This is a genomic window from Bacillus sp. F9_6S_D1_P_5 (assembly GCF_054823925.1).
In genome coordinates this window covers 1-97,038 of sequence record NZ_JBTREW010000021.1, presented here as the reverse complement: position 1 = coordinate 97,038, position 97,038 = coordinate 1, and the positions used below count along the sequence as shown (strand labels likewise).

Here is a 97,038-nt window from a genome sequence, read left to right as displayed (position 1 = left end):
AAATCTCTCCTTTTCCTCTTTTTATCAGTGTTGACACATAAAAAGAGGCTCAGACACAAAAACAGGCTGTGGAGAAGACTTTCTCCACAGCCTGAGAAAGCCCATATGTTACATATGGGCTTTTCCTTATTATGGTAAATATTGATTTTGTATTTATTTAAGTGTAATACTCTATCTATTACCTTAGTTTTTTACATCATCATATAATTCCAGCGCCTCTTTCACATTCAATCCATTCTTCACAATACCATGAATCGCTTGAATCATCGCAGCAGGATGTTCAGATTGCCATATGTTTCGGCCCATGTCTACGCCGATTGCGCCTTCTTGCAGTGCATTGTACGTAATGTTTAATGCGTCTTCAATTGAATCTAGTTTTGGACCACCAGCGATTACAACTGGGGCAGGGCAAGTACTCGTTATTTTTTCGAATCCTTCGCAGTAATACGTTTTAATAATGTCAGCACCCATTTCAACGCATACACGGGAAGCGAGTGCTAGAAAGCGTGCTTCACGTTTTTGTAATTCTTTCGCAACTGCGGTAATGCCGAGTACTGGCAGACCATAATCGTGAGCTTCTGAAACTACATTTGCGAGATTTGATACGGTTTGTGTTTCATAGTCTGATCCGACGAAAACAGAAACACCGACGCCAATTGCGTTTTGTTTTACTGCTTCTTTTACAGGTGTAACAATTGTTTCATTCGCTAAGTCTTTACCGACGACAGTAGCTCCGCCTGATACACGCATAACCATTGGTGTGCTGCAGTTTTCAGGAATACAGGAACTAAGTACACCGCGCGTTAAAAAGAGGGAATCCGTATAAGGAAGTAAGTTTTTAACTGTTTCAAGTGGTTGTTCTAGCCCATGAATTGGTCCTAAAAAGTAGCCGTGATCTATCGCTAACATAACCGCTCTGCCATCAGGTAAAATTGTATTTAATCTATTTTTAAATCCCCAAGTCATTTCAAATCACTCCTTCGTTAATGTTGGATTTTCCGTTTGTACCGTATCTTTATTTGGTAAATGTGGTGACTTAATAAAAACTGCTTTAAAAGGTTTGTCAGAATGGTTAATAAGATAGTGAGATTCATGAGGACGAACTTGCAGGACATCACCTTGTTTCATTGGAACTCTTTCGTTATTTACATAGAAATCTATTTCACCTTCTAATGCATAAAAGACCTCTTCGCACGTCGTATGATAATGGTTTTGAAACTCTTGCCCAGGCTGAATGACAACAAGGCCAAGATCAATATTCGGACCTTGTATTAAATATTTTGGTCCGTTATCACCGAAGCGATAGGAGAAGTCATTTTCATTCGCTTTTAACATACAGTTCACTCCTTTATGTAATATGTTACAGTGCACCAGGCGCAATCCACATATGTGAGGTGAGCCCGTTATCAGCTAAAGCGAGCTGACTGTCATACACAGTTTTCCAAGTTTCATAGAACTCTTTATATAGTTCGTGATTTTCAGTAACTGGTTCAAATGTTTGCTCCCACTGTACAAACTGTTCGGCAGTCTCTTCCATAGATGAATATATGCCAGCACCAACTCCAGCAGCAATCGCAGTTCCTAAAGCAGCTGCTTCTTTCACAACTGGTACTTTTACAGGGATACCGAGTACGTCTGATAAAATTTGTGGCCATAGTTTTCCTTTAGCAGCACCGCCAGCAAAAATGACTTCAGAAGGGAATGTCCCTGTGAGATTTTCTATTAATTGTAAGTTGCCAAGTGTAACGAAGGCAGCATTTTCTTCAATAGCACGGAACAGTTCTTTTTTTCCGCATTTGTCAGCATCTAAACTTAAATTTAAAAAAGAAGGTGCGGCATGACGCCAAGAAATGTAGTTCATTACGTTTGAAAAGGTAGGGATAATGCCATGTGAGCCGACAGGTACGTCTTTTGCTTGTTCTTCTAGTAATTCATAAGCATCTACACCGAGTTTGTCAGCAAGTTTCTTTTCCTCTTGGCAAAAAGCGTCTCGAAACCAGCGCATAACGAGTCCTGGGAAAAAGGCAATCGTTTCATATTGCCATAGGTTAGGTACGACGTGACAATTTATACGAATTGCAGCACATGGATCCGTTATTGGCTCAGTAACATTCACTTCTTGTTGCCAAAAACTACCTCCGCATATTAACGTTTGATGCGGTTTCACGACTCCAGTTCCGAGCGATGCCATTTGAGCATCTCCGCCCCCGGCTACGACAGGAATTCCTTCACGTAATCCAGTTAATGCTGCACACTCTTTTGTGACGTTACCAATTACTGTACCAGCTTCATTTACTATTGGTGAAAATGGCAATGTTAAACCGCACTTGATAGCGACATCGTTATCCCATACTCTATTTTGTAGGTCAAAAATACCGGATGTACATCCGTTTGAAGGATCGATTTGCAGTACGCCGCTTAATTTATATAAAATCCAATCGTTTAACATCGTAAAAGAATGAATATTGCTATAGACGTCTGGTTCATGTTTTTTAATCCAAAGTAGGCGGGGTAAAGCACCTAATGAAAAAGTTTGCCCAGATCTTGTATATAAATCTTCTTCAAGATGTGACCGAATTTCTTTTAGTTCACTAACTTCAGCGGATGCGCGCCCATCAACATTTGCGCAAGCCCATATTTCTTGCCCACCTTTATCATATAAAACAAAACCTTCTCGCATACTAGTAGCGCTAATAGCTTGAATAGAAGAGGGTGAGACATTACTTCTTTGTAAAACTTCTTTCGTGCATTGTTGTACTAGCTTCCAGTTTTCTATTACATCAAAATTCATAGAACCTGGGTAAAGAGGATCTGTGTTATGAACCCATTCTTTTTGGCTGACTGCAATTTGATTACCTAGTAAATCAAAAAGAACAGCTCGAATGCTTCCTGTACCAGCATCAAAAGCTAATAAATGAGACATTAACAATCACCATCCTTTCGTAATAAGGAGAGGGCCGTTTCCTCATCGGTAATTAATGTGTGAATGAACTTTCCTTTTAAGGCACCATAAATTGCATCTATCTTTTCTGTACCTCCAGCAACACCAACGACATGTTTCATTTTGCGCAGAATCGAGAGCGGCGTACCAATTAGTCGATTATGGTGTGGGAGCTTTAATAAATCACCATTCGTATTATAAAACTGCCCTAAAATATCACCAGCTCCGTTTTGACTACGAATATATGTCATCTCACGTAGCGTTAACTTTTCTTCCTTTACAATCGTAGCGTCTTGAGATAATCCTCCAATACCGACAACTGCTGTATGGGCAAGTGAGGCGACATGAAGCATATCTTTTACACTCGGTTCTGATAGAATACTTTGTGCCATTTCGGTTGTAGATGCTAGAAACGGCGTAGGGATAATGTGAAGATCGCCTTGCAGGTAGTGTAAATAGTTTTGTTTTCTTGGAAGATAGTGATTTACTCCGCCAGTTAGCGTTACGATTGAAAGATTAATAGAGCTTTCAAAATGAATGTTTTCTAGCATTTTGCTAATCGTTTCGCCCCAGCCAATGCCGAGTAAATCACCTTGCTGGAGCTGAGTTTCTAAATATTGTGCAGCAGCTTTTCCGAGAGAAGCGTGATAATTGTTTATTGGAGTAGGGATAATAAAAGCATCTTTTAAGTGGAATTTTTTCATTAGGTCACGCTCAATACTTAAACAGTGTAAACCAGTTCCTTTTACGTGAAATGTAACGATACCTTCACTGCGTGCCTTATCTAATAATCGGACGACTTTATTTCTTGAAATGTGAAGAAGCGAAGCAATTTCCTGTTGTGTTAATTGGTCTTTATAATAGTACCAAGCTACTTTCGTTAATAAATTCTCTTCAAAGTTCAGCTGTGTCATACTCTTCATCCCTTTCAACAATTGACCACTGCTTAAACATATGTGCCATATATTTTGTTTATTCCAGTTGAAACGATTAATTGTCTGGTGAAAAAAGTGTTCTAGATATGAAAAAAGGAATATACAATGCTACAAAACAAGTAGAACAAATAATCATTTTCTCAAAAAATGTTCTGAATAGAGGTAGGTGACATCATGTGGAGAGCGTACCCTTATTACAAGTAAAGAAAATGAGTAAGGCGTTTTCAAATCAACTTGTGCTAAAAGAAGTGAACTTACAAGTAGAGCGTGGCGATATATACGCTTTAGTTGGAGGAAATGGTGCTGGAAAATCAACATTAATGAAAATATTAACGGGGTTATATTCGTATGATAGTGGAGAAATGTATGTAAAAGGAATGAGGAAACAGTTTGTAAATCCGAAAGAAGCACACCGAGACGGGATTTACTTAGTACCACAAGAACCACTCATTTTTCCGCATATGACCATTGAAGAAAATATATGTATCGGACTAAAAGGGAAGGAAAAGGAATTAAAAGTAAAGATTCAGCAATTGATGGACAGTTTAGGGTGGGATATTGATCTTAAAGAACTAGGAGAATCACTATCCATTGCGCAGCAACAGTTAGTAGAAATCGTTAGAGGATTAATACGGGAAGCCGAGATTCTTATTTTAGATGAGCCAACATCGACATTAACAACTCACGAAATAAAGAGTCTTTTTGTGCTGATGAAAAGTTTACAAGAAAAAGGAATTGGAATGATATATATTACGCATCGCTTTCCAGAAATCTTTGAAATTGCCAACAAAGTAGCGATATTACGTGATGGAATGATTGTAAGCCAAGGTGATGTATGTGACTATACATATGACATGTTGATGGAGGGGTTATTGCCAAAAGGATATAAACAAGAAGAGAAAAGAGAAATAGTGCGAGATTCAAAAGAAACGAAAAAAATATTAGAAGTAACTAATGTAACGAGTCACGCATTCGAAAATATATCATTTACTGTACATGCTGGAGAGATTGTAGGTATTGCTGGCATTGTTGGATCAGGCAGAACGGAATTAGCAGAAACCATATTTGGATTGAAGTCTATAAAATCAGGTTCTATTTTATTAGAAGGAAAATCAATTGATTCATGCTCTTTGCATAAAAGACTAAGCGAAGGACTAGTTTATGTGCCAGAGGATAGAGCAAGAAATGGGATTTTCTCAATTGCATCAGTTAAAGAAAATATGACTGCAGCAAGTTTACATCAGAATAGTCGCTTTTTCATTAATCAAGAAAAAGAAAGCGCTTTATTGAAGTCGTATATAGAACAGTTTCGAATTGTTGTACGAAGCATGGATGAAGTTCTAGCATCTTTATCGGGAGGTAATCAGCAAAAAGTCGTGCTGGCAAAATATCTTGCGTGTAATCCGAAAATTATTATTCTTGATGAACCGACACGCGGAATTGATGCGAAAGCAAGGATTGAAGTATATGAGACGATAGAAAAAATGAAAAGGGAAGGACTCGCAATTTTATTAATCTCTTCAGATGTTGAAGAAATTGTTCAATTAGTAAACCGTGTATATGTAATGCGAAATAGACAATTTGTTTCTCATCTGGAGAAAGAACAAATAAATGTAGAAGCAGTTACACGTCTAGCATACGGAGGTGTAACGGAATGAAACGTGTGTATAAAATGCACGAAACATCTATCATACTGTTATTACTCATTTACATTGCCATTGTCGGAATGATAAATCCAAGTTTCGTTCAGCTTAACTCGTTATCTTTAATGATGAAATCAAGCGTTATTTTAGTCGTGATAGCAATTGGCCAATCGTTCGTCTTATTTACGAAAAATATAGACGTATCAGTTGGCTCGATTATGGGATTAAGTGCAGCGGTTTGCGGGATGTTGTTAACGGATGGATATCATGCATTCTTGTCTATTACGGCTGCTATTTTACTTGGTGCTATTATAGGATTCGCAAATGGGATTGGCGTTGCGAGGTTTCGGGTACCAGCTATTATTATGACATTAGGTATGTTAGGGGTCATTAGAGGTGCGATGTTAATTTTCACAGGCGGAAAGTGGATTGAAGATATTCCAAACGATTTTAAGCAACTGTCATCTATCGTCATACTTGGTTTGCCCATAATTGTATGGGTTGTTCTTATTATTTTACTACTACTATACTTTTTTTTAAGTAAACTGCCATTGGGAAGATACTTTTATGCGGTAGGTGATAATGAAGATGGCGCGAGACTCATTGGTATACCTGTTAATACAGTGAAGATATATGCGTTTATGATTTCAGGCATAAGCGCTGCGCTTGCTGGTTGTATATTTGTTATGAATATCGGATTCGTTCCAAATCAAACAGGAACGGGTATAGAACTACAGGTTATCGCAGCTGCGGTACTAGGGGGAGTTCATTTAAAAGGAGGAACGGGTTCTATAGTTGGAGCTGTATTAGGAGCGATATTTTTAGAGGCGATAAGCAGTTCACTCGTCTTTTTAAAAATACCAGCATTTTGGAATAATGCTATTTCAGGTTTCTTATTATTACTAATCGTCATATTAGATAGTGTTATGAAAAAGTGGAAGGCAGAAAGGAGGATGAATCTATGAAGTATTTATACAGATGGGAAGGTGTTCTAATCGTATTACTTCTTTTAGAATTCATTCTCTTTAGTTTTATAAATAGTGATTTCTTAAATATTAGTAATCTCCTTTTTAGTACAAATGATTTTCTTTTTATCGCAATCGCGGCGATACCAATGACTTTCGTTATTGTAACAGGAGGAATTGATGTATCGGTCGGCTCAATAATGGGGCTCACTTCGATCTTGATCGGTGTACTTTGGATGAATGGAATACCTATTTTGCTAGCGGTCATAATAGCTCTTATAATCAGTTGTTTAGCAGGAGCTTTAAACGGAATCATTATAAAAATGACAGATGTAGAGCCACTTGTCGTTACACTTGGAACGATGTTTTTATACGGCGGAATTGCACTCGTCATTTCAGGAGGGGCAGGTGCTTCTGGATATGAAGGGATAAGTGGTTTACCTGAAGAATTTGTACAACTGGCAAATGGTAGTTTTATAGGGATACCGAATTTATTATGGATACTGATCGTATTAACAGTTTTATGTACTTTATTATTTCACCGAACTGTATATGGGCGCCACGTAAAATTAACAGGAGCGAACGAAAACGCAGCAAAATACACTGGGATCAAAACGAAAAAAGTAGTCATCATTGCTTACATACTCTCCGGGTTAGGAGGTGGATTAGGAGGCGCTTTCTTAACTGCATATTTCGGTTCCGCACGTGCTGATATGGGAAGTGAAACGATTTTACCAATCATTACAGCAGTCGTATTAGGCGGGACACTTATTACAGGGGGAAAAGGAAGCATTATCGGTACAGTACTGGCGAGTATTTTTATAGGGCTAATGCAGTATGGCTTGCAAATGACGGGTTTAACAAATGAACAATCTAACGTAGTTATTGGTATTATTCTTATTCTTTCAGTTATTATGAGACATTTCAAATTACATTAATTCACACCGTGGAAAAGAAAGAACTTGCATAAGGGGGAAATGTCATGAAGAGAAAACTGGGGATTCTATTAATAGTGTGCATTTGTTTAATTGGTTTAATAGCTTGCTCTAGTCAAACGGCAGATAAGAAGAACGCAGATGATGTGAAATTTGCATTTATCCCGAAACTAACTGGAGTTGGCTTCTTTACATCGGGCGGTGAAGGAGCAAAAGAGATGGGAGATAAACTAGGCGTACAAGTGAAATATGATGGACCCTCTGAAGCAAGCGTATCAGGGCAAGTGAAATATATAAACAATTTTATTAATCAAAACTATGATGCACTTATGGTCTCATCTACATCGGTAGATGGTCTATCACAATCATTACAACGAGCTAAGAAAAAAGGGATGACGGTGTTAACATGGGACTCTGATGTGAATCCGAAAGACCGTTCATTTTATATAAGCCAAGGAACACCAGACCAACTTGCTAATTTATTAATTGAAATGACTTCAAAGCAAATTGGAGATAAAGGAAAAGTAGCCTTCTTTTATTCTAGTCCAACAGTAACGGATCAAAACCAATGGGTAACGAAAGCGAAAGAAATTATTAAAAAGAAATATCCGAACTGGGAAATTGTAACGACGCAATACGGTGAAAATAATGCGCAAAAGTCTTTATCAGTAGGGGAGAACATATTAAAAACGTACCCAGATATTAATGCAGTCATTTGCCCGGATGCAACGGCACTACCAGCGATGGCACAAGCGGCTGAGAATTTGAAAATGGATAGAAAAGTAGCCGTAACTGGCTTCTCTACACCAAACGTTATGCGTGATTACGTAAAACGAGGAACAGTGCAACAATTTGGATTATGGGATGTAAAACAGCAAGGCGCACTTGCAACGTATGTAGCAAATGAAATAGTAGTAAAAGGGAAGAAGTTAAAAGTAGGGGATAGCTTCGAAGTAAAAGGAATCGGAAAAGTGAAAGTAGAACCAAACTCTATCCAAGGTTACGATTATGAGGCAGAAGGAAACGGAATTATCGTATTGCCAGAGCGAGTTGTATTTACGAAAGAGAATATTGATAAATATAATTTCTAGTAACGAAAAAACGTCCGAATATATCGGACGTTTTTTTATTTCTTCATTAGTTATGAACTGTTTCTTTTTCATTTAATCCAAGTGTACGACCAGTCGAAGTGTGTAGGTCTTGGAACAATCTTGGATTTTCTGTCAGTGAAATGCCGTAAGAAGGGATCATTTCTTTTATTTTCCCTTCCCATTCTACCATACGGCTTGGGAAACATTTTTCTAATACTTCAAGCATGACGTGAACAGCAGTAGAAGCACCTGGTGATGCACCTAGTAACGCTGCGATTGATCCATCAGCCGCACTAACAACTTCTGTACCGAATTGAAGTGTTCCTTTACCGCCAGCATCAGTATCTTTAATTACTTGTACACGCTGACCAGCAACTACAATATCCCAATCTTCACTTTTCGCGTTCGGAATGAATTCGCGTAATTCTTCCATACGTTTTTCATGTGATAACATAACTTGCTGAATTAAGTATTTTGTTAATCCCATTTCTTTTACACCGGCAGCTAACATCGTTAAGACGTTATTTGGTTTTACAGAACCAATTAAGTCAAGGTTTGAGCCAGTTTTTAAGAACTTAGGAGAGAACCCTGCGAACGGTCCAAATAGTAAAGCTTTTTTATTGTCTATATATCTCGTATCAAGGTGAGGAACAGACATTGGCGGAGCGCCAACCTTAGCTTTACCGTATACTTTTGCATGATGTTGCTCGACAACTTTTTGGTTTTTACATACCATAAATAGTCCGCTTACTGGGAATCCACCGATATGTTTTGATTCAGGAATGCCAGTCTTTTGTAGTAGAGGTAGACTACCGCCACCGCCGCCGATAAAGACGAATTTTGCAGTATGATGCTCAATTTTACCACTATTCATATCGTGTACTTTCACTTCCCACAAACCATTCTTCGTGCGTTTAATATTTTCGACACTATGTTTGTAGTTTAGCTCGACATTTTTCGTTTGTAAGTAATCAAACAACATACGAGTTAATGCACCGAAGTTAACGTCTGTTCCAGAGTCAATCTTCGTTGCAGCCATCGGTTCGTTAGGTGTACGTCCTTCCATAATGAGTGGAAGCCATTTTTTTAATGTTTCAGGAGCATCGGAAAATTCCATTCCTTGAAACAGTGGATTTTTTGAAAGCGCTTCAAAACGGTTTTTTAGAAACTCAACATTTTTTTCGCCTTGTACTAAACTCATATGAGGTAGAGGCATAATAAAATCTTGTGGATTGCGAATTAATTTGCTTTTTACAAGATATGCCCAAAATTGTCTTGAAAGCTGGAATTGCTCATTCACTTTTACAGCCTTACTAATATCTATAGATCCGTCAGATTTTTCGGAAGTATAGTTCAGTTCGCATAGCGCAGAATGCCCTGTACCTGCATTATTCCATTCGTTAGAGCTTTCTTCCCCGGCACTTGCGAGTTTTTCAAAAACTTTAATTTCCCATTCAGGTGCTAATTCTTTTAGTAATGAGCCTAACGTTGCACTCATAATTCCTGCACCAATTAAGATAACGTCTGTTTTTTGCTGCATGTTGCTCATGATAATCTCTCCATCCCCTATATTGGCAAAAAAGAATAGGTGTTCACTATATCTAAGCCGTAAAAAGAAAACACCGCCTAGGCCCCACCTAGGTATTTACCTTTTTTGTCTCAATTATATAACCATCTCATACTCTATTATAATAATTAATAGACTAAAATATCTAGTGTTATCTGATAATTTTAAACTATTTAACGTTTTATTCGCCAAAAATCTTATTTAACAAGCTCTTTTAAGGTGGTAAATAGAAAAAAATTACAGTTTGAAATTATCCCGAAAAAGCTTACGTATACGAAAGTGGGGAGATTTGATACCTTTTTATGGAATTTCTGCGCTTTAAATAGTAAGATTATTCTGTGATATTAAAAAGGAGGGATACCAATGCGTACACAAGAACAAATCGCAAACTTATTTCGAAATTTTTCAATAAAGGAATGTAAAGGGTCAAGTGACTTATATGAATACTTATCAATACAAATTGCTGAAGATGAGGAAGTACTTACACTATCTTCCTACGCTCAAGCAGGCCAACCAGTCCCAAACTTACTATTAGGAGCCGTACATTATTTATTACTAACAGGGAAAGAACATCATGTAAAAACGTATTATAGTAGCTTAGTTGAAAATACGAATACAAATTTAGATCAAGCTTTTGATCATTTTAAAAATTTCTGTAAAGAGTACCGAGAAGAAATCATTACTTTATTACAAACGAAACTCGTTCAAACGAATGAAGTAAGGCGATGTGCATACTTATACCCAAGTTTCTGTTACATATTTAATAAAGTGAAAAAGCCGTTAGCGTTAATCGAAATTGGCACAAGTTCTGGATTACAACTGTTCTGGGACCAATATAGCTATTCGTACGGGACAGATGAAACATACGGAAATATAAATTCGAATGTACATTTAACTTCTGAAATAAGAGGGGCGAATGTGCCTTATTTTCTAAAAGAAAGTCCATCTGTCATAGAAAGAATTGGACTAGACTTGCATGTAAATGATTTACATAGTGATGAAGATTATTTATGGCTACGTGCACTCATTTGGCCAGAACATAAAGAAAGACTTGAAATGTTTGATCAAGCCGCATCTTTAGTGAAAAATGAATCTGTCCAATTAATAGAAGGAGACGGTGTGGAGCTATTACCATCTATTATTGAACGAATAAGTGAAGATGCTGTAATCTGTATTTTCCATACACACGTCGCAAATCAAATACCTGAACAAGTAAAACGTAAGTTAGAGAAACAAGTGCAAGAAATCGGTGCAAAACGTGATGTATTCCACCTGTATAACAACATGTGGGACCGGGACCTTCATATTGATTATTATATTAATGGAAACGAATATCGTGAAACGGTTGGAGAAACAGAAGGGCATGGGAGATGGTTTAGCTGGAATCTTGAAAATCGAACTTTATGCTAAAGAAAATCTATCAATTATGGGTTTCGTCACCAATATTCGTAATAAAAACAGTTGACAGAAGGTAATCCGTCAACTGTTTTTTCTTTTTATTAAATTTGTTTTATGTATCCAATGTAAGTGTTAAACATGTCCCTGCTGCATGTTGCAAATAGCCGATGAGATAATTAGAAGCCACTGGTTAATGAGCTATATTACTAGTTTAAGAATTTATAACTTCAAACGGAAAAACCAAGGGAAAGTAAATATTTAAAATGAATATATAATACATGCGAGAACGAGCACAATTGGATAGGGGGCTTTCAAATGCATATGAACGAACGAATGAATTTGCAGGTAACTAGTCAGGCTCTTCAGGTAATGAATAACGGAATTGCTGTTATAAGTCATGGTGGAATCATCACATATAGCAACAAACTATTCTGTAGTATGTTACATAAAAAAGAAAATGAAATAATAGGTGAGCATATATCAGCGATTATTCCTGATCGTAAAAAGTTAGTAGTGAATCAAAATGATAGTTTGTACAGGTATGAATGTAGGAGTGGCAACCAAGTTTTAATTGTGAATGAATCACGTGTATATCAGAATGAGACAGAATACGGATCAATTGTCATTCTGGAAAGCAAAGGGAAGAGTATACAGTCTTTGGAAAGCATAATAAGTCGATATGAAAGTGCCCTAAATTTACTGTCTGAGTGCATTCTAGGGGTAAATGAACAAGGAATTGTCAATTTTTTAAGTGGTTCTTATGCACAATTTTTAGGGATTGATGATCCGAAAGAAGCAATTGGAAAGCATTGTACGGAGGTTGTTGAGAATACGAGGATGCATATTATCGTAAAGACGGGACAGATGGAAATTGGACATATCCAGCGTATAAGTAATCGGAATATAATTGCAACGCGCATACCTATCATAAAGGAAGGCAAGATTATTGGAGCAATTGGTAAAATTATGTTTCATGATATACAGCAGTTTAAAGCTTTGGGAGATCAAATTAGCGAAATGGAATCAAAGTTATCTTACTATCAAACTGAATTACAGCGGCTCCAAGAAGGGCGACTTTCCTTTCAAAGCATTATAGGAGAGAGTGCAAAAATGAAAGAAGTTAAAATGATGGCTTTAAAGGTTTCTAAAAGCCGGTCTACCGTTTTGATAAGAGGAGAAAGTGGTACAGGAAAAGAGCTCTTTGCACATGCGGTACATCGTGCAAGTCCACGTGCTAGTGGCACATTTATTCGTTTGAATTGTGCTGCGATTCCAAGGGAGCTTTTGGAGGCTGAATTGTTTGGATACGAAGAAGGGGCTTTTACAGGAGCGAAAAAAGGCGGTAAGCCTGGAAAGATTGAATTAGCCGATAAGGGAACATTGTTTTTAGACGAAATTGGTGATATGTCTTTGGATATGCAGGTGAAGTTGCTTCGTGTATTGCAAGAGAAAGAGATTGAAAGAATTGGAGGTACGAAAATTCAAAAGGTTGATGTCCGTTTCATTGCGGCGACACATCGAAATCTCCGTGAAATGGTACAAAGAGGGGAGTTTAGGGAGGATTTATATTATAGGTTGAATGTGTTTGAAATTGATATTCCTCCGTTGCGAGAGAGAAAAGAAGATATGATACATATAACGGAATTTTTAATTAAGAAATTGAATGGTGAGCTGGGTAGTAACGTTCTTTCATTGGATAAGAGAGTAAGAGATATATTCATGGAGCATGATTGGCCAGGGAATATTAGAGAGCTAGAGAATGTGTTAGAACGAGCGATGAATGTTATAGAAGAAATGATTATTCAAGTGCATCATCTTCCTGCCTATTTACGGAAAAAAGATTTGGAAGAAGAGTTGTATCGCGAAATAATTACGATGGATCAAGAGCAGGATGAGGGGAGTTATTCACTTCAGGTGGAAGTGGAATCCGCTGAAAAACGTGCGATTACGAGAGCTTTGGAAAAAACAGCTGGAAATATAAAAGAGGCAGCCGATCTTTTAGGAATTCATCGGGCCAGCTTATATCGAAAAATAGAAAAATATGAAATGTCATGAAGGAAAGTAAAGGGCAAATAGGCCCTTTTTTTGTTTGTAGTAATAAACATTGTCTCTTTTTTGCGACATTTTCTTATAGTTGCGACATGGTTGCTAATATTTGTAGCGCAAATGCGACGTGTGAAATTAGACATGTAAGGGGGAGTACGAAGGAATAAGGGAATAGGGAATGAGTCGATTTTTGGCATGTTTCTTGCTATATAAATAAAAAGGATTTTAGCAGGAAGGGGATGGAATTCAATGCTGGAAAATCAAAGTTTACCGCATTTTATTATGCAAAGTATCGAAAAAACACCAAGTAAAGTGTATTTACAATTTGAAGAACAAAGGATTACATATGAAGAGCTTTATAATCGAATTGCAAGAGCCATAGCGGGATTTTGTGAGCTTGGTATTCAAAAAGGAGACAAGGTTTGTATTATGCTTCATAACACTCCTGAATATTTGGATGTATGGTTTGCTTTATCTTTTATGGGAGCAATTGCGGTGCCTCTGAATGTGCATTTAAAAGGAGAAGGTTTACAGTATATTGTATCTCACTCTGATTGTAAGTTAATTATCGTTGATAAGGAATTTGTTCTTCAAATTGCCTCTTGTTTGTCATGTATACATAGGGACATTCAAATTGTTTCTTACGGAAAAAATGAAAGCGTGGTCATTGCAGGTGATGGTAAAGATAAATCAGTAATTGAATTGAAAGATGTACTAAATACAAATAATCATCACTTTCCAACTACATTTGTTTCCTCCACTTCTATTAACAGTATCCTTTATACCTCAGGAACAACTGGCTTACCTAAAGGGGTCATGTTAAGTCATTCTGCATATGTAAATTCTGCGCAGTCATTTGCCAATTATATGGTTGGTGCAAGTTTAACAGATGTCTTATTTACAGCGCTTCCGTTATTTCATATAAACGCTCAGGCCCATACAGTACTTGGATCTATTTCTTCCAATGCGACGATTGCTCTTGGTAAGCGTTTTAGTGCTTCTAGATTTTGGGATGAAATTCGAAGTCATGGCGCAACCATTTTTAATTCTTTAGGATCTATGATTCCTATTCTCTGCAAGCAGCCAGTAAAGGAAGACGATAATGACAATTTAGTAAGGGTGACGGCTTGCGCCGCTACGCCTAAGGAGTTTTGGAAGCCATTTGAGGAACGGTTTGGCGTCCGGATTGTGGAAGGTTACGGATTAACTGAAACGACGGGTTTTTGTGTAACGAATCCATTGCATGCCAATAAGCCACCTTCTATAGGAAAACCATATTCTTACGTAGAGACGAAAATTGTCAATGAAGATGGAAATGAAGCACGGACTGGTGAAATTGGAGAGATTTTTATTCGTTCCTTACAGGGGCAAGCGTTCATGGAAGGCTATTTTAAAATGCTTGATAAAACAGAAGAGGCGATGATGGAGGGATGGTTCCATACAGGAGATCGTGGTTATCTAGATGAAGAAGGTTACTTATATTTTTGCGATCGAATCAAACAATGTATCAGGAGGCGTGGTGAAAATATCTCCTCTTGGGAAATCGAAAAAGTTGTAAATAATCATCCAAAAGTAATGGAATCGGCGGCCATCGGTGTCCCATCAGAAGTGGGAGAAGAGGATGTTAAATTATATGTGATTATAAAGAAAGGAGAGACGATGTCCCATGAAGAGATTATAGATTGGTGTCAAGAACGCATGGCTTACTTCATGGTACCTCGTTATGTTCAGTTCAGTGAAACTTTTCCAAAAACCGCAACGGAACGGATTCAAAAGTTCAAGCTGAAGGAGGAAGGAATCAGTGGCGCTTGGGATCGCGAACAGGTCGGTTATGTAATTAAAAGAACAATTTAATGTGCTAATTTTACCTTATTACATATTGGAAAGAAGGGATTAGATTGGAAAATAAGCGGGTTGTTTCATGGTCCAAAGAAGATGGGATCGCAACGATTATCATTGATAATCCTCCTGTGAATGTACTGAGCGTTGCTGTGATAGAGCAACTGACGGTAGTGGTCGGTGAAATAGAACAGGATGATGAAGTAATTGCTGTACTTCTAACTGGAGCTGGAGAAAAGGCCTTCGTTGCAGGAGGAGACATTAAGTCGTTTCCGGAATGGATTGGGAAAGGGAGTGGATATGCAGAGGAAAAATCATTGTGGCTTCAGAATCCGTTAAATAAAATAGAAAGATTGCCGAAGCCTGTAATTGCTACTATTAACGGATTAGCGCTTGGGGGCGGGTGTGAATTAGCTTTATCATGTGATTTACGGATTATAGAAGAACACGCCCAAATCGGGCTTCCAGAAGTGAAGTTAGGTTTGTTTCCAGGTGCAGGAGGAACGCAACGTTTACCACGGTTAATTGGAACTGCAAGTGCGAAAGAAATGATGTTTACTGGTGAACCACTCACTGCCGAAGTAGCTTGGCGAGTTGGGTTGGTGAATCATGTTGTTCCGCGTGGCGAATCGCTGAATAAGGCGAAGGAACTAGCTGTGAAAATGGCTCGGTTTTCTCTTCCTGCTTTATCCTTGATGAAGCAATCTATCAATAAGGGATTATCTGCTTCTCTTGAGGAGGGATTAAAAATAGAAGCTGAGAATTTCGGACATGTGTTTCAAACAAGTGATGTAAGAGAGGGAGTGGAGGCCTTTATAGAAAAGAGGGCACCAATTTTTCATCATAAATAAAAAGCTATAACTATAATATGCAAAAAAGTAATTCCTGCCTTTGGCAGGAATTACTAAAATATATACAAACAGAAAAGGATACAAAGTTAAAAAATCCATATAATTGAGGGGGATTGGGGTTATGGATTTATTGATTGTATTGTTATCGCTTGGCTTACTTATTTTTGTGGCTTACCGAGGATTTTCAGTCATTTTATTCGCTCCGTTATGTGCGTTGCTCGCTGTATTTTTAACAGAACCGGCGAATGTTTTACCATTCTTTTCTAATGTTTTTATGGCGAAGATGGTCGGATTTATAAAATTATATTTCCCTGTATTTTTGCTTGGAGCGATATTCGGTAAAGTGGTAGAAATCACTGGAATAGCAGAAAAAATCGCGAAAATTATTATCCGTTTTATAGGCGTGAAAAGAGCAATTCTTTCCATCGTATTAATGGGAGCCATTCTTACATATAGTGGTGTCAGTTTATTTGTCGCAGTATTTGCGATTTATCCATTTGCGGCGCAATTATTTCGTGAGGCGGATATTCCGAAACGTCTCATTCCTGCAACAATTGCATTCAGTGCATTTACGTTTTCGATGGATTCACTTCCTGGATCGCCTCAAATCCAAAATGTTATTCCAACTACGTTCTTTAAAACAGATATTTATGCCGCTCCTACATTAGGGATTATAGGAGCACTGTTTATTTTTATATGTGGTATGTTATATTTGGAAAGATGCAGTAAGAAGGCTGCTGCTAAGGGAGAAGGGTATTTCGGAAAAGGCGGTGCTACTTCTGAGATGGCTGCTACAACTAGCGCGCAATTGGTACAAAACCCGATTGCTTCCAGCGATGTAATTCCAGTTAGTTACTGGATAGCATTTCTTCCGCTTGTACTGGTTGGAGTGATGAATAAAGTCTTTACAGAATTCATTCCTGTTTGGTATACAAAGGGATTTGATTTTGCATCCATAGGTTTGAAGGAGTACGGAACAATAGATATGGGACAAGTCGTGGGGATTTGGTCAGTGGAAATGGCACTTCTTATTGGAATATTGTCAGCTATATTATTAAACTTCCAAGCGGTAAAAGAGCATTTTCAATCTATTACAAGTGTGGGTGTAAGTGGTTCAATCTTAGCATCTATGAACACTGCAGCTGAATATGGATTTGGTGCCGTAATAGCAGCTTTACCTGGATTTGTCATGATTCAAAACTATTTAACGGGGACTTTCTCAAATCCTTTAATTAGTGGAGCGGTCATGACAAATATATTATGCGGACTGACAGGATCAGGATCAGGTGGAATGAGTATTACACTAGGTTTAATGGCAGAAAAATATATTGAAGCGGCAGCGAACTTTGATATTCCGTTAGATGTGCTACATCGTGTAATTGCAATGGCGGCAGGAGGTATGGATACTTTACCTCATAACGGAGCGGTTATAACTTTACTTGCAGTTACCGGATTAACGCACCGGGAAGCTTATAAAGAGATTTTTGGTATTACGATAATTAAGACATTAGCTGTATTCTTCGTAGTTGGAGTGTATATGATGTTTTCTATTGTATAGTAGGAAGATTGATTGTCTGCTATAAATAACGTAGACTTCAATTTGAAATTATGAATAATGGTAAATAGAAAAAGCCACCATTTCATGAGATGATGGCTAAGAGGAAGAGGAGATACTACTAGTAGTATCTCCTCTTATTTAGTTAAATATATGTACATAATATCTCCCCAGGCAACCCATCAATCTCACAAACTTTCTCGCATGTAAAACCTATATGTATTAAAATTTTGCGAGAGAGGATATTACTTGGATTGATAATTGCTTTTAGTACGTTTATATCGGTCTACTTCTCTATATTGATGAGTTCCTTTGCAATACTGCTACCATATCTTCTTCCCCAGTGCTCTGGCAAAATCATATAACCAATTTCAGCTTCTTTTACATTATCCTCGTTTACCGTAACATGTCCAAGAGCAATATACTCATTTGTAATAGAATCATATACTTTATAAGAACCGAATAGTTGATGGTTTTCATTGCGCTTTAACAGCCTTGTAAAGTCATTTTTCGCTTCATCTAATGGAATAGCATGTTCGGTAATTTGCGCCGTTACTTCTTTATTTGATACGAGTTGGAAATATAAATTAAAATCTATTTCTTTAAATTTAGTAAAATATAGCTTTTACATAATATTCTTCCAAACTAATTTTTATTGTTCTTCAGAAAAGATAAATGATAAGTAAATCATAATTTCAATTATAAAATGATTGATAAAGTGAATTGATAATTTTTGATTGATGCGGTACATACAATAAGTAATTAAGTACGTGTACTATGGAGCGAATACAGAAAAGGGTGAATGGTGCTTATGAGTTCATTTGAGCAAATGATGTACGTTGGTGTCATTATGTCTATTGTATTATCCGTAATGATTTTAGGATCTTTATATTATAATCCTCGTCTTTCGTTAACTGAGTATCCGAAAGATATTCAAAAGGTAGTTTTTCCAAAATCGATTCATGAAAAAAAGCAAACGATTTATTTTAACATTGCATATAATGCTATTCTTTTCGGTACTCCTTTCGTTTCTACATATATATTACATAAACATGAAAAATTATTATATATTGATGCCTATTTACATACTTTTGGTATTTTAATGATTTTTAATGTAGTAGATTTATTTATACTGGATTGGCTCATCTGTTGCTGGATTACCCCAAGATTTGTTGTTATTCCTAGTACAGAAGGCATGAAAGGATACAAAGACTATAAGTTTCATTTAAGAGGGGCTATAGTCGGCACAAAATTTTTAGCGATCGTAAGTTTGTTTTTGGCAGGAATCGCGATAACTATGTAGTATAAAACTATTGTTTAATTTTGTTTTAATAGAAGAATTCTAAGTGACTTTTAGCATATTTTTAGTTTTTATAATACAGACTCATAAATATTAATATATGTTATATAGAGTGAAAATTCATTTTATAAAAAGGGGTGTGTCATGAAAGGAATGACTGAATCTTCAGGAAACGATTTAAGGAAAGATATAAAGTTTTCTATTATAATCCCTGCGCATAATGAAGAAAAGTACATTGGAAAATGTTTAGATTCAATTTCAAAGGCAGCGGAAGTATATAAAGATCAAACTGAAGTGATAGTGGTTTTAAATCGTTGTACAGATAAAACAGAAGAAATAGCAAAGGGGTATAACTGTATTACATTAAAAAATGACGATAAAAATTTATCAAAAATCCGAAATGCAGGAGCCGCGATAGCTACTGGAGAAATAATCATTACTATAGATGCTGATACGCAAATGACAGAGTCTTTTTTGTCTAACGTAGACAAATATTTAGTTTCAGGTAAATATATTGGCGGCGGGGTAACTGGTAAGTTTGAAAGAATATCTTTAGGAATATTTGTTTCCGCATTGTTAATAATAATCCCATTATTTTTTAAGTACGGCGCTATATCTGTCGGGATTTTTTGGTGCTATAGAAAAGACTTTATGGCGATTAATGGATTTAATGAAAATATGCTTATGGCAGAAGATGCAGATTTTGCAAAACGGTTAAAAGAATGGGGAAAACAACAAAATAAGAAGTTCGGTACAATAAAAAATGGAATGATAACTTCGTGCAGAAGATTTGATACATATGGAGATTGGACTTTAGTTAAAAATCCAAAAATAATCTTAGCGTATTTAAAAGGAAATGATAAAAAATATGCAGATAAAACATATTATGATAATCAAGAAAGATAACTGTAGAAATTCTTAAACAAATAGCCTTTCGCTCACCTCATTTTATATATGATGAGGTGATTTTTTATGTATAGAACGCAAATCTATAAATTTGATATTCTTGAAGAAAAAGGATGTTTTGAACAACAATATATTAAGTAGTATTAATATATTGTTACAAAAGTTTTGATATTCTGTGAAAATACCTGATTTTATGGAAGCATTTGATATAATAGAAGTCAAAAAAACGTAATGGAGGCTACTATGAAAAAAATAATTGGCGCAGCTACAGCAACAGTTTTTGGGATGGGGACATTTACCACAGTTGCTACTGCAGAAACAATCGTAACAGCAGATGTACTCAACGTACGTGAAAAACCGACTACGGAATCAAAAGTTGTCAAAAAAGTAAAAGAAGGAGAAAAGTTAAAGGTTATACATACGGAAGAAGGATGGTCCAAAATTGATTTAAATGGTAAAGAAGTCTTTGTAAGTGCGGAGTTTACAAAAGATGTGTATTATGTAACAGCGAATTTGTTAAATGTCCGTTCTGATGCAAGTACAGAATCAGAAATACTTGGCAGACTAAAAACAGATGATGTAATTGAATCAACGCATCAAGTAAAAGATGGTTGGTTACAATTTGAGTATAAAGGAAAAACAGCTTATGTAAATGTTTCTTTCCTATCAAGTACAGCACCAGTTGAAAAAAAAGCGAAAGAGAAAACGAAGCAAGAAGCGAAAGTACAAAAAACGGTTAAAGCTAAGGATGAAGTTAAAGCACAAAAGATAGCAAAGCATAAGGAAGAAGCGAAAGTACAAGAAGTAACAAAGCCTAAGGAAGAAACGAAAGTACAAGAAGTAGTTAAACCTAAGGAAGAAACGAAAGTACAAGAAGTAGTTAAACCTAAGGAAGAAACGAAAGTACAAGAAGTAACAAAGCCTAAGGAAGAAGCGAAAGTACAAGAAGTAGTTAAACCTAAGGAAGAAACGAAAGTACAAGAAGTAGTTAAGCCTAAGGAAGAAGTGAAAGTACAAGAAGTAGTTAAGCCAAAAGAAGAAGTGAAAGTACAAGAAGTAGTTAAGCCTAAGGAAGAAGTGAAAGTACAAGAAGTAGTTAAGCCAAAAGAAGAAGTGAAAGCCCAAGAAGAAGCAAAAGCTAAAGAAGAAGAGAAAGCAAGAGAAATAGCAAAAGCTAAAGAAGAAGAGAAAGCAAGAGAAGTAGCAAAGGCTAAAGAAGAAGAGAAAGCAAGAGAAATAGCAAAAGCTAAGGAAGAGGCCAAAGCAAGAGAAATAGCAAAGGCTAAAGAAGAAGAGAAAGCAAGAGAAATAGCAAAAGCTAAGGAAGAGGCCAAAGCAAGAGAAATAGCAAAGGCTAAAGAAGAAGAGAAAGCAAGAGAAATAGCAAAGGCTAAGGAAGAAGAGAAAGCAAGAGAAATAGCGAAGGCTAAGGAAGAAGCAAAAGTAAAAGAAGAGTCTAAAAATAACATACAGTCTGCTAAACGTGAATTAACGGTAATAGCGACAGCATATACAGCGGATCCAAGTGAGAATGGTACTTATGGTGGACGCGTTTTAACTGCGATGGGGCATGATTTAACGGCTAATCCGAATATGAGGATTATCGCAGTTGATCCGAAAGTAATCCCATTAGGATCTAAAGTCTGGGTAGAAGGTTATGGAGAAGCTATCGCTGGTGATACGGGAAGTGCTATTAAAGGAAATCGTATTGATGTTTTAATGGGTTCAAAAAGTAAAGCTATGAATTGGGGAAGACAAACTGTTAAAGTTAAAATTCTTTAATAAATATAGTTATCTAGATGGAAGTCAGTTCTCTTTATTGAGGCTGACTTTTATTTTTGAGTAAATATAATTGATACTAGGAAAGAAAAAGTAAATATATTATATATCAAATCATTTACTATGTACTTTCACTCGTAATAGTGTAATTAAGTTTAAAGTATAGGTGTATTCTAGTGTTAGTTTTATTTATAATGAATTGGATTAGATCTATTTAAAGCGAGGATAGAATATGACAACAGAATTATATGGCGCACATTGCAATGGGTTGAAAGGGTATAGAGTAATTGAGGGGAAAGATTCCTATAATCATTATTTTGGTGGTGAAGATTGCAATTTGCCAGTATGTAAGTTATGTAGTGAGAAGATGCATCAAATTCTCTGTTTTGATTTAAAAGATGATAGACTTACTGAACTTAAAAGTAATGAACTAAATATTTTACCATTCGTTTCATGTTTGAACTGCGCGATGGTGTGGGAACCGCAATATTTTCAGTTAAGTGATGGAGTGGAGGTAAAACAATTCAAATCATACAGCAGCAAAATACAGAAGAATGGATAATGGAAGAGGAATATAAGTTACCAGTTTCATTACCAAAAACAACGGTAAAGCTTATAAATATGAAAAATGATGACATACCTATAGATGAAGGTAGTTACTGGGAAGCTTTTGATTTGTTCGGTTCTGAATATGTATGTAGATTATTAGGGGCACCATTATATGATGATCTTCCAGAGAATTTGGCGTGTCCAACTTGTTCTAAAGAGATGAAGTATGTTGCTACAATTACACAAGATGTCGAGGAACGCGGACTGATTTCAGTAGTTGATTTCCAGTTTGGGGAAATGAATATATACTATTATTTATGTAAAGATTGTTCAATTATAAAAACTGAAATACAAAGTACATAACAAGACTAACATATTATGTTAGTCTTGTTTTTTGATTGCAACATCATTAAGAATTGCATCAAATATATCTTTTTGCGTAAAGTTATCTGTAAAAATAGTTTCTCTGGCAACCTTAATGGTATCGTGCGGATTATACCATTTTTTTAGGGAATCTTCACCAAATTCATGCCTTTTTTCCCTTGTATTATGTCGTCGAATCGTTTCGTTTAACGATAAATCAAAGTAATATGTATAGGCGTTTCCTTCAAAAAAATGTATTAATTCTTTCAACATTTTACCGTATCTTCGACTGTTTAAAATACCTTCTAAAATAACAAACTCACATTTTCCTTTTCCATACTTTGTAATTTCACATAGTAAATCATGTGATAAATTACCCATCATATCGTGTACTCTAAGCATATCTCTACGTACAACATCCTGTGATACTAAAAGTGTACCATGTCCGAAATGTTCTTGTAGTTGCTTTGCGATTGTTGTTTTACCACTTGCAGAGTTTCCTCTAAGAATGATTAATGTTGATTTATGTATAGGATTAGACATAATGAATTCTCCCCATTACGAATGATTATATAGAAAATTTTAACAAATAAACTGTGAAAAGTGTATAATTAATAGGATGGAAATAAAAAGGTGGGAGCTAGATGGAACATGAATTAAATAAAGCGCAGCCGATTTGGAAACGGACATGGTTTCGCTATCTAGGGGCATTTATAATTGTTCAATTACTATTTATTACTTGTGAGATTACAGGATGGGCACCAAATTTTAAGCCAAGTGGAGAGTTTTTAAATAGAATTTTACAGTCTGAATTTTTCACGGAATGGTTCACTCCATATGAAATTCCTCATTTTAATTTGTTTACTGCATTTTTTGCGATTACATTGTTACCATACGCATTAATAGGTGCAATGAAAGATTTCACAACAAGGAAAAATATAAATAATTAAAAAGAGGTATTCTATGTTATTTCAAAAAGATAATGTATCGGTACGGTACGGAAAAGAAGAGGATGCACAGATCATTTCAAAATGGTTAACAGACCAAGAAGTCTTGCAGTATTACGAAGGGCGAGATAATCCGCAGTCTGTAGAAATGGTACTGGATCATTTTATACATAATCCAAATAGTCATGAAAAAAGATGTGTAATAGAGTTTGATAATATGCCGATTGGTTACATTCAAATGTATCCAGTTGATTCTGAGTGGAAAGCATTATATGGCTATAAAGAATCTCAAAATGTATGGGGAATGGATCAATTTATCGGTGAGCCGACATATTGGGAAAAAGGAATTGGAACGAAACTCGTTCAGGCAGCAATTACATATATTATGGAGAACACGGGAGCAGAAGCAATCGCAATGGACCCGAAAGTAAATAATGAACGCGCGTTAAAATGTTATGAAAAATGCGGATTTAAAAAGGTGAAGATTTTAAAAGAACATGAGCTACATGAGGGGAAATTAGAGGATTGTTGGATGATGGAGTACAAACAAAGGGGGCTGCGCGAAATGAAAAAAGCTTTAATAGTAATTGATGTGCAAGCAGGTATGTATACAGCAGGAATGCCAGTACATAACGGGGAAAAGTTTTTAGAAATATTGCAAGAACTAATTAGGGAATGTCGTTCAAATGATATTCCAGTTATTTATGTACAACATAACGGGCCGAAAGATCATCCGTTAGAAAAAGGTACCGAGGGATGGAAAGTACATGAGGCGATTGCTCCGCAAGAAGGGGACACCATCGTTGAAAAAACGACGCCAGATTCATTCCATAAGACTAACTTAAACGAAGTATTACAAGAAAAAGGAATTGAACACGTTATTATTTCAGGAATGCAAACAGAGTACTGTGTGGATACGACAACGCGAAGAGCGTTTAGTGAAGGGTATAAAGTAACGTTAGTAAGTGATGCACATAGTACGTTTGACACAGAAGTGTTACGTGCTGAAGACATTGTGAAGCATCATAATGTAGTGTTTGGAGCGTTTGCTCATGTTGTTATGTTAAAAAATTTGAAAGTGGCTGCCTCTAAATAAGAGGCAGTTTTTTAGTATAAGAAATAGTGTCGGTAGATCAATATTTTGAAATAATCGTTCATATAATTTCACGTATCATAATGAAAGGATAAAAAGGAGCCCCGTATAATTAAAAAAGGGCTCCAGCATCAAAATGTTACTTCTTCTTATCTTTATCTAATATATTCTGTTCTTCAGCAAATTCCGTACCATATGCAAAGCGGCGATTAATATGAATGTTATCATTGTTGTGCCTTGTGTGTGAGTGAGAGAAGCGATGAACGATTACTTCAGATAATGTAAAGACAATGGCAGAAAGGATGCTACCCCATGCAATTTGCATGTAATTGTCTAATAAAATATTACCGAAAATCCATACGCTTAAATACGTTAGTAAGAAATCCGACATAATGGCACCAGTATTGCCTATTCGGTTTAATATGATTTTATCAACGAACATATAGGATACGATTGTAACAAAAAGACTGAATGAAATAATTTGGACGAACGTTGCAGGGAAAAATAAAGCGAGTCCAATACTAAATGCGATAACGCACGATATAAACTTGATAAGTACTACAGTAAAACCATTCAATATTTACACCTCCGATTTATACATAGTTTTACAATAAACTCAGGAGTTCATACATTATTACAGATTTATTTACATAAAACTTTTTCATGTTTGAATTGTAGTCTAAATATTATAAAAATAACGAAAAAATGTTATAGTAAAATGAGAGTATATGATATTTTTAGGTAAGGGGGAATCCTAGGTGTGGATTACTTCAGAAGTAGAAATTCCAGATGAGTTAATCGATCATCTTGAACAAGGAAAGTTAGTACTATTTGTTGGAGCGGGAGTTTCTATGAAAGGGAAATCAAACTTACCGAATTTTGATGATCTAGTTGACGAAATTGCGAAAACCTTATATGTAGAAACACGTGAAATAACTGAACCTCATGATTATTATCTTGGTAAAATTGCGAAAACAAAAGATGTGCATCAAGTTGCGAGAGATTTAGTCCATACTGAAAAGTCAAAGCCGAATCCGCTTCATTATGCGATTCCGAGGTTGTTTCCTTTAGATACAGAAGTCCGCATTGTAACGACAAATTTTGATCGACATTTTACAACTGCGATGAAAGAAATGAATAGAGAATTAAACGTATATTATGCACCTGCATTACCTACAGGTAGAGCGTTTAAAGGACTTGCTTACATACATGGAAATATAGAACAAGAGAAAGAAGCGTTAATTTTAACAGATGGTGATTTTGGAAGGGCTTACTTGACGGAAGGGTGGGCAAGAAGATTTTTAGTTGATTTATTCTCGAATTACACCGTTTTATTCGTTGGATATAGCCATAATGACCCAGTAATGAAATATTTAGCGACTGGTTTACCACCAAGTACAAGGCGTTATGCTTTTGTTGCGCAAGGGGAAAATACGTACCACTGGGAGCATTTAGGAATACGGCCGATTGTATATCCGAATAAAGGTAATAATCATCAATCTCTCGTTAAAGCAGTGAAGCGATGGGCAGAATTAATGGGGGATAATTATATTACAAAACGAATGCGCATTCGTGACATAGTAACAGTTCCACCTTCAGTAGAGCAGGAACAATTATCATACATAAAACAATCAATAAAAAAAATTGAAACAGTTCGCTACTTTGTTGAATTTGCTCATGATTATGAATGGGTGGAATGGCTTGAAGCAGAAGGAAAATTACAAAACTTGTTTTTAGTTACATCAATCTATAATGAGGTAGATGAACTACTTGCAGAATGGTTAGTGGAACAATTTCTTTTTAGTCATCAAAAAGAATTATTTCAATTAATTTTTAAAAATCATTCTAAACTATCTCCGTTATTATGGAGAACAATTTGTAGTTACTTAAACGAGACGAAAATTGAGATGGACCCATTGTTGTTTGCGAGATGGACACTTCTTTTACTAGAAACAGCTGAAAAAGATAGTAAATCAATTGAAACAATTTCTTATTTACTGCAAAAATGTTCTTTTCCTGAGCATAAAGAGATTGCTTTATTGTTACTAACGTTTATTTTGGACGGAAAACTTAAATTGAAGCGGGAGAGGAAATGGGGAAATGATACGCAAGAATCAATAGAGCTTGAGGAATCAAGTCGCTTACCAGTATCGACATTTTCGTATGTGGAGCAAATTTGGAATGAGAAGATGAAACCGCATATTGCCTATTACGCCGTACCAATTATGATGATGGGTATAGAAAAGATGCGAATGTTATCACTAAGGCAAACGGCATTGAAAAAAAGAGATAAGGAAAATGTAGAAAAAGAGTTTCAGCAAAATGATCTTGCGTTTTTAATTCAAATTGTAAAAGAGTGTTTAGCTTATTTATGTGAAAACAATGAGAAAAAAGCAAATTATTATATTACAGAAATGATAGAAGCAAACAGCATACTTCAAAACCGAATTGCAATTGATGCGATGAATAAAAATATATTCGTTAGCGCCGATGACAAAATGAAATGGTTGTTACAAGAAGGACTTCTTTTAGATGTCACGTATAAACAGGAAGTTTTTCAGCTTATAAAAAATCATTTTGCACTCTCTTTAGAAAAAACAAAGGAAGAAGTCATTCAAATAGTACTTAAGGATCTTGCAGAGGAGAGGGCATTTGATGTTTGTTTCGTGTTAGATTTATTATTCACTTGTGATTCGAATAGTCCCTCTACAGCAAAAGGTTATGAGGTAATGAAGCAAAAGCATCCTCACTTTCATTCTGATCGATACAGTGTACAAAAGAAAGAAACCACAGAACAAAGTATTACTTGTAATGTAACTGCTGATGGATTATTACAGCTGGAAGACGATGAAATTATGAAGCAAGTTCGTCAATTTTCTCAAGACGGTGTTTTTGAACAACGTCATTTTTTAGAGATGTTATCGAAAGCATGTAAATTGAATACAGAATGGAGTATTTCATTTGCTTATCAATTAGTGAGCATGCACGAAATAAGTAATGAAGTGTGGTTTGTTTGTATTAGAGAGTGGCGAAATAACCGAGGACTGACAAATGAACAAATCCAAAAAGTTATTCCGCTATTGCAGAAATTTGTTAGAAATACTGCTTTTCATTGGTTAATTAGCAGCTTTCTATATGAAATTAGTAACCGATTAGAAGAATTAGACGAAAATAGCATACGCAACGTGAAACGGTTTGCTTTTTCGGTATTCCCTCAAGTAATGAAAAGTGATACAGATTTTAAACTTGGAAAACAAGATTTTTACAATGAATCCATCCAGCACCCTGTTGGAAAAATGACAGCAGTGTTATTAAAACTGTTATCATATGATCATTTATACGATCGAAATGTATATGAATATTTATTTTTATTTGAAGAACAAGTAAGAGTTAGTTCAGAGCGGACAAATTACATGTTAGCTCGTTTAGTAGCAGATATAACATTTCTTTATCATATTGAGAAACAATGGTGCCGAAAATATTTGTTACCGTACTTAGATTTAAAGAAGGAAAATGAGATTACGAAATATGCATGGGCAGGTTTATGTTACACGCAAATCAATTTACCTTTATTTACAGAGATGAAGCGATTTATTAAGTATGCGGTAGAACATTTGGAAGTATTACATCCGCATACGAGGGAAGCTTTTTTGAAATGGCTCAGTTTTGTATTTATTAAATGTGTACTGTATTGGGAGCAAAAAACAGAGTGGTTATACCCGTTGCTTATACAAGAAAACGAAGAAAATAAAATTAAATTTATGCAGTTTTTATGCTATTACGTCAAAACGTTAAGTGTAAAAGAACAACAAAAATTTTGGGCAGCTTGGTTTAGTATATTTTTGCGAGAGCGACCGAAAATGGGTGAAATCACAGCTAGAGAATATGTAATGCTTTTACGTATTATTTTATTTATGGATGAAATAGTAGAAAGAGGTTTATCGATAATATGTAAAACATTTTCGGGCGTGGGTGGCAAAGGGAATCAAACGGAGTTAAAACAGTTATTTAATGAAATGCTTGAAAAGACAGAAAGTATAAAAATGTATAAAGAATTGTATGCAAATGTATTTTTCACTTTACTACAAACGCTTCAGGAAGCCGATTTACTTGAAACGGAAATCATTCAAATAAAAGAAGTATTATCTCGGTATGGAGTAGAAAAAAATGTACTAAATACAATAGATAATGAGATAATTCGCATCGGAATTGTTATGGAGAATTTACAAGAAGAAATGTAGGGCGGAAGTGGAATTTTAAAAAATATATAAAAAGTTGTTGACAGTGTTTTGAAAAGCGTTCTATAATACGAATCATACTTATTCAATTTCAAAAACATTTGAATAAACAAAGTGCAATGAAGAGATCACAGTAGTGGTTAGTCTTACTGTAACAGAGAGCTGGTGGTTGGTGTGAACCAGTACAGGGATAATCATGAATTACAGTCTTGGAGCATCTTTTTCGTAGTAAAGATAATTTCGTCTTTATGAAGAAAAAGCGGTCAATTGATCGTTAACAGTGAAGAGAGGTAGACGGAAAGTTAGTCTACAACTAGGGTGGTACCGCGATAAATATCGTCCCTACTGATTTATTCAGTAGGGACTTTTTGTATTTTAGTGGTCCAACTTGAAAATTTAATATTCATGCGTTGAAAGGAAAAGCAGTAGTTGTTGTTTCCCTGTAACAGAGAGCTGGTGGTTGGTGCGAACCAGTACAAAAACAAGAGCGAATTACAGTCCTAGAGCATCTTTTTCGTAGTGAAGATAGTATTGTCTTTATGAAGGGAAAGACGGTCAGATGATCGTTAACAATGAAGAGAGGTAGACGAAAGAAGTCTACAACTAGGGTGGTACCGCGATAAATATCGTCCCTACTGATTGGATCAGTAGGGATTTTTTGTACAAAAAAGTGGGTTTTTATCTAGTAGATAGTGTCCTTATCATAAGTATTCGTTTAAAATAAGAAGAGGTATCGATTCCACTTAAAATTTGTATAATTTATCAGTTCAGAAAATAGAGAATCTTTCATTCTCTTACTATACTTTTAAAACATTAGAGGAGGATTTCCAAATGGCAAATCATGAATTAGATCAATTACGTAAACAGGTAGATGAAATTAACTTACAACTATTACACTTATTAAATAAACGCGGTGAAATCGTTCAAAAAATTGGGGAGCAAAAGCAAGTACAAGGTACGAAACGTTTTGATCCAGTACGTGAGCGTGAAGTACTTGATATGATCGCAGAGCATAACGAAGGACCATTCGAAACGTCAACAGTTCAACATATTTTCAAAACAATCTTCAAAGCTAGCTTAGAGTTGCAAGAAGATGATAACCGTAAAGCGTTATTAGTATCACGTAAAAAGAAACAAGAAAACACAATCGTTGATGTAAAAGGTGAATTGATTGGTAACGGAACACAAACATTCATCATGGGACCTTGTGCGGTAGAAAGCTTAGAACAAGTTCGCCAAGTAGGGCAAGCGATGAAAGACCAAGGCTTAAAATTAATGCGCGGTGGTGCTTTCAAACCGAGAACATCTCCATACGATTTCCAAGGTTTAGGAGTAGAAGGATTACAAATTTTACGCCAAGTAGCAGATGAGTTCGACTTAGCGATTATTAGTGAAATTTTAAATCCGAATGATGTTGAAATGGCGCTAGACTACGTTGATGTCATTCAAGTTGGTGCACGTAACATGCAAAACTTTGATTTATTACGAGCTGTAGGTAAAGTTAACAAGCCAGTATTATTAAAACGTGGATTGGCAGCAACGATTGATGAGTTCATTAACGCAGCTGAATACATCATTGCACAAGGTAACGACCAAATTATTCTATGTGAGCGCGGTATCCGCACATACGAAAGAGCAACACGTAACACATTAGATATTTCAGCAGTACCGATTTTAAAGAAAGAAACACATTTACCAGTTATCGTTGACGTAACGCATTCAACTGGACGTAGAGATTTATTATTACCAACAGCGAAAGCAGCACTTGCAATTGGCGCAGATGCAGTAATGGCTGAAGTACATCCAGATCCAGCAGTTGCATTATCAGATTCTGCACAACAAATGGATATTCCAGAATTCCATAGATTCATGGAAGAGTTAAAAGGATTCAAAAATAAATTATCTTAATTCCATATCATATATGCGCTGAAGAGGAAACAGTAGTGCTTACCTCACTGTTAAAGAGAGCTGATGGTCGGTGTGAATCAGTACAAAGGTAAGCATGAATTACAGCCTTGGAGCATCTTTTCCGCCAAATATTGTAGGGAAAGACGGTCAATTGATCGTTAAAGAAGAAGAGAGGTAGACGAAAGAAGTCTACAACTAGGGTGGTACCGCGATAAACATCGTCCCTACTGAGCGCTCAGTAGGGACTTTTTTGTACAAAAAAATAGTAAAGGGGTAAGAGAAATGAGATACATTACAGCTGGAGAATCACATGGACCGCAGTTAACAGTTATTTTAGAAGGTGTACCAGCAGGTTTAACATTAACAGCGGAACATATTAATAAAGAATTATTAAGAAGACAAAAAGGGCACGGACGCGGAAGACGTATGCAAATTGAAACTGATACAGTTGAAATTGTAAGTGGTGTTCGTCATGGGATGACACTTGGCTCACCGATAACATTAATCGTAAAAAATGATGATTTCAAACATTGGACGAAAGTAATGGGTGCAGAGCCAATTTCAGAAAAAGAAAGTAAAGAAATGAAGCGTACAATTACAAAACCACGTCCAGGACATGCGGATTTAAACGGAGCAATTAAATACGGACATCGTGATATAAGAAACGTACTAGAGCGCTCATCTGCAAGAGAAACGACAGTTCGTGTAGCTGCTGGTGCAGTAGCGAAGCAAATCTTAAAAGAATTAGGCGTAGAAATTGCAGGACATGTACTTGAAATTGGTGGAGTTAAAGCAACACATATTTCAAACTTATCAATGGAAGAAATTCAAACAATTACTGAAAACTCACCAGTTCGATGTTTAGATAAAGAAGTAGAACAAGAAATGATGGATGCGATAGATAACGCTAAAAGTAGCGGAGATTCAATCGGCGGTATTGTTGAAGTCATTGCAGAAGGTATGCCAATTGGCGTTGGTAGTTACGTTCATTACGATCGTAAATTAGATGCAAAACTTGCTGGTGCAATTATGAGCATTAATGCATTTAAAGGTGCTGAAATTGGCGTTGGTTTTGATGCAGCAAGACAGCCGGGAAGTAAAGTGCACGATGAAATTTTATGGGATGAAGAACAAGGATACACGAGAAAAACGAATAATGCCGGTGGTTTAGAAGGCGGTATGACAACAGGCATGCCAATTGTCGTAAGAGGTGTTATGAAACCAATACCTACATTATACAAACCGTTAGCGAGTGTTGATATTGATACGAAAGAAGCATTCCAAGCAAGTATTGAAAGATCTGATAGCTGTGCAGTACCAGCAGCAGGAGTAGTAGCTGAGTCTGTCGTAGCATGGGAACTTGCACATGCACTAGTCGAACAATTCGGAAAAGATCGTATGGAGTTAATTCAGCAAAACATTACGCAACATAATAAATACGCAAAAGAATTTTAATAAAAAGGTGGTTTTAACATGCAAGTAAAAGATCAACTCTCATCATTACAACCATATACACCAGGTAAATCACCTGATCAAATGAAAGAAGTATACGGAGATCATTCATTTGTGAAATTAGCATCGAATGAAAATCCATTCGGTTGTTCCACACGTGTTTTAGATGAGTTGCAAACATCGTGGTTGGAACATGCTTTATATCCTGACGGAGGTGCTACAACGCTCCGTCAAACAATTGCAAATAAGTTACATGTACAAATGGAACAAGTACTTTGCGGTAGTGGATTAGATGAAGTTATTCAAATGATAAGCCGTGCAGTACTAAAGGCAGGAGATAACATCGTGACGGCTGGTGCAACATTCCCGCAGTACCGTCATCATGCAATTATTGAAGGTTGTGAAGTGAAAGAAATACCCTTAAATAACGGTGTATACGATTTAGACGAAATTTCATTAGCGGTAAATAATAATACGAAAATCGTATGGATTTGTAATCCAAACAACCCGACAGGCGCATATGTGAATGAGCAGAAATTGACTCAATTTATTGAAGGTATTAGTGAAAATACGTTAATTGTCATTGATGAAGCGTACTATGAATACGTAACAGCAAAAGATTTCCCAGAGACATTACCGCTTTTAGAAAAACATAAAAACATTCTTGTACTTAGAACGTTTTCTAAAGCGTACGGATTAGCTTCTTTCCGCGTTGGATATGCGATTGGACAGGAAGAGCTAATTGAGAAATTAAATGTCGTACGTTTGCCATTTAACGTATCTTCATTAGCGCAAAAAGCAGCGACGATTGCTTTTGGTGACGATGAGTTTATTGAGGAAATAGTTCGTGTAAATACAGAGGGATTACAACAATATGAAAGCTTTTGTAAGGAAAATGAAATTCCATTTTATCCATCACAAACAAATTTCATCTTCTTGCCAGTTGAGAATGCAGGAGAGATTTATGAAGCTTGTGCACATGCAGGATTTATTATTCGTCCGTTCCCGAATGGTGTCCGTATTACAGTCGGAACAAGGGAGCAAAATGAAGGAGTGATTTCAGTGTTAAAACAACACTTTGAAAATAAAAAAAGAAAGTCTCGAGATGAGACAAATGCGTAAAAAGGTAGTTTTAATTGGAACTGGTTTAATCGGAGGCTCTCTCGCATTAGCGATTAAGAAAGAGCACGATGTAACGATAACAGGTTATGATATATTTCAAGAACAAGTAGAGCGTGCAAAAGAATTACACGTAGTAGATGAAGTAGCATTAGATTTACAGCGTGCATGTGAAGAAGCGCATTTAATTGTTTTTGCTTCTCCAGTTGAAGAAACGAAGAAGTTATTACACAAATTAGCGTCATTTCGTTTACGAGAAGATGTTATTGTAACCGATGTTGGTAGTACGAAAGGGACGATTATGGATGAAGCGGAAGCTTTATTTTCAAAGGAAGTTTCTTTCATTGGTGGACATCCGATGGCAGGTTCTCATAAAACGGGAGTTGAAAGTGCAAAAGCGCATTTATTTGAAAATGCATTTTACATTTTAACGCCGATGAATCATGTGCCAAATGAACATGTAGAAGAACTTAAGCGTTGGTTAAATGGAACGGGATCTCATTTTCTCGTTTTAAATACGGAAGAACATGATTATGTAACAGGGATCGTTAGTCATTTTCCGCATCTTATCGCAGCTGGGTTAGTAAAGCAAGTGGAGAAACATGCAGGAGATAATCCGCTCATTCATCAACTAGCTGCCGGAGGATTTAAAGACATTACACGTATCGCATCTAGTAGCCCAAAAATGTGGAGTGATATTGTTAAACAAAATCGTGAGCATTTAATGGTATTATTAAAAGAGTGGATCTCTGAAATGGAAGATTTATATGATACAGTTTCGACCGGAGATGCAGGCGAGATTCAAAACTATTTTGCAGACGCGAAAGCATACCGTGACTCTTTACCAGTACGAAAGAGAGGGGCAATTCCTGCCTATCACGACTTATACGTCGATGTTTTAGATAAAGTAGGGGCATTGGCTCACATTACTAGTATTTTGGCGCGCGAAGAAATTAGTATTACGAACTTGCAAATATTAGAAGCGCGTGAAGGATTGCTTGGGGTATTACGTATTAGCTTCCAAAGAGAAGAAGATCGTATGAAAGCAAAGCTAGCGCTTGGAGAAGAAAAATACCAAACTTATGAAACAATTTAAATGAGAAGGTGAAAACGTGAAGGAAAGAACGATACAACCTGTTAATAACGGATTAAATGGTAACATTACAATTCCAGGAGATAAATCCATTTCACACCGCGCTGTCATGTTCGGCGCGATTGCAGAAGGAAAAACAACAATTAAAGGTTTCTTGCCCGGTGCAGATTGTTTAAGTACGATTTCTTGTTTTAAAGAAATGGGAGTAGACATCGTGCAAAACGGTGATGAAGTCACTGTAGTTGGCAAAGGATTAGAAGGTTTACAAGAACCCAAAGCTGTATTAGATGTTGGTAATTCTGGTACAACTATACGTTTAATGTCAGGGATTTTGGCAAATACACCATTTTTCTCTTGCGTACAAGGTGATGCATCTATCGCAAAAAGACCGATGAAACGTGTTACAAATCCATTAAAACAAATGGGTGCAAACATTGATGGGCGGGAAGAAGGAACGTTTACACCGCTAACAATACGTGGCGGAGATTTAAAAGCAATTGAATACACTTCGCCTGTAGCAAGCGCACAAGTAAAGTCAGCTATTTTACTTGCAGGACTTCGCGCAGAAGGTGTAACAGCTGTTACAGAACCACATATTTCCCGTGATCATACGGAAAGAATGCTTGAAGCATTTGGCGTTACAGTAACGCGCGAAGGAAAAACAGTGAAACTTGCAGGTGGACAAAAGCTAACAGCAACAGATGTTCAAGTGCCAGGTGACGTATCATCAGCTGCATTTTTCCTAGTAGCCGGTGCAATCATTCCAAATAGTAAACTAGTATTACAAAATGTAGGGATGAATCCAACTCGTACAGGTATTATTGATGTTTTAGAGAAAATGGGTGCTACGTTCACTGTAGAACCAATTAACGAAGGATCATCAGAACCAGCTGCAAACATTACGATTGAAACATCTTCATTAAAAGGAATTGAAATTGGCGGAGATATTATCCCAAGATTAATTGATGAAATTCCTGTTATTGCATTAGCGGCAACGCAAGCAGAAGGAATTACAGTAATTAAAGATGCGCATGAATTAAAAGTGAAAGAAACGAACCGTATTGATACAGTCGTAGCAGAATTAACCAAGCTAGGAGCTCGCATAGAAGCAACTGACGATGGAATGATTATTTACGGGAAATCAGCTCTAAAAGGCAATACAGTAAATAGTTACGGTGATCACCGCATTGGAATGATGCTTGCAATCGCTGGATGTATCGCGGAAGGAAAAACAACAATTGAAGATGCAGAAGCAGTAGGCGTATCATACCCTACCTTCTTCGAAGAACTTCAAAAGTTAGCTAAATAAAGTGATGAGAAGCAGATACGAGATGTATCTGCTTTTTTATATTGGATGTTTGTCATTAAGCCAGTATAATTTCATTCACCGAACTGTAATATTTAGAATTGTGGTACAATTCAAATAAGGAATGGAGGAGAAATAGATGAACGTTATACGATTAAAAGAAGATAAATTTAAAGAAGCATTACGCTTATCAGAATACGCTTTTCAATACAAAGTTGATGAGGAACGATTACAGCAACAACTTATAAAGATGAAAGAAAGTCATGAAATATACGGTATTATGGAAGGGGAAGATTTAGCAGCAAAACTTCATCTCATTCCGTTTCATATATACATAGGCAAAGAAAAATTTAAAATGGGAGGCGTTGCAGGGGTAGCGACGTATCCAGAGTATAGAAGAAGCGGGTATGTAAAAGAATTACTTCAACACTCACTTCAAACGATGAAAAAAGACGGATATACAGTATCAATGCTACATCCATTTGCTGTTGCATTTTACCGTAAATACGGCTGGGAACTTTGTGCAGATCTCCTTATATGTCATATGACAAAGAGTGATTTAGTAATGAAAAAACACGTGAATGGTACGGTAAAACGTTTCAATAAAGAAAATCATCCAGAAGAGGTCGAGAAGCTTTATGAAACATTTGCAGCACGTTTTTCCGGTATGCTAGTTCGCGATAAAAAATGGTGGTTACAGGCTGTTTATGATGACTTAACATTAGCGGTATATTACGATGAAAATAAAACGGCAGCTGGCTACATGTTATATAAAATTGAAAACAACAAAATGACAGTAGAAGAATTTGTTCCACTGCATAATGAAGCGCGAAATGGTCTGTGGAACATTATTTGTCAACATGATTCTATGATTAAAGAACTTGAAATGACAGTAAGTGAAAACGAACCGTTATTATATACACTACAAGAGCCGCGAGTGAAGGCAGAAATAAAGCCGTATTTTATGGGAAGAATTGTAGATGTGGAGCAGTTTTTAAAACAATATGAATTAAACTGGAACGATGTACAGCAAGAAGTGATTTTACATATTACAGATTCGTTTGCACAGTGGAATAACGTATCAGTGAGACTTGCGAATCATGAAATAACAATTATGAAAGAGGAAACAATAGATAAAGGAATAAAGCTAGATATAAATGCACTATCTACAATAATGTTTGGCTATAAACGTCCGTTACAGCTGAATGAATTAGAAATCATTAGCGGAAGCGAAGCGGAAATACAAGCGTTTGAGAAAATAGTTCCGGTAAGAGAAGCATTTATTTATGATTTCTTTTAAGTTTTCAATAGGAAATCGGGCTGCCCAAAATCAAATTTTGGGACAGCTTTCTCTTTAGTTGACGATTTTTGCCGATAAGTCGATATGTTTTGAAAATCGCTGATATAATTCTTTTCACAAACAAGGGATTAAAAACGCAATTATACGTAGTCACGCACTTGACTTTTAATCCATGTAATTTATAATTAAAAACGGAATGAATTTTCATTCCTGGAAATAGAGGTGGAAAAAATGGCTAAAAACAAACAAGAGGATATTTTTGATGCTGCGATGCAACTTTTCGCAGAGCGTGGTTACGATGGTACGACAATTCCAATGATCGCTGAAAAGGCAAAAGTCGGTGCGGGTACTATTTATCGCTATTTTGAAAATAAAGAGGCACTTGTTAACTCATTATTTTCAAAAAGTATGTTAGAGCTTTCTGAAATGATAAAAACGGATTTTCCTGTTGAAGCAAATATTCGTGAACAGTTTAGTCATACGTACAACCGTTTATTTGAATTTGCGAGAAACAATGTAGATGCTTTTTTATTTACAAATTCTCACTGTGATAGTTATTTTCTTGATGAACAGAGTAAGAAAATATTTGATGATTTTATAGGATTCTTTATGAATATTATTGAAGATGGAATCGCAAAAGGTTTTCTTCGTCCATTGCCTCCAGTTGCTTTAATTATTATCGTATATCAACCGCTAGAAAAATTAACGAAAGTAATTGCAACAGGGCAATTAGAATACTCGAAAGAGTTAGTAAAAGAATTGGAAGAAAGCTCTTGGAACGCTATTAGAATCATTTGATTCTATAGCTTTATAAGGACAGGAATGAATATTCATTCCTAAATAGATTTAAAAAATGAGAGTAGGAAAGGATATTTGTGTAACTAAAGGAATGAACATTCATTCCGGGAAGACTAGTTTAATAGAGTTTACAAAATAATGTAATAGAATGATAGGAATGAACGTTCATTCCGAAAAAAAACGTTGAAATAGTAGGAATGAATATTCATTCCGAAACTAACGGGAAACTTTTAAAACAGGAGATGATTAAAATGAGTAAGCTAAAAAATTGGAGAAGTTTATCTTTTCTATTATGGATAGTTATTACTATTACAATGATCGTAACGATGCCTAATATGGATAAATTAGTGAAAGAAAAAGGGCACATTACGATCCCTAATACTGAACAAAGTAGTATTGCTGACAAAATGATAAGAGAGATGGATAAAGACGGGACAGAAAAGTATGAAATTATAGCTGTTTTTAATAGTGGAAGTAAAGAAGCTTTAACTACTGAGCAAAAAGAGGAGATAATAAAAACAATCCATGCTTTACAAAATGAAAAAGAGCAATTAGGAATTAAGGAGGTTGTTTCACATTTAGATAATAAAGATTTGGAAAAACAGTTGATATCTAAAGACAATACGACCATTTTAACGCAAATTTCAGTAGATAAAAAAAATGGTGAAATATCAAAAGTTGCAAATGATCTTCATAAAAAAGTGCAAACGAAGGATGTTAAAACGTACTTAACAGGAAGTGATTTAATAGCAGGTGATTTCCTTACATCCTCTCAAGAGGGAGTGAAAAAGACAGAAGTTATTTCTATCATTTTCATTTTAGTTGTATTAATCATTGTATTTCGTTCACCAATTGTTCCAATCGTTTCTCTTCTTACAGTTGGTGTATCCTATTTAGTTTCAATGGGGATTATTGCCCACCTTGTAGATCAATTTAATTTTCCGTTTTCCAACTTTACACAAGTGTTTGTAGTTGTTGTCCTGTTTGGGGTTGGAACAGACTATAACATTTTATTATATACTAGATTTAAGGAAGAATTAAGTAAACAAGAAAATGCATTTATAGCTACAAAAGAAACGTTTAAATCAGCAGGGAAAACCGTTTTATATAGCGGAATAGCAGTATTAATTGGTTTTGCATCCCTTGCTTTAGCGAGCTTTAAATTATATCAATCTACTTCAGCGGTAGCAATTGGTGTCGCAGTATTATTACTCGTATTAACTACGTTAAATCCATTTTTTATGGTGCTTTTAGGAAAAGGAATGTTTTATCCAGTTAAAACATTTAAAGGTCATGAGGATAGTCGCTTATGGGGGTTTCTTGCGAAAAACTCAGTAGCAAGACCATTTGTCGCTTTAATCATTGTATTTGTGATATCGATTCCTTTCGTAATGAAATACTCTAACACACTAAATTACAATGATTTATTTGAAGTAGATAATAAATATGAATCAAAGATGGGGATTAACGTAATAGAAGATCATTTCCCACCTGGTTTTTCTTCGCCAAGTACGTTAGTTATTCAATCGGATAACAAATTAGATGAGTCGAGTTCGCTGCAAACTTTAGATGAACTAACTGATAAGATTTTGAAAGTGAAAGGTGTTTCAGAAGTATATTCACCGACACGACCAACTGGTGAAAGGATAAAAGAACTATATATAAACAAACAAGCTGGAGAACTAAATACAGGTTTAGGAGATGCCAATGGTGGTATTAAGGAAATTAATGATGGATTAACTACTGCGAAAGATAAAATGGGTAGTAAAGACTCAAATAGTCTCGCAAACGTTCAAAAGCTAATAGATGGAACAAACGAAGCGAAAAATGGAGTAACAGCATTAGGAACAGCTTTACATCAACTATCAAATGGCATAAATGACGGAGCACAAGGCGCGCAGCAAATTGAGAGTGGATTAACTTCAGTAAATGAAAATATAAATGTTTTATCTAATGCAACGTCACAACTTCATGCTGGTTATTCGCAGTTAGAAAAAGGTTTAAGTTCTTACGATCAATACTTTGGAAGTATTTCTCAAGCGATTGATGGAGCGAAAAAAGGGTATGAACAAATTGAAATGTTAATGACCAATTTCATCCAAACAAAACCAGAATTGGCAAATGATCCGAACATACTACAAACGATAGGAATTGCTAAAGAGGCTCAAAAGCAATTAAGTGTGCTTTCAAATGAATTAAATCAATTAGCAACACAGCATAAAGCGGCGATGGGCTCATTTAAAGAAGCAAATCAATCGTTATTGAAAGTGGATAACGGCTTAAAAGAAATGAACAATGGAGTTACTAAATTACAAAAAGGAGCAGCTGATCTTAAAAATGGATTAGATGAAGGTGCTTCAGGTTCAAAACAAATTGTAAACAAGTCATCTGAGTTACAAACCGGATTAACGAAAATAAACGATGTGCAAGGCCAGTTATTAACCGGGCTGAAAGACTTGCAAGAACAGATGGGGCAATTACAATCAGGATTATCTAAAAGTACAGAAGGGCTCGAAAAGGTAAGTAACGGCCTAGGGGACGCCCAGAAATATTTAGGAGAACTGAATGAATCAAAAAGCTCTGAGAAATTTTATATTCCAAAAGAAGTTTTAGAGGGAGAGGATTTCCAAAAAGCGTTGAATACGTACATGTCACATGATAGAAAGACCGCTAAAATGACAATCATTTTAGACGTAAATCCGTATTCAAAAGAAGCGATGCCAATTATTCAAGAAATTAATAAAACGATAGACGGTACTTTAAATGGAACAGAATTAAATTCAGCGAAAAAAGCAATCGGAGGTACGACAGCTAGAAACGTTGATTTAAAAGAAGTTACAGGTCAAGACTTCTTACGTACAGCTACGATTATGTTAATTGGAATTGCGATTGTATTACTCGTTATTACACGGTCATTTTTAAATACAATCTTTATTATTGGATCCTTAATATTAGCTTATTTTGCATCACTTGGTATAAGTGAACAAATTAGTACACACTTACTAAACGTAGAGTCATTAAGCTGGAATGTACCATTCTTTAGTTTTATTATGATTGTCGCTTTAGGTGTGGATTATAGCATTTTCGTAATGATGCGATACAATGAGTTAGAGGGAGACCCAGCAACGAAAATTGTAAATGCCTCTCGTCACATAGGAGGAGTTGTATTATCGGCCGCGCTTATTTTAGGTGGTACATTTGCTGCATTAATCCCTTCAGGTGTATTGACGCTTATACAAGTAGCATCTGTTGTTGGTGTTGCACTGTTACTATTAGCTATCATTGTAATGCCAATATTGCTACCTACTTTAATAGGGTTAACGAGTAAAGTGAAGGATTATACAAATAAATTAAGTGAAAGGAAATAAAAGAATCCCCGTTTAAAAGTAACTGGTTCAGTTATAAGAGATAAAATATAAAATAACACTCAGATTAGGGATGTAAATCACATATGATTTAGCATCCTTTTTTTTATATAGTTCACGCAAATAATGGTGTACTATCTTTTTTTAAAGATAAATAGAAATTTATGTTAAAATAATTATAGAGATTGTGAACAAATGTTCTTAAATTAACGGTCAGGTTACTTTAAGAAGGATTTTTCAAAGTAACTGGTGAATATCATATTTTGAAGGAGTGATTGCAGTGGAGTAAGTAATTTTTTAAATCTTGGTTAAATACTTTGAAGGAAGGGATTTATAACTATGGATACAAAACTAATAATAGTAGAAGGTTTACCTGGATTCGGAAAATCGACCACTGCACAGCTAATAAATGATATTCTAAGCCAAAATAAAATTGAAGTTGAACTATTTTTAGAGGGAAATTTGAACCACCCAGCCGACTATGATGGTGTATCTTGTTTTAATAAATTTGAATTCGACAGATTATTATTTAACAGTGGAGATTTTAAAGAAGTGCTTCTTAAAAGAGTTTTAAAAAAAGGAAGCAATTATTTATTACCATACAGAAAGATAAAAAATGAGTTTGGTGACCAGTTTCCAGACGAATTATTTAACGATATTTCAAGAAACGATATATATGAATTACCATTCGATAAAAATGTTGAATTAATTGCTGACAAATGGAAAGACTTTGCTGAAATTGCTCTAGAAGATGATAAGGTTTATATCTTTGAATGTTGTTTCATACAAAATCCATTAACTATTGGGATGATTAAATACGGTGAACAAAAAGAAAAAATAATAAATTATGTAATGAAAGTTGCAAAAAACATAGAGAATTTAAATCCAATGTTATTCTATGTAGAACAAGATGATCTTGAATTTTCATTTAGGAAGGCATTAAAAGAAAGAAATCCAGAATGGTCCACAGGAATTGTCGACTATTACACGAACCAAGGCTATGGGAAAGAACATAACCATTCGGGGATAGAAGGAGCGATAAAAGTTCTTGAAGCTAGAAGGAATTTAGAGTTAGAAATATTCGATATGTTAAAAATGAAAAAAGAAAAAATCAATAATACAAAATATGAAATTGACTCATATAGGTCAATGTTAAAAGATAAGTTAACAATACAAATGGTGAAATAGCTTTTTACACTAACTGGTGCTTTAGTTGAAGAAGGACATAAAAACGCTCAGAATATTTTCTGAGCGTTTTAGTTTGCTAATTATGATACGAAACGGGGTGCAAAATACATACAAATTATTGTGTTATTTCTAATAGTTATTAGCATGTTTCTCTCTCTAATCTGAACCCGTTATTTCAATTGGGAATTTTTCTTATTTAACAAACTTGTCCATCACATCTTTATATTTTGCGAATTCTTCATCTTTCATATCGCCATTCATTTGTAAAATAAAATTGCCTTTTGCGTGTGTATGAGAGAATAACATAGGAGCAGAATTTCCTAATTCATTGTAATATTTCTTAACTTTTTCTAGGTCTTCTTTCTTTGTAATGTCGAATAAACGACCGCCTTTTCCTTCTTTTCGAAGGTTGCCGAATTCTTTTTGAGGAAGATCGGTAGGATTTTCTGCTTGAAGACCAGTATTTTTATATTCAGAGATAATCGAATCGACAGTTACTTTCGTTTCTTTTTTCTCTTATTTTGATTCAGTAGGTGTTTTTGCATTGTTATTACTACATGTGGTTAAGGAAGTAAGAGGTAAACATAATGCTCCAATAATAAATATTTTCTCTTTACATTATGAAATTTACTTCTATATAATATTGTTTCGTTAAAAATATACATTTTATTCAAGGTAGAAAAGGGATGAATAGTAATCAACCGTTGCTATTCATCCCTTTTCTACTATATAATAGCTATAGTCTACAATAATTGAGTCGTAATATGCGATTTTTTAAGACAATCGGTGAGAAAACGCTGAAATAAGCGGTATTAGTAGGAGGACACAAATGATTACAGTAAGTAACGTTAGTTTGCGTTTCGCGGATCGCAAATTGTTTGAAGATGTTAACATAAAATTCACGCCAGGTAACTGCTACGGTTTAATCGGAGCAAACGGTGCTGGTAAATCGACATTTCTAAAGATTTTATCTGGAGAAATTGAACCATCAACAGGTGACATACATATTACGCCAGGTGAGCGTCTAGCAGTATTAAAACAGAATCACTTCGAATATGAAGAGTTCGCAGTATTAGAAACAGTAATTATGGGTCACACGCAACTTTACAAAGTAATGCAAGAGAAAAATGCCATTTACATGAAAGAAGACTTTAGTGATGAAGATGGTATGCGTGCTGCTGAACTTGAAGGTGAATTCGCTGAGCTTAACGGTTGGGAAGCAGAATCAGAAGCTGCAATCCTTCTTAAAGGTTTAGGTATTGGTGAAGACCTTCATGATAAGAAATTGTCAGAATTAACTGGGGCAGAGAAAGTAAAAGTATTACTTGCTCAAGCTTTATTCGGTAAACCAGACATACTGTTACTAGATGAGCCTACCAACCACTTGGACTTAAAAGCGATCCAATGGTTAGAAAACTTCTTAATGAACTTTGAAAATACAGTAATCGTTGTATCCCATGACCGTCACTTCTTAAATAAAGTTTGTACGCACATGGCTGATCTTGATTTCGGTAAAATTCAACTTTATGTTGGTAACTATGACTTCTGGTATGAGTCAAGCCAATTAGCTTTAAAATTAACACAAGATGCTAATAAGAAAAAAGAAGAGAAAGTAAAAGAGTTACAAAACTTCATTGCACGCTTTAGCTCAAACGCATCTAAAGCGAAACAAGCAACTTCTCGTAAAAAATTATTAGATAAAATTACATTAGATGATATTAGACCATCATCACGTCGTTACCCATTCGTTGGCTTCACACCTGAGCGTGAAGTAGGAAATGACTTATTAACTGTTGAAGGTCTTTCTAAAACAATTGATGGCGAAAAAGTGTTAGATAATGTGTACTTCACTTTAAATAAAGGTGATAAAGTTGCATTTATCGGTCGTAACGATATTGCAATGACAACATTATTTAAAATTCTTATGGGTGAAATGGAGCCAGATAGCGGTTCATTCAAATGGGGCGTTACAACATCTCAATCTTACTTCCCAAGAGATAACTCTAAGTACTTTGAGAACAGTGACTGTAATTTAGTTGATTGGTTACGTCAATTCTCTCCACAAGATGAGTCAGAAAGCTTCTTACGTGGTTTCTTAGGCCGTATGTTATTCTCAGGTGAAGAAGTTAAGAAGAACGTTTCTGTACTATCTGGAGGAGAAAAAGTTCGTTGTATGTTATCTAAAATGATGTTAAGTGGTGCAAACGTAATCACACTTGACGATCCAACGAACCACTTAGACCTTGAGTCTATCACTGCATTAAACAACGGTTTAATCGCATTCAAAGGTACAATGTTATTCACATCTCATGACCATCAGTTCGTACAAACAATTGCAAACCGCATTATCGAAGTAACGCCAAACGGTGTAATTGATAAAGAGGCTACTTACGATGAGTTCTTAGAAAATGAAGAACTTCAAAAACAAGTAGATGCAATGTACAAAGGTCAATAATAAATGATGAAAAACCTCGCTCTCGTAATGAGAGTGAGGTTTTTTATGATCATTGATTTTATGAGCTATGAATAATTATACAAAAATAACTTTAGGGGTTGAAAGATATTTTGATGTTGCATATAGAGGAATGTCTGCAGCATGAATAAACTTGAATTACATAAAAGGATGTAAGAGTCACCGAAAAAAACTAATGATATCTATTGTGAAATTCATTATATTACATTAATGTTCCAGAACTGGAGACATATTTATTTGCGAAGCAGTGAATAAAGGTTTATAGTATGTGGTGTCATAATTAGTGGATGAATATTGGGAGAAAACCGAAAATGTTACAAAAATATTTTGTTAAATAGAAACCAAGGTCAAAATATTTAAAAAGAAATAGTTGAATAAATAAAAGCTTCAAATTATAATTACTAATATTCTTCATATAGTTAAACAGATAAAATCTATTTGAAGATGAAAAATTGAATAGATAGACAGACTTATATCAAAATAAGCCTTGGATGATTAAAAGAGGTGGAGAGATGAAACAGTTCTTATTAAAGAGCAAAAGTGTGTTAAGCAATCACTTTGGATTTTTCGTATTTGCCGTTGTTTTATTCTGGTTAAAAACATATGCAGCTTATGTGACTGAATTTAACTTAGGGATATCTAACACAATCCAAAAGTTTTTACTGTTTTTCAACCCGTTAAGCTCGGCAGTTTTATTTTTAGGGCTTGCATTGTTCGCAAAGGGGAAACGTGCTTACATTTGGTTAATTGTTATTAATTTGTTAATGTCTATACTTTTATACGCAAACGTAGTATATTATCGCTTTTTCAGCGACTTTATTACGTTCCCGACATTAACACAAACGAATAACTTTGGAGATTTAGGTGGTAGTATTTTTGCATTGCTACACGCATATGATCCTCTATATTTCTTAGATACAATCATTTTAATTGTTTTAGTCGCAACAAAATTTGCAAGTCCAAAACCTATCCGTGTTGCGAAATATAAATTATCACTAGTATTTGTAGCAGGTATTTTATTATTCAGCATTAACCTAGGTCTTGCAGAATCTGATCGTCCTGAATTATTAACAAGAACATTTGATCGTAATTATATTGTGAAATATTTAGGGGCATACAACTATACGATTTATGATGGTATTCAAAGTGCGAAAGCATCAACAGAACGAGCATTAGCCGATGGAGATAATATGACAGAAGTTAGAAATTATCTTGCATCAACATATGCAAGTCCAAATCCAGAGTACTTTGGTAAAGGAAAAGGAATGAACGTAATTTATATTCATTTAGAATCATTCCAAAGCTTTTTAATTGATTATAAATTAAATGGGCAAGAAGTTACACCGTTCTTAAACTCAATTACAAAAGATGCGAATACGTTATACTTTGATAATTTCTTCCATCAAACAGGACAAGGTAAAACATCTGATGCTGAGTTCATGCTAGAAAACTCAATGTATGGATTACCACAAGGATCTGTTTTTACGAATAAAGCTCATAACACGTATCAATCAGCACCAGCTATTTTAGGGCAACAAGGATACACATCAGCTGTATTCCATGGTAACTACAAAACGTTCTGGAACCGTGATGATATTTATAAATCATTTGGTTTCAATAAATTTTTTGATGCGTCTTACTACGATATGAATGAAAAAGATGTAGTAAACTATGGATTAAAAGATAAACCGTTCTTTAATGAATCAATTCCGTTATTACAAACATTGAAACAACCGTTCTATACGAAGTTTATTACGTTATCGAACCATTTCCCTTATCCGATTGATAAAGCGGAAGCGACGATTGAACCAGCTAAAACAGGTGACTCATCAGTAGATACGTATTTCCAAACAGCACGTTATTTAGATGAGTCTGTAAAAGGATTTATGGATTACTTGAAACAATCTGGTTTATACGATAACTCAATTATCGTTATGTACGGTGACCATTACGGTATTTCAGATAATCATGGCGCAGCAATGTCTCAAATAATGGGTAAAGAAATGAACTCATTCGAAAATGCACAGCTGCAACGAGTACCATTAATCATTCGTGTTCCAGGAATGAAGGGCGGCGTACAACATCAATATGGCGGAGAAATTGATGTTCTTCCGACGCTATTACACTTACTAGGTACAGATACGAAAAATTATGTCCAGTTCGGATCTGATTTACTATCACCAGAGCATAAACAAGTTGTTCCATTCCGTAACGGAAACTTCGTAAGTCCAACAGTTACTGCATTGAATGGAAAATACTATGATACAGCTACTGGTAACTCTGTAGAATTAACAGACGAAATAAAACAAAATGAACAAATGGTTCAAAAATCATTAAAATACTCTGACCAAGTCGTAAATGGTGACTTATTACGATTCTATACACCGGAAGGATTTACACCGGTCGATCGTTCGAAGTACAACTATAACAATCGTGATAAAAATAAAACGAAGGTAAAGACGACTGCAGACGGAGAAACGAAATAAATAGTAAAAAGCGCTACTCATATGAGTAGCGCTTTTGTTTGTACAAATAACGTAGTCATTATAAAGAGTTATCCTTGGTTTTTTGTTTCATCTTTCCAAAGAATACTACACCAGCAATGATAATAATGATAAATGCCCATTTAATGAAAGGGTTATTTTCGAAAAATCCAGCGTACCATTTCTCATCTACAATCATTTTCGCAGCAGTATAAGCTAAAACAGCTGCTCCAATCGTAATAATGATAGGGAACCGGTCCACCCATTTTAAAATTAATGTACTGCCCCATACTACTACTGGAATAGATACTAATAATCCGATGATGACTAAAGAAAAATTGCCATGCGCAGCTCCTGCAACAGCGAGAACATTATCAATCCCCATTAATGCATCAGCTATAATAATGGTTTTAATAGCAGACCAAAATCCTTCTTCTGCCTTAATATCATGATCTTTGCCTTCAGCAATTAATTTGTAAGCGATCCATATAAGGAGTACACCACCAATTAAAAGTAGCCCTGGTATTTTTAATAACCAAACGACAACTAAGGTAGCGAGGGCTCTAATCGCGATTGCCCCGATAGTTCCCCATATTATAACTTTCTTTTGTTGATCTTTCGGTAATCGCCTTGCTGCTAATCCAATTACAATGGCATTATCACCGGCTAATACTAAATCAATTACAATGATGGCAAGTAAGGCTGATAAATATTCAGCTGAAAGAAAATCCATATACACATCACTCCTTAAGAGTAATATGTGCTAAAGTGTTGATAATATAAAAATAGGATTGAATTTGTATATTCAATCCTAAATTTCCGGATATATTTTAATATGTATATGTATTTTAAATTGGAATAAATCGTTCTCGCGATTTATTTTGCTTTTCGTTTCTCTTTCTTAATTTCCGATTCATCTTTTTAATACGATTTTCTCTTCTATTGTCCCAGTTAGCACTTTTGTTTCTATTGATACAAAGGAAGGAGGGGTGATGGAAATTACGAGAAGTACTGCACAATACGATAAAAAAAAGACTCAATAACCTACTAGAGGAAATCAAGTCTTTTTTATTACATACGGTTATCGTGCCAGAAGTTTAATGGGAAGTGTTCGTTCTCACTATAAGCTTCTAATTCATATCCTTTTTCTTTCAGCCCTTTAATAATACCAGGTACTGCTTTTACGGATTGTGGATGAATGTCGTGCATAAGGATAACTTCTGTTGGATTTGTAGCATGAGCTAGAACATTTTCTACAATTTTAGCAGATGCAGCATCAACCTGCATTTTGTTGTACTTCCAGTCTAATGAATCGATTGTCCAATCCCAAACTTTTAATCCATTCTCAACAACTTTGTTGCGAAGAGCTTCGTTTAATCCTGGCATTGAACCGTAAGATGGACGAGTTAATACTGGCGATTTACCTAGAACACCAGCAATTAAGCCTTGATCTTCTTTCATTTCATCTACGTAATGACCTTCTGTGTAAAGTTTCTTGTAGTTATGAGTCATACTGTGCATCCCAACGTAGTGGCCTTCAGCATCTTCACGTTTTACAAGATCAGGGAATGCTTTTACGTTTGAACCAATTAGGAAGAATGTTGCTTTTGCATTTTCTTTCTTTAACATATCTAAAAGCTCAGCTGTGTATTTTCCAGGACCGTCATCAAATGTTAAGTAAGCTACTTTTCTAACTTGCCCATTGTATTGTTTTGGAGCTTCTTTCGGTGCAAGAGACGATTGAATTTCACTTACAAGTTGAACAGATTTTGCTTCATCCTCTGTACTTGCTAGAGCAGTATGTGCTGATCCTAAAGCCGCTTCGTATGTAAATAATACCCCCGCGCAAATCAACATAGCCCTTTTCACTAAAGTTGTCATTCGAATTCCATTGTGCATAATTTTCCTTCTCTCTATAAAAGTTCTACTCTACTATATTAGCAATTATAAGTAGGTAATTGCAAAAAAACTTTTTTACAAGCACAAAAAAGTTTGTTCGAAATTATGCAAGATTTAAAAAGAATAACAATTTTAAAGAAATGGAAAAAGAAACGGATAGTTTTAATCATTAATTGGAACACTACAACGGATATTAATTTTAGGAGGTGCTTTAATTGAATTATAAAAAAATGCTTTCAATATGTATGACAAGTATATTTACAGTAGGATTATTAATTGGCTGTAATCCAGCTCCAAAAGATGAAAAAGAGCCAGATCCAACGGAAGAACCTTCTGAGCAAAGGCAGGAGGAAAAGAACGAAAAACAAGATCCTTCAATGGAAAAAAATAATGAGTTAAACAAAAAGGATGAACAAGAACCAGATCCAACGGAAGAGCCTTCAGAAGAACAAAAGAAGAAAAAAGAAAATGAGTAGTTGTAGTTTAATGCAATTTGTAACAAAATGATTTAGGCAAAAATCCCTACAGCATCTGTAGGGATTTTTATATAAGAAGGTTTAGTTAAGGGAATTATTAAAAAGTAGCAAATATTTTAGCTGAAAATAAATGTGATAAAAAAGAAAATTAAACCAATAAAGTTCTTTATTTTCTATTTTTTACACTATGGGGAATTGATGAAATGTAAAATGTACAGACTTTCATGTTTGTTGTAGTTATTTGCAGTAATTATAAAATTTCACATACCGTATTTTAAAAATAAATATAGGAAAACCAAAAAGTAATGTAGAATATATCGTACATACATATATGAAGTCAACATAAAAGAAAAAGAGGTGGGCATATGTTACTTGAAGAAGTAATGCAGCAACTAGAGGAATATGGAACAGAACAAAATCGTAAAACGTATAAAAATCACGGAGCGAAAGAGCCACTATTCGGGGTCAGTTTTGCCAATTTGAAAGTATTAAAAAAGAAGATTAAAAAAGATCATGATTTAGCAACTTTATTATGGGAAACAAAAAATATGGATGCAATGACTTTAGCGACGATGATTTTAGATCCGAAGAAAGTTACGACAGAACAGTTAAATAAATGGGTACAGGAAATTGATTATTATTGTTTAATGGACGTTTTGATGACGGCTATTTGCACGTCGCCAATCGCGATAGAAAGAATGGAAGAATGGACAAAGTGTGATGATGAATGGATTGGAAGAGCAGGCTGGTCCTTATTAGCAAATATAGCGATTAAAAATAAAACGTTACATGATGATTTCTTCTTTCCTTATCTAGAAGAGATTAAAGTAAATATACATAATGAAAAAAATAGAAAAAAAGAAGCGATGAATAGTGCTTTAATTGCGATAGGAATTCGTAATGAAGACTTAGAGAGAGAAGCGATTGAAATTGCACGTGAAATTGGAAAAGTACAGGTTGATCACGGGGCAACGTCATGCAAAACACCTGATGCAGAGCCATATATAAAAAAAGCGAGAGAAAGAGCTGAAAAAAAGAAAGTGAAATAAGAAAAGGGGAACGGGTATGAAACCAATGGAAGCGGCAAAAAGCATCATTACATCACAATTTACGAATTGTGATGTAGCTTTACTCGGAGGAAGCGTTGCACGAGGAGAGGCGACAAAAACATCTGACCTGGATATTGTAATAATAGATTGTAGTTTGTCATCTTGTTATAGAGAATCTTTCTATAGTAATGGATGGCCCGTTGAAGTGTTTGTACATAATTTTGAAACATATAAAACCTTTTTTAAAATGGATTGTGACCGCGGAAGACCTTCGTTGCCGCAATTAGTTTCAGAGGGAATTGTATTAAAAGGTGAAATCGAAATTGTTGAGAAATTAAAAAGAGAAGCAAATGAGTTACTAAATAAAGGACCAGCTAAATGGACCGAAGTAATGATGAAGCAGAAGCGATATTTTATTACAGATACTTTGGATGATTTTATTGGCGCATCAAAAAGAGAAGAAGAATTGTTTATCGCGAATTTATTAGCTGATCTATTACATGAATATGTATTAAGAGTAAATGGGAAATGGCTTGGAAGTTCAAAATGGTTTATAAGGGTACTTAGAAAATATGATGAACGATATGCAGATCAATTTGTAGCGGCTTTCGATCATTTTTATACAACGGGAGAGAAAATGAAATTAATTACTTTTGTAGAAAAAACGCTAGAACAGTATGGAGGAAGAATGTTCGAAGGGTTTTCTATAGGAAAATAAAAAGGGGATAGCAAAGTGAATGTACCATTCGTGCAATTAAGAGAACTGACACTAAATGATGTAGAAGATCGATATCAATGGTCATTAGATAGAAAAGTAACGAAACATTTAGTTGTACCCGATCAATATCCACCATTCACTCGGGAAGATACGAAAAAATGGATTGAAGCATGTATAAATCGAAAAAATGGTTATGAACAAAGAGCAATCACTACAGAGAACGGCATACATATTGGATGGGTAGATCTGAAAAACTTTGATAAAACAAATAGAAATGCAGAACTGGGAATCGCGATTGGTAATAAAGAATACTGGGGGAAAGGGTACGGAATAGCGGCCCTATATAGTATGTTACATGAAGCATTCTTTGAATTTGAATTAGAAAAAGTTTGGCTACGTGTAGATGAAGATAATTTTCAAGCTAGAAAGAGTTATGAAAAGACTGGATTTATTTGTGAAGGATTAATGAGAAATGATCGATTACGTCAAGGAAAGTTCATTCATCGTTATCGTTATAGTATGTTAAGAGAAGAATACAAATCTATAAATGGTAGTTTATAAAAATATTATGTTAACTTAAAGGGGCTGGAATAGTATGATTCGATTACTTACGAAAGAGGATGCGAAACAATATTGGGAGTTACGTTTACAAGCATTACAAGTAAATCCAGAGGCATTTGTAACAACTTATGAGGAGGCGATTCGTCAAGAAAATCCTATTAAGCGAGTGGAAAATAATTTAACAGCTACTACTAGCTGTACATTTGGTGCTTTTAATGAGGATTATCAATTAGTTGGAGTGGTTACTTTACTAACAGAAGAGAAAGAGGCGTATAAACATAAAGGTCATATCGTTGCGATGTATGTAGATGCAAGCAATCGAAGAAGTGGCCTTGCGCGTGAGTTAATACGTAAGGCAATTGAAAGAGCAAGAGAACTAAACTTGGAACAATTGAAATTGGGTGTTGTGTCCACAAACGAGCCAGCAAAAAAGTTGTATGAATCAATGGGCTTTCAAACGTATGGAATCGAGAAAAGAGCTTTAAAAATGAACGGTGTATATAGTGACGATGAATATATGGTGTTGTTCTTGTAAGAAAGGGAGTTTTGTATGAGAGACCTCCATTTAGAAAAAAATATGAACCCGCAAGTAGCGATTTTGTATGCGACGGTTACAGATACATATAAACGATTGCAAAAGTTAGTAGAAGGTATTGATGAGAAAGAATTGTCTTTTAAAGGGTCAGAATATAATGAAAATAGTATAGGGCAACTACTTCAGCATTTAGCGGTAGTTGATTTACACTGGGTGTACCGTTTAAAAGGAGAGGCAGTTCCAATGGCACTTGAAAATATATATGGACCTATGTTAAATGATGCAGGAGAACTGCCAAGTTTAAGAAAACAGAGGTTGCAACAATTAATGCAAGATTATGAAGCAGTGCATCATATGTTTTATGAGGAATGCATGAAACTAACAGAATATGATTTAACACGAGAAATTTTTTACGAAAAGGGAGAAAATGCGACTATAAGATGGGGGATATGGCATATAGCAGATCATAATCGGTACCATCAAGCTCATATTAGTCGATTGAGAAAACTATATAGAGCTAGTTTATGTCCAAATTAAAGATTGCAAATTTTAATTATATTCATTTTGTTGTATAGTATTTAAGAAGAAACTAAACAAGGGGTTTTATAATGAAAGCTATTGCAGTAGGGATATTGGCATCATTTTTCTTTGCCTTTACCTTCGTTTTAAACCGGGCGATGGACTTAGAAGGTGGAAGCTGGATTTGGAGTGCATCATTACGGTACTACTTTATGGTTCCGATGCTGTTACTTATTGTCTTGTATAGAGGTAACTTAAAGCAACTCTTTCAATATATGAAAAATAATCCGAAAGAATGGCTAGTGTGGAGTATCGTAGGATTTGGTCTCTTCTATGCACCACTTAGTTTTGCTGGAGCTTTTGGACCTGGTTGGCTTGTTGCATCAACATGGCAAATTACGATTGTCGCAGGAATTTTGTTAACACCATTTTTTGCAGTAGATCCATTACATAAAAAACTTCCAATGAAGGAATTAGTTATGTCTGGGGTTATTTTATGCGGTGTTGTACTCATGCAAGTAGAACATGCTTCTTCATTAGGAATTCGAGAAACCGTTTTATGTGTAGTTCCTGTACTTATTGCAGCGTTTGCATATCCACTTGGAAACCGAAAAATGATGCAAGTTTGTAAAGGCGAATTAGATGTATTTCAGCGAGTTCTTGGTATGACATTAGCAAGTTTACCATTTTGGTTTTTATTATCTGGTTATGAAGTATCAACAGGTGGGCTACCGTCAAGTAGCCAAGTTTTCCAATGTTTTATTGTAGCAGTTAGTTCTGGTTTAATCGCGACAGTACTATTCTTCTTTGCGACAGATCTTGTAAAAGATGATCCACAAAAACTAGCAACAGTGGAAGCAACACAGTCCGGTGAAGTTTTATTTGCGCTAGTAGGAGAGCTTATTTTGCTATCTGCGCCAATTCCATCATCTTTATCTTGGATTGGTATGAGCCTCGTTATTATCGGAATGATACTACATAGTTATGTAGCGGTCGTTGTGAAAAAAGAAGAAAAAATAACGGCGTAATGAGATTAGCTCTTTTTATGAAGAGCTAATCTTTTTTCATAGAAAGGGATGGAAGTATGAATTTACAACACGTTGAACAAATTGAAAAAGATTCAATTTTACATGTACTACAGTATGCAATTGGTCCAAGTGAAACTAGCTTAAAGAAAGCAGTCTTATTTTATGGAAGGAATAAAGGGACTTTTTATAAATTTGAAGAAACAGCTTGCATAGGCATTGAAATAATTGGAGCTAATAAAGCGAGAATTTGCCACATTGCAGTCGTTCCGCAATATCGTCATAAAGGAATTGCGTTGCAAATGATAAAGGAAGTAGTAAGAATACATCAATTGACTTATGTAGAAGCAGAGACTGACAAAGAAGCAGTAGAATTTTATATGAAAAGTGGTTTTCAGGTTAAAAGTTTAGAAGAAAAATATCCGGGGATTGAAAGGTTTCATTGTTACTTGGAAAAATAGTATAAAAATATGAAAATGTGAATCTAAGGTATAGTTTGAAAAAAAGTAAGATTTACATTATATAATAAAGGTATCTGGAAAAATATAGATAAAAGAAATTAGGTGTATAACACATGAGAATGGATAAAAGTAAATTTATAAAAATTGCTACTTCAATAGGGGTATCATCTTTCTTATTAACTGGATGTGGCGATTATGAAGAAGATACTGCTCAACAAGAAAGTACTGCTGTTAAAACAGATGGTGGAAAACAAGGAAATGAACAAGAAACTTTAAATTGTAATGATAAAACTCCTACTAATGAAAATGTAGAAAATGATGAGTTATGTAAGGAAATGAATCCGTCTTTTTCATCGTATCATGAAAATTCACATTTACCGATACTTCCATTCGTAGCAGGATATTTATTAGCAAGCAGAACTTCAAATATGAATTATACAGCAAAACCAAATTTAATGAAGAAACTGTATGCAAATAATGTTATTCCATATCGTGAAAAAGACCAAAATAGAACTGGTGGAAGCGGTGGTGGAGGGTATTACGGCGGAACTAACAGTAACAATAATAACTCGTCCAATAAAGTGGATTTAAATAAACAACAGCCAAATACCTCAAATAAAGTGACACCGGATACAAATACACCGAAATCATCTACGACACAAACACCGAAAGTGAATTCTGGTTCCAGTGGAATTGGAAACGCAAAAGCACCAGCGGGATCCTAAAATGAAAGGATAATGGAGTCATGTTTACAGAACAAGAGCAGAAAGAGTATATGAAAGTATGGTTTTCACTTGCGGAAGAGGCTGGTCGGAATGGATTTACGTGGCCGAGTCTATTAGAAAAAGAAGAATGGAATCAATATATGGCAACGGGTATGTATCGTATGCCGGTGAACACTTATACTGCTATTTCAAAAGCGACAGAAGAGATAATGTATGTGTTATATAGAACGTATCAATATATTGTCAATACGACAGAAGATTTTCAAACACTAGGATTTCCAGCTGAAACGTGGGAAATTGCGAGAATGAAACACACTGGTTTGTTTTCATATTTTACAAGGTTTGACTTTATCGTAAATGGGAAAGATATAAAGTTAATAGAAGTAAATTGTGACACACCAACAGGTTATTTAGAGCCATCAGTCGCAAATGAAGTGTTGTGCCGTTATCATGATGTGAACCATCCGAATCATATAGAAGAGCATATTGTGCAGGCGTGGGAACAAATTAAACATGACTATAATATAAGTCCTATAGAGACAATATATTTTACTAGTTATGATTGGCACGATGAAGACCATCAAACAGTTCAATTTTTAAGAAACTATTGTTTAGATCAATCAACGGATTATATAGGTATACAAAATATCGTTGTTGCAGATGATGGTATATATACGCCAAATGGTGAACGAATTCATTATTTATATAGACTATATCCAATTGAATATTTAGTTTCAGATGCCGATAAAAATGGGAAAAGAATTGGACTTCAGTTTTTAGATCATATAGCGCAAGGAAGAGTGAAAATCATAAATCCTCCAGCTGCTTTTCTTATGCAAAATAAAAGTGTACTCGCATTAATTTGGCAACTTTACGAAGAAGGAGTCTTCTTTGAGGAAGAAGAGAGAAGAATCATTCAGACATTCTTCCTACCAACATATTTTACAAATGAACCGTTTATAGAAAGAAATGAATCCTATGTTTCTAAACCCTTATACGGCCGTGAAGGCGGAGGGGTATCGATATACGGAAATGATGAGCTTTTAGCAGAAGATAAAACAGCGTATTACTTTGAACAGCGGAAAATATATCAGCAATACATAGAAATGCCTGACTATACAATTGATACATGGGATGGTCCGTATACTGGTAAACTATTAATTGGTTCACACTGTATTAGCGGGAGAGCCGCAGGGTTATTTTTACGTGTAGGTGAGAAAATAACGGGAAACTTATCGATGTTTACAGGGGTCACAATTGAAGGGTAAAGGATACAAAGAGCTCATCATTTTTTGATGGGTTCTTTCGTTTACAGAGTGCTTTTATTGTTTTGATGTGACGCCTACATTGTTCTTCTTTAGTTATATAAAATCAATATATTACTATTTTAATGTGTTGAGAAAAATGATTAAGTTAAAAATTAAGAAAAATATGATAATATATGTATGTAGTAGTTTAAAACAAAATGGGGGAACAATCGTGAAAATGAATGAAATAGTGGCAAGTACGCCATTGCCAAATACAATTAAAACAATTACAAATGATTTAAGAAAATTAGGGTTAGAAAAAGGAATGACAGTTATTGTACATTCTTCGCTAAGTTCTATAGGCTGGGTATCAGGCGGAGCAGTTGCGGTAGTAGAGGCATTAATGAAAGTTATTACAGAAGAGGGAACCATTATAATGCCAACGCAATCTTCGGATTTATCTGATCCGAAACATTGGTCAAGACCACCTGTACCTGAAGAGTGGTGGCAAATTATTCGGGATAACGTACCCGCATTTGAGCCACATATAACACCAACAAGAGCAATGGGGAAGGTTGTTGAATGTTTTCGTACATATCCGAATGTAGTACGTAGTAATCACCCATTAGGAAGTTTTGCTGCATGGGGGAAATATGCAGAAGAAATAACGATGAATCAATCACTATCGATGAGTTTAGGAGAGGAATCTCCATTAAGAAAAATATACGATTTAGATGGATACATATTATTAATTGGTGTTGGATATGACTCTAATACGTCTGTACATTTATCTGAAGTACGTTCTGGTGCATGTGAATTAATAAAAGTAGGGGCGCCTATTATAGAAAATGGTGAAAGAGTATGGAAAGAGTTTATTGATATGGATTACGATTCTGATAAGTTTGTAGAAATTGGTGTAGCGTTTGAACAAAAGGGAACTGTAACAAATGGGAAAATAGGAAACGCAAAGTGTCGTCTTATGAAGCAGCGTGATATAGTTGACTTTGGAACAGAATGGTTTCGTAAGAAAAATAAGTAAGGGATGGTTACAATGAAGGGGAAAAAGGTATTAATTACAAGTGGTGGTTGTTTAGAAAAATGGGATCAAGTGCGTGGTCATACGAATATGGCAAAAGGAACAATTGGAAGAATAATCGCCGAAGAGCTTATAAGTAAAGGGGCACATGTTATATATTTACACGGTTATTTCGCTGAGAAACCGAACGATATAAATAATCAATTGGAATTACACCCATTTGAAGGAATTGTTGATTTACAAGATAAAATGAAGAGTATAATTACGCATGAAAAGGTTGATGCGGTCATTATGGCAGCGGCTGGATCAGATTGGGTTGTAGATAAAATTTGTGATCAAGATGGTAATGTTCTTAATATGAATGGAAAAATTTCTAGTGATATAGCGCCCATTATTCATTTTCAAAAGGCTCCAAAAGTATTAAAACAAATAAAAGAGTGGGATCCAGAAACGGTACTTGTTGGCTTTAAGCTTGAAAGTGATGTAAATGAAGAAGAACTGTTCGAAAGAGCGAAAAATAGAATGCAGGAAGCGAATGCGAGTATAATGATTGCAAATTCACCACATTCTTTATATTCGCGCGGAGCAGTGCACTACGTAATTGGACAAGACGGTAAAGGGAAGTTATGTAATGGGAAAGATGAAACAGCGAAAGAAATTGTCAAAAGGTTAGAAGTACTATGTAATCACATTACTGTTTTATAATTTTTAGTATTTGGATAAGAATGAATCCGCATAATATATATAGGTAAGCGAAACTTTAATTTATGGGAATTTAACTTTTACACGAACGTTAACCATTCAAGATGGATACATAGAAAAATTGGTGAGGAGTGGATTCTATGGAACATTTATTAAAGCAAGCTATTAAGCTAAGAAATGAAAAGAAATATGCGCAATCCAGAGAGATACTTATTGGGCTAACAAACTTTACGCGAGATGCTGAAGTGCTATTTCAATGCGCTTGGATACATGATGTAATGGGGCTTGAAACAGAGGCAGTGCCATATTATGAGCAGGCAATTGTAAATGGACTTGATGGTGAGTCACTTTGCGATGCATATATCGGTCTTGGCAGTACATATCGTTGTATAGGTGAATATGACAAAGCGATAACGGTTTTAGAAACAGGTTTGCAGCAGTTTCCGGATAATGACGTGATGAAAGTGTTTCTCTCATTAGCAAAATATAACGTAAACGAACATGAATCCGCAATGAAATTATTACTTGAAACAGTCGTAAAAGTAGAGGGAGTAAAAGAGTTTGAGCTTGCTATTTCATTTTATAAAGACCATTTAGATGAGGTTTTTAAATAAGAGGGTGAACGTATGGATGTCGCATTATCACGAAGGCGAAAAGGTATTTGGTTTGGATTAATATCTTTTCTCTTATTATCAAACTATGTATTGTATGCCCTTCCAATTGTACCAGCTGCTCCGAAAGAAGTAGTGCTTGGTTCTTTGTTAGATTGTATGTTTGTAATTCCAGTCATTACGTATTTCATTATAATTCGAAAAAGATACTCGTTAACGTATATATTACCTGTTGTAATAGCTGGTTATATCTTTGCAAGATTTATTATTCCAAGTGACTATTTACAAGCTTTTTCATATGTTTCTTATATTATAGTTGCGGGAGAAATCGCTTTTGTATGCGTAGAGTTATTCCTTCTATATAAAATTGTTAAAATGCTTCCTAACATAATAAAAAAATATAAAGAATATAAAAGAGAGTATTCGTCATTTTCTTATGCAATTGATGCAGCGTTTCATGCTACTATGAAAAGAAATAAATTAGTAGATGTCATTGTAACAGAGTGTAAATTAATTTACTATGCATTTTTATCGTGGCGTGTAAAAGTACCAGAAGGTGAATCCGTATACTCATATCACAAAAAGACGGGTGCAATAGGTGTATATATCATGATCATCCATGCAACCTTAATAGAAAGTATCGGTTTTCATTATTTGCTTCATCAATGGAATCCAGTAATAGCATGGATTTTACTTATTTTAAACGTGTATGCAATGTTTTATTTTTTAGCTGAAATACAAGCAATGCGAAAAAATCCAATTATTGTTGCGGAAGAAAAGATAATCATTCAAATTGGATTAGGAAAGAAAATTATTATACCATTTACACAAATTGATAAAATTACGTTTTATAAAGGAGAACTTTTAAAGAAAGAGAAAGAGGTTCTTGATGCAACCGTGATGGAATTTATAAAGGAACCTCCAACATTTGAAATAACACTAAAAGAGTCAGTGAAGGCGCAATTGTTATATGGATTTTCTAAAACAGTAAGTCGTGTTCACTTAAATGTTGATGAGGAACGGAAGTTTTATGATGCGGTGATGGAGAAGTTGAAGCATGAATAATGCTACTAATTTTCATCGTACGTTTGGTGTGTATGGCATTTGTATCGAAAACAATAACTTATTAGTAATTGATAAAATTAAAGGTCCATATAGAAATAGGTATGATTTGCCTGGTGGTAGTTTAGAAGAAGGAGAATCATTACTAGCTGGACTTCATAGAGAGATTAGAGAAGAGACTGGGCTAAAAGTGAAGGTAGTAAAACAAATAGATACAGTTGATTTTCAATTTCCATCAAAATTTAAGGAGTACACACATGTTCATCATATCGCAGTTTTTTACTTTGTAGAAAGGTGCGAAGGTGAATTCAAAGTACCGGAACAATTTGAAGGACAAGATTCAATAGGCGCTAGATGGATTCCAATAAAGAGTATTACTGAAGATAATTCATCTCCTCTTGTATGTAGTGCTGTGGATTGGTTAACAGAATCTAAGTTTCATTTAGAAGTAAAGGTTTATAAATCATGGGTTATAAAATAATAATGTTATTTAAGCCCTTTCTAATTTAGAAGGGGCTTTTTTGTGAAGTAGAAAATGAGTTTATATCTTTAAAAACAAGTAACAAATTGGCTGAACGCTTTCTAAGTGGAAATATAAAGGGATATAATGAAAGAACTAAAATAAATGGGGGGATTTTAAAATTGAGTTGTTTACATACGTCAGGGATTGAAATTATTGAAAGGAAAATCCGCTATGATGGTACAACTGTAGATCATGCTTGTTTACTAATAGAAGCGCAGCAGGACGAAATTGTTTTATACCATTAAGTACAGTACTCTTTTACAATGGAAGCGAACGATAAGAAGTTAACGATCCCGAGAGGAAGTTGTACAATTGCATACTACTGGAGGAATCGTCCATATAATTTATACGTTTGGAGAAATCAGGATGGGAGTTATCTAGGTTCTTATTTTAATATTGTAAAGAATACTTGTATAACGGATGAAGTGGTATCCTTTGAAGATTTAATCCTTGATATTATGGTACTTCCAAGTGGAGAATTTTTTATATTGGATGAGGATGAATTACCTGAGCCGTTAGAACACTTTGAAGATGGATATGTACAAAAAGCTCTACATACAGTGTTACATACAATTCAAACCTCACTTCCAAAAATCATTATAGAGACTGCTACAATTTATAAAAAATAAATATCGCTCATTAAAACCTAGTTGACTTATCGGAAATATTTGTATAATATGTAGTTAATTCTATAATAGCTGATTGGAGAAACCAAAGGCATTTCATTTTGTAATGAAATGCCTTTGGTTTTTTTATTATATAAATATTGAATCTGTTCATTTAGATGAATCATTTCAAGGAGGGGAAATAGTGACTGTTTCAATTGATGGGGTATCAAAATATTTTTCGAAACAAACTGGTACGGTTCAAGTGCTAGAAGATATTAATTTCCATTTAGAGAGAGGCAATTTTGTCACTGTAATCGGACCGAGTGGTTGTGGGAAAAGTACGCTTTTGAAAATTGTTGCGGGATTAGATAACGAATTTGAAGGTGAAGTTATCATCGATGGGGAGAAAATCGTAAAACCAAGTAAGAAACAAGGTTTTATTTTTCAAGAACATCGCTTATTTCCGTGGTTAACAGTTGAAGAAAATATTGCTGCAGATTCGTCGTTAAAAGATGAGTATGTAAAAGATAAGGTAAAGGAATGGGTTGAAATCGTTCGATTAGACGGTTTTGAAAAATCTTATCCGAAAGAAATTTCAGGCGGTATGTCGCAACGTGTTGCGATTGCGAGAGCTTTATTAAGAGATCCGAATGTATTACTACTTGATGAACCATTCGGGGCACTTGATGCTTTTACTAGAAGTCATTTGCAAGAAGTACTGTTAAATATTTGGGAACAGAAAAAAACGACAATGTTATTCGTTACTCATGATATAGACGAAGCAATTTATCTTTCAAACCGAATTATCATCATGAGTGCAAAGCCTGGAAAAATACATAAAGTGATTGAAAATAATTTACCTTATCCACGTAGTAAAACTTCGGAATTATTCCAAGAAATTCGTACGAAAGTATTGCAGCAGTTTGAACACGGGGGACTGATTCAAACGAGTATATAGGAAAGGGTGGATTATATATGAATAAAAAAGGCAAAGTTCTTTCTTTTGCATTAGCTATATCTTTATTTTTATTAGGATGTGAAAAAAACACAGCGAGTAGCAAGAAAGAAGATGCAACAATACAAATTGGTATACAGCAAGGGTTAAGCCCGTTATTATTAGCACAGAAAAAAGGATGGTTTGAAGAGGAATTTAAAAAAGAAGGAGTTAAAGTGAAATGGACAGAGTTTCAAAGCGGACCTCCCTATTTTGAAGCGATCGCATCAAATCGATTAGACTTTGGCGAAGTTGGAAACTCCCCGGTTATTTCAGCGCAAGCAGCTGGTATTGAATTTACCGAAATTGCTAATACAAGTTATGCGAGGAAAGGAACAGGAATTCTTGTACAAAAAGATAGCAAGATTACGAGTGTAAAAGATTTAAAAGGTAAAAAAATCGCAGTAGCAAAAGGAAGTAGCGCATTTAATTTATTGTATCGAGCATTAGAAAAAGAAGGTATCCATGCGAAAGATGTAAATGTCATTCAACTGCAACCAGATGAAGCGCAGCCCGCATTTGAATCAGGATCAGTAGATGCATGGGCAATTTGGGATCCGTTCATTTCACTACATACGTTAAATAAAGGAGCTAAGGTTATTGCAGATGGTGAACGATTAAATGTATCTTCACCAGAATTTTTAATTGCAAGAACAAAATTTGCGAAAGAACATCCAGGATTAGTTGAGAAGTTTCTTAAAGTTTATGAAAAAGCACGTGTATGGCAAGAGTCAAACTTAGATGAAGCAATAAAAATATATACTTCTGCAAAGAAAATAGATGCTGACATTGTAAAAGAAGTGTTTCATCATGACAAACCAATTTTAGTTCCAGTAACGAAAGACATAATAGAGGAACAGCAAAAGACAGCAGATTTTCAATATAAGCTCGGTTCTATAAAGAAAGAAATTAAGACAGATAAAGTTGTAGATAATTCTTTCGTAGAAAAAGCAGTAAAGGCGAAATGAAAAGAGGTTTTGTAAATTGGAGAATACGAAAGCTGTTATGAAAAGGGCAAGTATAACGATTGGCAAAAAGAATGTAAAGAAAGTGCGAAAGACGAATGTAAAAGTGGTAGTAAGAGCGATTACTATACCGATTATCGTATTAATTATTTGGCAGTTAGCTGGAGTGTTCGATCTAGTTTCTAAAACAGTATTACCAACACCATTGGATATATTTCTAGCTTTTCAAGAGCTTATAAAAACAGGAGAGTTATTCGGCCATTTAAGTATTAGTGTATTCAGGGCTGCGGCTGGCTTCTTTATCGGCGGGAGTTTAGGAATTATTTTAGGAACGATTGTTGGATTTTCAACGAGGAGTGAGCAATATTTAGATCCGTCAGTACAAATGTTAAGAACTGTACCTCATTTAGCTGTGGCACCGCTTTTCGTATTATGGTTCGGTTTTGGAGAAACATCAAAAGTGTTATTAATTGCGGATGGTGCATTTTTTCCTTTATACGTAAACGCGTTTTTAGGAATACGAGGTGTAGATTCAAAGCTATTTGATGTTGCAAGAGTATTAGAGTTTAGTAAAAGAAAATTAATTACGAAACTCATTTTACCTGCTGCATTGCCGAATCTATTACTTGGAGCTAGATTGTCTTTAGGAGTAGCATGGGTGAGTTTAGTAGTAGCAGAACTTATGGGATCTACTGAAGGTATTGGTTATATGATTATGGATGCAAGGCAATTTTCAAATACAGATATCGTATTTGTCGGTATTATTATTTTTGCATTCGTTGGGAAGTTTTCTGATTCACTCGTACGTTTACTAGAAGTGAAGTTTTTAAGATGGCGAGATAATTTTAAAGGAGAGACAGGGAATTAACATATAAATTATTAGGGGTAATTTATATAGAGCGCTTTAATATACGTTTCAAAATAATAAAGGGGTGTGCAAAAAAATGGAATTATTATGGTTTATTCCAGCTTATGGAGATGGTCGATATTTAGGAACGACAAAAAGAGGAAGAGCAGCTGAATATGGTTATTATAAACAAGTTGCACAAGCAGCCGATTATTTAGGATTTACGGGTGTGTTACTTCCAACGGGACAAGGTTGTGAAGATCCATGGGTATTAGCGTCAGCACTTGCTGCTGAAACAAAGAAATTAAAATTTTTAGTAGCAGTTAGACCAGGACTAATGCCACCGACAGTTGCAGCGAGGATGGCATCGACATTTGATAGAATTTCAGATGGAAGGTTACTTATTAATGTAGTAGCTGGAGGAGATCCTGTTGAATTGCAAGGTGATGGATTGTATCTTGAACATGATGAAAGATATGAAGCAGCGGATGAATTTTTAAAAGTTTGGAAAGCTACGCTGCAAGGAGAAAGTATTTCTTTAGAAGGAAAACATATTAAAGTTACAGATAGTAAAGTTGTGTTCCCACCAGTTCAAACACCGTATCCACCAATTTATTTTGGCGGATCGTCTGCTGCAGGTAAAGAAGTAGCAGCTGAACATAGTGATGTATATTTAACGTGGGGCGAACCACCAGAGCAAGTGGAAGAGAAAATAGATGAAGTGAAAAAACTTGCGGAAGAGAAGGGGCGTAACGTACGATTTGGAATTAGACTACACGTAATTGTAAGAGAGACAGAAGAAGAAGCATGGGAAGAGGCTGAAAGGTTAATTCAATATGTAGATAATGAAACAATTGAGCTTGCTCAAAAAACATTTGCAAGATATGATTCAGTCGGTCAAAAACGGATGACACATTTAAGTAAAGGTTCGAGAGAGTCGTTAGAAATAAGTCCTAATTTATGGGCGGGCATTGGGCTTGTAAGAGGTGGTGCAGGTACTGCCCTTGTAGGTGATCCGCACACAGTAGCAGAAAGAATAAAAGAATATGAAGGATTAGGAATAGATACGTTTGTTTTATCAGGATATCCTCATTTAGAAGAAGCATATGAAGTGGCAGAACTGTTATTTCCTTTATTGAAAGAAGAAAAGAATCAAAAAAATAAAATTATTGGTGAAATGATTGCAGATGCATATGCATTAAAAAAATAGTGAGAACTAAAGTTCAACTAATCGGGTATTAACAGACAATTTCACCTATGTTTTGCTCCATTTTGTTTACTGCTTGTTAATACGGGATAAAAAACCCGCAAGTATTTCACTTGCGGGTTTTCATCGTAAACTATTAGAAAATATGGTAAAATTAAATAGTAACTTAAGGTATGGTTGGTTGTTCAATTATCACTTCTCCAAGTAGGAGGGGGGTGATAATACGTGAGTGAAATAGCGTTGCTACTGCAGGGTGGACTGTTTCTCGTTGCATTGTTAACGTTCGTCGTCGTTTTAATAGACAAGCTCAAAAAATAACAACCCACCTATGCCAATAGAATGTGGGTTGTTTTGTTTGTAAGAAACAAATAGGATAAATGAACAATCCAATCTGCTAAGTTACGTGGACTAGTGTGTAGCCGCACACTAGTCTTTTTTATTTATATACAATTAATAATTAGTTTATGTGATTGTATTGTTCTTTTCATACTTATTATAACACAGTGTCTTTTCATCAAGAAAGGAGACCGTATGTTCTGATTTCGATTAAATAGAAGGGGTTTTTTCTTTAAATAGCCCATCCATATACTGTTTTAAAGTTTGGACATAAAATTCCTGCTTACTTACATTATTTACACCGACAATTGGTGATGGAAGTTCATATCTCTTTTCTGATAAATGAACGACAACATCAAAGATATCAAATAGACGAATGAAACAGAACAGGCCATCCTTATCACTTAATAAAATAAAGTAATGGTTTTCACTATTTGTATTTAATGTATTCCATAAAGAACTTTTACTTAAATCGCGCACGATGCTCTTTTCTTTTAACTCTATGAAATCGGCGTTTGATAGAATGTTAGAAATATCAATCGCATCTGGATCTTCAAAATAGCCATCAACAGATTGTACAGCGAAAGTATACGCCATTTTTAATACACTCATTTTGTATTTACGGTTATCTAAAAGTAATTCACGTTGAATAGAGCTAGCTACCTTCGTTACACGTTCTTCTTTCCAAATTTCGTTATGTAGTGAAATATCGTGCTTTTTACATAGTTTCATAATTAATGCGTTGGAATAAAGTATTTCATCACTTACTTCAACAACATCTGTCTCAGCAGCTGCAAGTTCCTCGCCATGCTCATTCGTATAGAGGGGGGAGTCAATTTGTTTTTTCATTTGCTCAATCTTATATTGGCTTAATTTATGCCGAATTAAGGGACGATCAATATTTGTTGTCATTTGTTCATGACAAGTATCACAAATTGAGTTTGTGAAATAATATCCACATAATATTTCTGGGATGACATATTGTTCACTAAGTTCTTTCGTATCTTTTCTGCAAATGATGCATTGTGTCATTTTTATCACCTTTACCTGCAAATTTGTATGTAATCTCATTGTAGTGTATTTATTGGCATTTTGGAATATTGTAAAGGAAAATATTATGTGAAATTGTAGTGTATTTTGGTACAATAAAGAGAAGTGCTAGTTTAAAGGAGGAAGTTTTTTGAAATCGAAAGTGCACTTTTGGACATTAGAAGTGCTAATGGTTGTAGCGATCATATTTATTTGCACAAAAATATCGTTTTTATTTCAACCGATTGGTATCTTCATATCAACGTTGTTTTTCCCAATCTTAATCGCGTTATTTTTATACTTCATATTTAACCCATTGTTAGTCTTTTTGGAGAATAAAAAAGTACCTAGAAATTTAGCGATTTTACTGTTATATCTTTTTATCATAACATTAACTGCGGTTGGAGTTGGGGTAGTTGTTCCAACAATCTCACAACAGCTAATGGATTTAGTAAAAAATATGCCAGGTTATATTAAAGAGGGAAAACTATACATACAAGATTTATCTCATCATAGATTGTTTGAATGGTTATCTACACAAAACTATGTTTCCATTGAAACAATTGAAAAAAATGCGATAGAATACTTAAAGGATATACCAAACACGATTACGTCGAGTGCAACGGCTTTATTTGGTATTATAACGAACGTCGCATTAGTAATCTTCACAGTACCGTTCATTTTATTTTATATGTTTAAAGATGGACATGCATTCCCAGGGAAAGCAGTTAGTCTATTACCTGAGTCATACCGTGAAGAAGGACTTCGTATCATTAAGGAAACGAATGAAACATTATCTGCATATATTCAAGGGCAAGCGCTCGTTTGTATATTTGTAGGTGCGTTTACTTTTATCGGTTATTTAATTATCGATTTACCGTACGCTTTCGTTTTAGGAATTATAGCAGCATTTACAAATATCATTCCTAACTTAGGCCCATTTATCGGTGCAGCACCGGCTGTTATCGTAGGTCTGTTCGTATCTCCGATGCAAGCGTTGTACGTAATTATTATCGTAACAATTGTACAACAGTTTGAAAGTAACATCATTTCACCGCGTATTATGAGTTCAAAATTAAATATCCACCCGTTAACAATTATTATTTTAATTTTAGGGGTAGGTAACTTTGCGGGAATTATCGGAATGATTTTGGCAGTGCCAGTTTATGCAGTAACGAAAACAGTTGTATCGAACTTAGTGAGACTGTTTAAGACGAAACGAAGTAATCGAAAATAGTATATGTTGAGAAAGATACACCATTTTTTAAGTGGTGTATCTTTTGTTTGTTAATCAATGTTAAAAGGTTTATGAATAAGATTTTATTATATATTTATTACATATCAAATGTAACGGAAAAATTGTATGATATATCATCGATAAAACTATGTGGAATCCCTCTGAACTATCCAAATCATTTCCTTACAACGTGCTATCAACATCTTAATCGACTCCTTTCAAGTTTTATATTTTTAAAGAATTATAGGTGAGAGTAGTATTTGCTTCTACGATCTCGAATTTCGTCTATAACCTGTTTATATTGTTGTTCTTGTTTTAATTCAGCATCAGTATAGTTTTTTTTCTGGATTGTAATTGTTAAAAAGAAAAGGTGAAACTTCATGATATATTCCTCCTTTCGAAAGGAATTATAGATGGCTACAGTAGTGACTTTGACGTTCTTTTACATCTTCCATAGCTTTATTAATTTGATGATCATGCAATATCTCACTGTCGGAGAACTTAGTTTTTTGTATCGTAATTGTTAAAAAGAATACTTTAAATTTCATAAGTGTATGGCCCCTTTAAAAGTTATTTAGAACAGACGGCTGTAATAAGAAGCTTGACGCTCTTTCACTTCGTCCATAATAGATTGAATGTGTTGCTCACGTAAAATTTCGTTTTGAGAAAGCTTACGTTTTTGAATGGTTATAGTTAAAAAGAATGCTTTAAATTTCATAAGTGTACTGCCCCTTTAAAAGTTATTTAGAAAAGACGGCTGTAATAAGAAGCTTGACGCTCTTTCACTTCGTCCATAATAGATTGGATGTGTTGCTCACATAAAATTTCTCTCTGTGAAAGCTTACGTTTTTGAATAGTTATTGTTAAAAAAAGTGCTTTAAATTTCATGAAGGTATTTCTCCTTAAAAATATAATTTTAATACATTTGCGTATAGAATGAACTTTTAATGTCAGTCATTTTATCAGTCAGTTGTTTTAATTGTTGTTTACGAATGATTTCATCTTCAGATAAATTGTTTTTCTGAAGTACAGCCGTAAAAAAGAAAATATGAAAAGTCATAAATGAATTCCTCCTTTCGAAAAGGAATTACAGGTGATCACAATAAAGCGCTTGGCGCTCCTTAACATCATTCATAGCTTTTTCAATTTGCTCATTATGAAAAATTTCATCTTTAGAAATTTTATTTCTTTGAATCGTAATACTTAAAAACAATACGCTAATAGTCATCGAATGTTGCTCCTTTCTTAAAAAAATGATGTAAGAGGCTAAAAAATCGCACAAAAAAGCCACAGGAAGATATAGTTCTCCTATGGCAGGGCGTGAAAAAGCCACAGGAAAGTATACGACCTCCTGTGGCGAATGTATGAATTAATCGAAATAATGTACGATTTTTAATTCTCCATTAGGGTGGTCGAATTCATATTTAATTGTCCGAAAAACAAAGGTGCAGTTAACGCTAAAGTTAAAGCATGTAATTGTAATTTCATCATTTCCTTCGACCTCCTTTTAGAATATTTTTCTTACGTTAGTAAGTATATACAATTAATGGATAATTGTAAACATAAAAAGCGAAAATTTTTAATTTTGATTAAAATGCGTATATTTAAAGGGTTTTGAGAAGATGTATTGTAATTAGCGAAATATCGATAAAAATGGGGGATGCTAAATGAAATATATGCATCGTAATGTAGTTGTTATGCTAACAATTTTTTTATCCTTTTCAGCAAGAAGACTCCATCGGATTTGTGTTACGGGTGAAACCCAACAATTCAGGTGGAGATGAATTGCCGTCAGAAGTTTCTTTTTGTCTTACGATACAATCTGCTCTTAGGTAAGGAGGGAATAGATCGTAAGACACCGAAATTGGATAATCATAATCATTTTGTATTTGAGCCAATAGGAATTGCGATGAAGACTATGTTCACATTTTGTTTCATTCCCAATATGGATTTGCCAAAAGTAATTAATAGTTACAAAAGTGTTAGTACTTGTTTTATGAAACGAGATTTCCTAAGATAAAACACGATTTTAGGAAAAAAATTAATGAGCTCTCTAAGAAAGGTGGTGAAAACAATGGCTAGAAAGAAAGCAGTGAAAGTATTACGTAAACAAAAGAAAAGAGAAACGATGCAACGATTCACGCAGAAACAAAATATTGGACGAGCTTGTCTCAAGGCTAAAGAATTTCGTTTACTGCAACGCATGTCACATAGTTCAAAAGCATTGCGAAATGTTGGGTTGTACACGATTAAACAAAGTTATTTGAATCATAATAAAATGGCTACTGTAAAAGAAGTGGATAACGCCATGCAAGCTGATATGAACTACTGGGGCGTGCAATCAAACTCTGTGCAGGCTATTCGTAGAGCCTTATATGCAGAAGTGAAGAGCTTTTTTAAGGCATTGGAAAAGTGGAAGAACAATCCCGAGAAGTTCACAGGTCGTCCTAAGTTTCCAAATTATTCTCGTTCGACTGACAAACGTATCGTTGAAATCTATCAAGTGCCAAAAGTGGATGATAACGGGTATTGGATCATTCCGATGAATGTTGCATTCAGAAAAAAATTTGGTTCCATTAAAATACGTATGCCAAAAAACTTAAGAAATAAAAAAATCGCCTACATTGAGATTGTACCGAAGCAAAAAGGTCGGTTCTTTGAGGTGCATTACACATATGACATGCACGTTTCACAAATGAAGAAACAACCCACGACTACGAGTAACGCTTTGGGTTGCGATTTAGGTGTAGATAGATTAGTAAGTTGCGTAACCAATACAGGTGATACATTCTTAATTGATGGGAAAAAATTAAAATCCATAAACCAATATTTCAACAAAATGATATGTAATCTCCAGCAGAAGAATATTGAAAACGGAATTTCAAAACGAGTTGTAACGAATAAAATGGCTGCACTTTGGCATAAACGGGAACGAAAAATAAATGGTTACATTTCACAAACGGTAGGTCTGCTGTTCAAAAAAGTGAAAGCATTTGGCATAGATACGATTGTCGTAGGCTATAACGTTGGTTGGAAACAAAAATCTGATATGGGGAAAAAGAATAATCAAAAGTTTGTTCAAATCCCGTTTCATAAACTGATTGTAGCAATTGAGAATAAATGTATAAAAGAAGGTATACGATTTTTTAAACAAGAAGAAAGCTATACTTCAAAAGCTAGTTTTCTGGATAAAGATCCGGTTCCAGTTTGGTCTAAGGATGATAGGAACCGTTATCGCTTTAGTGGCAAACGAATGACTCGTGGTCTGTACCAAAGTAAAGCAGGAACATGTATCCATGCAGATATTAATGGTGCATTGAATACATTGCAAAAATCAAAAGTTGTACAATTGGATGACAACCTCAAAGTGAAAACACCGATTCTATTAGAAGTGCAAAAACGTAAGGCTGTTGCTTCGCGCATAGCTTAGTGGGTGCGTCAACCATCCATGTGTACTCGACTTGTCGGGGCTTGTAGCACACGCCAGGCTCATCTGAGTGGTGGCTTCTTCCACAAGGAAGAACTGCTCTTTTTCGAAAGGGTGGTGCAAGTGGGAAAACAATCGTTCGTTGCCAGTACCAACCAAAAACATACTTGGGGTGTTACCGTAAGGTGGCATGAATGCTAGAGCGTCAACTGTCTAGCGATAGACGAAAAGACCTAGCGTTCGAACTCAAGCCCCGACTGAAGCGTTTCATCTCAGTGGGGGTAGTTGACTTATTACTGCTTGTTCTAACGGAGAAAGAATAAAAGAAATATCTGATGTGAAACCTGGTGACTTTAAGAAATATGCTGGGACATACGTTGGTAATAACTCAGATGTGGTTGCAATTGTTAGTCATTTACCCGGTGGCGAAACATTTCAAAGTATAAATTTAGAGAATGAAAGCATAAAGGTGATCTATGGTGCAAAAGGGAATGGAACCCTTACAGAAGAAATGGTAGCGACGTATTGGTTTGATAATAAGGATACGATGGAGAAGAATTTTCTCTTTAACATTACGTATCTAGCAGTTTTAGTACCAAATGCAAAAGGTTACGAGTTTCAAGTAGAAAATAAAAAATTTATGATAAAAAGAGAAGAAATACTATCAATACTGTATGAAAAATTTGATGATTTTCCAAAAGAAAATGATATGTGGAATAAAAAGAAAGTAGTAAAGTTCCTTAATGATAATAACGAAAAAATTATAATGCTTATACATGATAAAGAGTTTCGAAAATCTTTATTTACTAAATATCCAGTGCAGCAGTTGAAATGATGGGAGGAGAAAAGGTGGAGTTAGTATACAAAATTACTTATCATAGAATGAAGGATCATTATTTACATAAGTTAGTACAAGCAATTAGGTTCGTTAGTGAAGATGAATTGTGGAAAGAAGGAGCTTCTGTTAACTCAATTGGTGGAATCGTGCTACATATTTGTGAACATATACAGAGAAATACTAGTCGTTATAAAGATCCAAATATAGTTTTTGAAAAGGGAATCGAGGAGTATTTTCCAGTAAAACAACAAAGTTCTGAAGTTTTGCTACAGTACGTTGAAGAAGTATTTGATGAATGGGGAAAAGCATATATACAAGCATGGGAAAAAAAGTATATGGACCTTCATAGTTTATTACATTTAGTGGAGCATACAAGTTATCATTTAGGGCAAGTAGTGGATCGTACAAAGTTTATAAAGGGACAACAATTTAATTTTTGTCAAAATGGTATAAATGAAAAGAATTTGAGAATTAGAGTTGAAACTTTAAAATTTTAGAAAGAGAGTCATTCTTAAACGGATGACTCTTTTTTTGTGAAAGAAATATATGGAAATAAATATTTTCGTGTGGTATGGTTAATTACATAAGTAATGAACCTATGAACCTAAGGTGGTGAAATTGTGAAAACTACTCTGGAACAAAATAAATTAATATACTTACAAATTGCAGAAACGATTGAATCGGATATTTTAAAAGACATATTACTTGAAGAAGAACAAGTTCCATCAACAAATCAATTTGCGAAGATGTTACAAATCAATCCAGCTACTGCAGCTAAAGGGGTAAATGTATTAGTGGACGAAGGGATTTTATATAAAAAGAGAGGGATCGGGATGTTTGTTGCAAAGGGAGCGAAAGAAGTCGTACTAAAAAAAAGACAAAATACTTTTATGACCGAATATTTACCTAAAGTGTGGGAAGAAGCAAAGGTATTAGAAATATCAAAAGATGAATTGATGGATATGATTCAAAAAATTACGAAGGAGGGGAAAGAGGGATGATTGCACTTGAAACGAAAGATGTAACGAAAAAATATAAAAAGAAAGTAGCGGTAAATGAAGTAACGATTTCATTGGAAGAGCATAAAATTTATGGTTTACTCGGTAGAAACGGAGCAGGAAAAACGACACTATTAAATTTACTTGCAGGCCAAATTACTTCAAGTAGTGGTAGCGTATCAATATTTGGTGAAAATGTTTTTGAAAATAGTAAAGCGATGCAAAATATTTGTTTTATTAGAGTGAAAGAAGAAGCACATTTAAGTTTTAAAGTAAAAGAAATTTTTAAGATGTGCAGCATGTTTTATAAAAATTGGGATGGAAGGTATGCTGAAGAACTCGCTGATAAATTTCAGCTTAATATGACAGTGAAATACCATAAGCTATCACACGGCATGCAAACAGTCGTCGGAATTATTCAAGGGTTAGCAAGTAGGGCGCCAATAACAATTTTTGATGAACCGACTACAGGTTTGGATGCAGCTCATCGAGAGTTGTTTTATAGTTTACTACTAGAAGATTACGGTGAGTATCCACGAACAATTATATTATCAACACATTTAGTAGAAGAAGTAACCCATGTGATTGAAGATATAATCATCATAAAAGAAGGAAAACTAGTTGTTCAATCATCAGTAGAAGATTTATTGCAACAAGCTCATATTATTTCAGGAAAAAAAGATAAAGTAGATGAATTTTCGATAAATAAAGAAATTATAAATCGAGAAGTCTATGGAAATAAAGGCATTACTGTTATATGGGAAGAGCTTTCTAATGAAGATTATTACTCGATTGAAAAAGAAGGTTTAGTAATTGATAGAATTACATTACAAAAACTATTTATTCACATAACTGGTGGTGAAGTGAAATGACGATGTTAATGAAGCAGTTGAAGTTACATATAAAATTTCATTATAAAGCAATTTTAATATTTTGGATTGTAGCTTTATTAATAAAAGGGGCTTTAAATGTTGCTCATTTAAATGGAGCGAACATTGGTTATTTACCTGAAATTATAAATAACCCTTCAATAGCAATTATGTTATTTATAGTAGGTAGTGTTTTCATCATACAAGATGAGCTATTTCGTTTAGCTGTTTCATTCGGAGTAACGAGAATACAATATTTTATCGGAGCAATCTGTTATATTGTACTTCAATCTGCATTATTTTCATTTCTTCAAGTTATGCTTTTACAAGATTTAAAATATAACGTAGTAAATGTTAATTTTGGAGAGCAATCGATACAACAATTTATTTTGCAATTTTTATTTTATGTTACAATAGCATGTTTCTTTCAAGTGGTAGTAGTTATTAAACAACGATTTCAGTGGATTGGTCTTATGATTGCTGGAACAGTTTTCTTATCAACAAATAGTGTGCTTTATGGAGAGGCGGGAGTAACCAGTTTATTATTTACAAGTGATGTATCCTTAGTAGATATTCCATATTTTACTGTTATTTCAATTGGATTAACTGTTCTTTATATCATAACTAGTAGTATATTTATTCGAAAAGTATCATTCGAAAAAACGGTTTGAAATAGTATTAGATTATTATAGAGAGAAGGATAGCGAATGGGAGACACATCTTCACTCATTACATTTTTTTTATGCATTGCACTACTAATATTCTGGCGTCGTTTTCGATCTATGTATAAACCTATAAAGGGAACTGGGATACGTATTTTGTGGCCATTATTTTTTTTTACACCGAGTGTTTTATGGCTTTTTGGTCCCGTACATCCAGCTATATTACAAGTAGTTATAGCAGTATCGATTGGAATTCTTCTCGCCGTACCACTTATATTTTTAACAAATTATGAACGAAGAGATGATGGGAATATTTATACGAAAAAAAGTGCAGCTTTTTTAATTACTTTTATTGCACTTGTCGTTTTGAGATACGGTTCAAGACAATATATTGTTGGCTTAGATCAGCAAACAATAGGTTTATTATTTTATGTTGTTGCTGTCTCGTATATTATCCCTTGGAGGATTGCTTGTTATATAAAGTTTAGGAAAGTTTGGCGGAAAAATAGTTATCATGCTTTATAAGAAAAAACTTTTCTTTTGAGAAGTTTTTTCTTTTTATATGTAATTGAAATCATTTGTTGAAGTGCAAGCTACCATACAATATGATGAATATAAAAAGAGAAAGTAGGGGATATAAAAATGCGTACAATTTTACTTTTTCTAAACGACATGTCTATTAATGAAATAGAGGACATTAGGAAAAAACATGATCCTTTATTCGGTTTAATTCCGCCGCATATTACAGTTATATTCCCATTTGAAAGCTCGATTTCAAATGATGAGCTGAAGTTACATATTTTAAAATTATCAAAAGGGATACAAGAGATAGAAATTGAATTTGTGAATCAAATTACGAGTGAAGGAGAATATTTATTTTTACGAATTGAAAAGGGGAAAAAACAAATAGAAGAACTTCACGATATGCTGTATACAGGACCTTTAATACAATTTTTGAGAGAAGATATTCCGTATATACCTCATGTAACAGTCGGGAGAAAAGAAAGTGCTCAGTTAGCTGCTGAAGTAGCCAAGGATATTCATAGTTTCCCTGAGAAGTTACAATGTGTAATTGATAGAATTAGTGTAGAGCGAATTGGAGAGAACGGGGAATCAATTATTGAATTTGAAATACCGTTACAAAAAAGCTGACAAAAGTCAGCTTTTTTTATTCGTAATATGAAGTAAAGCACCAATCGCACCGCTATTACCACCATCTTGTAAAAAGATTGGTGTTTTATTTTGATAGTTTGTGTAGCTACTAATAATATTTTGAAGGTGTACGTTGTTACATAAAGTTGAACCGATATAAATAATATGGTCAATGTTTTTTATTTCGGCGAATTGAAGGCTTAATGCAGTAACGACTTCACCGACGAGTCCTTGTACAGTAGCAAGTATATCTGAGCTTTTATAATTGGATTCTGTAATAGAGGCTTTACCAAAATTGCTAGCAGTTAAGCTATTATCAATAGGAGAGAGAATACCACCATAAATATCTCCAACCGTAATATCTAGTTCTTTTCTAGATCCTACTTTTGTTAAAGGAATCACATCTTCAAAATGATCTATGTTTGTTAACAATTTTGAAAGCCCCATAATAGTACCGCCGCCAACACCGGTTCCACCAACTCGAATATATTTTTCATTATAAACGTAATGAATGGAAGTGCCTGTACCGATATTTGTTAAAATAAAATTGTTTATATCATATTTATTATCTTTTAATATGTATCGGACACCTGTAAGAGTAGCTTCAAATTCGTTTAGTTCTACTATTTTATATGAGTCTGAAAGTAGTTGCCGTAATTGTTTTGCTTTCCCACCTGAAATACATATTTGTTTTATAGCAATGTTTTTCTTAAGCCAATCTATTATTTTATCTTGTTCATTGGAATAAAATTTTTCAAAAGCTAATTGCTTTTGTTCGTTCAAATAAGCAATTTTCGTTAATGTTCCTCCAGCATCGATACCGATAGTACTTTCCATTTTCCTGCTCCTAACCAAGTAATTTGTTTACGCTGTTCATGTTGGTGAAATGAATTTGTAGGAGATAGATATCCCGGCGAATTACATCGTCTCTATTCTGCTTTATATATTAATAGCTTTTCTATAGTTACAATCGGCTGATCGTTTACAGTTGCAGTACCTGTACCGAGAATAAAACCTCGACGATTACGAGATAACTCATAATGTAAATCAAGTTTATCACCGGGATATGCTTTTCCGTGGAATTCAACCCCATCTAATGAGGAGAGGAAGCCTAAACCTTCAGAGTCACTTGTATGTACAAATGCACTAAGTTGTGCAAGTGCTTCTACAATTAACATATGGGGCATATAGTCTTGACTATCATTAATAAACCATTCATTATTTGTTAGTAGTTTATATCCCGTAACGGACTCACCATGTTTTACATTTGTAACTTTATCAATCATTAAAAATGGAAAACGATGGGGAAGTGTGTCTTTAATATGCATATGAAAGTACCTCCAATGAATAATACCCCTGCTACAGTTAAGCAGGGGAGTTACCATTAATTTTTAACTAATTCATTTACTTTTTCAAGAGAAAAAATACCGCTATTTTTAATGTTTTCAACAACTTGTTGTAACACTTCTTTATCTTGAACGAGTGCAATACGTACAAAACCTTCTCCGTGAGGTCCAAATGCATGACCTGGTGTAACAACGACATTTGCACGATCCATTAATGCATAAGCGAAATCTATAGAAGTCCAGCCTTTCGGAATTTCGGCCCAGACGAACATACTACCAGCTGGTTTATCAACATTCCAACCAAATGTTCGGAATCCATCAACTAAAGTATCTCTACGTTCTTGATAAATAACTCGATTTTTCTCACAAAACACAGCGCCATTTCTTAGTGCCGCTGATGCCGCTTTTTGAATTGGTAAAAACACACCATAATCTGTATTGGATTTAAACTGAGTAAGTGCACGAACAATTTCTTCGTTTCCAATCATATATCCAATACGGCTACCTGCTAAACTATAACTTTTTGACAAAGAGTTGATTTCTACGCCAACTTCTTTAGCACCAGGTACAGAGAGGAAGCTAATTGGTTTATTGCCATCAAAATAAAATTCAGCATAAGCAAAATCATGGACAACAATAATATTATGCTTTTTCGCGAATGCAATTACCTCTTTAAAGAAATCTTCATGAGCCATTGCTGGAACTGGATTTCCTGGAAAGTTTAAAATCATCATCTTCGCTTGATTAGCAATATCTTCGGGGATAGCTGCTAAGTTAGGTAAGAATTCATTTTCTTTCTTTAAAGGCATGTAATACGATGTTGCACCAGCCATTTGAATTCCAGTTTCATAAGCTGTATATCCTGGATCAGGAACTAAAATAATATCTCCCGGATTCGCATAAACCATAGGTAAATGAACAAGTCCATCTTGTGAACCCATTAATAATAAAACTTCTTTATCAGCATTTAATTTAACGTTATGAGTGTTGTTGTAATATTCAGTTACAGCTTCGTGAAATTCTTGAATACCACTTAATGTGTATCCGTAGCTTTCTTTTTCACTTGCTGTATGTACCATTTCTTCTCTTACGAAGTCAGCAGGTGGCATATCAGGATTCCCGATACTTAAATCAATCATTTTGTGACCTGCTGCAATTTTTTCTTTTTTATAGGCCCCTAATTCACTAAATATAGAAGATTGGAATGCTTTCATTCTAGTTGCTAACGTGTAAGTCATCAAAACCCCTCCTAAAAACAGTGTTTTCTATCTGCATTTTTAATTATTCTGAAAACACATGGTTACATTTTATCATTTTTTTATGAAAATTAAAACGATTGACAAATTTAGAGGGAGGAAAATAAGGCGGAACAGAAAATAGTGCAGAACAGAAAATAACGCAGAAAATATTTTCTGCGTTTTATGTGAAGTGTAATCATATCTTTTTATATGTACATAATTTTTCCACTGCATAAAAGTATACATTTAATTTGCCATCGACAACTTGTAAAGTTTGATCCGATGTAAACGAGTTACCATAATCAATGTGATATACATTAGAATTTTTGACAAATGAACCTTTGTATAAATCTTCTTTTTTCTTCGTTGTTTGCATTTCTACTAAGTTTTGAACAATTTTTTCTTTCTTTTCTTCTTTTACAACTGTCTCAAATTTATAAGATGCCGGACAAAGACCATTTTTGTTGTCAATGACTTCCCAAGAACCATATATATCATTATTGCTGCATCCACTAAGTAGAACGATGAATATTGGAAGAATTAATAAAAACTTTTTCATTTTGTACTCCTTTCTTTTCATTTTCAATAAACGTGCGAATACGATAGGAATATTGTAATAAATAAAGTTTAAATTTTTATAAAGAATTATTTAATTTCATATAAAAATTTAGAGGGAATTGAAAAAGCATGAATCTAATGGAAAGTTAGATTCATGCCGAGTACTATAGTCTATGTTATGTCTCTTTTGAGGAATAATAAAGAGGAAAGTAGGATCACAATTCCATTTAAAATATATATAATTACAACAATGAAGGCTAGGCCACCTGCGCCAAATCCAGCTTTATCGAATATAGAAGCGAATGCTACGGTAGCAAAAAAAACAATAGGAGTTATTAGTAAAAATATGAAACCTGTGATAATTCTTCTTTTAAAGTTATGTCCAGATAAGAAAATCGCTAAAAAGTTTATGATACTAAACAGAGCTAATACAAAAATAAAGATAATAAATAACTGCATACCATCAGACATTTGCACACCTCCTGTATATATCTTGTTAATATACTGTATTCGAAAATAAGAGGGGTACTCCTTTAAATAATTTCAATAAGCGTAATAAATAAGGATTTATATAACAAAGAAGCATGGATTAAATTAATGATCCATGCTTCTTCGCTATAGTTATAAATTCGCAGATTGCGAAGGTTGTTTTTCATATTGTTTCTGTTTAGAGAGCGATATGAAAATAATTAATAATGAAATAACTCCAAAGATGAGAACCATATATTGCAGTCCAATCGTATCTAAGAAGAAGCCTGTACCAAGTAAGACAATTTGGAACATAACTCTCTCAAACATATTACGGAATGAGAAGAGACGGCCGTGATAACTTTTTTCCACTTTTGTTTGGAAGATTGTTGACATAATAGGGAAGAAGCAACCGACACTAAAACCAAACAAACCAAATGATGTAAGAGACATCCATTTTATATCGCTAAAGAACAAGGAAAGGTGTGCAAAAGCGGTACAAACTGCGAAGAAATATAATAATTTTTCAGGTTTGAAATGGTCAGATAAACGTTTAATAACGAAGGCACCTAACATAAATGCGACACCTTCAATGGTATATATAAATCCTTTAATCGTTGGATCATGTTGCATTTCACTTATGTTAATTACCATTAAATTAAATCCAGCTATGAATAATAGAGGGATAATACTTAATATAAGTGCTGTAAAAGCAATAGGAATTCCTTTTAATATACGAAATACTTCCATAAAGCTATTATCTTTTGCAGCTTGTTTACTTGGTGTTGTTGATTTCTTATCCTCGAATTGTAGGAAGAAAGTTGAGAGGAATAATAAAGCGTACGCTGCCATTGAGAAGGCATACATATACTGTAAACTCATTACAACTAAAAGAATTCCACCTAGTGAAGTACCTGCAATACGAGCGATTGTACCTACATTCATATGTACACCGTTCATCTGTAATAACTCATGCTCACGTACGATAAGTGGAATTACAGATTGTAATGCAGGGAAGTAAAATGCTGCTGAAATTTGAAGAGCAACCATAAATGCAATCATAAAGGCGATACTTTCAAATTGGATAGCGAAAAACATAAAAATAACACTAATAACGCGACCGAACCCAGCGTAAAGAAGAACTTTTTTCTTTTCATACTGATCAATTATGCGACCTGCCATAGGTCCAACTAAAACACCTGCTAATAATCCGATAAATAATATAACGGATTTCATGAAATCAGAAGGGACATATTTTTGCATAAATTCAAGGTTACCAAGAATACCAAGCCATAACCCGAGACCAGCAATAAACTCCCCAATTAAAACAATCCAAACATTTTTATTGCGCCACATAATATAAAACCTCTCCGTCTTTTAAAATGAAAAACTCGTATATAAAACCTCCTTATTTTATGTATTATTAGTAACGAACTTTTTTAGAGTCAGAGTCTATATTACGTGTTTCATGAGTGGATTTCAATCTTTTTGATTTGTCAAAAATTTGATGTGCTAAAACATGAAATAAGTAAATTAAAATGTAAAAAACTTATAATTAAATATTCATTGAGAGTGAGGAGAAATAAAATAAAAGCATCAAGAAAATATCCTAAGTAAATGATATTTCTCTTGATGCTTTTTATACTTTAGGCCGAATATTCTTCTTTACGTACTTCGAAAAATTCATTACGACGTAAGTAATTATAAACCTTCTCGGAAACCTCTTCTTCTTCAGACATTAAGAAACGATGATCAAAAGCATAGAATGATTGACCTTTAATTAATTTTACGTAGTATATTTTACACGCCTCCTCTAGCACAATTGGAACTTACCTAATATTATGATGACCTATATGATTGTTAATCATACTTGGAGTTTCAAAGGATAGAAGCTAAATAAAATGAAAAAGCTTACAAAATTGTAATGTTGTTGTCACGTTTTCCGATAGTTCGAAATAAGCAAACTCTTCTATAATACAAATAAGTTACATAAAATAAGGGGGTAAAAAGATGGATGAAGTGATTGGAGAAGTTGTAGCAGGTATTTGTGAGTTTGTGGTCGAAGTAACTGCGGATGCTATTGGTAGCCTATCTTCAGGAAATGAAGAAAGGGAAAAAGAAACTATATAGAAAGCTAAAAAACTGTGAGATATATTCTTACGGTTTTTTTATTTTTCAAAGCAACATATAATCTGTCCAAAAGAGGAATTGAAAATATGAAATAGAATGTATTAGTTATCTGAATCGTGTAAATAACAATTGAAAGAAGATGATAAAATGAGTAAAGAAGAGCTTGTGCAACAGCAGTTTGGTAAAAATGCGGAAAAGTATGTGAAAAGTAAAATTCATGCTAAAGGACCGGATTTACAATATGTAGTTCAACAAGTTGAGTCTCGTCATAATAATCGTCTTCTTGATATTGCTACAGGCGGTGGGCATGTTGCGAATGTATTAGCTCCATTGTTTCAAGAAGTAGTTGCTTTAGACTTAACAGAAAAAATGTTAGAGAATGCGAAAAACTTTATTATAAGCAATGGACATGAAAATGTATCTTTTGTTGCTGGAAACGCTGAAAGTTTACCGTTTGCTGATCGTTCATTTGATACGATAACATGCCGAATTGCAGCACATCATTTTACGAATCCAGCTCAGTTTATTTATGAAGTAAATCGTACGTTAGAAGATAATGGATTGTTTATTTTAATAGATAATGTTTCACCGGAAAATAATGAATACGATACATTTTATAATTTTATAGAAAAAAAGCGGGACCCGAGTCATGAACGTGCGTTGAAAAAAACAGAATGGATTGCCTTGTTAGAAAAGAACGGTTTGCAAATGCAGTCATGTCTAACTTTTGACAAGAAATTTGAATTTGACTGGTGGTGCGATATGATGAATGTACCGTTGCAGAAACGTATGAAGTTAACAGAATGTATGATGAAAACACCAGTTGAAATGCAAGAATTCTTTCATATTCAAATTGAAAATAATAAAATAAATTCGTTTTATACTGAAATGGCACTGTTTGTCTGTAAAAAAAGCGCGACATTAAAAAGATAAATTTCTTGCAGTCTTTTCAAAGTACGTTATACTTAGTACAGAGAAAATGAGAATTGAGGAAAAGTAATAATGATTCGCGTACGTATTGAAGGAACTGAAGAAGAAATGCTTGAATTTATGGAGAAAATGCCGGACATTCCTGGATTTGAAAAAACTCATATGAGAGAACCGAGAAAAGGAAATAATCCGAAATACGATTCAAGTAAAAATGTATTAGCATATTTATCTTATAAAAAGATTGAAGTCGCCAATAAATAGGCGGCTTTTTTAGTTTGCACTGTTTCACAGCCTTGTCTTTTTCACATAATAATAGTAGTAGATTATGCTGAAGAGGGGTGAGGATAGTTAATAAGAAAATCATCTTTTTTGGAGACTTTGGTATTGACGATGCGGTGGCTTTAATTTATGCAAATAAAACATGTAAATTAGATATTATAGGTATTGTTGCTGAATATGGAAATGTATCGCGAGAAATCGTAACGGAAAATGTGTATTTTTTAGAAAGATACTATGCTACAGAAGTAAAAATCATTGAGGGTGCAGCAAGGCCGATGACTGCTGAAGAACCTTTGTTTTTCCCTGAAATTCATGGGGAACACGGCCTAGGTCCAATTATTCCACCTGATATGAGGATTTGTAAACGGGAAAATTTTTGTGAATTAATTAAATTAATTGAGCCTTGTCCAGAAGATATTATTATTGTAGCGACAGGCCGATTAACAACATTGGCGACGTTATTTTTATTATATCCAAATGTAATGGATAAGGTATGTTCGTATTATATTATGGGCGGTGCATTTTTATTTCCTGGTAACGTTACTCCTGTATCAGAAGCAAATTTTTATGGAGATCCAATTGCCGCAAATATTGTAATGAAGTATGCAAAGAATGCGACTATTTATCCGCTAAATGTAACGCAAGAAGCACTAATTACTCCTGAAATGGTGGATATTATTAATAAAGAAGGAACAGGGCAGGCGAAACTTATTAAACCGATGATTGATTTTTATTTTGAGAACTTTTATAAAAAAGAATACCCGGGTATTGCTGGAAGTCCGATTCATGATTTACTTCCGTTCATTTCTTTTATTAATGATAATATTTTTGAATATAAAAAGTCAGCAGTTTGGATTAGTACGACAAATGACGTAACTAGAGGACAAAGTGTGGCAGACTTTAGAAAAATAGCCGAGCCAACAACATTTGATAATAGACCAATTCAAAAAATTGCAGTTGGTTTTAACTATCCTGCATTTAAAGAAGAGTTTATACAGACAATATTAAAGTCTGACTGTCCTTAATATGTGTATTACGAATAACATCAACCTCGAGTAGAAGGCTGTTCATTATTTTGAAATAATCTAATAGTTGATCTGTATGAATAACTACTGAAAAATGTAACATAACTAAGGATAAGCAATTGTTTCTTATTATATTTTGATTGGTGAAATATAAAGGAGGTTATTATATGATTTGGTCTTTAATCGTCGGTGGTATATTAGGGTGGCTTGCGAGCTTAATTACTGGAAAAGACGTACCAGGTGGTGTAATTGGTAATATTATTGCTGGTATTATTGGTTCTTGGATTGGTTCGAAATTACTTGGTAGTTTTGGCCCAGTCATTGGCGGGTATGCAATTATTCCAGCTTTAATCGGTGCGATCATTTTAATTTTCATCGTAAGCTTCTTATTACGAGCAATGAGAAAATGAATGTAAGGACTGTTTACATTTGTAAGCAGTCCTTTTTATATGTTATGCTAGTATTATACAATCAGGAGGTGTCAGCATTGAAAACATTTACAGTAAATTTCCATCAAGAAGATAATGCTAAAGCGACAACAGTACATAAATTAAGTGAAGAGGATTTCAACAAAGCAACAGAAAAAGGCACTCGTCATCTATTTGATTTAGATACAAACGTTGGCTTCTTCGTATTCTTTGATGCAGAAGATGCAGAAGGAAACGATCAATACTTAATGTTACAATACGAAGGCGATCATGAAGAGCCAACTGCGTGCTACGGATTTGATTTAAAACTTTACTATCAATTTTTAGCACTATACTTAAATGATCTTGAGTTCCAAGGTGAAACAGACGAAGAAGAGGAAGAGTATGGTCCAATTCATCATTTAGCTCATTTACTTTATCATATTGTTGAAGATGGTAAGTCAATCGAAGTGTAAAAATACATATGTAAAGCTGTCCTTTTTGGACAGCTTTTTTCATTATTATGATGAATGTTACGATTTACATAATGGTAAATGGATTTCTGATAGTGACAAATGGTTTGATTAAACAAAAAAAGCAACAAGGAAGGCTCATCCTCCTTTGTTGCTTTTTCTACGTTTTAGGAAGGATTGCGGTGTATATGACGAGAAGGGATATATAAGGAGATGGGAAAAATGATAAATAATACAATTCCAAGTTTTTTAAAATTATGGGGAAGTGACGATGTAGAATTAGAAGTTCTTAATCAATATTTCATTTCGTATCCTGAGGCATTTGAAGAATACTTTACGTATCATTGTCCTAAAACGAGAGAACGTCTTTCGAATGCCATTAAACAATATCCGGCGAAACTAGAAGATATTCGTATCATTGCAGAAACATTACCAAGTATTATTCAAGAGATAACGAATGAATATCATAATAAATATAATCTTGATGTAAATATGAAGTTTCATTTATTTGTTGGAGGATTTGGCTCTAATGCATTTGTAGAAAGGGAAATCATTGGAGACATATTTTTTGCAGCAGAAAAATTATCTCCAGATGTAAATCACCTTCGTGTTATTGTCGCTCACGAAATAGGCCATATATATCATAATGTTAAGTTACAAAATGATGGAATGGATTGGAGTAAAGCCGAGTGGGCCGACGCAGCAGTTAGTTTGTATCGCGAGGGTGTTGCAACATATTTATCAAAACAAATTATGAAAGGTTTAAATGAATCAGTGTATTACTCATATAACGATGATGGTGAACGTTGGTTACAATACTATATAGAAAATGAAGAACATATAAAGAAACGTTTTTTGGAAGATTATATAGAAGGATGGACGTTAGAAAAAGAGAAAGAGTGGTTCCGGTTATCTGGCGGACAATATTTTGGATATAACCGACTTGGTTATTTTTTAGGAACAGCTTATGTAGAATATGTTGTGCAAGCATTAGGAGAGAGTGAAGCATTTACTTTTTGGAACAAACACGATTTGAAAAGTAGTGTAATGGATTGGTTATCAAGATGAATAAGATTATGATAGGGGGCTGAAATGTATGAAAGTGTATGTAAAGGTAGTTATATTATTACTCTCTTTTACATGCCTATTTTCATTAGCAGCATGTAAAGGGACAGATGAAAAGAAGGAAACAAACCAAACATCAGAAAATAGTAAAAACGAACAGAATAATTCTTCTGAAGAAAAGAAAGGATCTGATGCAAAATCAAATAATGAAGGATCAACAAAATCAGGTACAGATTCAAGCACAAAAGATACAGCAATCAATCAAAAATCAATTAACCACGTTAAAGATTTGTTCGAACTAGCGAAAGAAGGAAAAGTACCTAACGTCCCGTTTGCAGCACATACAGGAGATATTGAAGACATAGAGAAAGCTTGGGGGAAAGCAGATAAAACGGAACAAGCAGGTAACGGCATGTACGCTACCTTTACAAATAAAAATGTCTCCTTCGGTTTTAATAAAGGATCACAAGTTTTTGATGTACGCTCCTATCATGCTGAACTAAAATCAATTACATTACAAGATATAGAGAAAGCATTAGGAAAACCAACTTCAGTTAAGGTAAATGGGGAAGATAAAATATATGTATATAAAGTAAACAATCAGTTTGAGCTGAAATTCATTATTCCAGAATCGACTGGTAAAGTAAATCATATTTCAGTAATTTCACCAGAGGATAGTATTAATAAAATGGCAGGCTAATAAAGAAAGGATGTCGCGAAAGTCTGGAGACTTTTGTGACATCCTTCTTTTTATTTTATTGATAAATGATAAGGAAAGCAGCCTATAAAGTATGAGGAGTGTGCTCCGAAAGGTCTTTTTTCATTTTATTACGTTCTACATTTTGAATAAACAGTGCTTGCAAAATACCTCCAGCTACTAAGAAACAAGCACAAATATAAAATAGCATACTACCATTTAGTTTACTTAATAAAACCGCACCTAGTACAGGACCACACGTTCGAGATATATCCCAATGTAACCCGTAAATTGAAAAATACAATCCTCGTTTATCCATAGGAGCGATTTCTGAAACGAATCGAAGTAAATGGTTGAAAGCAATACTTTCTCCAATGACTAAAAAGAGTAATGTGAAAAATAGTGACAAGATTGTTGCTGAGAATCCGTAGCCAATTGCAGCTATCGTAAAGCAGGTGTAAGAAATAAGTATAATTTTCGTCATGGAAAATCGTTCAGACCATTTCACGAGAAAAATTTGCAGAATGATTTCCATAATAGCTTTGCATGTTGAAATAAAAGCGAGTATGAATACGAAATCTGGAAATATATCTTTAGCGAAAATACGATAATTTGTTTCAGTTTGTGCATAGAAAAAGCTAATAGGAAGTGTAGTAATCATAAGTCCCAAAACAGCGTAATGTTTGTGTACAAATTGTTTTGGAGATGGTACTTCAAGGTTTTGCTTAGGCTTTTTAAGTACTGGAGCGGTTTCTGGAAGCTGTGTCCATACAACTACTGCATATACCATAAGTGTAATGCTTTGCATTATAAATAAATATTCAGGGTGAGTACGATAAAAGATAGCGCCAATTATCGGACCAATTACGGAACCAATTGCAGCCATCGTATGCAAAAGAGCAAAAATTTCTGCTTGTTGTTTTTGTTTTGTTAAATCAGCAATTTGTGCACGTTGAGCGGGAATATATAAGGAACGACCCACCCCATTTATGACGTATAACAATGCAAATATAAAAACAGATTGAGCAAAGATGAAGCTGCCGATTGCAACGCCTTGTAGCAATAAGCCGAGCAACATAATTTTTTTTCGCCCATATTTATCAGTAACTCCCCCAGCAATAAGTGTAAATATGATGTCAGAAAGAGGTTGTAGTCCAAAAATGAGCATGGTGATTATTATATTACCGTTTAACATTTTATTAACGTAAATAATCATAATGAGAGCTAACATAGATTCAGTCGTTCGGGTTAATAATTCGCCGCACAGTCTTATAATAATTGTTTTGTTATAACGTAGTAAAAGATTGTTCAATATTAATTCCTCCTTTCTATATTGAAATGATAAGATGAAAGGAGAAATGGAAAAAGGGTAGAAACAAAAGAGGTTATTTTTCACCTTTTAGGGGGAGTATGATGTTTATTTTAGATCAATATATTGAACTATGGTGTGTCTACGGTAAAGGGAGACGAGAAGGAGAACAATTAGAAGTAACCGTACAAATGATAGCAAAAACATTATTTTGTACGGAGCGTAATAGTAAATTAATTATAAAAAAATTAGAAGAGTTACATTGGATTACTTGGTTTCCAGGGCGCGGAAGAGGGAATCGTTCTAAACTAATATTTCAAAAGCAACCAATGACATTAATTTTAGACAGAGGAAAAGAACTAACGAAAAAAGGGGATGTGAAAAGCGGAATTTCATTTGTGGAACGCTACAGCTCACAATTTCCGTCAGTAAAGAAAGAGTATGAAGTTTGGGTAAATTCCATATTTGGTCATCAAATAGAAAGGACACCTGAAGGAAGAAAAGATGTCCTTCGTTTACAAGTACAAATGAACCTGGACATCGCTTTAGATCCGGTTTACGCTACGATGAGATCGGAATGTCATATGGTTAAACATATTTTTGATACACTCGTATATGTAAATAAGGAAACAAACTCTATAGAACCAAGGCTTGCTTTTCACTGGGAATATAATGATGCTGACAAGGTTTGGACATTTTATTTAAGAAAAGGTGTTTATCTTCATAATGGAAAACGACTTACTGCACATGAAGTTATATATTCATTGAATCGATTTATGAAAGCCGAAAACAACCCACACGCATGGATGTTGCAACATGTTGAAAATGTCCGTGCAGTGGATGAATATGTTGTTGAAATTGGATTACATACAGAAAATAAGATGTTTTTACATATGCTTAGCGCAGAACAATGTTCTATCGTACGGGAAGATGAAGCAGGAAACTTCATTGGTACAGGCCCTTTCCTATTACGAGAGAAGAATGCACATTTATTTGTATTAGAAGTACACGATTTATATTATCGTGAAAGACCTTTTCTTGACCGGATTGAACTAATGAATGTAGAGCAAAATGTAAATACGTATGATGTGTTAGTAAAGGCACAGTATAAAGATAAAGAAAAGCCTAATAAAGAGTTCTCTCGGCTTGAATCGAACGTGACATATGTAACGTGCAATCTTGTAAAAGAAGGACCAATGCAAGATGAGCTATTTCGAAAGGCGCTACATAAAATTATTCATGGCGATAAAATTGTTCAAGTACTCGGCGGAGAACGTGGAGAAGTGGCAAAGAAACTAATACTAGCAAATGAAAGCATAGTAGAAATTGAGGAAGATATAGAAAGTTTAATTAAGAGAAGTACGTATCATAATGAAGTGCTACAACTCTATACATTTACAGGACGAGATCACGTAGAAGATGCACAATGGATACAGAAAGAGTGTGCGAAGTACGGGATTTATGTAGAAACAAATTTTCTTGAAATAAAAGAGTTATTGGAAATGAGTACGATACAAAAGGCTGATATGATGCATGATAGTGCAACAATTAGCGAGCGAATAGAAGATAGTCTGCTATATATGTTTCTTACAAAAAATAGCTTTATTCATGGGCAAAGCAGCATGGACTTTCATAAAACGTTGTCCCCGTATTTTAAACAAGAACAATTAGAGAATAGAGTTACATTGTTACGCGATATTGAGGACACTTTGTTACGTCACATTCATATTATTCCTTTATACCGCAACAAACAACAAGTAACTTCTCATGAAAAAGTACAAAATATAATGATTAATTCACAAGGGTGGATTGATTTTTATGAAATATGGTTTACATGTTGATATATAAGGGTTGTTACGCATTTTATAAGATGCGTGACAACCCTGTTTTTGTGTGTGAAACAGGGTTGTTTTACACATTGTTACGCTACTTATGATAAAAGTCTATTTACAGCGTAACAGTGTTATGTTACATTGTTATCAGGAAGGGGTGTTATACAGTTGAGTACAGATTTAATTTCAAAAAAAGATTTATTAGAACTAACTGGTATTTCATACGGACAGTTATATAGGTGGAAAAGAAAAAATTTAATACCGGAAGATTGGTTTGTACGAAAGTCAACATTCACGGGTCAAGAAACATTTTTTCCGAAAGAAAAGATATTAGATCGTATTGATAAAATCCAAACGATGAAAGAGGATTTATCACTCGATGAACTAGCAAATATGTTTTCACCGAGTGTAAGAGAAATCCTTTTAACAAAGGAAGACCTTTTACGTAAAGGGATTGCATCAGAGCCAGTTTTACAATTCTTCATAGAACAAACGAATAAAACAACAGAGTTTCAATTTGTGGATATTCTTTATGTGTATATGCTTGAAGAATTACTACAATCAGGAGAGATTAGTTTAGAAGAAGGAAAAATGGTCTTGCAAGTTCTATGTGAAAATTATGAAGCGATTAAGCATAAAACTTGTGATTTTATTATCGTCCGAAAGTTAGGGATTTCTACTTGTTTCTTAGTTTCAAACGTAGACGATTTAATTTTTGAAAAAGGCACCAAAATTGTTTTACGTGAAGCGATTATGAAATATACCGAAGCATTAAAAACGAAACTATTGTAGTGGGGGAGAAATTATGCGTACAGAAAATTTAATTATAAATGGTTACGGTTCATCGAATGGCGGCGAGTTTCATAAAGTGCAATTAAATGGAAAAGGGACTGTGAATGGAAATGTTGAATGTGAAAAATTTGAATGCAACGGTTACGGTGCAGTTACTGGTGATTTGAAAAGTAGCAGTGCACGAATTAGTGGATCTGGTAAAGTCGATGGCACAGTTCATGCTGAAACGATGCGAATTGATGGAAAAGCAACTATTACGAAAGATGTGAAAGCAAACAGTTTGAAAATTGCAGGAAAAGGTACGATAGGTGGGAATGTTACTGGTGAAGAATTTAAAATCAATGGTCAAGCGACGATTGATGGCAACTGTGAAGTGGATACTTTTTCTTCTGATGGACAGTTTACAATTGGTGGATTATTAAGCGCGGATGAAATAAATATAAATATTCACGGTACATGTCGAGCGAAAGAAATTGGTGGTCAAACGATTAAAGTAAAACATAGGATGGGTACTTTTAGTAGACTGTTTAAATCAGTATTTGGTTTACAATTAGAAGCTGAACTGTTAGAAGGTGACAATATCGAAATTGATTATGCTCACATAAGAACGGTAAGAGGAAGCAATGTTACAGTAGGACCGAATTGTGAAATTGAACTCATTGAATATACCGGTGTTCTTACTGTTGATAAAAGTGCAAATGTAAAGGAAATTAAGCAGGTTTAATGGGAGGGAGTAAGTAATATGGAACATTCACATAGTCTTACTGTCAATGGTTCTGGTAGTTCAGCAGGCGGGGATTATAACAAAGTGAAGATACGCGGTGAAGGAACGATTTCTAATGATATGAGCTGTAATGAATTTAAAACGTACGGCACGAGTGAAGTACGCGGTAATATGAAAGTGAAAAACTATGTCGTGTATGGTGATAGTGAAGTACAAGGAAATGTAACTGCGGAATATGTAAAAGTATATGGAAACACACAAATGCATAGTGATGCACATATTGAAAAAACAAAAGTAAGAGGTATGATAGAAGTTAAGGGAAAGTTTACTGGTAATTTCGTAGATGTGAAAGGCGCTTTAAATGTGAAAGGAGATATTGAAGTAGAGGAATTATCACTAACGGGTGGTCTTGAAAGTGATGGATTACTTAATGCTGAAAATATTGAAATTTCACTTCGTTATGAAGGGAGCAAAGTGAGAGAAATCGGTGGTAAAAAGATTTCTGTTCGTAAAAAAGCGAGATTTATTCCATTTACAAGTCATACTGGAAGCCTCCGAACGTCTATCATTGAAGGAGATGAAATTTATTTAGAGCATACTATCGCTGAAGTAGTAAGAGGAAACAACGTTACTATTGGTCCAGGGTGTGAAATTAGTGTTGTAGAATATCATACTAGCTTTAACCAAAAAGGTAATGCAGTTGTAAAAGAACATAAGCAAATATTAGTAGTACGAGGGAGAGCAAGGTTATGGTTGAGAAGAATAATAAGCTCGGCTTTGTTGTGGCGGGCTTATTGCTAGGTATTTTAATGGCATCAATGGATAATACCATTGTCGTAACAGCGATGGGAACGATCGTTGGTGACTTAGGAGGCCTTGAAAACTTTGTATGGGTCGTTTCTGCCTATATGGTCGCAGAAATGGCAGGTATGCCGATATTCGGTAAACTATCAGATATGTATGGTAGAAAGAGATTCTTTATTTTCGGTTTAATCGTCTTTATGATTGGTTCGGCACTTTGTGGTACTGCTGAAAATATTACACAGTTAGGTATTTATCGTGCCATTCAAGGTATTGGCGGCGGGGCATTAGTGCCGATCGCGTTTACTATCGTTTTTGATATTTTCCCTCCAGAAAAGCGCGGGAAAATGGGTGGATTATTCGGAGCAGTATTTGGTTTATCCAGTATTTTTGGTCCATTACTTGGTGCGTATATTACAGATTATATTAGTTGGCACTGGGTATTTTATATTAACTTACCGCTTGGCGTTTTAGCACTTATTTTTATTACATTCTTTTATAAAGAGTCACGAGTTCATAGAAAGCAAAAAATTGACTGGTTTGGTGCAATTACTTTAGTTGGTGCAGTAGTTTCTTTAATGTTTGCTTTAGAGCTTGGTGGACAAAAGTATGATTGGGATTCTAGTTTTATTTTAAGTTTATTTGGTGGATTCGCTATTTTAATTATTGCATTTATATGTATTGAACGTAAAGTAGAGGAACCAATCATATCATTTGAAATGTTTAAACAACGTTTATTCGGAATGAGTACTATTATTGCATTATGTTACGGTGCAGCGTTTATGTCAGCAACTGTGTACATACCTTTATTCATTCAAGGTGTATACGGCGGCACTGCAACAAACTCAGGATTACTACTTTTACCGATGATGTTAGGATCAGTCGTAACAGCGCAGTTAGGCGGATTTTTAACGACGAAGCTTAGCTATCGAAACATTATGATTATTTCTGCGGTTATTATGCTAATTGGATTATTCTTATTAAGCACATTAACGCCAGAAACAAGTCGTGCATTATTAACAGTGTATATGATTATTATCGGATTTGGAGTTGGATTCTCATTCTCTGTACTAAGTATGGCAGCTATTCACAACTTCGGTATGGAACAGCGAGGATCTGCGACTTCAACGAGTAACTTCATTCGTTCGTTAGGAATGACACTAGGTATTACAATCTTCGGAATGATCCAAAGAACAGGTTTTCAAGATCAATTAGAAGAAGCATTTAAAGGTATGAGCGGAGGAATGAATACAAACGCTTTAGGAGATTCAAGAGCTATTCTATCAGAATCGGCAAGATCTCAAATTCCGCCGCAAATATTAGATAAAATTATTGACGCTCTTTCTAGCTCAATTGTCCAAACATTTATGTGGGCATTGGTACCAGCTGGTTTAGCATTCATATTTATTTTCTTTATGGGAAATGAGCGCATGGTAATTAAGAAACAACAAACGAATAAAAAGAGCGAAACATCAAAAGCGTAATGAAAAAGCTCCTTTCCAATTGGAAGGGAGCTTTTTCGTATGTACGGATTTAGATTAGCCTTCGATGATTTCGTATTCTTCGTCTGCTAATAATAAAATTTGTGTTTTCTTACCTTTGTTTTGAACTTCGATTACATCGTAAGCACCTAAGTCTCTTACTTTGCTTTGAGAAGCGTTAACCATAACTTCAATAGAATCAATTAAGATATCTTCTTCAATGTATGATTCAGGCAATGCCATATCTTCAGTATCTAATACACATGCGTATAGATTTTGTAAGTTTTCAGCAGTTGGATTTTGTTCCTCAACATCAATGATGTTTTTTACTGCTTCCATATTTTCTTCTTTTGCTTGGTATACTTTAATTTTAGCCATTGTTTTAATCTCCTTTATAACGTAATCGTAGAGGCTACACTTCATTATAACGTTTTTTTCATGAAAGATGAAATTGTTATATGTATTTATGGCGAAAAATATGTATGATTCCTTGGTGTTAGTGTAAATTCCTTCCGTTAAAGTTATATTGTCCAAGCTTTTCTCATACTCCGCTCATATTATACGTATTAGATAAAACATATAGGGAAGGGATGGAGTGTAAGTGGGTTGTGAGCCGACACGAAATTATCGAGGTCACCAAAATAACATTTGTGAATTTTTACGAAGTCTAGAGCCTTTTACAAAAGTTGAGAGTATTGTAATTGCCGGAAACGGAATTGTTGTATCTTATTTTCTTTCATTTAATAAGAGGAGTGGTATTGTATCCTTCGTACAAGAGGATAATGAGGTTATCTTTGTAGATTGCTCTAGGATTGATGCAATTCGAATAGGAAAAGTTTGTAGTTGTAAAACGAAAGGTGAACTACTCACCACTTAGCAAAGCTTGAAGTGGGAGCTTCTCAGTTCCACGACGAAAGCAACCTTTCGTCTCCCTGAGCGTTACTTCGGGGCGTTCCATCCCTAGATGACCAACGCTTGGATGTTCTCTTTATACGGTTGATATTTTACGCAGGAACCGAATGGCTTGGTTTTCGCACTCTATTTTCTTCCTGCAACCTTCTATATCAAGTTATCAAAGAACCTCATATGGCTATTTTATCAAAATTTTTTGACTACTTTCAAACCGAAATTCATCTCCCAGCTATCGTTGGGCTACGCCCTTCACTCGCTTGAGGAAGGAGAATTCTTTCGGGAAATTCGTTAAACTAATGTAGAGGTTTTTTACATAATAAAAGATTTTAGATTGCGAATTATTATGAAGTATATTATCTGTAAACCTTTTTACTGGACAGTCTTTTACCTATTATTAGATGTTATAATAATTTTATATTTATGAATAATTTATAAATATATGGAGTGTAGTAGACTTTTTGCTTATATGTAGAATAAAAGGACTTATAAAAAAGTAGAAGTGCATTGATTCTAAAGAAAGCAGGAATGTAAATGATATATGAAGCGAATATACATACGAGAGAAAAATTAGTTACTATATTCGAGGATTTCAATAACGTTGTTTTACTTTCTTATTTACAAGGACATATGGGTACAGCGTGGGTAAATGATCTCGAAAATCCGACAGTAGCGCAAGTTACGGTAGGGATTTTCACATTTTACGCTGGGGATTCAAAGGTGAAAGAAACAGAAGAATTGCTTCGAAACATCCCTGATAGAGTGTTAGTCATCGTAAATAGTGTAGAATGGAAAAAGCGTTTAGAAACATTTTACGAAAGAAAAATAGATAAGTTTTTACGCTATAAATTTAAACGTAATGCAGAAGTTTTTGATCGTTCAAAATTACAATCTCTTATATCAGCGCTTCCAAATGAATACGAGTTACGAAGAATAGATGAACATATCGTAAATAACCCTACATTACATAAAGTCTCTGAAGATTTTACAAGTCAATTTCAATCAGTGGAAGATTATATAAACCGAGGTATAGGATATAGTATTTTGTATAAAGGAGAAGTTGTATGCGGTGCATCATCATATAGCATTTATGATAATGGGATTGAAATTGAAGTGGCGACTGATCACAATCATAGAAGAAGAGGATTGGCAACTATAGTTAGTGCGGCGTTAATCTTGGACTGTCTAGAAAAAGGAATATATCCAAACTGGGATGCTGCGAATACTACATCTGTTAAACTAGCAGAAAAGCTAGGATATGTTTTTGATAAGGCGTATGATACTTATTTTGTGGATAATAGGTAAATGAATGAATTTGTACAATTGTACAACAGAAAAAGTCTAGAAAATCCTATAAAATTCATATTAATTACTCTTTTTTAAAATTACAAATTGGTATAAAAATCGACTTGAAAAAGTCGTTTTTTATTTTTTAACAATAAGGTGCATCCAATATTAATTTGCTGTTGCATAGATATTTTGGAATGAAGAAATTAACAAAATTAATTTTATTTGTCTTAATAAATTTAAGAATAGATTTTTGAAAGTTTCTTCGAAAATATGGTTATCCTTTTTACTATTGAACTTAATCAACATATTATGGTGTGTTTCCGCGATAATAGTTAAGAATTTTTAAATAGGTAAATATTCATAAAAACTAATTATATTAAACTGTGTGTATTTGACTATTAAAGATAGAATACTATCTTTAATTGCAAATGATAAAAGTGACTATGATACAAACCCACGCAATAATAGAAAAAGTACTACAGTAAAGAGAGTTAAAAAGCTCTAATTTTTTTATAAAGGAGATTATAAAATATGAGTGAACAATGCCCAATTAATGTACCATGTCAGGTAGCAGGACAAACTCAAACACCATTAAGTGATGCACCTGCAACGCCAATTACTACTCCAGGAGCACCAATTGTAAAAATACCAGTTGTATTAGCAGAAAGAACGATTCAAATTGTTGTAGAATCTGATATTTCATTAGATCCTCCAGCAGTTGAAATTAAACGTATCTTAAAAAATGCATTTTTAACACAATGTAAGTTAGTTCCTGTAGCATTCGAACCAGTACCAGGTACACCTTACCGAAGAGTTACAAGAGCAAAGTTATTTGTACAAGGATATATTCGGAAAAATATTGAGTATGCAAATGATGAGTGTAATGGAGTGCTATATGACCGTATTGCAAATGTTCCATTTTCTGGTTTTGCAGATTTAACAGAAGCTGATTTTCTATCATTAGCTATAGTAGCTGCTTCCTCAGATACTACTTCTCACTTTATTAATCCTAAAAATGGTGATCTACCACGTTTAGACAAATACTTCTTCGAAAATACAGTTTTTTATAACGAACAACCATATTGCGAGTTAGTTAGCGCTCAATTTTTCGAATTAGACTTTTCGCCTTGTCCAACAGATCTAAATGAACCATTTGATACTCTTCGTGAAAAAATTGTACTAGATCTTACTTTAAAAGTTTTACAAGTACAACAAGTGCAAGTATAAAACTAAAAAAGCATTGTCTTTGATAAAAAGACAATGTCTTTTTTATTATTATAAAACATATATAATGATGAAAATGAATACGTGTAAAATAACATATTTTCCTGAATTTTATTAGATGGGGGGATGGTGATGAATAAGCCATGGATTGGTAAGGCGCTATGGGATGAAATTCACAAGTATAAAGATCTGAATAAACAAGATAATTCACGAGAAAGAATAGTAAAGAAAGAAGAGGAAGTATCTGAAGTAAAGAAAGAAGAGGAAGTACCTGAAGTAAAGAAAGAAGAGGAAGTACCTGAAGTAAAGAAAGAAG

Annotated in this window: 93 protein-coding genes, 8 pseudogenes and 3 other annotated features; of the genes and pseudogenes, 74 read left to right on the top strand and 27 right to left on the bottom strand. The window is 34.5% G+C overall.

Going from position 1 to position 97,038, the window contains the following annotated elements; all coding sequences use genetic code 11:
- Nucleotides 1–183: 183 nt before the first annotated feature.
- Genes lsrF through ACUXEY_RS22355 form a run of 4 tightly spaced genes read right to left on the bottom strand, consistent with a single transcriptional unit; the run spans nucleotide 184 to nucleotide 3,855 of the window.
- Complete coding sequence (gene lsrF / locus ACUXEY_RS22370; protein WP_000219772.1) at nucleotides 184–966, bottom strand: 3-hydroxy-5-phosphonooxypentane-2,4-dione thiolase; 783 nt, start codon at nucleotides 964–966, stop codon at nucleotides 184–186.
- Nucleotides 967–972: 6 nt separating this feature from the next.
- A complete protein-coding gene (locus ACUXEY_RS22365; RefSeq protein ID WP_000909989.1) occupies nucleotides 973–1,335 on the bottom strand; it encodes a cupin domain-containing protein in 363 nt (120 codons plus the stop codon).
- Between the two features lie 25 nt (nucleotides 1,336–1,360).
- Nucleotides 1,361–2,923: an autoinducer-2 kinase gene (gene lsrK, locus ACUXEY_RS22360; protein WP_461301634.1), complete on the bottom strand. Its 1,563-nt coding sequence runs from the start codon at nucleotides 2,921–2,923 to the stop codon at nucleotides 1,361–1,363.
- Complete coding sequence (locus ACUXEY_RS22355) at nucleotides 2,923–3,855, bottom strand: sugar-binding transcriptional regulator (RefSeq protein ID WP_461301633.1); 933 nt, start codon at nucleotides 3,853–3,855, stop codon at nucleotides 2,923–2,925. Before ACUXEY_RS22355 ends, lsrK begins: the two co-directional genes overlap by 1 nt.
- 197 nt (nucleotides 3,856–4,052) lie before the next feature.
- Between ACUXEY_RS22355 and ACUXEY_RS22350 the strand changes: the two genes are divergently transcribed.
- The 4 genes from ACUXEY_RS22350 to lsrB are packed head-to-tail and all read left to right on the top strand — an operon-like array spanning nucleotide 4,053 to nucleotide 8,510.
- Nucleotides 4,053–5,534 carry a sugar ABC transporter ATP-binding protein gene (locus tag ACUXEY_RS22350; RefSeq protein WP_166704668.1) on the top strand — a complete coding sequence of 494 codons (1,482 nt, stop codon included), beginning with the start codon at nucleotides 4,053–4,055 and terminating at the stop codon, nucleotides 5,532–5,534.
- On the top strand, nucleotides 5,531–6,484 hold the full coding sequence (locus tag ACUXEY_RS22345; protein WP_461301632.1) for an ABC transporter permease subunit: 954 nt from the start codon (nucleotides 5,531–5,533) through the stop codon (nucleotides 6,482–6,484). Before ACUXEY_RS22350 ends, ACUXEY_RS22345 begins: the two co-directional genes overlap by 4 nt.
- Nucleotides 6,481–7,422 carry an ABC transporter permease gene (locus tag ACUXEY_RS22340; RefSeq protein ID WP_461301631.1) on the top strand — a complete coding sequence of 314 codons (942 nt, stop codon included), beginning with the start codon at nucleotides 6,481–6,483 and terminating at the stop codon, nucleotides 7,420–7,422. Before ACUXEY_RS22345 ends, ACUXEY_RS22340 begins: the two co-directional genes overlap by 4 nt.
- Nucleotides 7,423–7,466: 44 nt before the next feature.
- Complete coding sequence (gene lsrB, locus ACUXEY_RS22335) at nucleotides 7,467–8,510, top strand: autoinducer 2 ABC transporter substrate-binding protein LsrB (RefSeq protein ID WP_461301630.1); 1,044 nt, start codon at nucleotides 7,467–7,469, stop codon at nucleotides 8,508–8,510.
- 46 nt (nucleotides 8,511–8,556) lie between these two features.
- On the opposite strand, the gene ACUXEY_RS22330 is transcribed toward lsrB, so the two are convergent.
- Nucleotides 8,557–10,059 carry a malate:quinone oxidoreductase gene (locus tag ACUXEY_RS22330; protein WP_000069157.1) on the bottom strand — a complete coding sequence of 501 codons (1,503 nt, stop codon included), beginning with the start codon at nucleotides 10,057–10,059 and terminating at the stop codon, nucleotides 8,557–8,559.
- 381 nt (nucleotides 10,060–10,440) lie between these two features.
- Between ACUXEY_RS22330 and ACUXEY_RS22325 the strand changes: the two genes are divergently transcribed.
- The 5 genes from ACUXEY_RS22325 (at nucleotide 10,441) to ACUXEY_RS22305 (ending at nucleotide 17,769) form a co-directional block, all read left to right on the top strand.
- The gene (locus ACUXEY_RS22325) at nucleotides 10,441–11,487 is read left to right on the top strand and encodes a DUF2332 domain-containing protein (protein WP_461301629.1); all 1,047 of its coding nucleotides are present in this window, start codon (nucleotides 10,441–10,443) and stop codon (nucleotides 11,485–11,487) included.
- Nucleotides 11,488–11,790: 303 nt separating this feature from the next.
- On the top strand, nucleotides 11,791–13,530 hold the full coding sequence (locus ACUXEY_RS22320) for a sigma 54-interacting transcriptional regulator (protein WP_461301628.1): 1,740 nt from the start codon (nucleotides 11,791–11,793) through the stop codon (nucleotides 13,528–13,530).
- Between the two features lie 240 nt (nucleotides 13,531–13,770).
- Nucleotides 13,771–15,375 carry an ATP-dependent acyl-CoA ligase gene (locus ACUXEY_RS22315; RefSeq protein ID WP_461301627.1) on the top strand — a complete coding sequence of 535 codons (1,605 nt, stop codon included), beginning with the start codon at nucleotides 13,771–13,773 and terminating at the stop codon, nucleotides 15,373–15,375.
- A gap of 44 nt (nucleotides 15,376–15,419) precedes the next feature.
- Nucleotides 15,420–16,211 (top strand): enoyl-CoA hydratase, encoded by a 792-nt coding sequence (locus ACUXEY_RS22310; protein ID WP_461301626.1) that lies wholly within the window; start codon nucleotides 15,420–15,422, stop codon nucleotides 16,209–16,211.
- A 121-nt stretch (nucleotides 16,212–16,332) separates the two neighbouring features.
- Entirely contained in the window at nucleotides 16,333–17,769 is a 1,437-nt protein-coding gene (locus ACUXEY_RS22305) for a GntP family permease (RefSeq protein ID WP_461301625.1), read from the top strand.
- Between the two features lie 142 nt (nucleotides 17,770–17,911).
- On the opposite strand, the pseudogene ACUXEY_RS22300 reads toward ACUXEY_RS22305, so the two are convergent.
- Nucleotides 17,912–18,391 (bottom strand): annotated as a pseudogene (locus tag ACUXEY_RS22300) (GNAT family N-acetyltransferase); the annotation flags it as partial.
- A 186-nt stretch (nucleotides 18,392–18,577) separates the two neighbouring features.
- On the opposite strand from ACUXEY_RS22300, the gene ACUXEY_RS22295 reads away from it, so the two are divergent.
- From ACUXEY_RS22295 to ACUXEY_RS22280, 4 genes and pseudogenes are all read left to right on the top strand, one after another.
- Nucleotides 18,578–19,069, top strand: a complete 492-nt coding sequence (locus ACUXEY_RS22295; protein WP_461301624.1) for a nitroreductase — start codon at nucleotides 18,578–18,580, stop codon at nucleotides 19,067–19,069.
- A gap of 141 nt (nucleotides 19,070–19,210) precedes the next feature.
- On the top strand, nucleotides 19,211–19,972 hold the full coding sequence (locus ACUXEY_RS22290; RefSeq protein ID WP_461301623.1) for a glycosyltransferase family 2 protein: 762 nt from the start codon (nucleotides 19,211–19,213) through the stop codon (nucleotides 19,970–19,972).
- A gap of 243 nt (nucleotides 19,973–20,215) precedes the next feature.
- Complete coding sequence (gene entB / locus ACUXEY_RS22285; protein WP_461301622.1) at nucleotides 20,216–21,754, top strand: cell wall-binding protein EntB; 1,539 nt, start codon at nucleotides 20,216–20,218, stop codon at nucleotides 21,752–21,754.
- 229 nt (nucleotides 21,755–21,983) lie between these two features.
- A pseudogene (locus ACUXEY_RS22280) lies at nucleotides 21,984–22,663 on the top strand (hypothetical protein).
- A gap of 18 nt (nucleotides 22,664–22,681) precedes the next feature.
- On the opposite strand, the gene ACUXEY_RS22275 reads toward ACUXEY_RS22280, so the two are convergent.
- Nucleotides 22,682–23,206, bottom strand: coding sequence for a kinase (locus ACUXEY_RS22275; RefSeq protein ID WP_461301621.1), 525 nt, complete (start codon nucleotides 23,204–23,206; stop codon nucleotides 22,682–22,684).
- 101 nt (nucleotides 23,207–23,307) lie between these two features.
- On the opposite strand from ACUXEY_RS22275, the gene ACUXEY_RS22270 reads away from it, so the two are divergent.
- The 3 genes and pseudogenes from ACUXEY_RS22270 to ACUXEY_RS22260 all read left to right on the top strand — a co-directional run bounded on the left by ACUXEY_RS22270 (nucleotide 23,308) and on the right by ACUXEY_RS22260 (nucleotide 24,706).
- On the top strand, nucleotides 23,308–23,613 hold the full coding sequence (locus ACUXEY_RS22270) for a YfzA family protein (protein ID WP_429603378.1): 306 nt from the start codon (nucleotides 23,308–23,310) through the stop codon (nucleotides 23,611–23,613).
- Nucleotides 23,614–23,626: 13 nt separating this feature from the next.
- Nucleotides 23,627–24,160 (top strand): annotated as a pseudogene (locus ACUXEY_RS22265) (GNAT family N-acetyltransferase); the annotation flags it as partial.
- Nucleotides 24,161–24,175: 15 nt separating this feature from the next.
- Nucleotides 24,176–24,706 carry a cysteine hydrolase family protein gene (locus ACUXEY_RS22260; RefSeq protein ID WP_461301636.1) on the top strand — a complete coding sequence of 177 codons (531 nt, stop codon included), beginning with the start codon at nucleotides 24,176–24,178 and terminating at the stop codon, nucleotides 24,704–24,706.
- 136 nt (nucleotides 24,707–24,842) lie between these two features.
- Here ACUXEY_RS22260 and ACUXEY_RS22255 read toward each other — a convergent pair whose 3' ends face one another.
- The gene (locus ACUXEY_RS22255) at nucleotides 24,843–25,280 is read right to left on the bottom strand and encodes a YndM family protein (protein ID WP_327959528.1); all 438 of its coding nucleotides are present in this window, start codon (nucleotides 25,278–25,280) and stop codon (nucleotides 24,843–24,845) included.
- 181 nt (nucleotides 25,281–25,461) lie between these two features.
- Between ACUXEY_RS22255 and ACUXEY_RS22250 the strand changes: the two genes are divergently transcribed.
- From ACUXEY_RS22250 to ACUXEY_RS22205, 10 genes are all read left to right on the top strand, one after another.
- On the top strand, nucleotides 25,462–28,944 hold the full coding sequence (locus ACUXEY_RS22250; RefSeq protein ID WP_429603377.1) for a DUF4020 domain-containing protein: 3,483 nt from the start codon (nucleotides 25,462–25,464) through the stop codon (nucleotides 28,942–28,944).
- Between the two features lie 107 nt (nucleotides 28,945–29,051).
- Nucleotides 29,052–29,288, top strand: a binding site (T-box leader).
- A gap of 54 nt (nucleotides 29,289–29,342) precedes the next feature.
- Nucleotides 29,343–29,578: a binding site (T-box leader), on the top strand.
- Nucleotides 29,579–29,772: 194 nt separating this feature from the next.
- Nucleotides 29,773–30,849, top strand: a complete 1,077-nt coding sequence (locus ACUXEY_RS22245) for a bifunctional 3-deoxy-7-phosphoheptulonate synthase/chorismate mutase (RefSeq protein WP_429603376.1) — start codon at nucleotides 29,773–29,775, stop codon at nucleotides 30,847–30,849.
- Nucleotides 30,850–30,858: 9 nt separating this feature from the next.
- Nucleotides 30,859–31,078, top strand: a binding site (T-box leader).
- A gap of 53 nt (nucleotides 31,079–31,131) precedes the next feature.
- Nucleotides 31,132–32,304 (top strand): chorismate synthase, encoded by a 1,173-nt coding sequence (aroC, locus tag ACUXEY_RS22240; RefSeq protein ID WP_429603375.1) that lies wholly within the window; start codon nucleotides 31,132–31,134, stop codon nucleotides 32,302–32,304.
- 18 nt (nucleotides 32,305–32,322) lie between these two features.
- Nucleotides 32,323–33,423, top strand: a complete 1,101-nt coding sequence (gene hisC, locus ACUXEY_RS22235) for a histidinol-phosphate transaminase (RefSeq protein ID WP_461301620.1) — start codon at nucleotides 32,323–32,325, stop codon at nucleotides 33,421–33,423.
- Nucleotides 33,416–34,516: a prephenate dehydrogenase gene (tyrA, locus tag ACUXEY_RS22230; protein WP_429603373.1), complete on the top strand. Its 1,101-nt coding sequence runs from the start codon at nucleotides 33,416–33,418 to the stop codon at nucleotides 34,514–34,516. The genes hisC and tyrA overlap by 8 nt, the downstream gene beginning before the upstream one ends.
- Before the next feature lie 16 nt (nucleotides 34,517–34,532).
- A complete protein-coding gene (aroA, locus tag ACUXEY_RS22225; RefSeq protein WP_429603371.1) occupies nucleotides 34,533–35,822 on the top strand; it encodes a 3-phosphoshikimate 1-carboxyvinyltransferase in 1,290 nt (429 codons plus the stop codon).
- Between the two features lie 136 nt (nucleotides 35,823–35,958).
- Nucleotides 35,959–37,119, top strand: a complete 1,161-nt coding sequence (locus ACUXEY_RS22220) for a GNAT family N-acetyltransferase (protein WP_461301619.1) — start codon at nucleotides 35,959–35,961, stop codon at nucleotides 37,117–37,119.
- 231 nt (nucleotides 37,120–37,350) lie between these two features.
- Nucleotides 37,351–37,917: a TetR/AcrR family transcriptional regulator gene (locus tag ACUXEY_RS22215; RefSeq protein WP_061666510.1), complete on the top strand. Its 567-nt coding sequence runs from the start codon at nucleotides 37,351–37,353 to the stop codon at nucleotides 37,915–37,917.
- A gap of 251 nt (nucleotides 37,918–38,168) precedes the next feature.
- The gene (locus tag ACUXEY_RS22210; protein WP_461301618.1) at nucleotides 38,169–41,285 is read left to right on the top strand and encodes an MMPL family transporter; all 3,117 of its coding nucleotides are present in this window, start codon (nucleotides 38,169–38,171) and stop codon (nucleotides 41,283–41,285) included.
- Between the two features lie 336 nt (nucleotides 41,286–41,621).
- Nucleotides 41,622–42,470, top strand: a complete 849-nt coding sequence (locus ACUXEY_RS22205) for a hypothetical protein (protein ID WP_461301617.1) — start codon at nucleotides 41,622–41,624, stop codon at nucleotides 42,468–42,470.
- Between the two features lie 192 nt (nucleotides 42,471–42,662).
- Here ACUXEY_RS22205 and ACUXEY_RS22200 read toward each other — a convergent pair.
- A pseudogene (locus ACUXEY_RS22200) lies at nucleotides 42,663–43,076 on the bottom strand (stress protein).
- Nucleotides 43,077–43,299: 223 nt separating this feature from the next.
- Between ACUXEY_RS22200 and ACUXEY_RS22195 the strand changes: the two are divergent.
- On the top strand, nucleotides 43,300–44,925 hold the full coding sequence (locus ACUXEY_RS22195; protein WP_429603366.1) for an ABC-F family ATP-binding cassette domain-containing protein: 1,626 nt from the start codon (nucleotides 43,300–43,302) through the stop codon (nucleotides 44,923–44,925).
- 530 nt (nucleotides 44,926–45,455) lie between these two features.
- Entirely contained in the window at nucleotides 45,456–47,429 is a 1,974-nt protein-coding gene (locus ACUXEY_RS22190; RefSeq protein WP_461301616.1) for an LTA synthase family protein, read from the top strand.
- 58 nt (nucleotides 47,430–47,487) lie between these two features.
- Here the strand turns inward: ACUXEY_RS22190 and ACUXEY_RS22185 are convergent, their stop codons facing one another.
- Nucleotides 47,488–48,159, bottom strand: coding sequence for a TerC family protein (locus tag ACUXEY_RS22185; protein ID WP_461301615.1), 672 nt, complete (start codon nucleotides 48,157–48,159; stop codon nucleotides 47,488–47,490).
- A gap of 338 nt (nucleotides 48,160–48,497) precedes the next feature.
- Complete coding sequence (locus ACUXEY_RS22180) at nucleotides 48,498–49,325, bottom strand: peptidoglycan-N-acetylglucosamine deacetylase (protein ID WP_270185044.1); 828 nt, start codon at nucleotides 49,323–49,325, stop codon at nucleotides 48,498–48,500.
- Nucleotides 49,326–49,540: 215 nt separating this feature from the next.
- On the opposite strand from ACUXEY_RS22180, the gene ACUXEY_RS22175 reads away from it, so the two are divergent.
- The 21 genes and pseudogenes from ACUXEY_RS22175 (at nucleotide 49,541) to ACUXEY_RS22075 (ending at nucleotide 65,514) form a co-directional block, all read left to right on the top strand.
- On the top strand, nucleotides 49,541–49,801 hold the full coding sequence (locus ACUXEY_RS22175) for a hypothetical protein (RefSeq protein WP_166689057.1): 261 nt from the start codon (nucleotides 49,541–49,543) through the stop codon (nucleotides 49,799–49,801).
- Between the two features lie 365 nt (nucleotides 49,802–50,166).
- Nucleotides 50,167–50,850 carry a DNA alkylation repair protein gene (locus ACUXEY_RS22170; protein ID WP_461301614.1) on the top strand — a complete coding sequence of 228 codons (684 nt, stop codon included), beginning with the start codon at nucleotides 50,167–50,169 and terminating at the stop codon, nucleotides 50,848–50,850.
- 16 nt (nucleotides 50,851–50,866) lie between these two features.
- Complete coding sequence (locus tag ACUXEY_RS22165) at nucleotides 50,867–51,568, top strand: nucleotidyltransferase domain-containing protein (protein WP_461301613.1); 702 nt, start codon at nucleotides 50,867–50,869, stop codon at nucleotides 51,566–51,568.
- 15 nt (nucleotides 51,569–51,583) lie between these two features.
- Nucleotides 51,584–52,129 carry a GNAT family N-acetyltransferase gene (locus ACUXEY_RS22160; protein WP_461301612.1) on the top strand — a complete coding sequence of 182 codons (546 nt, stop codon included), beginning with the start codon at nucleotides 51,584–51,586 and terminating at the stop codon, nucleotides 52,127–52,129.
- 34 nt (nucleotides 52,130–52,163) lie between these two features.
- A complete protein-coding gene (locus tag ACUXEY_RS22155; protein WP_461301611.1) occupies nucleotides 52,164–52,664 on the top strand; it encodes a GNAT family N-acetyltransferase in 501 nt (166 codons plus the stop codon).
- Nucleotides 52,665–52,679: 15 nt separating this feature from the next.
- Nucleotides 52,680–53,201 (top strand): DinB family protein, encoded by a 522-nt coding sequence (locus ACUXEY_RS22150; RefSeq protein ID WP_461301610.1) that lies wholly within the window; start codon nucleotides 52,680–52,682, stop codon nucleotides 53,199–53,201.
- Nucleotides 53,202–53,272: 71 nt separating this feature from the next.
- Nucleotides 53,273–54,211 (top strand): DMT family transporter, encoded by a 939-nt coding sequence (locus ACUXEY_RS22145; RefSeq protein ID WP_461301609.1) that lies wholly within the window; start codon nucleotides 53,273–53,275, stop codon nucleotides 54,209–54,211.
- Between the two features lie 56 nt (nucleotides 54,212–54,267).
- Nucleotides 54,268–54,669 (top strand): GNAT family N-acetyltransferase, encoded by a 402-nt coding sequence (locus ACUXEY_RS22140; protein WP_461301608.1) that lies wholly within the window; start codon nucleotides 54,268–54,270, stop codon nucleotides 54,667–54,669.
- A 113-nt stretch (nucleotides 54,670–54,782) separates the two neighbouring features.
- Nucleotides 54,783–55,394: a hypothetical protein gene (locus tag ACUXEY_RS22135; protein ID WP_461301607.1), complete on the top strand. Its 612-nt coding sequence runs from the start codon at nucleotides 54,783–54,785 to the stop codon at nucleotides 55,392–55,394.
- A gap of 20 nt (nucleotides 55,395–55,414) precedes the next feature.
- Nucleotides 55,415–56,662, top strand: coding sequence for a glutathionylspermidine synthase family protein (locus ACUXEY_RS22130; protein WP_461301606.1), 1,248 nt, complete (start codon nucleotides 55,415–55,417; stop codon nucleotides 56,660–56,662).
- 217 nt (nucleotides 56,663–56,879) lie between these two features.
- Complete coding sequence (gene aacC / locus ACUXEY_RS22125) at nucleotides 56,880–57,680, top strand: BA2930 family N-acetyltransferase (RefSeq protein ID WP_429603384.1); 801 nt, start codon at nucleotides 56,880–56,882, stop codon at nucleotides 57,678–57,680.
- A gap of 12 nt (nucleotides 57,681–57,692) precedes the next feature.
- Nucleotides 57,693–58,382: a phosphopantothenoylcysteine decarboxylase domain-containing protein gene (locus tag ACUXEY_RS22120; protein WP_429603355.1), complete on the top strand. Its 690-nt coding sequence runs from the start codon at nucleotides 57,693–57,695 to the stop codon at nucleotides 58,380–58,382.
- A 137-nt stretch (nucleotides 58,383–58,519) separates the two neighbouring features.
- Complete coding sequence (locus ACUXEY_RS22115) at nucleotides 58,520–58,993, top strand: tetratricopeptide repeat protein (RefSeq protein WP_461301605.1); 474 nt, start codon at nucleotides 58,520–58,522, stop codon at nucleotides 58,991–58,993.
- Between the two features lie 12 nt (nucleotides 58,994–59,005).
- Entirely contained in the window at nucleotides 59,006–60,055 is a 1,050-nt protein-coding gene (locus ACUXEY_RS22110) for a hypothetical protein (protein WP_461301604.1), read from the top strand.
- The gene (locus tag ACUXEY_RS22105) at nucleotides 60,048–60,533 is read left to right on the top strand and encodes an NUDIX hydrolase (protein WP_461301603.1); all 486 of its coding nucleotides are present in this window, start codon (nucleotides 60,048–60,050) and stop codon (nucleotides 60,531–60,533) included. Before ACUXEY_RS22110 ends, ACUXEY_RS22105 begins: the two co-directional genes overlap by 8 nt.
- 161 nt (nucleotides 60,534–60,694) lie before the next feature.
- A pseudogene (locus ACUXEY_RS22100) lies at nucleotides 60,695–61,204 on the top strand (DUF402 domain-containing protein).
- Between the two features lie 181 nt (nucleotides 61,205–61,385).
- Nucleotides 61,386–62,141, top strand: coding sequence for an ABC transporter ATP-binding protein (locus tag ACUXEY_RS22095; RefSeq protein WP_461301602.1), 756 nt, complete (start codon nucleotides 61,386–61,388; stop codon nucleotides 62,139–62,141).
- Nucleotides 62,142–62,158: 17 nt separating this feature from the next.
- Nucleotides 62,159–63,145 carry an aliphatic sulfonate ABC transporter substrate-binding protein gene (locus ACUXEY_RS22090; RefSeq protein WP_461301601.1) on the top strand — a complete coding sequence of 329 codons (987 nt, stop codon included), beginning with the start codon at nucleotides 62,159–62,161 and terminating at the stop codon, nucleotides 63,143–63,145.
- A 16-nt stretch (nucleotides 63,146–63,161) separates the two neighbouring features.
- The gene (locus tag ACUXEY_RS22085; protein WP_461301600.1) at nucleotides 63,162–64,010 is read left to right on the top strand and encodes an ABC transporter permease; all 849 of its coding nucleotides are present in this window, start codon (nucleotides 63,162–63,164) and stop codon (nucleotides 64,008–64,010) included.
- 76 nt (nucleotides 64,011–64,086) lie between these two features.
- Nucleotides 64,087–65,199 carry an FMNH2-dependent alkanesulfonate monooxygenase gene (ssuD, locus tag ACUXEY_RS22080; protein ID WP_461301599.1) on the top strand — a complete coding sequence of 371 codons (1,113 nt, stop codon included), beginning with the start codon at nucleotides 64,087–64,089 and terminating at the stop codon, nucleotides 65,197–65,199.
- A gap of 222 nt (nucleotides 65,200–65,421) precedes the next feature.
- On the top strand, nucleotides 65,422–65,514 hold the full coding sequence (locus ACUXEY_RS22075) for a putative holin-like toxin (protein ID WP_001289320.1): 93 nt from the start codon (nucleotides 65,422–65,424) through the stop codon (nucleotides 65,512–65,514).
- Between the two features lie 228 nt (nucleotides 65,515–65,742).
- On the opposite strand, the gene ACUXEY_RS22070 is transcribed toward ACUXEY_RS22075, so the two are convergent.
- Nucleotides 65,743–66,564, bottom strand: coding sequence for an HNH endonuclease (locus ACUXEY_RS22070; protein WP_429603345.1), 822 nt, complete (start codon nucleotides 66,562–66,564; stop codon nucleotides 65,743–65,745).
- 148 nt (nucleotides 66,565–66,712) lie between these two features.
- On the opposite strand from ACUXEY_RS22070, the gene ACUXEY_RS22065 reads away from it, so the two are divergent.
- Nucleotides 66,713–67,798, top strand: a complete 1,086-nt coding sequence (locus ACUXEY_RS22065; protein WP_000837880.1) for an AI-2E family transporter — start codon at nucleotides 66,713–66,715, stop codon at nucleotides 67,796–67,798.
- Between the two features lie 241 nt (nucleotides 67,799–68,039).
- On the opposite strand, the gene ACUXEY_RS22060 is transcribed toward ACUXEY_RS22065, so the two are convergent.
- The 6 genes from ACUXEY_RS22060 to ACUXEY_RS22035 are packed head-to-tail and all read right to left on the bottom strand — an operon-like array spanning nucleotide 68,040 to nucleotide 69,026.
- A complete protein-coding gene (locus tag ACUXEY_RS22060; protein WP_048525997.1) occupies nucleotides 68,040–68,180 on the bottom strand; it encodes a YrzI family small protein in 141 nt (46 codons plus the stop codon).
- A 25-nt stretch (nucleotides 68,181–68,205) separates the two neighbouring features.
- The gene (locus ACUXEY_RS22055; protein ID WP_000669812.1) at nucleotides 68,206–68,346 is read right to left on the bottom strand and encodes a YrzI family small protein; all 141 of its coding nucleotides are present in this window, start codon (nucleotides 68,344–68,346) and stop codon (nucleotides 68,206–68,208) included.
- Nucleotides 68,347–68,372: 26 nt separating this feature from the next.
- Entirely contained in the window at nucleotides 68,373–68,516 is a 144-nt protein-coding gene (locus tag ACUXEY_RS22050; protein WP_000668972.1) for a YrzI family small protein, read from the bottom strand.
- 26 nt (nucleotides 68,517–68,542) lie between these two features.
- The gene (locus tag ACUXEY_RS22045) at nucleotides 68,543–68,686 is read right to left on the bottom strand and encodes a YrzI family small protein (RefSeq protein ID WP_461301598.1); all 144 of its coding nucleotides are present in this window, start codon (nucleotides 68,684–68,686) and stop codon (nucleotides 68,543–68,545) included.
- Nucleotides 68,687–68,714: 28 nt separating this feature from the next.
- Nucleotides 68,715–68,858 carry a YrzI family small protein gene (locus ACUXEY_RS22040; protein ID WP_461301597.1) on the bottom strand — a complete coding sequence of 48 codons (144 nt, stop codon included), beginning with the start codon at nucleotides 68,856–68,858 and terminating at the stop codon, nucleotides 68,715–68,717.
- 27 nt (nucleotides 68,859–68,885) lie between these two features.
- The gene (locus tag ACUXEY_RS22035) at nucleotides 68,886–69,026 is read right to left on the bottom strand and encodes a YrzI family small protein (protein WP_000156178.1); all 141 of its coding nucleotides are present in this window, start codon (nucleotides 69,024–69,026) and stop codon (nucleotides 68,886–68,888) included.
- Nucleotides 69,027–69,872: 846 nt separating this feature from the next.
- Between ACUXEY_RS22035 and ACUXEY_RS22030 the strand changes: the two genes are divergently transcribed.
- The 8 genes from ACUXEY_RS22030 (at nucleotide 69,873) to ACUXEY_RS21995 (ending at nucleotide 75,744) form a co-directional block, all read left to right on the top strand.
- On the top strand, nucleotides 69,873–71,228 hold the full coding sequence (locus ACUXEY_RS22030; protein ID WP_461301596.1) for an RNA-guided endonuclease TnpB family protein: 1,356 nt from the start codon (nucleotides 69,873–69,875) through the stop codon (nucleotides 71,226–71,228).
- A 289-nt stretch (nucleotides 71,229–71,517) separates the two neighbouring features.
- On the top strand, nucleotides 71,518–72,060 hold the full coding sequence (locus ACUXEY_RS22025; RefSeq protein ID WP_461301635.1) for a DUF4825 domain-containing protein: 543 nt from the start codon (nucleotides 71,518–71,520) through the stop codon (nucleotides 72,058–72,060).
- Between the two features lie 14 nt (nucleotides 72,061–72,074).
- Nucleotides 72,075–72,560, top strand: a complete 486-nt coding sequence (locus ACUXEY_RS22020; RefSeq protein ID WP_048566204.1) for a DinB family protein — start codon at nucleotides 72,075–72,077, stop codon at nucleotides 72,558–72,560.
- 123 nt (nucleotides 72,561–72,683) lie between these two features.
- Nucleotides 72,684–73,064 (top strand): GntR family transcriptional regulator, encoded by a 381-nt coding sequence (locus ACUXEY_RS22015; RefSeq protein ID WP_461301595.1) that lies wholly within the window; start codon nucleotides 72,684–72,686, stop codon nucleotides 73,062–73,064.
- Nucleotides 73,061–73,933, top strand: coding sequence for an ABC transporter ATP-binding protein (locus ACUXEY_RS22010; RefSeq protein ID WP_429603342.1), 873 nt, complete (start codon nucleotides 73,061–73,063; stop codon nucleotides 73,931–73,933). The genes ACUXEY_RS22015 and ACUXEY_RS22010 overlap by 4 nt, the downstream gene beginning before the upstream one ends.
- Complete coding sequence (locus ACUXEY_RS22005; RefSeq protein ID WP_429603340.1) at nucleotides 73,930–74,601, top strand: DUF4052 family protein; 672 nt, start codon at nucleotides 73,930–73,932, stop codon at nucleotides 74,599–74,601. The genes ACUXEY_RS22010 and ACUXEY_RS22005 overlap by 4 nt, the downstream gene beginning before the upstream one ends.
- A gap of 36 nt (nucleotides 74,602–74,637) precedes the next feature.
- The gene (locus tag ACUXEY_RS22000) at nucleotides 74,638–75,117 is read left to right on the top strand and encodes a CcdC family protein (protein ID WP_461301594.1); all 480 of its coding nucleotides are present in this window, start codon (nucleotides 74,638–74,640) and stop codon (nucleotides 75,115–75,117) included.
- A 117-nt stretch (nucleotides 75,118–75,234) separates the two neighbouring features.
- Nucleotides 75,235–75,744 (top strand): 2'-5' RNA ligase family protein, encoded by a 510-nt coding sequence (locus tag ACUXEY_RS21995; protein ID WP_461301593.1) that lies wholly within the window; start codon nucleotides 75,235–75,237, stop codon nucleotides 75,742–75,744.
- Between the two features lie 6 nt (nucleotides 75,745–75,750).
- On the opposite strand, the gene coaW is transcribed toward ACUXEY_RS21995, so the two are convergent.
- The 7 genes from coaW to ACUXEY_RS21960 form a co-directional block, all read right to left on the bottom strand.
- Nucleotides 75,751–76,581, bottom strand: a complete 831-nt coding sequence (coaW, locus tag ACUXEY_RS21990) for a type II pantothenate kinase (protein ID WP_461301592.1) — start codon at nucleotides 76,579–76,581, stop codon at nucleotides 75,751–75,753.
- 92 nt (nucleotides 76,582–76,673) lie between these two features.
- Entirely contained in the window at nucleotides 76,674–77,072 is a 399-nt protein-coding gene (locus ACUXEY_RS21985; protein ID WP_461301591.1) for a 3-hydroxyacyl-ACP dehydratase FabZ family protein, read from the bottom strand.
- Nucleotides 77,073–77,128: 56 nt separating this feature from the next.
- Nucleotides 77,129–78,328 (bottom strand): LL-diaminopimelate aminotransferase, encoded by a 1,200-nt coding sequence (locus ACUXEY_RS21980; RefSeq protein ID WP_461301590.1) that lies wholly within the window; start codon nucleotides 78,326–78,328, stop codon nucleotides 77,129–77,131.
- 196 nt (nucleotides 78,329–78,524) lie between these two features.
- Nucleotides 78,525–78,887, bottom strand: coding sequence for a hypothetical protein (locus ACUXEY_RS21975; RefSeq protein ID WP_461301589.1), 363 nt, complete (start codon nucleotides 78,885–78,887; stop codon nucleotides 78,525–78,527).
- A gap of 170 nt (nucleotides 78,888–79,057) precedes the next feature.
- Complete coding sequence (locus ACUXEY_RS21970) at nucleotides 79,058–79,357, bottom strand: hypothetical protein (protein WP_461301588.1); 300 nt, start codon at nucleotides 79,355–79,357, stop codon at nucleotides 79,058–79,060.
- Between the two features lie 150 nt (nucleotides 79,358–79,507).
- Nucleotides 79,508–80,710, bottom strand: a complete 1,203-nt coding sequence (locus tag ACUXEY_RS21965) for an MFS transporter (RefSeq protein WP_000269247.1) — start codon at nucleotides 80,708–80,710, stop codon at nucleotides 79,508–79,510.
- 290 nt (nucleotides 80,711–81,000) lie between these two features.
- The gene (locus tag ACUXEY_RS21960) at nucleotides 81,001–81,153 is read right to left on the bottom strand and encodes a YqbF domain-containing protein (RefSeq protein ID WP_071680000.1); all 153 of its coding nucleotides are present in this window, start codon (nucleotides 81,151–81,153) and stop codon (nucleotides 81,001–81,003) included.
- 478 nt (nucleotides 81,154–81,631) lie between these two features.
- Between ACUXEY_RS21960 and ACUXEY_RS21955 the strand changes: the two genes are divergently transcribed.
- The 7 genes from ACUXEY_RS21955 (at nucleotide 81,632) to ACUXEY_RS21925 (ending at nucleotide 86,363) form a co-directional block, all read left to right on the top strand.
- Nucleotides 81,632–82,417, top strand: a complete 786-nt coding sequence (locus tag ACUXEY_RS21955; RefSeq protein ID WP_461301587.1) for a class I SAM-dependent methyltransferase — start codon at nucleotides 81,632–81,634, stop codon at nucleotides 82,415–82,417.
- A 69-nt stretch (nucleotides 82,418–82,486) separates the two neighbouring features.
- Nucleotides 82,487–82,675 carry a DUF3970 family protein gene (locus ACUXEY_RS21950; protein WP_000621879.1) on the top strand — a complete coding sequence of 63 codons (189 nt, stop codon included), beginning with the start codon at nucleotides 82,487–82,489 and terminating at the stop codon, nucleotides 82,673–82,675.
- Between the two features lie 77 nt (nucleotides 82,676–82,752).
- Nucleotides 82,753–83,718 carry a nucleoside hydrolase gene (locus ACUXEY_RS21945; RefSeq protein WP_461301586.1) on the top strand — a complete coding sequence of 322 codons (966 nt, stop codon included), beginning with the start codon at nucleotides 82,753–82,755 and terminating at the stop codon, nucleotides 83,716–83,718.
- A gap of 167 nt (nucleotides 83,719–83,885) precedes the next feature.
- Nucleotides 83,886–84,128, top strand: a complete 243-nt coding sequence (locus tag ACUXEY_RS21940) for a GlsB/YeaQ/YmgE family stress response membrane protein (protein WP_429603330.1) — start codon at nucleotides 83,886–83,888, stop codon at nucleotides 84,126–84,128.
- Nucleotides 84,129–84,205: 77 nt separating this feature from the next.
- Nucleotides 84,206–84,601, top strand: coding sequence for a hypothetical protein (locus ACUXEY_RS21935; protein ID WP_000847587.1), 396 nt, complete (start codon nucleotides 84,206–84,208; stop codon nucleotides 84,599–84,601).
- A 219-nt stretch (nucleotides 84,602–84,820) separates the two neighbouring features.
- The gene (locus ACUXEY_RS21930; protein WP_461301585.1) at nucleotides 84,821–85,666 is read left to right on the top strand and encodes an aminopeptidase; all 846 of its coding nucleotides are present in this window, start codon (nucleotides 84,821–84,823) and stop codon (nucleotides 85,664–85,666) included.
- Nucleotides 85,667–85,694: 28 nt separating this feature from the next.
- Entirely contained in the window at nucleotides 85,695–86,363 is a 669-nt protein-coding gene (locus ACUXEY_RS21925) for a YjgB family protein (RefSeq protein ID WP_461301584.1), read from the top strand.
- Between the two features lie 82 nt (nucleotides 86,364–86,445).
- Here the strand turns inward: ACUXEY_RS21925 and ACUXEY_RS21920 are convergent, their stop codons facing one another.
- Nucleotides 86,446–87,672 (bottom strand): MDR family MFS transporter, encoded by a 1,227-nt coding sequence (locus ACUXEY_RS21920; RefSeq protein ID WP_461301583.1) that lies wholly within the window; start codon nucleotides 87,670–87,672, stop codon nucleotides 86,446–86,448.
- Nucleotides 87,673–87,773: 101 nt separating this feature from the next.
- On the opposite strand from ACUXEY_RS21920, the gene ACUXEY_RS21915 reads away from it, so the two are divergent.
- The 5 genes and pseudogenes from ACUXEY_RS21915 to ACUXEY_RS21895 all read left to right on the top strand — a co-directional run bounded on the left by ACUXEY_RS21915 (nucleotide 87,774) and on the right by ACUXEY_RS21895 (nucleotide 93,302).
- Nucleotides 87,774–89,510 (top strand): ABC transporter substrate-binding protein, encoded by a 1,737-nt coding sequence (locus tag ACUXEY_RS21915; RefSeq protein WP_461301582.1) that lies wholly within the window; start codon nucleotides 87,774–87,776, stop codon nucleotides 89,508–89,510.
- 159 nt (nucleotides 89,511–89,669) lie between these two features.
- Nucleotides 89,670–90,293 (top strand): YhbD family protein, encoded by a 624-nt coding sequence (locus ACUXEY_RS21910; RefSeq protein ID WP_429603324.1) that lies wholly within the window; start codon nucleotides 89,670–89,672, stop codon nucleotides 90,291–90,293.
- Between the two features lie 13 nt (nucleotides 90,294–90,306).
- A complete protein-coding gene (locus ACUXEY_RS21905) occupies nucleotides 90,307–91,017 on the top strand; it encodes a bactofilin family protein (RefSeq protein WP_078417979.1) in 711 nt (236 codons plus the stop codon).
- 18 nt (nucleotides 91,018–91,035) lie between these two features.
- A pseudogene (locus tag ACUXEY_RS21900) lies at nucleotides 91,036–91,740 on the top strand (cytoplasmic protein); the annotation flags it as partial.
- A 26-nt stretch (nucleotides 91,741–91,766) separates the two neighbouring features.
- The gene (locus ACUXEY_RS21895; protein ID WP_429603322.1) at nucleotides 91,767–93,302 is read left to right on the top strand and encodes an MDR family MFS transporter; all 1,536 of its coding nucleotides are present in this window, start codon (nucleotides 91,767–91,769) and stop codon (nucleotides 93,300–93,302) included.
- 54 nt (nucleotides 93,303–93,356) lie between these two features.
- Here ACUXEY_RS21895 and ACUXEY_RS21890 read toward each other — a convergent pair whose 3' ends face one another.
- Nucleotides 93,357–93,677, bottom strand: a complete 321-nt coding sequence (locus tag ACUXEY_RS21890) for a hypothetical protein (RefSeq protein WP_001062733.1) — start codon at nucleotides 93,675–93,677, stop codon at nucleotides 93,357–93,359.
- Between the two features lie 223 nt (nucleotides 93,678–93,900).
- On the opposite strand from ACUXEY_RS21890, the pseudogene ACUXEY_RS21885 reads away from it, so the two are divergent.
- From ACUXEY_RS21885 to ACUXEY_RS21870, 4 genes and pseudogenes are all read left to right on the top strand, one after another.
- A pseudogene (locus ACUXEY_RS21885) lies at nucleotides 93,901–94,155 on the top strand (BC_2878 family exosporium-associated protein); the annotation flags it as partial.
- Nucleotides 94,156–94,742: 587 nt separating this feature from the next.
- The gene (locus ACUXEY_RS21880) at nucleotides 94,743–95,513 is read left to right on the top strand and encodes a GNAT family N-acetyltransferase (RefSeq protein WP_461301581.1); all 771 of its coding nucleotides are present in this window, start codon (nucleotides 94,743–94,745) and stop codon (nucleotides 95,511–95,513) included.
- Nucleotides 95,514–96,029: 516 nt separating this feature from the next.
- Nucleotides 96,030–96,725 carry a CsxC family protein gene (locus ACUXEY_RS21875; protein WP_001294980.1) on the top strand — a complete coding sequence of 232 codons (696 nt, stop codon included), beginning with the start codon at nucleotides 96,030–96,032 and terminating at the stop codon, nucleotides 96,723–96,725.
- Nucleotides 96,726–96,854: 129 nt separating this feature from the next.
- A pseudogene (locus tag ACUXEY_RS21870) lies at nucleotides 96,855–97,038 on the top strand (BC_2427 family protein); the annotation flags it as partial.

Coding starts and splice junctions, on each gene's coding strand:
- ACUXEY_RS22215 (WP_061666510.1), top strand. CDS start 37,351: ATGGCTAAAAACAAACAAGAGGATATTTTTGATGCTGCGATGCAACTT.
- ACUXEY_RS22320 (WP_461301628.1), top strand. CDS start 11,791: ATGCATATGAACGAACGAATGAATTTGCAGGTAACTAGTCAGGCTCTT.
- ACUXEY_RS22045 (WP_461301598.1), bottom strand. CDS start 68,686: ATGAAATTTAAAGCACTTTTTTTAACAATAACTATTCAAAAACGTAAG.
- ACUXEY_RS22165 (WP_461301613.1), top strand. CDS start 50,867: ATGAAACCAATGGAAGCGGCAAAAAGCATCATTACATCACAATTTACG.
- ACUXEY_RS22120 (WP_429603355.1), top strand. CDS start 57,693: ATGAAGGGGAAAAAGGTATTAATTACAAGTGGTGGTTGTTTAGAAAAA.
- ACUXEY_RS22180 (WP_270185044.1), bottom strand. CDS start 49,325: ATGCACAATGGAATTCGAATGACAACTTTAGTGAAAAGGGCTATGTTG.
- ACUXEY_RS21970 (WP_461301588.1), bottom strand. CDS start 79,357: ATGTCTGATGGTATGCAGTTATTTATTATCTTTATTTTTGTATTAGCT.
- ACUXEY_RS22275 (WP_461301621.1), bottom strand. CDS start 23,206: ATGTCTAATCCTATACATAAATCAACATTAATCATTCTTAGAGGAAAC.
- ACUXEY_RS21975 (WP_461301589.1), bottom strand. CDS start 78,887: ATGAAAAAGTTTTTATTAATTCTTCCAATATTCATCGTTCTACTTAGT.
- ACUXEY_RS21925 (WP_461301584.1), top strand. CDS start 85,695: ATGAAAGTGTATGTAAAGGTAGTTATATTATTACTCTCTTTTACATGC.
- ACUXEY_RS21880 (WP_461301581.1), top strand. CDS start 94,743: ATGATATATGAAGCGAATATACATACGAGAGAAAAATTAGTTACTATA.
- lsrK (WP_461301634.1), bottom strand. CDS start 2,923: ATGTCTCATTTATTAGCTTTTGATGCTGGTACAGGAAGCATTCGAGCT.
- aroC (WP_429603375.1), top strand. CDS start 31,132: ATGAGATACATTACAGCTGGAGAATCACATGGACCGCAGTTAACAGTT.
- ACUXEY_RS21875 (WP_001294980.1), top strand. CDS start 96,030: ATGAGTGAACAATGCCCAATTAATGTACCATGTCAGGTAGCAGGACAA.
- ACUXEY_RS21905 (WP_078417979.1), top strand. CDS start 90,307: ATGCGTACAGAAAATTTAATTATAAATGGTTACGGTTCATCGAATGGC.
- ACUXEY_RS22185 (WP_461301615.1), bottom strand. CDS start 48,159: ATGGATTTTCTTTCAGCTGAATATTTATCAGCCTTACTTGCCATCATT.
- ACUXEY_RS22170 (WP_461301614.1), top strand. CDS start 50,167: ATGTTACTTGAAGAAGTAATGCAGCAACTAGAGGAATATGGAACAGAA.
- ACUXEY_RS22150 (WP_461301610.1), top strand. CDS start 52,680: ATGAGAGACCTCCATTTAGAAAAAAATATGAACCCGCAAGTAGCGATT.
- aacC (WP_429603384.1), top strand. CDS start 56,880: ATGAATGAAATAGTGGCAAGTACGCCATTGCCAAATACAATTAAAACA.
- ACUXEY_RS22010 (WP_429603342.1), top strand. CDS start 73,061: ATGATTGCACTTGAAACGAAAGATGTAACGAAAAAATATAAAAAGAAA.
- ACUXEY_RS22195 (WP_429603366.1), top strand. CDS start 43,300: ATGATTACAGTAAGTAACGTTAGTTTGCGTTTCGCGGATCGCAAATTG.
- ACUXEY_RS22340 (WP_461301631.1), top strand. CDS start 6,481: ATGAAGTATTTATACAGATGGGAAGGTGTTCTAATCGTATTACTTCTT.
- ACUXEY_RS22315 (WP_461301627.1), top strand. CDS start 13,771: ATGCTGGAAAATCAAAGTTTACCGCATTTTATTATGCAAAGTATCGAA.
- ACUXEY_RS22190 (WP_461301616.1), top strand. CDS start 45,456: ATGAAACAGTTCTTATTAAAGAGCAAAAGTGTGTTAAGCAATCACTTT.
- ACUXEY_RS22155 (WP_461301611.1), top strand. CDS start 52,164: ATGATTCGATTACTTACGAAAGAGGATGCGAAACAATATTGGGAGTTA.
- ACUXEY_RS22135 (WP_461301607.1), top strand. CDS start 54,783: ATGAGAATGGATAAAAGTAAATTTATAAAAATTGCTACTTCAATAGGG.
- ACUXEY_RS22070 (WP_429603345.1), bottom strand. CDS start 66,564: ATGACACAATGCATCATTTGCAGAAAAGATACGAAAGAACTTAGTGAA.
- ACUXEY_RS22040 (WP_461301597.1), bottom strand. CDS start 68,858: ATGACTTTTCATATTTTCTTTTTTACGGCTGTACTTCAGAAAAACAAT.
- ACUXEY_RS22245 (WP_429603376.1), top strand. CDS start 29,773: ATGGCAAATCATGAATTAGATCAATTACGTAAACAGGTAGATGAAATT.
- ACUXEY_RS22330 (WP_000069157.1), bottom strand. CDS start 10,059: ATGAGCAACATGCAGCAAAAAACAGACGTTATCTTAATTGGTGCAGGA.
- coaW (WP_461301592.1), bottom strand. CDS start 76,581: ATGGAAAGTACTATCGGTATCGATGCTGGAGGAACATTAACGAAAATT.
- ACUXEY_RS22055 (WP_000669812.1), bottom strand. CDS start 68,346: ATGAAATTTAAAGTATTCTTTTTAACAATTACGATACAAAAAACTAAG.
- ACUXEY_RS22035 (WP_000156178.1), bottom strand. CDS start 69,026: ATGACTATTAGCGTATTGTTTTTAAGTATTACGATTCAAAGAAATAAA.
- ACUXEY_RS22345 (WP_461301632.1), top strand. CDS start 5,531: ATGAAACGTGTGTATAAAATGCACGAAACATCTATCATACTGTTATTA.
- ACUXEY_RS21980 (WP_461301590.1), bottom strand. CDS start 78,328: ATGACTTACACGTTAGCAACTAGAATGAAAGCATTCCAATCTTCTATA.
- ACUXEY_RS22005 (WP_429603340.1), top strand. CDS start 73,930: ATGACGATGTTAATGAAGCAGTTGAAGTTACATATAAAATTTCATTAT.
- ACUXEY_RS22365 (WP_000909989.1), bottom strand. CDS start 1,335: ATGTTAAAAGCGAATGAAAATGACTTCTCCTATCGCTTCGGTGATAAC.
- lsrF (WP_000219772.1), bottom strand. CDS start 966: ATGACTTGGGGATTTAAAAATAGATTAAATACAATTTTACCTGATGGC.
- ACUXEY_RS22295 (WP_461301624.1), top strand. CDS start 18,578: ATGAGTTCATTTGAGCAAATGATGTACGTTGGTGTCATTATGTCTATT.
- ACUXEY_RS22145 (WP_461301609.1), top strand. CDS start 53,273: ATGAAAGCTATTGCAGTAGGGATATTGGCATCATTTTTCTTTGCCTTT.
- ACUXEY_RS22110 (WP_461301604.1), top strand. CDS start 59,006: ATGGATGTCGCATTATCACGAAGGCGAAAAGGTATTTGGTTTGGATTA.
- ACUXEY_RS22270 (WP_429603378.1), top strand. CDS start 23,308: ATGGAACATGAATTAAATAAAGCGCAGCCGATTTGGAAACGGACATGG.
- ACUXEY_RS22205 (WP_461301617.1), top strand. CDS start 41,622: ATGGATACAAAACTAATAATAGTAGAAGGTTTACCTGGATTCGGAAAA.
- ACUXEY_RS22355 (WP_461301633.1), bottom strand. CDS start 3,855: ATGACACAGCTGAACTTTGAAGAGAATTTATTAACGAAAGTAGCTTGG.
- ACUXEY_RS21995 (WP_461301593.1), top strand. CDS start 75,235: ATGCGTACAATTTTACTTTTTCTAAACGACATGTCTATTAATGAAATA.
- ACUXEY_RS22000 (WP_461301594.1), top strand. CDS start 74,638: ATGGGAGACACATCTTCACTCATTACATTTTTTTTATGCATTGCACTA.
- ACUXEY_RS21940 (WP_429603330.1), top strand. CDS start 83,886: ATGATTTGGTCTTTAATCGTCGGTGGTATATTAGGGTGGCTTGCGAGC.
- ACUXEY_RS22130 (WP_461301606.1), top strand. CDS start 55,415: ATGTTTACAGAACAAGAGCAGAAAGAGTATATGAAAGTATGGTTTTCA.
- lsrB (WP_461301630.1), top strand. CDS start 7,467: ATGAAGAGAAAACTGGGGATTCTATTAATAGTGTGCATTTGTTTAATT.
- ACUXEY_RS22050 (WP_000668972.1), bottom strand. CDS start 68,516: ATGAAATTTAAAGCATTCTTTTTAACTATAACCATTCAAAAACGTAAG.
- hisC (WP_461301620.1), top strand. CDS start 32,323: ATGCAAGTAAAAGATCAACTCTCATCATTACAACCATATACACCAGGT.
- ACUXEY_RS21915 (WP_461301582.1), top strand. CDS start 87,774: ATGTTTATTTTAGATCAATATATTGAACTATGGTGTGTCTACGGTAAA.
- ACUXEY_RS22325 (WP_461301629.1), top strand. CDS start 10,441: ATGCGTACACAAGAACAAATCGCAAACTTATTTCGAAATTTTTCAATA.
- ACUXEY_RS22260 (WP_461301636.1), top strand. CDS start 24,176: ATGAAAAAAGCTTTAATAGTAATTGATGTGCAAGCAGGTATGTATACA.
- ACUXEY_RS22030 (WP_461301596.1), top strand. CDS start 69,873: ATGGCTAGAAAGAAAGCAGTGAAAGTATTACGTAAACAAAAGAAAAGA.
- ACUXEY_RS21895 (WP_429603322.1), top strand. CDS start 91,767: ATGGTTGAGAAGAATAATAAGCTCGGCTTTGTTGTGGCGGGCTTATTG.
- ACUXEY_RS22140 (WP_461301608.1), top strand. CDS start 54,268: ATGAATTTACAACACGTTGAACAAATTGAAAAAGATTCAATTTTACAT.
- ACUXEY_RS21965 (WP_000269247.1), bottom strand. CDS start 80,710: ATGTGGCGCAATAAAAATGTTTGGATTGTTTTAATTGGGGAGTTTATT.
- ACUXEY_RS22210 (WP_461301618.1), top strand. CDS start 38,169: ATGAGTAAGCTAAAAAATTGGAGAAGTTTATCTTTTCTATTATGGATA.
- ACUXEY_RS22115 (WP_461301605.1), top strand. CDS start 58,520: ATGGAACATTTATTAAAGCAAGCTATTAAGCTAAGAAATGAAAAGAAA.
- ACUXEY_RS21950 (WP_000621879.1), top strand. CDS start 82,487: ATGATTCGCGTACGTATTGAAGGAACTGAAGAAGAAATGCTTGAATTT.
- ACUXEY_RS21955 (WP_461301587.1), top strand. CDS start 81,632: ATGAGTAAAGAAGAGCTTGTGCAACAGCAGTTTGGTAAAAATGCGGAA.
- ACUXEY_RS22220 (WP_461301619.1), top strand. CDS start 35,959: ATGAACGTTATACGATTAAAAGAAGATAAATTTAAAGAAGCATTACGC.
- ACUXEY_RS22090 (WP_461301601.1), top strand. CDS start 62,159: ATGAATAAAAAAGGCAAAGTTCTTTCTTTTGCATTAGCTATATCTTTA.
- ACUXEY_RS21890 (WP_001062733.1), bottom strand. CDS start 93,677: ATGGCTAAAATTAAAGTATACCAAGCAAAAGAAGAAAATATGGAAGCA.
- ACUXEY_RS22105 (WP_461301603.1), top strand. CDS start 60,048: ATGAATAATGCTACTAATTTTCATCGTACGTTTGGTGTGTATGGCATT.
- ACUXEY_RS21985 (WP_461301591.1), bottom strand. CDS start 77,072: ATGCATATTAAAGACACACTTCCCCATCGTTTTCCATTTTTAATGATT.
- ACUXEY_RS22290 (WP_461301623.1), top strand. CDS start 19,211: ATGAAAGGAATGACTGAATCTTCAGGAAACGATTTAAGGAAAGATATA.
- ACUXEY_RS21930 (WP_461301585.1), top strand. CDS start 84,821: ATGATAAATAATACAATTCCAAGTTTTTTAAAATTATGGGGAAGTGAC.
- ACUXEY_RS22305 (WP_461301625.1), top strand. CDS start 16,333: ATGGATTTATTGATTGTATTGTTATCGCTTGGCTTACTTATTTTTGTG.
- ACUXEY_RS22060 (WP_048525997.1), bottom strand. CDS start 68,180: ATGAAGTTTCACCTTTTCTTTTTAACAATTACAATCCAGAAAAAAAAC.
- tyrA (WP_429603373.1), top strand. CDS start 33,416: ATGCGTAAAAAGGTAGTTTTAATTGGAACTGGTTTAATCGGAGGCTCT.
- ssuD (WP_461301599.1), top strand. CDS start 64,087: ATGGAATTATTATGGTTTATTCCAGCTTATGGAGATGGTCGATATTTA.
- entB (WP_461301622.1), top strand. CDS start 20,216: ATGAAAAAAATAATTGGCGCAGCTACAGCAACAGTTTTTGGGATGGGG.